This is a genomic window from Caproiciproducens galactitolivorans (assembly GCF_029266045.1).
GTDB lineage: Bacteria > Bacillota > Clostridia > Oscillospirales > Acutalibacteraceae > Caproiciproducens > Caproiciproducens galactitolivorans.
In genome coordinates this window covers 1-113,448 of record NZ_JAJUFJ010000005.1, presented here as the reverse complement: position 1 = coordinate 113,448, position 113,448 = coordinate 1, and the positions used below count along the sequence as shown (strand labels likewise).

The window sequence follows — 113,448 nt, the reverse complement described above, 5'->3', positions numbered from 1 at the left end:
GGGATACAAGTGTGCTAACGCGCGTAATCCTTTCCAAACCAAAACATTGTCATATGTGAGATATGGATAGACATGTTCGTCATCCGTAGGTTGCAGAAACGTATTGTACAAAGCCACGGCTGTATGCCGGTGCTTTTTCAGACAATTTAGAATTCTGCTGACTCCATCTCTTACATCGTGTTCGTTTAATAAGCTCTGGTCACCTGTCGAATCCACATACCGTTCGAGCGCAAGTACTGGTGCCATCAGCTCATCGAGTTCAAAGCCGGGTTCCAGCATAGTGCCGTCTATGTATCGTGAATGGATCCCAAAATTTTTTCGCTGGCGGCCAAAAACATATAATAGCATGTCGTGCGCCAGGTTGTGGTCGGCGTCCAAAATTGCGGGAAAACTCCACAATAGGCTGTCGCGATCCCAATAGGCCGCACTTACGTAATAGCGTGGGCTACGGCTAGTGACAAGCACCAATTCTTCTGTATCTAACGTAATGCCTGTAGAAAAGAAAATACAAAAAAACAAGTTTATGTTGTATAGTCTGGTAAGTTTTTCGTCTTTAAACTTCAATGCGCGTTCATCAAGCCAGTTTAGAGTCCGGCTTAATTCGTAATCATAGCCCTGACGCAACATTTCTTTCGCGCTGGTTACAGCGGCCACTTCCTCAAAGCCGAGTCCCCAATATACTGTCAATGAACAATTTTGCCCCGGCGCTAGTGATTCCGATCGAGCCAAACGGTAATCGACGATGTCTTTCGTTGTTTCAAAGGTTAATCTGCACTTTTTATCCGCCATAGGCGCAAAAGCAAACATTGGCGTTCCACAACGCATATCAAATACAATGCCATTATTCCACTTGCTTTGATAACAATGTTTTTCTCCGCTAAGCATTTTGTCCTCATTAACGCAGTGCCAGCTTGACGCCCATCGCCCGCATAAACCATATGTAAAATTTACTGATTCTGACGAACAATTGGTAATTTCAAGCCTTACTAAAAAGCCGCGCTCTTCCACGGGCGTGAGAATAATTCCGCGTAAAGTCAACCCCTTTGTCTGGAAAGTAAAACATGGAATCCAATTTCCCAACCGGTTCCACACAAGGGACGTAAATGGAATTTGCGTATTGCCTATCTGTAAAAAAGGATGGATAAGTGGCTCGTTTTCATCCCCTCGAATATCAATCAAGCCCTTGTATCCCATGTGTAAAAAGGTCAAATCCTGTATTCCGGCTGTTGTTCCCTGAATCTGTGGTAGAGAAACCATTTGATTCCCGACGGTCATATTCTTTTCATGCATCAGATCGAATCCTTTCTTATTTGTTTAATCGTTTCAAATGAATTGCACATAAAATATATCTCTAAAATAATAATATGTCAATAGTTTTTACGTGTGTTGAATTTTTTTATAATAAATTACTTGACTTTGCCTGTTTTAGCGACTATTATAGAATTATTAAATGTTTAATCGATTAAACGGAGCGAATGAATTTATGAAAAAAAAAGTAACAATTAAAGAAGTGGCCCGAAAAGCGGGGGTCTCTCCCGCTACAGTATCCTATGTACTTAACAATAAAAAATCCATTTCCGAGGACACAAAACAACGTGTTTGGAGTGTAATCTCTGAACTTGACTATGTGCCTGATTTATCCGCTCGCAGCCTGATTGCCGGTGATTCGAAACTGATTGGTGTGGTAGTACCACAGACGGAAAAAGGCGACCGTCTGATGTTTGAGAATAATTTTTATAGTGAAATTTTAGGCAGTATCGAGTACCGTGCGCGATTGCAGGGCTATCATGTCTTGATTTCAGCGTCAGATACCAACGAAAACTATTTGACGCTTGCCAAAGAGCGCAATCTTGATGGTATCATCGTAATTGGGATATATCCTAACAGTTTTTATCAGGAAATGAAGAAGTCCCAAATTCCAATTGTGTTGGTCGATAGTTACTGCAATGACCATTATTACCACAGTATTCGTATTGACGATGCCTATGGCAGTTATCTCGCTACAAAATATATGATTGACCATGGTCACCGCAATATTGCATTTTTTTGCGGTGAGATAAAAGAAAACGGTGTTATGAAGCAGCGCTTGCAAGGTTATCGTGAGGCGTTAGAGGAGTATGGGCTTACCTTTAGCGACCGAAATGTATTTGAAGGAAAAATCGACTATGAAGATGGTGTGAAACTTGCGGAAGCATTATGTAAGTCGAATATAAAAGCTACGGCTGTGGTAGCAACAGCTGATATTCTCGCAATTAGTGCAATGAAAGCCTTTTATGAACATGGGATTCATGTACCGGACGATATTTCTATCATCGGATTCGATGATCTGCAAATTACAAAGTATTTGACGCCTGGGTTAACCACCGTACATCAAGATATATCCCGTAAGGGTGAGCGGGCTATGGAGTTACTGTTTAACAGTATTCAAAATCCAAAACTTACAAAGCAAGAGGAAATCATGCCGGTGAACATCGTAGAACGTGGTTCCGTAAAGTTTTTGAACAGCCCTGCGGAGAAGGAGGCAATATAAAAAGGTTACAGCGCCGGCAAAGCATGTGTAACCTTTTTGAAAGCGCAAACAGCGATTGCCGCCCCTTTCAATTATTATATATTGCAAATTAAGGCACCTAAAAATTAACATAAATAAGATTGGGAGGAATTACCATGAAAAAACGATTATCCATTGTGAGCCTTATTTTGATCATGATGCTTACTGTCAGTGCTTGCTCTACCACGCCCGCTTCCAATACGACGGCGCAGTCAGGTACCGCACCGAACAGCGCAGATTCCGCATCCACCAAACCGGTTCTCATTACATTTGACCAATTTTCCGGATCTGGTGACAATGAAAAGTATCTGCAAAAAATGATTGACGCCTACAAAAAGATACATCCGAATGTCACCATCAAAATGCAGTCCTATGGCTATAATGACTATTTCACCCAACTGACAACCAAGGTGGCAGGCGGAAAGGCTGCGGATGTGTTTGAACTGAATTATGAAAATTTTGTTCCTTATGCGAAAAAAGGCGCTTTGATGCCGCTTGACGACATCATTAAGTCACAGGGCATTGATACTTCCGCATATAACCAGACAGCCCTGAAAGCATTCAACGCTGACGGTAAACAATACGGCGTTCCGGACAGCTTTTCCACCGTGTTGCTGATCTATAATAAGGATTTGTTTGACAAAGCGAAAGTAGCCTATCCAACCGATGATTGGACATGGGAAGATGCCATGAATGCCGCAAAAAAAATACGCGCGCTTGGGAAAGATATTTATGGCTATTATCATCCGCTTTCCTACAACGAATTTTACAAAGTTTCCAAACAAAACGGCGGGAGCTTGATCAGCGCTGACGGAAAATCGTTCACAATGGATACTCCGGCTAATGTGGAAGCTTTGCAGTATATGGTAGACATGCAGAACAAAAGTAACGTAATGCCTACTCCTACACAACTTGAGCGCGTGCCTAACGCTGATTGGGATCTTTTTAAATCCGGACGTCTGGGCATGATTGTTACCGGCTGTTGGGTTTTCCCGGATTTCGTACGCGATTGTAATTTTAATTGGGATGTTGCCGTAGAACCGGGCCATAAACAAAAAGCCACGCACTTTTTTTCGAACGGTTATGTTATAAAAAAAGATAGTAAGGTAGCTGATGAGGCTGCAAAATTTATTGCCTTTATTTCATCAAGCAAAGAGGCTACTCAGATACGTTTAGATGCAGGGTGGGAATTGCCGCCCATCAATGACAAATCCATCATTGCACAATATACATCCAAAACACCTCCGGCAAATCGTCAAGCTGTTTTTAAAAGCCTGGATTATCTTGTAACGCCTCCAGTTATTTCGCAATATGCGGAACTTCAGGATATTGTCGGAAAACATTTAAATGCTGCTGCAGCGGGTACTGTAACGCCAGCACAGGCACTAAAAGATATGCAGGCCGAGTGTCAAAATACGATTAATTTATCGAAATAAGTTTCTATCGAATTTTCAGAATATTTCTTCAATCAGGAACAATTGAAGCGGTTCTTGAGCACATTCTCAAAAATTCTCATTACATATGGGAGTCACTTCCAAGTGTGGTAACTCGTTTACATAACCTTGGTAATCAGTTGCTTTTTGACAGTTTTTTAAAAAAGCATAAGTACCCCTTGCTTTCTTTTTTGCAAAAAATCACTACATAGGGGTTTAAGTCCAGTTACCCGCATTCCTTAACAAAGCCGCCCGGATCGAACATCCGGGCGGCCCGCTTTTTTATGCTTCTTTTCGGTTTTTCGCGCACAGTTCGTTTATCAGCGAGAAAATGTTTTTCCCTGATTCGGATTTGTCGAAGCTTTCGCAAGAAGAACGCATTTCTTCCAAACGCTTGTTGTCTTCCAGAAGCGAAAGGATGGTTTTGCCCGGGTCGACACCCTTTTCCAGTTTGACCGCCATACCGTGGGAAAGCAAGAAATTCGCGTTGTCCTCCTCCTGCCCCGGGATCGCGTCGAACACCGCGAGCGGAATGTTGCACGCGAGCGCCTCCGATACGGTCAGGCCGCCCGGCTTTGTAATAATCAAATCTGACGCGTGCATATAATTTTCTACCTCATCGGTAAAATAGACCAGCTTGGTTTTCTTGGGACTTTGGCCTACAACCGGGGTAAACGCTTCAAACAGCTTCTGGTTTTTCCCGGTGATTACGATGACCTGAAAATCGATTGGAAGCTCAATCAAGGTTTTATATATTTTCATTATATTGGTAACGCCGAAGCTTCCCGCCATAATCAGGATGGTCGGAACGCCCACGTCCATGCCGAATTTTTTCAGGAGCGCGGGTTTGTCCCCTTTGCTGTAAAACACATCGCCCACCGGGATGCCAAAAGGATAAATTTTTTCCGTCGGAACGCCCATCGCGTTCATTTCGGGGATCATATCCTTTGTTGAAACAATATATGCGTCGACATGGTCGGCAATCCATGCGCGGTGCGGGCCGTAGTCCGTCATAAGACAGATCAGCGGGACAGTTACGATTCCCTTTTTCTTTAAATGGGAGATCATCTCTGTTGCGAACGGGTGGGTGGAAAGAACGATATCTGGATTCTGCTCCTCCATAAGGGGAACCAGTTTTTGGCTGAATACACTAGTAAACCTTGTAACCAGATTGGAAAGCAGGCTTTCCTCGTTGGATTTCCGGTATAGCTGCCCGAAAACCTTCGGCGTTTTGGTGGCAAGGAAATGGTAGCCCTCGCAAACGGTTTTGTCCAATACGGCGTTGATGCTTTTCAAGGCATCCACCACAACAACCTCGTTGCCGGTTGAATTTTCGGTAATGTATTTTTCAATGGCGTGGGAAGCCCGAAGGTGCCCGCCGCCCGTCGCGGCCGAAAGAATTAATATCTTCACGCCCATCCTCCTTAAATCAGAGTTTTTTTGGCAATTATAATACTTAATATTGTGTATTATAACATATAATTAAAAAAGATACTATAGAAAATTCCAAAGGGGAAAGCGTGAGGTTCCGCGCGGCCGCGCATTCCTTTTCAAAGCTGTAACTTTACTTTTCCCTTATTGAGATATATAATATACCAGAATCTCATACCAATTATTATACGAATACACTATTATTTGGGAGGCTCCTGTATGACCGAAGCAAAAATGAGCGAGATCTCCTCCAGAGCGCCGAAACGGAAGAAACATATTGCCGCTATGGCGATCACCGCCGTAATCCTGTTGGGCGCGGGAGGAGCTTTGTTCGGCAAACAGCTATATAATGAGTATCAGCATCAAAAGCAAATCGCTTCGGTAATTGACATTGACACTTTTTACCATGGAATCCGCGTTGCCGGAGTTGCTTTAGGCGGAAAAACCATGGAGCAGGCAAAAGCAGCCGTGCAGGCGGCGGAGCCGAATCTGCGCCCAAAATATAATATTGAACTAACTTACGGCGGGAAATCTTGGAATCTGACGGAAAAAGACCTGAAATTCCAATTTAATGCGGATTCCGTGCTGAAAGAGGCCTATTCCTACGCCCGTTCCGGAGATCGGGAGGAACGCTATCAGCAGGTTCTTGCGCTGCAAAAAAAACCGAAGGATTTTCAATTGGACAGTATGCTGGACAGCAGCAGCCTGAAAACAAAGCTGCAGGAAATAGCGGGCAAGATAAACCGCGATCCGGCCGACCCAACGATTGTTTCCTTTAATGCGGTCACAGAGCAGTTCCGTTTCGCCGATGGAAATGAAGGAATTTCCGTGGATATGGATCAACTGTATTCCGATGTGCTGAAAATTGCGGAAAGCTCCGGATCGGGAACAGTTCAGGTGCCGGTAAAAAAGATTCCGTTTAAGAAATCGATTGAGGATATAAAAAGCCATCTGCAGAAACTGGGTACATACAGCACCGTTTCCACTAATAACGCAGCGGGAACGCATAATATGAAGCTTGCGCTTTCCAAAATAAACGGGACCTGTATTCCGGCGCACGGCACATTTTCATTCCATCGCGTTGTGGGAAATTCCAATAAAGCCAACGGCTTTCTGGAAGCCGGCGCGATTTTAAACGGCCGCTTTGTAAAAGCCTACGGCGGCGGAATCTGCCAGGCGTCCACAACCGTTTATGGTGCCGCGATCCGCTCCAACATGAAGATTACCCAGCGTTCGAACCATACAATTCAGTCAACGTACTGCCCTATTGGGCAAGACGCCGCGGTAAGCTACCCCGATCTGGATTTTAAATTTCAGAACCCGACGGATTATCCGGTTTATATCGTTACCAGCAGCAAGGGCAAAGTGCTGACCGTAACTTTTTACGGGTACCAGTCCCCGGACTACGACCGGATTGAGGTTGTTTCGCAAAAGACAGAAACGATTCCCGCCCCCGCTGCGCCGAAATATACGGTTGACAAAACACTAGCGAAAGGCCAGATTCGGCTGGATTCCAAAGCCCGCGATGGCGCGCGCGCGATAGCAAAGAGGGTTTTCTATAAAAACGGCGTTGTTGTGAAAACAGAAAACCTGCCGTCTTCTTATTATAAGGCGCTGCCCGCATTCTATTCCATCGGGCCGGGAACGTCCGTCAACGGAATCGTGTCGTCGGCCGGAAACTCCAGTTCGTCCGCAAAGCCGTCCTCTAAACCGCAGGAAAATAGCTCCAAGCCTTCTTCGTCCAGTCCGGACGGTTCGTCTTCCAAGCCCGGAAGCCAGACGTCGGCCGGAGACTCGAGTTCTCAGCAGAGTGACACAGCCGGTCAGCCCGATCCCGGAAATTCCAATTCCGATGAAAACAATGTGGTTATTCCCGATTAAATAATACGAGGGTGCGGCTAAAGCTGCACCCTGTTTTAAATTGGACTTGACTTTTTGTCTTATATCTGCAAAAATGAAATAAATGCGGCGGGGCATCTTTAGGACCCGGTATTTTTAAACTTCGCCGCTTTCTTTTTTTAGAAACGATGCAATAAAACATGGCGGCTCTTTCATTTGGCCGCTGACCAGGAAAGGATGAGCTATTTGGCTGCAAATGAAAATGCCCCAAAGATCAGCATAATCATACCGGTCTATAATGTGGAAAAATACATCGGAAAGTGTCTTGCCTCTTTGATTAGCCAAACATTTACGGATTTTGAAATTATTGCTGTGAACGATGGTTCCAAGGACGATTCCCTTTCCATTCTTCTTCATTTTCAGGAAAGATATAGTAATATAACGGTGATTAACCAGAAAAACTGCGGCATGTCCCAGGCGCGCAACGCGGGCTTGGCGGTTGCGCGCGGGGAATATATTTGTTTTGTTGACAGCGACGATTATGTGGCGCCCACCTATTTGGAGGAGCTTTACAATGCCTGTGTGGAAACGGGCAGCGACATCGCCTGCTGCTATTATTATTTCCATTTCGTGGAAAATGATTTCCTATTTGAATATCCGTTCCGCTGCCACGGCGTTTTCGACCGCACGAAGGCGATGAACAAGTTGCTGCGCGATGTTCAGATTCAAAGCCTGATGTGGAACAAAATTTACAAGCGCAGGCTGTTTACGGATTACGATATTAAATTTCCGACCATGTGCTTTGAGGATATGGCGATTGCGCATAAGATCTTTGCCCACGCCGACCGCGTGGCGGTAATCGACCGCCCTCTTTATTATTATAACCAACATCCCGCAAGTACGCTTGCAACCATGAATGCGGACAAAATCAACGACTTTATCCGGGCGGTTGCCATGGTCCGCATTTCGCTTGAGCGAAACGGTCTGTACGAAAAATATAAGAAGAGTTACCTTGCCCTTACAAGAAAAACATGCGCCTGCTGCTATTTGTATGTATTAAAGCTGCATAATGAGAAAAAATGTATGCGAGGGTGCATGACAAATATGAAGCGCGTGTCGCGCGCGATTAAACACTATTCTGCGGATGAGTTCAGCCCGACGACCATGTTCAGCGAGCTGCCCGACGTAGTGAATGCGCCTGAAAAGCTTGAAAAGGATTACTCAACCCGTTAGGCGCATAGGAGATAGGGCTTATGAACGAACAGAAAAGCAGGAAATCAAAGATGATTCATATTGTGCTGTTTGCACTTACCCTTGGATTGCTTGTTTATTTTTGTATTTCGGATCATAACCTAATGATTCTCCTCAACAGCCTTCATGGCCTGAATTTTTTCTGGCTGTCCATGGGTGCGGGATGCGTTGTACTTTCCTGGCTGATGGACAGTCTTGTTACAAGATGCCTGATTTGCGCGGCATATGAAGCGGATTATGAATTCCGCCATGCTTTCAAGGTTACCATGGTGGGACAGTACTTCAATTCGATTACGCCCTTTGCGGTTGCGGGCCAGCCGATGCAGTTTTTAACCCTGACTAGGCAGGGGGTGTCCACCGGGATCGCTCTTTCCGCCCTTGTCCGGAAATATCTGGTTTACCAAACCGCGATTGCAGGCTATTCCCTGTTTGTTATTCTTATAAAATATTCCTTTTTCCGTAGCCGGATGAAGGGCTTTATGGCGCTGGCTGTTGTCGGGTTTCTTTATCAGTCGGCTGTGGTTGTGTTGCTGTTTTTATTTGCGCACAGCCCCCGTTTTACGACGAAATTGATCGAAGGCTGCGTAAAGCTGCTGACGAAGCTCCGTATCGTAAAAAAGCCGGAAGAAACCGGTGAAAAGGTAAAGGATCAACTAGCGTTCTATTTGAAAAATAATAAGCTTATGCAGGGAGACCGGCTGATGAAAGCCCGGATTTACGGTTACACCGTAACGGAGCTCACTGCCGTCTTTGCCGTGCCTTTTTTTATTTACAAGGCGTTTCATAATCCGGGAGCTCCGTTTGTGGATATGGTCGCGGCGCAGAGCTTCGTCACCATGATTTCCGCGTATACGCCGCTTCCCGGCGCGGCCGGCGCGGCGGAAGGCAGTTTCCTTATGCTGTTCCAGATCTTTTTCCAGCCGAATGTGATTCGCCAGGCCATGCTGCTTTGGCGCTTCATCACGTATTATTCGTGTATTATCGTCGGTTCGTATTTCGCCCTTCTGGAACACAAGGCGCAGAAACGGCATCCGGGCTTCCGGCTAAGCGCCATGAAGCCGTGGGGCTGAAAACGCCGGTATGGGCTATGCAGCCGGATTGAAACCAAATGAACGGGAGGGGGAAGGCATCCTTTATAAGATGCCGCCAAAAATGAACGACGGATTTTTCCGGGTGGCCGCGGCGACGCCGGCCATTCGGGTTGCCGATTGTCAAAGTAATAAATACGCAATTCTTGACCTGATGCGCCAGTGCGTCAAAAGGGGCGTTGGCGCGGTGGCTTTTCCGGAGCTTTGCCTGACGGGTTATACCTGCGGCGATTTGTTCCGCGACCGCACGCTGATTTCAGCGGCGGAAACGGCGCTTTCGGAAATTCTGGAACAGAGCCGGGATATGGATCTGCTCGCCGTTATCGGCCTTCCGGTCCCGTACGGCGCGGATCTATACAATGCCGCCGCGGTGATCTGCCGCGGGAAACTTCTGGGGCTTGCGGCGAAATCCAGCATTCCCAATTACAGCGAATTTTACGAAGCGCGGCATTTTACGCCCGCTCCCGAATATCAGGAAATCCGTTTCTGCGGGGAAACCGTCCCGCTTGGAAACAGCCTGATTTTTCGCTGCAACAATATGCCGGAATTGGTTGCCGGGGTGGAAATCTGCGAGGATTTGTGGATTCCTGACCCGCCGTCCTCGCGGCTGGCGCAGTACGGCGCGACCCTTTTGCTGAACCCGTCGGCAAGCGACGAGGTGATCGGCAAGGCGCAGTACCGCCGGAGCCTTGTCATGGGGCAGTCCGCCCGGCTTTTGGCGGCTTACGTGTATGCCGACGCAGGCGAGGGCGAATCCTCCACCGATTTTGTGTTTGCCGGGCATGATATCATTGCTGAAAACGGGACTCTTCTGGCGGAAGCAGCGCCTTTTACAACGGGTTTGACCGTTGCCGACGTGGATTTACAGCGCATGGTGCAGGAACGCCTGCGCACAACCTCCTGGAAAAATGCCGGACAGGCTCATGAAATCCGGTTCACGATGGAGATCCCTTCTATCCGGATTGAGCGCAAATTCCCGCCGCTGCCCTTCGTACCCGCCGATGCGAAGGATTTGAGCGAGCGCTGCGAAATGATTTTGAATATGCAGGCGAACGGCTTAAAAACAAGGCTGAAGCACACAGGCTTAAAGTACGCGGTCATCGGCGTTTCCGGCGGGTTGGATTCCACGCTTGCGCTGATTGTCACGGTGCGTGCGTTCGATCTTCTGCACCTTGACCGCAAAGGCATCGTGGCGGTTACCATGCCGGGCTTCGGCACAACCGGCCGCACAAAGAGCAACGCCCAGCGCCTTTCCGAGCTTTTTGGCGTGACCTTGAAGGAAATCCCCATCGGGGCTTCCGTTACCCAGCACTTTAAGGATATCGGGCATGACCCCGAAATCCACGATGTAACATACGAAAATTCCCAGGCGCGCGAACGCACGCAGATTTTAATGGATCTTTCCAACCAGTACGGCGGGCTTGTAATTGGCACCGGCGACCTTTCCGAGCTTGCGCTTGGCTGGGCAACCTTTAACGGCGACCATATGTCCATGTATGGCGTAAACGGTTCGATTCCGAAAACGCTGGTTCGCCATCTGGTGCACCATGCCGCCGTAAAAACCGGCGGGGAGATTTGTGATTTGCTCAAGGATGTCCTTGACACGCCGGTCAGCCCCGAGCTTCTGCCCCCGGTGGACGGAATGATTGCGCAGAAAACGGAAAATATTGTAGGCCCGTATGAACTGCACGACTTTTTCCTGTATTACATGCTTCGTTTCGGCTTTACGCCGACAAAGATTTTCCATATGGCACAGAGCGCTTTTGCGGGAACATACGACGACGCGACTATCAAAAAATGGATGACAATTTTCTACCGCCGCTTTTTCGCGCAGCAGTTTAAGCGTTCCTGCCTGCCGGACGGCCCGAAGGTCGGTAGCGTTACGCTCTCCCCGCGCGGGGACTGGCGTATGCCGAGCGACGCTTCCGCAAGGCTCTGGCTGAGCGAGATTGAAGCGCTATAATTTTGTAAAAATGAAATCCCCTTTTCGGACGGTTTTGCCATCCGGAAAGGGGATTTAAAGGACAAATAGGAAAACGCCGCCTGTGAAAAGCAGGCGGCGTAATAAATTATAGTAAAAACATCGAACCGGTTCCCGAATCCGAAGAGAATAAATCGGAAACGCTTGCGGCGGAAGCCATGGACCGCGTGGCGTTCATCTGCAGCTGTGCGGTATATAGCTGTAAGAACAGAAGATAATCGTCATAGGTAAACGCTGTGCTGTTCGCGCCCTGTGAACCGGAGGGCACCGCTGCGGTGGCGGAAGAATCACGCAACAATGTGCCGAGAGCGGACAGGGAATTCATTGTCCCAACGGAATTTAACCCGGCTGTGGAATAGGCGGGAGAATAGCCCATCAGGGAGCTTAGGGCGGACAGGGAATCCGTCTGGCTGGAAATGTCCTCGGCGGAAAGATCCTCCCCGGCGTAGCTCATCACCTTTTTGACATATGCCTGTGTCTCTTTAAACGGAGGAATGCCGCCGTATTTGGCAACATTGCCGCTGCCCGCGTTATATGCGGCAAGCGCAAGCTTTACGTCGCCGTCGTAGCGGGAAATCAAGTCGCTCAGATATTTCGCCCCGCCCATGATATTCTGTTCCGCGTCCAATGGATCTTCCACGCCCAGGGCTTTGGCGGTTGCCGGCATAAGCTGCATAACGCCCTGCGCGCCGCAGCGTGAAACTGCGCTGGCGTCAAATCCGGATTCGGCTTTTGCCACCGCTTTCAGAAGGTTGAGCGGAACATTATATTTTTCAGCGGCAGTTTGGAAAATTTCTTCCATGCTTCCGCTGTCCAGTTTCTTATTATCAATTTTTTTCACCGCGTTTTGCAACAAACCGGAAAAACTGGTTCCTGTGGCTTTTTTTATTCCGGTACTGCTGCGGTTTGAAGGCTGTATTCGGCGGTAAGGATTGGATTCAATACGAGTATTCGTCTGAAACGCCCCCATAAAGTTTTTCTGAATTTTACAACGCTTATTATAACGTATTTCAACAAAAAATGGAAGATATTTTATAAAAATCCTTCAAAAATATTTCGCAAAATAAAATTTGTGACTGTATAGGGCTTGATTTTAATCAAATTGTATATTTGCCGGCCGGATTGGCAGAATATTTTTGAAAAGGAGGTTCGGAAATGACAATATCAAGGAGCGAATATAAAAAAATGGCGGACAAGGCTTCGCCGGGGACAACATACGGAAAGAACCTGTTTTTTGCTTTTCTGGTCGGCGGCGCCATCTGCGTATTGGGGCAGGCGCTGGTAAACTTCTACATGCGGTCGGGCATGGATATCAAGGAGGCGCGCGCGTGGGTTTCCATCACCTTAATCGGCTTGAGTGCGCTGCTGACCGCTTTAAAGGTTTACGACAATATCGCGAAATTCGCCGGGGCGGGCACGCTGGTTCCGATCACAGGATTTGCGAATTCTATTGTGGCGCCCGCCATGGAATTTAAGAGCGAGGGCTATGTGGTTGGCATCGGCGGAAAAATGTTTGTTATAGCGGGGCCGGTTCTGGTTTACAGTACCTCCGCCGCCATCCTGTACGGCCTGATCGTCTGGTTTTTCCATTTGTATTAAGGAGGAATGGCGATGCCTACCCGAATCGGGAAATATACGCTTGAATTAAATAAAAAGCCGGTCATCCTCGGTTACGCCGCTGTGGTTGGGAAGAAGGAAGGCGAAGGCCCGCTTGGGGAATATTTCGACCAGTGCCATAACGATACCAAGCTGGGGGAATCCACTTGGGAAAAAGCGGAAAGCCGCCTGCAAAACGAGGCGGTTCTCTTGGCGTTGAACAAGGCCGGTTTGAAAAATACGGATATCGACTGTATTTTCGCGGGAGACCTGCTCAACCAGTGCATTTCCTCCACTTTCGGGCTGCGGGGATTGAACATTCCGTTTTTAGGGCAGTATGGCGCTTGCTCTACCATGGCGCAGACGCTCGCGATTGCCTCGGTCTTTACCGAATCCGGCGCGGCAGAAAACACCGTTGCGGTTACGTCTTCCCATTTCTGCTCGGCGGAACGGCAGTTCCGTTTTCCTTTGGAATACGGCGGTCAGCGTACGCCGACCGCCCAGTGGACGGCAACCGCAGCGGGCGCAATGGTTATCGGTTCGCCGGAAAAGAAGCAAGAAGGGCAAATTACGGTGGAAGCCCTTTCGTTTGGCCGGATTACGGATTTGGGCATTAAGGACGCGGCAAATATGGGCGCGGCAATGGCGCCTTCGGCTGCACAGACGCTGACGGATTATTTCCATGATACCGGAGATTCCCCGGCGGATTACGATGTGATTCTAACTGGGGATCTCGGCCAAGTGGGCAGCAACCTGCTCCAGCAAATCCTGATGAAAGACAGCATTGACATCAGCGCGGTTCACAACGACTGCGGGCTGATGATTTACGACCGGAAAAAGCAGGATGTCCACGCGGGCGGCTCCGGCTGCGGCTGCTCCGCAGCGGTGCTTTGCTCCTATATCATGCGGCAGATGCTTGAGGGAAAGCTGCACAAGGTGCTTTTTTTGGGCACCGGTGCGCTGATGTCGCCCACTTCGTCCCAGCAGGGGGAATCCATCCCCGGCGTTGCGCATCTGGTGTATTTGAAGGCCTGACAGAAGATTATCTTAGGAAAAAGAAACTTCGCTTTTCCGTCCTGCCCCGTCCCGCCGGCGGGCGCAGCGAATTCTTACAGGACAGAAAAAGCTTAAAACACTATAAAAAATGGCTCCCAAAAAGGGAGCCATCGGATCTTATTCGGCGAGGAACTTTTCAATGGGTGAAATATCTAGCCCTTCGCAGGTCTTTAAGAACGCGTACAGATTTTCCGCAATCTTTTTTACCCCGCCTTTGGAATCGCTTTCGATGTTCAGCGGCATCAGCGGGTCGTGAACGCTTAACCGGAGGAGAAGCCAGCCGTCGCCATTCGCTTTATCGAATGAAATGCGGATGCCCTCAAAATTGTCCGGAGCGATATGCCAGCCGGACTGCTTTTGTGCGTAGTTTTCCAGCGCGCGAATAATCCGTTCGCCGCATTCCCGGAAATTTTCTTCCCGAATCGGGAAGCGCAGTTCCTTCGCTTCCGCCGGCTCCGCCAAAGGCTTCAGAAGGTCCTCCAGCGATTTTCCCTGTGCGCGGAGCTGTGCCGCTTTAATGATGATCTTTGTAACAAGGTATGCGCCGTCATCAAGAAAATAATTTTCGCGCAGGGCGGCGTGGCCGGAGGTTTCAATTGCCAGCGGGCAGTTTACGCCTTCACGGTTCAGCCTTACCGCTTCGTTAATGACGTTTTTATATCCCCGTTTGAAGCGGCGGTGCTTTCCGCCCAGAGCTTTTTCAATATAATCGTGTAGGCCGCTGGAAGTGATGGAGTCCGTTACAACGGTTCCGCCGGGGTTTCCTTCCAGCGCGATTGCGGAAGCGATGGCGACAAGGCGGTTCCGGTTGATTTCGTCGCCTTTCGAGTCCACCGCGCCGCCGCGGTCAACGTCGGTGTCGAAAATCACGCCGAGGTTGGCTTTCGCCGCGACGGTTGCCGCGCAGACGGATTTCATCGCCGTTTCGTTTTCCGGGTTTGGAATATGGTTCGGGAAGCGGCCGTCCGGCTCCAGAAACTGGCTTCCGGCCGTATCCGCGCCGAGCGGGGCGAGCACGTCGCGCGCATAAAACCCGCCGGCGCCGTTGCCCGCGTCAACCACAATTTTGAACCCCTTCAGCGGATGATCGTAATCCGCGGAGCGGACGCCCTGCTTGATAAGTTCGCGCAGGTGCGCGCTGTACTGCTCCATATAATTCACCGCTTTTACTTCGCCCTTGCCGGGAGCGGGCTGTTCCCCGTTCTGAGCGGAAAGCAGGATGCGCTCGATGTCGGGCGCGTCAAGCCCGCCGTTGCGGGTGAAGAATTTTAGGCCGTTTCGGTTGAACGGGTGATGGCTTGCCGTAATCTGAACCGAACCGTCGCAGGCAAGGTCCACCGTCGTCATGAACATGGACGGTGTGGAGGCAAGCCCGCAGTCCAGAACCGACACGCCCGCCGCCGTCAGCGAGCGTGTGACAGCGGCCTGTATCCGGTCCGCCGAAATGCGTGAATCATGCCCGACGGCGATGGTTAAATGGGACGGATCTTTTTTTAGGGTATCGGAAAGCCAGAGCACAAAGGCCGATGCGATTTTTTCAATGACTTCGTCGGTCAGGTTGATTTCTTCGCCCGGAACCCCGTCGCAGGCAACGCCCCGGATGTCCGTACCGCTTTTAAATTGTTTCCAAAATGCCGTAAGCATGGAATTTATCCCCTTTTGTTTTTTCTTTTTATTATAAGCGAACAGTTGGGATTTGTAAACGAGGTGATCGATATCGACCCGTTGATTGCAATTGAGAATGTTTCAAAAATTTACCGCAGGGGGGACAGCGAAGTCCGCGCACTAGACAATGTTTCCCTTTCCGTCCGGCCGGGGGAGTTTGTGGCGATTGTCGGCCGTTCCGGCTCGGGAAAATCGACCTTGATGAACATACTGGGCTGCCTGGACACTCCCACAAGCGGAGATTATTTTTTGAAGGGGGAAAACGTAGCCGGGCTGAGTGAAAAGAAGCTGGCAGACATCCGCAGCCGGGAATTGGGCTTCGTATTTCAGGGATTTAACCTAATTAGCGCAATGGACGCGCTTGAGAATGTGGAGCTGCCGCTTTTTTACCGCAGGGTTCCCGCGGCGCAGCGGCGCAGGCTGGCTTTGAACGCGCTGAAGAGGGTAGGCCTTTCCGAGCGGATCCATCACATGCCCGACCAGATGAGCGGCGGACAACAGCAAAGGGTGGCCATTGCGCGCGCAATCGCGGCAGAGCCACCCCTTATCCTTGCGGATGAGCCGACCGGAAATTTGGATTCAAAGTCCGGCGAGGCTGTGATGCAGATGTTTTTTTCCCTTCATAAGCAGGGAACGACGGTTATTCTGATAACCCACGATAATAAAATAGCCGCCTCTGCTGAACGTGTCGTTCAAATACAGGACGGGCGCATGGTACAATGAAATTCACCGTATGTATTAATCCTCAAATTTTTCATCCCGAATCGTGCTCTCAAAACGCGGGAGAAGTTCGCTGCAATGCTTCAAATGTGAAAAACAGTATTCATACATTTTGCTTATGGCATGAATCTGCGCTTCACGGCTGATCCCGGTAACATCCTTGCGAGGCATGAAATACAGGTACATCGGTAGGCAACCGTCGTCCGTAGGCTGCAGATAATGCGCATGAAGCCGGTGTGCGCCCAGGTTTTTATAAAACTTGATACGCCGCTTCTGGTTTTTCGCCAGAGCCGGGTCGGAATTTGATACATGCTCCACCGAAAAGAGAAGGCCTTCATAGGGGCCACAGTACTTGTCGAGAATTGCCTGAATGAATCCGGTGCCATAGTTCAGGCATTGGAATTCCTTACGGATAGCCAGATAGTCGCCCCACAGCAAATTGCTGTCCTCCACTTTGTAAATCAGAGCATAACCGACTGTTTTATAGTCAGAAAGACGCCGGTACTTCAGAAGCTTATACCTGCCCTTTTCCATTAGCTCCAAAATTTTATCATACTTTAACAATTCACAAGGGGGGAACTGCTGTTCCATATCCTTGTAAATTGAGGACAGATTTGAGGCGTCGCCCAATACAATCGAGGCGCCCGTTTCGAAACTCATTTTAATATCCCCTATCTTTTTTATAGTATTAGAATTATTATACCATATCCAACCATATTTAAGCAAGCCGGCGGGAAAGCGGGTTCGAAAGCGCCGTTTTCCGATGCTTTCTTCAGGCGTTCCGGAAGTTTTCCTTTCATACCCGAGCAGAAAAATGATTGACAAACAGATTTTGAATGTTATAATGAGGTTGGAATAAGTAAAATTGAATAATTAGGGGAGGTAGATTCGTAATGATGCCAGCGCTACAGCTTCATGATGTGGATGTTCCCGCGTTTTTAAAGGTGCTTGACGAATGTGAGGGGAATGTCTTTCTTGTAACGCGTGATGGAAACCACCTTAACCTGAAAAGCAAGCTTTGCCAGCTTGTCGGACTTACGCAGCTGATTGAGGGAGGAAAGATTGCGGAAGCTTACATCGTCTGCGAAAAGCCGGAGGATGATTCAAGGCTGTTCCGTTTCAACCTTTACGGGAAAGACGATAAATAAGAAAAGCCGCCCGGACGGGCGGCTTTTTTGTGGTATCAGGAGGAATGTTTTTGTTACGGGGAAATCGGAAATTCACTTCTTTTTTGGCGGTGCTGTCCGCATTTTTGATGGCTTTCGCGCTGAACGGGTGCGATGCGCGGAAGGCAATGCAGGCAGGGCTGCAAAGCGCGCAGCCCGAATCGTCCGCCGCACAGGGCGAAAATACGGATACGCTGGTTTACTACCTCGACGTTGGGCAGGGGGACAGCGAGCTGATCCGGCTGGCGTCGGGAAAAATGGTGCTTATCGACGCAGGTACGCCAGATACCGCGGACGCGCTATGCGACATGCTGGAAAAGCTCGGCGTTTCAAAAATCGATATCCTGATCGCGACGCATCCGCATGCCGACCATATCGGCGGCATGGCGAAGGTGGTCGGCCGCTTTCCGATCGGGGAAATTTATATGCCGCGGATTCCGGATAAACAGGTGCCCACTACGGCTACCTATGAAAAGCTGCTGACGGCGATTGACAGCAAAGGCATGAAAGTTACAGAAGGGAAGGCGGGTATGACGGTTTTGGACGCCGACGGGGAAAAGCTTGAATTTCTGGCGCCGAATTCCAAGAAATACACCGACCTGAACAATTATTCCATTGTTGCCCTGCTGACCTGTGGGGAAAAACGTTTCCTGTTCATGGGGGATGCGCAGACGGACAGCGAAAAGGAGATTTTGAAAAAGGAAACAAAACTGAACTGCGACGTCCTCAAATGCGGGCATCACGGAAGCTCCACTTCGACTTCCGCAGCCTTTCTGAAAGCGGCGGCCCCGCAGTCCGCGGTGATTTCCTGCGGAGTAAACAACGACTACGGGCATCCGGATAAAAAAACCGTCGCAAGGCTGCAAAAGGCCGGCGTTATGATCTATCGCACCGATCGGCAGAAAACAATCCTCGCCCGCTGCGACGGAAAAACCGTTCAGTTTGAAACCGGGCTGGCATCCGTGGCGCAATCTTAAACGGGATGCCGGTACCGCCGCCCGGGCTGTATGTTCCTAATCTGCCGCGCATTGCGGAAATCGCGGCAAAGAATGAAATATACTTTCAAAGAAGCGGCTCCCTTGGCAGGGGAGCCGCTTCTTCTATCGTGTTTATTTTTCTTCGTTAAAGAACTTTTCCCAATCGAAATTGCTTTCGCTTACCGGCTTTGCCTGCGCTTTCGGAAGGGGTCCTTTTTTGGTTTCCGCCGTCTGTCTCCTCTGTTGCAATACTTCCTGCGGAATCGGAATTGTTTCATCCTGATCGCTGACAGCCGGTGTTTGAACGGTCTTTATCCCAGAAGCAGCGGGCGCCTTTGCGGAGGAACTGCTGATATCCGGAAATACCTGCGTATTGGCTGCGGCGCTGTCACCGTGAGGCTGGCCGTCGCTATAAGAGCTGATGTCTATAAATTCCGTCGGTTCATCGTCGCTGCTTTGGTGTAAGCGGCCGGGAATACTGGCTTTCCGTATGCCGCTTGGGCCGGAGAAGAACTGCAGATACACAAATAGGCCCATACCGCACAGGGAAAGCACGATCAGAACAATTCCCAGAATCATTAGCCAGGAAACGCCGCCGACTCCGGACGACCCGGTGCTGCTGCTCGTGGTGCCCGCGGCTGCCGCTAAGCTGCTGCTGTCGGAAGGAGAACTGGAGCCGGAAAGAAGCTCACTCCAGTCCTGGGACGAAAGTACGCCCGGGTTGCTGATCGTCTGCGCCGCGCGGGAAGCGGCTTCCTCGATTTTTTGATTATGGGTGTCCACTTTGTGGCTGAATTGGGGCTTTTCATCGATGACGGTTTTTTTACTGGAATTATTATTGCTGTACGGTTTGGACGACTCGTTTTCAGCCGGCTTGGAGGTTTCTTCCGGTTTCGGGGTTTCCTCCGGCTTTGAAGTTTCTTCCGGCTTCGAGGTTACGTCGGGGTTTGGATTTTCTTCACTGTTTCCCGTTTCCCCGTTGCTGGTGTTTCCTTTCGACGGGGGATCAACGGCCGTCTGCGGCGGCGGAGTGACCGCGCCGGGGTCTTCCTGCGCAAAGGCGGTGATGGAAAACATACTGACTGCAAAGAGTAGGGTCAGGAAAACAGCAAGAAATCTTTTTGATTTGATTTTCATAATTTATATATATCCCCTTAAAATGCAGATTACAGATTTAAGCTTATCATATCATATTACATATGATCAGTTCAACTGTGAATTATCTGTTAAATTTTCATATTCGGAAATCTGTGGCTTTAAAATTGAAGTTCGCAATGCTATAATGAAATTGATTAGAATGAGAAATTTTATTTCTGGGGAGTGCAATTATGGGCGTTACGATCAGCGCGGATAGTGCCTGTGACTTGTTTCCGGATTTATATAAACAATATTCTATTGAAATCGTCCCTCTTTATATTACGGTAGATGGGAAAACCTATCGCGACGTATTTGAAATCGGACCGGATGAGCTTTTCGCCAATTATGAAAAAACACATTCCCTCCCAAAGACTTCCGCCCCCGCCCCGCTCGATTTTTTTGAGCTTTTCAAACGGGAAACGGACGCGGGAAACGACGTGGTGCATATTGCGATGAATTCGAAGTTTTCCTCGTCGTACCAGAACGCGAAAATCGCTGCAAAGGAATTTCAGAACGTTTATGTGGTGGATACCTTCACTCTAAGCTCCGCGCAGGGCATTTTGGTGCTGAAAGCCGCAGACATGCGCGACGCGGGGAAATCTGCGAAGGAAATCTACGACCAGATCGAAATTGATAAAACAAAAATATGCACAAATGTGCTTCTGGATACGCTGGATTACGCTTACCGGGGCGGCAGGGCGACCATGCTGCAGATGTTCGGGGCAAACCTTCTGAAGCTGCGCCCCTGCCTGCTTCTCGACACCCACGGTGTGCTTACGGTTCGCCGGAAGTTCCGGGGGAATTTTCCGCAGGTCTGTAAGGAATATATCCGCTATATACTGGATATGCCGAACGCAGACGGCGAACGCGCCTTCGTTTCCACAACGGGTATGGATCAAGTGCTTTTCGACAGCCTTGTGCAAATGGTGCGCGACAGCGGAAAGTTCAGGGAAGTCCTTACCTCCCGCGCCGGGTGCAGCATGACCGTACATACCGGACCAAACACTTTGGTCTTGTTTTATAAAGAAAAGTAGAAAATGATTTTCGAAAAAGCCGTTCAGCAGGAATTGCCGGACAGCTTTTATTTGTATATAGGCCGTTTTCTCTTGCCCCTGCCTTCGGTATTCAAAAGTACCGGCAGGAGATGGCGAAGCCGTTCCCTTCGAGTGGAAAATTTCCTGCGCCCACAGGTGTCCCCAAGGGCCTTGTGATTTTCATGGGCGAGCGCCCTGCGCTAGCCTTCTGAAGGAGCGGCGTTGTCCGTAAGGATGTCGCGCACAAGCTCCTCAAGCTGTGACCAGGTTTCTAGTGTGCCCGCGCGGCGGCGGTAGGAGGCGGCATTCTTCATCCCCTTTAGGTACCAGCCCACCTGTTTCCGCGCTTCGTTCATGGCGCGGCGTTCCCCTTTATACGCGCACATCAGCCGGATATGCTCCAGCATAACCCGCATGCGCTCGTTCAATCCGGGTGGGGGAAAAAGCCGGGGGGGATCCGATAAGTAGGCGTTGATCTGTGCGAAAATCCATGGGTTCCCGAGCGCTGCCCGCCCGACCATCACCGCGTCGCAGCCGGTTTGTTCCAGCAACTGCGCGGCGGTTTGTGCGGAAACGACGTCGCCGTTGCCGATAACCGGGATTTTAACCGCCTGCTTCACCTGGCGGATAATCTCCCAGTCCGCTTCCGGGGCGTACATCTGCTCGCGCGTGCGCCCGTGGATTGTAATTGCGTCGGCTCCCGCAGCCTCGCAGATTTTTGCAACCTCTAAGGCATTCACGCTTTTCCTGTCCCAGCCCTTTCGAATTTTCACCGTAACCGGAACCGGCACGGCATTTTTCACCGCCGCCACGATTTCCCCGCACAGCGGCGGGTTTTTCATTAACGCGCTGCCGGCGCCGTTGCAGCTGACCTTGGGAGCGGGGCAGCCCATGTTGATATCGATGACGTCGGGGGCGTATTCCATTGCTATTTTTGCGGCTTCAGCCATAACCGCAGGTTCGCTCCCGAAAAGCTGGATGCCCGCGGGGCGTTCCGCGTCGCTCAGTATCATCAGCGCACTAGTCTTATTGTCATGAAACTGAAGCCCCTTGGAACTGACCATTTCGCTTACGACATAGGCTGCGCCGAACCGTACGCAGGTTTCGCGGAACGCCCGGTTCGCCACACCGGCCATCGGCGCGAGAACCGCGTACCCGTCTATTTGTAAATTTCCGATTTTCATTGGATTACCATTCCTGTTTTCATTATTCATTTGGCCCTTTTCTTCAAAATGGTCTGCTGCCTTTAAAATGCAACCGGATATCCATCCGTTCGGCAAAACCGCGTTCATTATAACACTTATTTTTTTCTTTGAAAAGTGATATAATAGTGCAATACATATGGGAAAAATCCCAGAAGAAGGAATACATCGCCTGAAAGGGAGAACAATATGAAGCTGCTTGTACTTGACGGAAACAGCATTTTAAACCGTGCCTTTTACGGCATCCGCCTTTTAACCACGAAGGAGGGCCTTTTTACCAACGGTATTTACGGTTTTCTGACGATGCTGCAAAAACTGAAAAACGATACCAACCCCGACGCGGTTGCCATTGCGTTTGACCTGCGCGCTCCTACCTTCCGCCACAAGGAATACACGGGCTATAAGGCGCAGCGCAAGGGGATGCCCGAGGAGCTTGCCCAGCAGCTTCCGAACCTGAAAGAGCTTTTGCGGCTTCTGGGATACCGCTTGCTGGAATGCGAGGGTTTTGAAGCCGACGATATTCTCGGCACGCTCGCAAAAAAATGCGAGGAAACCGGGGACGAATGCATTCTTGCGACCGGGGATCGCGACAGCCTACAGCTTGTGGGACCCCATGTCACCGTCCGCCTTGCGGCCACGAAATTCGGCCAGCCGCAGGTTACCGTGTATGACGAAGCCAAAATCATGGAGGATTACGGAGTTACGCCGAAGCAGCTGATCGACATTAAGGCGATTCAAGGCGATACCTCCGACAATATCCCCGGCGTGCCGGGTATCGGCCCGAAGGGTGCGGGGGAGCTGATTCAGAAATACCACGATCTGGATACGATTTATGAAAACATTGATACGCTGGATATCCGGGAAAGCATGCGGCAGAAGCTGATTCAGCACAAGGAGACGGCTTACCTGAGCCGCCGGCTTGGAACCATCTGCACCAGCGCGCCCATCGATACGGAAATCGCGCATTATGTTTGCGCCCCGTGCGATAACGACGCTGCCGTCCGCCTGATGGCGAAGCTGGAATTCTTTTCGCTGATTGACAAAATGGGTTTGCGCGCCCCTGCGGTGCCCGCGGAGGTAACAGCCGGAGAATTGGTTCGTGTTGCTGAACATACGGACACCGCGGAGCTTTTAAAGGCCCTGCAAAAAGCGGGCCGGGCTGACTTTATCGCCGATTATCCGGACGGAGTCCTCCGCCTTGCCGTCAATTTCCGGAATCAAATCCACAGGATTGATGATTTGAAATTTATTAAAGCCCTCTGCGCGGACGAAAAAATCAAAAAGAACACCCACGATATCAAGCCGCTTTACGCGAAGCTGGACGCGTTGGGCGTGCCGCTGCGCAATGCCGAGATGGACACCATGCTGGCGGCGTACCTTTTAAACCCGTCCGCTTCCGGCTACGAACCGGCGCGTCTCGCACAGGAATACGGCATCCCGCTGCCGGAGCAGGGGGAGCTTGCCGCCGCCGCAGTACTGCCCGCTTTAACGGACAAGCTGGTGGAAGAAATAGCGAAAAAGAACCAGACGGAGCTTCTGGATAAAATCGAAATGCCGCTCGCCGCGGTGCTTGCGCGCATGGAAAACATCGGTTTCGCGGTGGACGCTGAAGGCATACAGGCTTATGGAGACGTGCTGCAAAAGCAGATCGACGAAATCCAGTCGCAGATTTATGAGGCAGTTGGTTATGAATTTAATATCAATTCCCCCAAGCAGCTCGGCGAAGCGCTGTTTGTAAAGCTGGGGCTGAGCCACGGGAAAAAGACCAAAAGCGGGTATTCCACAGCGGCCGGGATTTTGGAAAACCTGCGCTACGAGCATCCTGCGGTGGAGCTTGTGCTGAACTACCGCAGCATGGCCAAGCTGAAATCCACCTACTGCGAAGGGCTTTTGAAGGTCGTCGCGCCGGACGGGCGAATCCATTCCAGCTTTAACCAGACGGAAACACGGACGGGCCGTATCAGCTCGACCGAGCCGAATTTGCAGAATATCCCCGTGCGGACGGAACTTGGACGCGAAATGCGGCGGTTCTTCGTTGCGCGCAAGGGCTGGGTGCTGGTGGATGCGGATTACTCCCAGATTGAGCTGCGCGTTCTGGCGCATGTGGCAAATGACCGAAATATGATACAGGCATTCCTGAATAACGACGATATTCACCGGAGCACGGCGGCGCAGGTGTTCCATATGCCGGAGGATATGGTTACGCCGATCATGCGCAGCCGCGCAAAGGCGGTCAATTTCGGTATTGTCTACGGCATCAGCGCGTTTTCGCTGGCCAAGGATATCGGCGTTACGCGCAAGGAAGCCGACACCTATATTAGGGATTACCTTTCCCATTATTCGGGAATTAATGAATATATGAAGCGCGTCGTTGCCGAAGCGAAGGAAAACGGCTACGCGGAAACCATGTTCGGCCGCCGCCGCTACCTGCCCGAGCTGACCTCCAGCAATTTCAATATGCGTTCGTTCGGCGAGCGTGTGGCGCGCAATATGCCGATTCAGGGCGCCGCCGCCGACATTATTAAAATCGCCATGATCCGCGTGGAAAACCGTTTGCAAAAAGAAAATATGAAGTCCCGCCTGATTTTACAGGTTCACGACGAGCTGATTGTAGAAGCGCCGCAGGACGAAGCGGAAAAGGCCGCGAAAATCCTGACGGAGGAAATGCAGAGCGCCGCGAGCCTTTCCGTGCCGCTGGTGGCGGAAGCGAAAATCGGCAGGACTTGGTACGAGGCGAAGGCATGACGGTATTTTCCTGCCCGGTCTGCGGCGAACGGCTTGATAAGAAAGAGAAAACCTATGCCTGCCCCAAAGGGCACAGCTACGATATTGCCGCAGAGGGCTATGTCCATCTTCTGCCGCCAAACCGGATGCACTCCAAGTCCCCCGGCGACAACAAGCAGATGGTCGCGGCCCGCCGCCGCTTTCTGGAAGCGGGGTATTACCGGATTTTCAGCGATAAGCTGAACGAACTGGTTCATCGGTACGCGGGGTTGTCCCCGGTGCTTTTGGACGCGGGTTGCGGCGAGGGGTACTACACCGGTAGGCTTTTCGAAAGCCTGCAGAGCCATGGCGGTACGCCGCGGATATTCGGCTTTGATATCTCAAAATGTGCGGTGAAAGCCGCCGCGAAAAAATATAAGGAAATCTCGTTTGCCGTCGGAAGCATTTTCGGGATTCCGGTTGCCGACGGGGCCGTTGACTGCGTAACAGATATTTTTGCACCGATTGTGGAAGACGAGCTTTTCCGCGTGTTAAAGCCCGGAGGAACGCTCATTCTGGCGGTGCCGGGGCGCAGACATCTGTTCGGGTTAAAGGAAATCCTGTACGATGCGCCGTACGAAAACGAATACCGGGAAACCGAATACGCTGGTTTTTCCTTTGTGGAGCGCGTGCCTGTGGAAGGGGATATTCGCTTAGAAAACAACGAAACCATGATGAACTTATTTATGATGACGCCGTACTATTACAAAACCGGCGTGGAAGGCGGCGAACGCCTGCGAAGGGCCGCTGTTCTGGAAACCCATATTGAATTCGACTTTTTAATTTATAAAAAGGTGGGATAGCTGTGCGGGAACGGAAACGGAAGCAAATCGAAAATACCGTTTTCCTCATTCTGATTACAGGGATTGCCATGCTGACGCGCCTGCCGCTGTTCCCGTTCGAGTCGTGCGACTATTATCAGTTTTTACGGGATTGGTACGCCGCGCTGCAGAGCAACGGCGGCTTTGCAGCTGTTGGCATGAGCATCGGGGACTATATGCCGACGTATCTGTACCTTCTTGCCGGCATGACGTATCTGCCGCTTTCCGATCTGGCGGGGATTAAACTGGTTTCCTGTATTGCGGACTTTCTTCTGGCGTATTTCGTGAGGAAGATCGTCAACCTTCACTTTGGGAAAGATGCGTATGGCACAGCCGCTTACGCCGTCATCCTGTTCCTGCCGAGCGTGGTGCTGAATTCCGCGGCATGGGGGCAGTGTGACGCCATATTCACCGCGGCGCTTGCTGCTACCGTTTATTTTCTGATGACGGGGAAGGAAGCGTGCGCCGTAACAGCGTTCGCAGTATCGTTTGTGTTTAAATTGCAGGCGGTGTTCCTGGCTCCGTTCCTTTTCCTGCTGTTCCTGAAACGGCAGATCCGGTTGCGGACGTTCGCTATTATCCCGCTGGTTTACGGGCTTTCCATCCTTCCGGCAGCGCTCTGCGGGCGCAATCTTTGGGAACTGCTTACGGTGTATATCTCCCTGTCCGGAAAGTACAAGATGGTCTCCATGTATCTGCCGAACCTGTACACATGGTTTCCGGAGCATACGCCGGAGTACATTGGCACCGCGGGGGTGTTTTTTGCCGGCGGGCTGGTGCTGCTGTCCCTGTTCTGCCTTTATAAAGGGCAGTTTGCGTTTACGGATGAAATCCTGCTTACGCTGGCTCTTTTTTACGCTTTGTTCGTGCCGTTCGTCCTGCCGCATATGCATGAGCGGTATTATTATCCGGCGGATATCCTGTCGGTTGCGTACGGCTTTTACTTCCCGGAAAAATTTTATGTCCCCGTGTTAACGGTGTTGAGTTCCACCTATGTGGTGTGCCACAACCTTTTCCAAACGGATTTTCTCAGCGTGCAGTTCCTGTCCCTTGTCATGCTGTTCGTGGTGGTTGCGGTGGCAAGGCACCTGTACCTGCAAATTAAAGCGGAAGAGCCGGGGAGGTTTTATGTGCAAGTTTGAAATTGTACCAATGAAAGAGGAACACATCGACTCGCTTGCCCAGATCGAGGCGCTTTGCTTTTCCGATCCGTGGACGCGCGCCGGGCTTCAGGCGGAGCTTTCGAGCGGTACCGCATGCTATGCCGTCGCCCTTTTTCAGGGGAACCCCGTCGGCTGCGCCGGAATGCAGTACGTCTGTGGGGAATGCTATATCGACAAGGTCTGCGTCCATCCGGATTACCGGCGGCAGGGCGCGGCGCAGGCGCTGGTTCGTTCCTTAATGGACTATGCGGTAAGGAACAATGCGGAGTTTATCACCTTGGAAGTGCGACAGGGGAACGCCCCCGCAATCGCACTTTACGAAAAGCTCGGTTTTGCCCCGGCGGGAATCCGGAAAAGGTTTTATTCCCATCCAACGGAGGATGCCGTTCTGATGACAAAGTATTTTAAATAGATAAATTGATCGAATGAATTTAAAAGTAATAAGGGGAAAATAGATTATGCGGATATTAGCACTGGAAAGCTCTTGTGATGAAACCGCCGCCGCGGTGGTTGAGGACGGGAGAAAGGTTTTATCTTCGGTGATTGCCTCGCAGGTCGAGGAACACCGGCTCTACGGCGGCGTTGTGCCGGAAATCGCTTCCCGCCGCCACTGCGAAGCCATTGTCGGCGTTACCCAGAAGGCGCTGGACGACGCGGGGCTTACGCTTGGGGAAATCGACGCGATCGCCGTTACCTACGCGCCCGGGCTGATCGGGGCGCTTTTGGTCGGCGTGAATTTTGCAAAGGGCCTTGCCCTTTCCTCCGGCAAGCCGTTGGTTCCGGTGCATCACCTCCGTTCGCATATCGCCGCGAATTACATCACCTCGCCGGAGCTGGAGCCACCGTTTCTGTGCCTGATCGTTTCCGGGGGGCACAGCCATATTGTGCAGGTTAAGGATTACACCGACCTGCATGTGCTTGCCCGCACGCGCGACGACGCGGCGGGCGAAGCCTTTGACAAGGCCGCGCGCGCAATGGGAATGCCCTATCCGGGAGGCGTGGAAATGGACAAAAGGGCGCAGGGCGGGGATCCGGACGCTTTTAAACTGCCACACCCAACGGTGGACGGTGCGCCCTATGATTTCAGCTTTTCCGGGCTGAAAACCGCCGTCATCAATTTAATCCACAACGCAGAGCAGAAGGGACAGACGCTCCCAGTAGAGGATTTGGCGGCTTCGTTCCGCAAGGCAGTAGTCGATTGCCTTGTGAAAAATTTCGTAAAAGCCGCGCGGGATACCGGAAGCAGGAAGCTTGCCATTGCGGGCGGAGTTTCGGCGAACACCCTGCTCAGAAGCCGGCTGGAACAGGAATGCAGGAACCGTGGCTGGAAATTTTATATGCCGGAGCGGAACTTGTGCGGGGACAACGCGGCCATGGTTGGTTCCCAGGGATTTTACGAGTATATTTCCGGAAATGTTGCAGGATTGGATTTGAACGCCTGCGCCGCAATGGCAGTAGACCAAAACCGATGAGATGCAGGATTCAAATGCAAATTATTCATAAATTTTGCTATTTTTTTAACAATTTTATGATTTTGTAATTGATTAAAATGTATTTATGTATTATAATTAAACCCAAATCCTTAAATTTAAGGTCATTGGACCGGAAGGAGAAATGAGTCATGACAAGCAATAAGTCTGTACTGAACTGGATTGAAGACATGAAAAAGCTGGTCTGTCCGGATAAGCTGGTCTGGATAGACGGCTCCGAAGAGCAGCTGGAAGCCCTTCGCGCAGAGGCCTGCTCAACGGGTGAAATGATTAAGCTGAATCAGGAGAAGCTTCCGGGCTGCTACCTGCACCGTACCGCTGTTAACGACGTTGCCCGCGTGGAGGACAGAACCTTTATCTGCTCCCGCAAAGAAGAGGATGCTGGCCCCACCAACCATTGGAAAGATCCGAAGGAAGCCTACAAAATGCTTTATGACATAGCAAGAGGCAGCTACAAGGGCCGCACCATGTACGTTATTCCGTACTCCATGGGTCCAATCGGTTCCCCTCTTGCGAAAATCGGCGTTGAACTTACCGACTCTATCTATGTTGTTCTGAACATGAGCATAATGGCGCGCGTTGGCCAGAAGGTATGGGATACCCTCGGCGACAGCAACGACTGGGTGCGCGGTCTGCACTGCAAGTGCGATATCGACGCGGAGAAGAGATACATTTGCCACTTCCCGGAGGACAACACCATTATTTCCGTAAACTCCGGCTATGGCGGAAACGTTCTGCTTGGCAAGAAGTGCTTTGCGTTGCGCATTGCTTCCTACCTTGGCAAGAACGAAGGCTGGTTGGCTGAGCATATGCTGATCCTCGGCATTCAGAATCCGAAGGGCGAAATCAAGTACGTTGCCGCTGCGTTCCCGTCTGCCTGCGGCAAGACAAACCTCGCCATGTTGATTCCGCCGGAAAGTTACCGCAAAAAGGGCTACAAGATCTGGACCGTCGGCGACGATATCGCTTGGATGCGTCAGGGCGAGGACGGCAGACTGTACGCGATCAATCCGGAAAACGGTTTCTTCGGCGTTGCGCCGGGTACGAATGAAAAATCCAACCCGAATGCGCTTGCCACCACAAAGAGCGGAACCATCTTCACAAACGTGGCACAGAATCTGGACGACAACACCGTTTGGTGGGAAGGCCTCGACAAGAACCCGCCGAAGAACGCCCTCAACTGGAAGGGCGAGCCTTGGGATGGTACAACCTCCGACCAGAAGGGCGCTCATCCGAACAGCCGCTTTACCGCTCCTGCAAAGAACTGCCCCTGCATCAGCCCCGAATTCGACAAGGGCACGGGCGTTCCGATTTCCGCTATTATCTTCGGCGGCCGCCGTGCACAGACCACTCCGCTTGTTTATCAGTCCCGCGACTGGAACAACGGCGTGTTTGTCGGTTCCATCATGGCCTCTGAAACAACTGCAGCAGCAGCCGGCGCAGTCGGCGTAGTCCGCCGCGACCCGATGGCTATGCTTCCCTTCTGCGGCTACCATATGGGCGACTATTTCAAGCACTGGATTGAAATGGGCAAGAAGCTCGGCGAAAATGCTCCGAAGATCTTCAACGTAAACTGGTTCCGTCTTGACGATGAAGGCCACTTCATTTGGCCGGGCTTTGGCGACAACCTCCGTGTGCTCGAATGGATCCTTGAGCGTTGCGAGGGCAAGGCCGACGCTGTCGAAACCCCGATCGGTTATGTTCCGAAGCCGGAAGACATCAATATCGAAGGCCTTGACATCAGCCTTGACACGCTCAAGAGCATCCTTGAGGTTAACAAGGAGCAGTGGGCGAAAGAAGCGGACGGCATTGAAGAGTTCTATAAGAAGTTTGGTGACAAGCTTCCGCAGGAGCTGCGCGACCAGCTTGCCACTTTGAAGAATAACTTGAAATAAATCCGTTTGCGGCGGCTTCGAAAGAAGCCGCCGCCAGTTTTTTATATTTGCTTTTCGTCCCATTCAAGCCCACGCGGCCTTTATTCCTTTATGGTTTTTTTCGGCAAAATGCGCGAAGAGGTCGTGGCTTTGCAACAAATTGATATAAATCTTGCAGAAAGTATGAATAAACTGTTTCCAAATCAAAAAGTTTGTGTAAATATCCCATTGCGGGATTATGCATAATTCATTATACTATATTTACGGTGATACCCGGCAGACTTTGTCGGGCAATTTTTATTTTAGGAGGAGACAAAATGGCAGACAGTTCAGAGACAGCATACCATCCAAAGGGTGACTTCTTCAATCTAAAGGGCAGTAATACGGATGTAAAAACTGAAGTCGGCGCCGGATTGACCACTTTCTTTGCAATGGCCTACATCATTATTGTTAACCCGAACATGCTTTCACAAACCGGCATGAAATGGGGCGCGGTGTTCCTTGCAACGATTATTGCTTCCGTAATCGGAACCTTGATCATGGGCCTGTTTGCAAATGTTCCCTACGCACAGGCCCCCGGCATGGGCCTGAACGCCTTTTTTGTTTTTACGGTTTGCTTCGGCCTTCATTATAAGTGGCAGGAAGCCTTGGCGATGGTTTTTATCTGCGGCCTTCTCAATATTGCCATTACGGTTACCAAGGTTCGAAAGCTGATCATCAAATCCATCCCGGAAAGCCTTCAGAATGCCATCGGTGGCGGTATCGGCATCTTCATTGCCTATATCGGGGTGAAGAATGCCGGTCTGATTAATTTTACGAGCGACCCGGGAACCTATACCCTGCTCCCGAGCAAAACGGTTGTTGCATCGAGCGCGGCGGTCCCGGCGATTGTAAAGCTGAATTCGCCGGTTGTTTTGCTCGCGCTGTTCGGCCTTGCCCTTACCATCATCCTTCTTGTTAAAAACGTAAAGGGTGCAATTATTATCAGCATTGCGGTAACGACGCTCCTTGGCATCCCGCTCGGAATTACAACGGTCGGCAATACGATGAGCTTCACAGAGGCTTGCTCCCAGCTTCCAGAAACCTTCCTTGCCGCGTTCGGCAATCCCGGCATGGGTTCTCTTTTCGCCGACCCAGCAAAAATCCCGCTTGTTTTAATGACAATTTTCGCTTTTAGCCTTTCCGACACCTTTGATACGATCGGAACCTTTATCGGCACCGGCCGCAAGGCGGGTATCTTCAGCGCGGAAGACCAGAAGGCATTGGAAACCAGCGACGGCTTTAAATCCAAGATGGACAAGGCTCTGTTTGCTGACGCAACGGCAACCTCCATCGGTGCGATTTTCGGTACCTCAAACACAACGACCTATGTGGAAAGCGCGGCGGGCATCGGCTACGGCGGCCGCACCGGCCTTACCAGCGTGGTTGTGGCGGTGCTGTTTATTATCAGCGCGTTTTTCAGCCCGATTATCAGCATCGTCCCATCCGCGGCAACCGCTCCGGTTCTGATTATTGTCGGTATCATGATGCTCAGCTCGTTTAAAGAAATAGAGTGGAACAAGCTGGAGGAAGCGATCCCGGCTTTCTTCGCAAGTATCTTTATGGCTTTCTGCTACAGCATTTCCTACGGCATTGCCGCCGGATTTACGGTTTACTGCATTGTAAAGACTGCCCGCGGGAAAGCCAAAGAGGTTCATCCGATCCTTTGGGTGGCAACTGGACTATTTATACTGAACTTTGTAATTTTGGCGATTATTTCCTGATTTGTTCATCCTATTGTTTTCCTGAATCCGGCACGGAAACCCGCGCTGGTGGAACGCATTATCCAGATAAAAAAAGCGCCGCATTCCGTTGCGGCGCTTTTTCTTTCCTATTCCCACATTCTATGTTATAATTTACCCAATTTCCAAGGATACTCTTAGTTATGCGCTATGCATATTGATATCTATTTGAGGTGAAGTCATGCCAAGATTTTTTATCGATTATGTCCCTGAGGAGATCGCGGTGATTACCGGGGACGACGCCCGCCATATTTCCCGCTCCCTGCGGATGCAGCCGGGGGAAAACCTGATTCTCTGTGACAGCATCGGCACCGATTACAACGCAAGGATTGAAAGAATTTCGGAGAACAGCGTTGAGGTGCGCATTTTGGAATTTTGCCAAAGCGTTGCGGAGCCGAGCGTAAAGGTGACGGTGTATCAGGGGCTGCCCAAGGCGGAAAAAATGGACAGCATCGTGCAGAAGGCGGTGGAAACCGGAGCGGTGAAAATTGTGCCCGTTATGACATCCCGCTGTGTTTCCAGGCCGGATGCAAAGGCGGCGGCAAAGAAAACGGCGCGCTGGCAAAAGATCGCGCTGGAGGCCGCGAAGCAGAGTGGGCGGGGAATTATACCGCAGGTCGGCCCGCTGACCGGTTTCCGGGAAGCCGTCGGGCAGGCCGCGCAGGATGGGGAAATTATCCTGTTTTTCGAGGGCGGCGGGAAAAGCATTGCGGAGCTTGTTACCCGCGAAACGCGGGAACTGGCGGTATTTATCGGGCCAGAGGGTGGCTTTGAACAGGCAGAGGTGGACTTTGCCGAACAGAACGGGGCGAAGATCGGTACGTTGGGCGCGCGGATTCTCCGCACGGAAACCGCGCCGATCGCGGCGCTTGCCGCCATTATGCTTGCATCCGGGAATATGTAGGAGGGACTTATGAAATACGAATGGACGGACAGCTATTGCCTTTCAAAACCCGGTGCGGAGAAAGATTATAAATTGGAATGGGACGCGACCCGCTATATGATCCGGGGAAAAATGTTCGCCATGCAGGGCGGCGATAGAGAGGGGAAACCGATTCTCACGATCAAGCTGGAACCCTTTTTTGGCGCATTTCTGTGTGGCCGATATAAGGACATTGTGCCGGGCTATTATATGAATAAGGAGTATTGGGTATCGCTGTATTTGGACGGGGATGTGCCGGACGAAACCGTTCGGGAAATGCTTGACCAGGCGTACCGGCTCGTGCTGGAATCGTTCAGTAAAAAGATACAGAAGGAAATTTGCTCTTAACCGTTGAGAATCGAGGGAAATTATGCAGACGGCGTTCATTACCGGAGCCTCTCGCGGCATTGGCAGGGCTATTGCGAAAAAACTCGCCGAGGACGGCTTCCGGGTCATTGTTAATTACTATGCTTCCGAAAAAGAGGCGAAAAATTTAATAAATGAGTTAAATAATACTTATAGTATAGAATGTGTCGCATTGCAGGGGGATGTGTCGAACCGGGTGCAGGTGGAAGCAATGTTTCAGCAAGCTGGCGGGGTGGATGTGCTGGTAAACAACGCGGGCATTGCGCAGCAGAAACTTTTTACCGACCTGACCGAACGCGACTGGGATAGGATGTTTGACATAAACGTGAAGGGAATGTTCCATTGCTGCCAGTACGCGCTCCCTTATATGATTCATCAGAAGCGCGGGAAAATCATCAATATTTCCTCTATGTGGGGGCAGGTGGGCGCTTCCTGCGAGGTGCACTACTCTGCGGCCAAAGCGGCGGTGATCGGCCTGACGAAAGCGCTGGCAAAGGAGCTCGGCCCGTCCGGCATACAGGTCAACTGCGTAGCGCCGGGCGTCATTCAGACCGACATGAACGCTTCCCTTGATGTGGAGACCATCAAAGAACTGAAAGAGGAAACGCCGTTGGGCGCAATCGGCACGCCGGAGGACGTCGCCAATGCCGTCCGCTTTTTAGCGGGGGAGCAGTCGGACTTCATCACCGGGCAGGTTTTCGGCGTAAACGGTGGGCTGATTATTTAAAGCGGAGAAAATAACGATTTCACAATAAGAATTACAAAGCTGTCAGAATTCTAGACATTTTTCCCATGCCCCTTATAATAAATATAAGTTAAATGGAAATGAAAGGAAGAATGTTATGAGAAAGTGGGCAATGTCCGCTGTTGCCTTTTTGCTGACGGTAAGCATCTGCTTTTCAGGGTGTTCCTCAGCGCCAACAGCCGCGAAGACCGGGGATTCCGGAAAACCGGCAAAAGCGGCGAACGCGTTTTCGCAGAAAACGGAAGTAATGGTCAAAACAGAGGACGACGTACAGATACAAACCGCCATACCGGTTTATTCGGGCTTTTCCGCCGCAGAGAAGCTGAACAAGGAAATTCGGAAAATATCGGTGGACGGGATCGCCGAAGTAAAGGAAATGGGCAAGGATTTAGGCGATTCCGCGGCCGAAAAGCATCTGTACTTTACAAGCTTTTTCGACAGCTTTTTGGACGGGGACGTTCTTTCCGTGTGGATTTACAGCGAGAATTATACGGGCGGGGCGCACGGTTTCCGCTGGCTCCGCACCTTTAATGTGAATACCAAAACCGGGGAAACCTACGAAACGCCGGGCGCTCTGTTTAAGGACCCGCAGGCCGGAACCAAGCTGATTACCGATAAAATCCTTGCGGACATTCAAAGGCATCCGGAGCTGTATTTCCCCGAAGCCGCGCAGACGGTAAAGGATTTGAACGGAAAATATTCCTTCTATCTGGACGGGCAGAATTTGGTTGTTTATTTCCAGTTGTATGATATTGCCCCCTACGCCGCGGGGATTCAGGAGTTTAAATTCCCGCTGAAGGATTTGCAGACGAAAATCCCGCTGGGCGGGCATAAGAGGGGCGACATCCGTTTGAACGGGGAGGATATTTCCTTTGCGGCGAAAGTGGTATCCAATGATAACGGCGAATTCCTGCCGCTGGAGGATACGGCCAAAGCACTCGGTCTTACCGTAACCCAGATGGACGGGAAATATACTGTGAACGGTAAAGCGGTGAAGCCGGTTATGATGGATGGTACGGCGTATCTGCCGCTGATGACGTTCAATGATCTTTTGAAGGAATTCGGGGTAAAGGGCTTTGCTTTATTCGACGGCCAAATCCTGCGGATGTTTCTGGACAATAACACAGGCAAGGAGATCGCATTGGGATACCGGAAGGAAAATCCCTCCGGCAGCGCCCAAAGCAGTTCCTCCCAGACAGTCAAGCCGGAGGATAAGAAGTGAAAAAGATCGGATCATAAAAGCCTTTGACCAGCTCAAGGAGCGATCCGTGCCGTAAGGAGAAACGGGCAAACAGAAAGGAGAAGGAAATGGGAAACAGAACGATACGAAGATTTTCCGCGGTGCTGGTCAGCGCCGCCGTACTCTTGGGCGTATTTGCTGCGTGCGCCAGTTCGACCCCGAGCAGCGCGCCTCCCAAAACCTCGTTGGCAATAGGTGGGCGCAATACCTCCGCCGCCGGCATGGCGGATGGAGCAGTAAAGTCGGAGGCGCAGGAAACCGCAGCCGAGTCCCCTTCTTCCCAAGCCGCTTCCCAGGCAAGGAAAGCTGCCGGCAAGGAGAAAATTATCGAACAGTTGTCCTATCAGATTGAAACCCTGGAATTCGACGAATCCATAAAGAAAATTCAAAGCCTGTGCAGTAAAATGGGCGGCTATGTGCAGGATTCCAGCGTATTCGGGAACAGTCTGGTGCAGAAGGACCTGCGCAGCGCTAATTATGTTCTCCGGATACCGCAGGAAAAGCTCGTTCCGTTTAAAAACAGCGCGGGTTCCATCGGCAATATCCTGAATTTCTCCTCTTCTAGCGAGAATATAAGCGAAAAATACTATGATACGGAAGCTCGGTTGAAAAGCCTTCGTACCCAGCAGGAACGGCTTCTCGCGCTGATGCAAAAATCCGGTTCGCTTGCCGATGTGGTTGCGCTGGAAAAAGCGCTTGCCGATGTGAATTACCAGATTGAAGAGTTAACCGGGACGCTCCGCAAGTATGACTCGCTGATCGATTACAGTACGGTCAATATCCAGTTGAACGAGGTTGTCAAGCCGACGGAGCTGGAGAAAACGCCGGTGAGCGTCGGGGATAAAATCCAGAAGCAGTTTAAGGATTCCCTCCGCGCGCTCGGCGGATTCGGCGAAGGCGTTTTGGTATTCCTTATCGGCGGTTCCCCTATTTTGCTGCCCCTTGTTCTGATTGCCATCGTCGTGGCTTTTCTTATCCGCAAAAAGAGGAAACAGGCGAAAAAGGAAAATAAACAGCCGGTGGCGCCGCTTTTAACGAAAAGTCTCTCTGACGAAAAGAAGGAAGAACCGGAAAATAAAACATAAGCAAACTAAGAACGCCTCCCCGATTGGGGAGGCGTTCAAAATTTAATTCTTAAAATTCAATTTTCTTTTCGATATAAGCGGCGAGTTCATCGATTGCGATACGTTCCTGCTGCATGGTGTCGCGGTCGCGGACGGTTACGCAGCCGTCTTCTTCGCTCTGGAAATCGTACGTAATGCAGAACGGCGTGCCGATTTCGTCCTGGCGGCGGTAGCGCTTGCCGATGGAACCGGAATCGTCGTAATCAACCATGAATTTTTTGGTAAGCCTTGCGTAAATCTCCTGCGCCTTGCCGTTGAGTTTCTTGGAAAGCGGAAGTACCGCGGCCTTGTAAGGAGCAAGCGCCGGGTGCAGGCGGAGGACGACTCGTGTATCCTTTTCGTCAATCTGTTCCTCATCGTACGCGTCGCAGAGGAATGCCAGCGCAACGCGGTCCGCGCCGAGTGAGGGCTCTACAACATAAGGGATATAGCGCTCGTTTGTTTCAGGATCAAAGTATTCCAGGCTCTTGCCGGAATGCTCCTGATGCTGTGTCAGATCGTAATTGGTGCGGTCGGCAATGCCCCAAAGCTCGCCCCAGCCGAACGGGAACAGGAATTCAATGTCGGTGGTCGCTTTAGAATAGAAGGAAAGCTCCTCCTTCTCGTGGTCACGCATGCGAATATTTTCTTCGGTCATGCCGAGACTTAGAAGCCATTTTTTGCAATATTCCTTCCAGTAATAGAACCAGTCGAGGTCGGTGTCTGGCTTGCAGAAAAATTCCAGCTCCATCTGCTCGAATTCGCGCGTACGGAAGGTAAAGTTGCCCGGTGTAATTTCATTGCGAAAGCTTTTGCCGATCTGCGCAACGCCGAAGGGGAGCTTGCGGCGGGTCGTGCGCTGGATATTGGCAAAGTTCACGAAGATGCCCTGCGCGGTTTCCGGGCGCAGGTAAAGCTCGTTTTTCGCGTCCTCCGTTACGCCCTGAAAGGTTTTGAACATCAGGTTGAATTTGCGGATATCGGTGAAATTCGCGGATCCGCATTCCGGGCATTTGATGTTATGTTCCCGGATGTATGCCGCCATTTGCCCGAAGGTCATGCCGTTCGGGTCACCGCCGGCGTCTTCAATCAGCTTATCCGCGCGGTGGCGGGTTTTGCAGTCGCGGCAGTCCATCAGCGGGTCGGAAAAACCGCCCACGTGGCCGGAAGCAACCCAAACCTGGGGGTTCATTAAAATTGCGCTGTCCAGCCCGACATTGTACTGGCTTTCCTGCACGAACTTTTTCAGCCACGCGCGTTTTACGTTATTTTTAAACTCCACGCCGAGTGGGCCGTAGTCCCATGTGTTTGACAATCCGCCGTAAATTTCGCTTCCCGAGTATACAAACCCGCGGTTTTTGCAAAGGCCGACGATTTTTTCCATGGTTTTCTCTGTTGCCAACATGTTCTTTCCTCCATAATCAGGGGCGCTGGCTGCGCTCCATTATTTTTTAAAGATAAACCATTTGCTCAGCACGTAATTGATGATGACTACGATCACATTCATGATGATTTTGGCTATCCAGTCGTTCCACGACAGTACGGTGACCATCAGGTACATGCCCAACGAATCCACGGCGAGCGAAAACAGGCGCGCGCCTACAAAGGAGGCAAGCTCGCGCATGAGCAGGCCCGCGGCAAAGCTTTTGCTTTGGAACACATAAAGCTTGTTGGTAATAAACGCAAAGGCAACCGACAAGATCCATGCGATCGTATTGGCGGTAAGCACATCCCACTGGCTGTTCCAATGGATAACCGGGCGCAGAAGGCCGTAGCTTACAATGTTCACAATAGTCGTAAGCACGCCGAAAACAATATAGGAAATCATTTCCGGTGTTGTGAGAAAGCGCCAGAGTTTTTTTAGCTTATCCAAATAACTGCACCGCCATTTCCAGTATCTTTATAGTTTACCATTCCGCGGCTTAGCTTGCAAGAGAATTGTTTTCAAACGGAGGGATTTTCTATTCTTATTCGCTATATATGATATAAAATGCGCGTTAAGCCTGTCAAGGGAAACGAAAACCCGCATGTTTTGCGGCTGCCGGGGGTATTTTCCAAATTTCCGTTTAATTTCCAACAAAATTCATTGCTTTTTCACATTTGTTTATTATAATAAATACAAATTTTAAATTGTCGATGAACGGGCTTTCATAAGACTATGAATTTAGGAGGAACCTCTATGAAGAAAATTGCGGCTGTATTCCTTTCCGCGGCGCTTATTTTTACCGCCTTCCCGGTTACGGTCCGCGCATATTCTAGTGACACGCAGGTTATTGACACGCATGGTTCTAAAACCTATATGGGAACTGAGGAAAGCTGGAGTGAAAAATGGGATTCCAGCAACTTTACCGATGTTACTGGGGAAGATGTCGATAGCTCGGAGGATCTGATAATTAAGGGCGGCAAGATTGGCAACGTAACTATCAGCGACGGTCGGAGCCTGACGATCAAGGGCGGAGTTATGGACGATGTGGACTGCGAAGGCGATATCACCATGACCGGCGGTACGGCGGATTCCCTGAATTCCGACGAGGATATTAAGATGAGCGGCGGAAAGGTTTCCGGCAACGTAACAGCCGAGGACGATACGGTGACGCTGTCCGGCAGCGCTGTGGTCGGCGGCGATGTATCCGGCAGGGAAGTGGAAATTTTCTCGACCGGTGGCAGTTCGGTTTCTGTTTCCGGGACAACCGAATTTTCAGACAGTATGCTCTTGCAGGGCGCAGGCTGCAATCTTAATAAAATTGACGGCCAAATATCCGGCACACTAACGTTCCGGAATTTTAGGGGAAGCGTTTCTTCCATAAGCAACGTGATCAATGTGTCGGTGGAATCCCAGAGTACGGTAACCGCCAAGGGCGATGTGGAATTTGATACGCTGTCTGTTGAGGGAAATTCCACTTTTGTCGCTAATTCGCTGGTTACGGTCAACACGCTTCAGGGGCCGGGCGCGGTGATTTCCAATCCCGGAAACCTTACCGTTAATACGGGAATGTCCAGTTACCCGATCCTCGGCTTTAACGGGAATGAAAAGGACGGATTAACCGTATTTAAGGCTAAAGCAAACGCGGTTGCCGAAACGCAGGCTACGGTTTTCGGGTATAACCTGTACTTAGACCGCACCGAAGGCAGTTACGATTATTTTACATTAAAATCTGTATCCGGGGAAAGCGTCACGCTGAACACAACTTCCTTTAGCCTTGGCAACGGCAAGCAGGCTTCGCTGACCGCCTCGATTCCGTCGAGCGCCGCCTCTTTGGGCTATAAGCTGTGCTGGAAGCTTTTGGACCCCTCCGGAAAGTTTTCCATTTCACAGGATTCCGGCAGTAACGTCTGTCGGGTGTATTTGGAGGATACAGCGGGAACCACCATTTATAAAGCGACGCTGGCGGCCTATTTAACAGACAGCTACGGCAATATTGTTCCCGGGGTAAAGGCGGCGGTTTGTTCCATAACGTCCACCGGGACTTCGGACTCCGGTACGATAAACGGCTTAAGGCTTGATACGACTACGGTAAAAATACCGGTCGGTGGTACCTATAAGGTGCTGGCAATTACCGACGCGCAGGTTCCGCCAAAGCAGATGTCGTATAACTCGGCAATAGCGCTGGTGGGGAAAGCCACCTATTACAATGCCAACGGCAAAAAAGGCTGGCTTTATCCGGTGAAGGCGATTGCGAAGGGTGGCGTAACAATCGATATCGGCGGACTGAAAATGCTGATGACCGTTGTTTGACAAAACAGACCGGCAGCGGGCAGGCGGCTGTCCGCAAAAAGGCACAGTAATATATTTTTCCGGTAACTTACCGAATACAAGTGGTTGAAGAAGTTTAAGGCCGAAATCGTCGACCATCTGGATCACTACAACATCCGCTGTATCAAACGGAAGGGCTTGCCGCCTGTTTTACACAGACGACAAGCCCTTTCAGTTCTTCGACGCGCTGCGTGCGCCATCCCCCTGTGAGGAAGGCAGAGGATTAAGCTTTGCCGACGCTGCCGCAAACCTGAATTTTGGCTTTTACCAGTTCCTTTACGGCAATGCGGGCGGGATTCAGGTATTTTTTGGGGTCAAAATCATTCGGGTGCTCCGCCATATGCGCTTTGATGGCGTCAGTAAACGCAATGCGCAGTTCGGTGGCAAAGTTGATTTTGGACATGCCCTTTTCTACGCCTTCGCGCAGAGCGTCGTCGGAAAGTCCGGAAGCGCCGTGCAGGACCAGCGGAATGGGGACAACCTTCTTGATTAGCGTAGCACGGTTAAAGTCCAACACAGGCTTTTTGGCGTAGATGCCGTGCGCAGTACCGATGGCCACAGCCAAGGAGGAAATTCCGGTGCGGTTTGCAAAATCCGCCGCCTGGTCGGGGACGGTGTACTCGTTCCCGTCGCTTTCGGTGTCGTCTTCCTTTCCGCCGACTTTTCCCAGCTCGGATTCGACCGGGATACCGAAATTGTCGGCGTAATCGCGTACCTTCTGGGTAACGCGGATATTTTCTTCATAGGGCAGGGCGGAACCGTCGATCATGACGGAGGTGTAGCCGCTGTCAATGCACTGCTTTGCCAGTTCAAAGCTCGCGCCGTGGTCAAGATGAATGGCTACCGGCACACTAACGGATTCAGCGGCTGCCTTTGCAAGAGCTGCAAAATAGGCGGGTGAGAAATATTTTAAGGTAGAGGATGTCGTCTGAATAATGACGGGAGCTTTCAGTTCCTCCGCTGCTTTGACTATGGCCCAGACCATTTCGGCGTTTTCTGCGTTGAAAGCGCCGACAGCGTATCCGCCTTCTCTGGCGTCGTTCAGCATTTTTTTCGTAGTTACCAGCATGATTTTTCTCCTGTTATTTTAGTGTAATGAAGGCGTTCAGCCCGGTTGGTGCGTCGGGGTTTCCTCCGTTGGCAAGGGCCTTGGCAAGGGCGATCATCTGCATGGTGTAGATGAACGGTATACCGTAAACTTCGAAACGGTTGATGCCGCTGATGGAAATGTGAAGGTCGGATCCGTAAACATTGTTCTGCTCGGAACCGAAGGTGACCACGGTACCGTTGTGCTTCTTTACGTCGTCTATCATGTCGTGCTGATAGGAGTTCTCATTGGGTTGTACGGCAAAGATGGTGAGGGTCTTGGGACCGTTCAGCACCTTGGGTCCGTGACGATAATCGAGCATATTGAAGTACTTGCCGGGGGTGAGGGCAATTTCGGTAAAAGCAAGAGCGCCTTCCTCCGCAATGCCGCAAAGTACGCCGTCAGCAAGGACGACGACGTCTTCAAAGTCCTTTTTGCCGATGGTTTCCAGTTCCGCGCGGTATTTGTTCATGTGGTCCTTGTTCTGGTCAATCGCGGTTTTGACTTCTGCCTTCAGCTCGTCGTCGCCGTAGCAGATTGCGTTAATCAGCAGACCGGCAGTATACAAATTCGTGACAGAACGGGTTTGGCAGACGCTGTTGTCGTAAGCCCAGGGAAGGACGACGGTCAGGTCGGAAAGTGCCTCAAGAGCGCTGCTTTCCTTCATGGTAACGGACATGACCTTTACGTTTGAGGCCTTTTTCATGTGCTCGACAGCACGGACAATTTCCGTGGTTGTCCCAGAACGGGATAATACTAGCACAATGCTGTTTTCAATCGTATGGGCGTAGGTGCTGGGATTGACAAGGTAGTCGCCGCCCGCAAGCGCAACAGCGGAAGTGTTTGGGCGGGTGATAAACAGACGCTCGTTGCTCTTAGAGAGCATATAGCTGGAACCGCAGCCCAGGAATACAAACTTCCGCTGTGTGTTTTCACGGAAGAAATTCCGGATTTCATCTTCCTGCTTCAGAATCTGCGCATAGGTTTTATCAAGGGCTTCTTTCGTTGCCATGATTTCCTGTTCTGTTAAATACATTGTTTTTACCTCACTATCTGTTTTTTATTTTTGGGTAACCGACGGAAAATCCGCCGGGTTGAACTTAAAGAAGCACGGGAGCGCAGCTCCCATAACCGTAGAAAGCTGAGACTTAACCAGTCGGCTGCCGAGCGCGTGAGTCTGTTCTTCAAAGGGCGGTAAAATCAATCATCCGCTTTAAAATGACCGCGGTTTTGGTTCCGACTCCGAGATCATATTTCATAGGTACTGCCTCTTTACAAAAACTTGTTATAACATTATAATAAGATTAACAAGAGAGAATGTCAATACACAAGAATAAATAAGGGTGTGAAAAAATGTTGGACGAAAATAGTGCAGTTCCTCTTTACCGCCAGCTTCAGAATATCTTTCAGAATAATATTGAAAGCGGAGTGTGGCCGGCGGAGGAGAAGCTCCCCACCGAGTCCGAACTTTGTCGGCAGTACGGGGTCAGCCGCATGACGGTCCGCCTGGCGCTGGAGGGACTGAAGACAAAGGGGCTGATCTACCGCAAACAGGGCAAAGGTTCCTATGTTCTTCAGCCAAAGGTGGAGCAGGAACTGTCGTCCTTTTACAGCTTCGGAAATAATATGCCAGATCATGGTCATACCATCACCAATAAGCTGATTTCCTTTGAAAAGGTAACCTCGCAGATTGCGGCGGAGGCACTTCGACTTCCGGAGAATGAGGAGCTTTTCTGCGTACAGCGGCTCCGTAGTGCGGACAGCACACCGTTCGCGCTGGAGAAATCCTACATTCCCTGCAAGATCTGCCCGAATCTTACCGGCGAGCTTGTTATAGAAAAGGGATTGTATAATGCGCTGCATCTCCTGGCGGGAATCACGCCAAACGCCGCAAAAGAATCGTTTGAAGCGGTGCTGATGAGCAAAAAACAGGCGGAAGCTCTGCAAACGGCGGGAAACCAGCCCGCGCTGCATGTGGAGCGCGTGACCAGCGCCGGCGGCATCCTTGTGGAGTACTGCGACAGTATCGTCCGCGGCGACCGTCTGAAATACAATATCATTCTAAGATAAGAAAAATAGGAGAGAATAGCATGATTACTACCGTTACACTCAATACTGCAATCGACCAGCTGTATCAAATAGACTCCTGCCGCACAGGCGGTGTCAACAGGGTGCAGAGCTGCATCAAGACCGCAGGAGGCAAAGGCGTCAATGTGGCCAGAGTTGCTTCCCTTGCGGGGGAAAAGGTTATAGCCGCGGGGATCGTCGGCGGTTTCCACGGAGCCTATTTCAAGTCTCTGCTTGCTCAGGACAAAATTGAGGGATGTTTTACTGACTCCGGGGTCGAAACCCGCTGCTGCATCAATGTTCGGGACAAGTCCACAGGCGAGCAGACGGAATTTCTGGAGCCCGGCGCCCAGCTGACGGAAAAAGCGCTGGAGGACTTTTATCAGACCTATCTGCAGTGTGTGGAGAAAAGCGATGTCATCACGATTTCCGGTAGTGTTCCAGCCGGTACGCCCGCCGATTATTACAGCAGACTGATTGAAGCCGCAAGAAACGCGGGGAAACGCGTGATTCTGGACACCAGCGGATCCATGCTCCGGGGCAGCATTGCAGCCAAGCCGACGATGATAAAGCCGAACGCGGACGAGATCCGTCAACTGACCGGCATTGCCGTCTCTTCGCACGAAGAGCTGATTCAAGCGGCGCAGAAGCTCCACGACGGAGGAATCGAGCTGGTCGTGATTTCCCTTGGCGGGGACGGTGCGCTGGTCGTGTCGGATGAAGGAGTCTTTCAGGGCGTTTGCCCCAAAATCGAAGTGGTCAACACGGTGGGCTGCGGTGACAGCATGGTCGCGGGATTTGCGGTGGGCATGGTGCGAAAGTACCCGCTCGAGGCGACGATCCGCTTTGCGCTTTCCGTCGCCTCGGCCAATGCGCTGCATGAAAAAACCGGCTTCTTCCGTGAGGACGACCTGAAAAGGCTTTTGTCCAGCACGATCGTAAACCGGCTCTAATCACGACCGTTATTCGCCGAATTTGGAATCAATCAGCGCAACAAGGGTATCAACGGCTTTTACCTCGTCTTCGCCTTCTGCGGTAATTTCGACCTTCATACCCTTGCTCAGGCTGAGCGACAGAATCAGAATAATGGATTTTGCGCTAACGGTTTCATCATCATCCACATTTTTAATGGTGATCTTTGATTTAAACTGAGAAGCGCACTTTACGAAATCGGAAGCCGGACGGGCGTGCAGCCCGGTTTGGTTGTTAATAGTTGTCTTTCTGGAATACATGGTGGATGCCTCCATTTAATTACTTTTTATTTCATGTTTCTTAAAATCAAGGAATCAAAGAAGAATGTCCTTCAGAGCTTCGTTCAAGTACTTTTCCACTTCCTGCGCCGTAGAAAGATCGAGAACTTTTGCCGCGATTTCCACGGCCTTTTTCATTTCCAGCTCATTGACCAGTTTTCTCGTCTGAGCGACGGAAGAAATGCTCATGCTCAGTTTGCGGACACCAAGCCCCATTAAAACGGCCGCGCCAAGGCGGTCGCCGCCCAGCTCGCCACAGACACAAACGGGCTTTCCGTTGTCAATAAAGCTTTTTGCGGCAATGTGAATCAGGCGGAAAAGCGCGGGGTTGTAGCTCTGGTAATATTCGCTGACAGCGGGGTTCAGGCGGTCAACGGCCATGGTGTACTGGCAGAGGTCGTTGGTGCCAATGCTCGCAAAGTCAACCTCTTTTGCCGCGAAGTCCGCCAAAAGCGCGATGGAGGGAATTTCAATCATAATTCCCAGTTTCACATCGGGTGAAAAGGCGATGCCTTCTTTGGTCAGTTCCGTTTTTACTTCTGCAGCAACCTGTTTCGCACGGCGGATGTCGTCCATGCTGGCGACCATGGGGAACATGATCCACAGGTTGCCGTACACGGAAGCGCGGTAAGCGGCGCGAAGCTGTGTGCGGAAAATGTCCGGCCTTTCAAAGCAGAGCCGCAGGGCGCGGTTGCCCAAAAAAGGATTTTCTTCGTGCGGCAGGTTCAGACAGTCGAGCTTTTTGTCGCCACCGATGTCCAGTGTGCGCAGGGTAACGGGGCGGTCGCCGAATTTTGTAAGAACCTCGCGGTAAATTTCAAACTGCTCTTCTTCCGTGGGCAGAGTGTCCCTACCCATATAAAGGAATTCTGTACGGAACAGGCCGACGCCGTCGGTGCATTTTGCGCCCTCCAACGACTGTTTACTGACGGAAGCCAGATTCAGTTCAATATCCACCCGTACTCCGTCGGGAGTAACGGCTTCTTTTTCCATATATGAGTTGATCTGTGCCTGCTGCGCCAGAAACCGGCTGCGTCTTTCGTCACAGTCCGCAAGTTGCTCTTGCGTTGGGTTACTGATGACCTGACCGGTCAGCGCATCGGCAATGACGGTCTCGCCCTGAGCGAAATGTGTTGTCGCATTCTCTACGCCCAGAATGGCGGGAATCCCGTAGCTTCTGGCAATAATAGCGGAGTGAGAAGTGCTGCCGCCGATTTCCGTAACAATAGCCAGAACATTTTTTCGATCCAAAGTAGCCGTATCGGATGGAAGCAGGTCGTGTACGACGATGACCGCGGGTGCGGGAAGAGAGGAGAGGTTCTTTTCCGCCACACCGTTCCACACACGGATCAGGCGCGTTTTTACGTCGCGAATGTCCGACGCCCGCTCCTTAATAAGCGGGTCGGGGGATTTTCCGAGAATACGGGCGTATTTTTCAAATACCTCGTCGATTGCCCTGTCCGGGGAGTAGCGGTCGCATTCAATCAGCTCGCGGATATCGCAGTCCATAGCCTCGTCGAACAGGATGTCGATATGTGCGGAGAAAATCTTTGCTTTTTCGGGGTCGGAGGTTTCTAGACGGGCACGAATGGCCTTAAGCTCCGACTCTGCGTTCTTTCTTGCATTTTCGTATTTATTCAACGCTTCGCTGACAGCGCTTTCTTCAAGCAGGGCTTCGCTGACAGCGGCGGCAAAGGGCTGGTAAAGAAAAACGGGACCCGCCGCAATTCCTTTTGATACGGGATTGCCGTGATGAATCATATGGTTTGTACCTCCTTAGAACTTGCTCGGAAAGGCTCGGTCAAATCCCGTCTTCCGCAGCGGCCGGCTGCGGCTTGGGTTTCTTCTTGAACTGTTTAATGCCGACTGCCCCCATCTCCATGGCGTCCTGCACATATTCTTCCATGGTTTCCTTTTCTCCCAGCAGAACGGAAGTAAGCATGGGCAAATTCAAGCCGGAAACAACTTCAATTTTCTTATTCGAAAACTCGTTTTTGAGTGTAACGGCGGTTTTGAAGGGAGATCCGCCGGCCAGGTCCACCAGAACCAAAATTTGATCTCCAAGCGATTCCATCGCCTGTCTGAGTTTGTGGGAAAGAGTGTCCACATTATCCGATTCTAGAAAATCCACACCCAAATAATTCTCTCTTGGGCCAACAATCAGTTTGGAGGCACTCATCATTCCGGTGGCAAAGCTGCCGTGTCCGGTTATCAATACTCCGATCATCGTTCTATTTACTCCTTTTATCAGTCAATCTATAATGCAGGCAATTGTGCACAGCTTCTGTATTCCCGGTTGAAACGGAATCGCTGTGATTCCTTGAAAACTGCCTTGGTTTCTTTTAAAAGTAAGGAAAGACCCGCTTACAGGATTTCCGAAGCGGCGTCCCGATCCAGAACCATAACCCCGTTGTTCACAAGCTGCATGACCGTGGCCGACAGCAAAGGTGTCGGTTTGGTTTGGCAGATCTTCTTTACAATTTCCGCCTTGGATTTTCCGCCCGCCTGCAAAACAACCTGATTAGCGTCTAAAATGTGGCGGATCCCCAGAGTGACCCCTCTGGAAAGGCGAACGGGTTTTGAAAAATATTTATTTCCTACCGTTTGGGTAACCTTGTCAAGCGTGACAACCTTCGCGTAGCTATCACAAAGGAAGAGCCAGGCTCATTCAAGGCCAGATGGCCGTTCATACCCAATCCTAAAAGAATAAAATCTATTCCGTTGCGTTCAAATATCAGCCGATCAATTCTCTTACATTCATTTTCCATGTCTTTTGCGTGGATATCAAACAAATGAATTTTTGAATCTTCAATGTGCAGCGACCCGTAAAAGTTTTTGAACGTTTTCCGATTCGTCGTCCAAATCCAGCCACTCGTCCAGTTCGACGAATTCCGCTCGGCTGAAGTCCGTTTGACCGCAGCCTGAACGTTTTTTCAGAATCTGATAGGTCCGGATTGCGGTGTTACCCGCAGCCAGGCACAGAAGCAGATCCGGCTTTTTCTTCACGGCCCCGCAGATCAGATCCGCGCAGTACTGTGACATCGCTTCAAAATCATCACAAATGACTGTTTTTGGAGGCATGCCTGTACTATCTGTGTTGGGGGAAGAAGTTTCTTCCTTTTTATCCTGTAACTTCATTGCTGAATCCTCCGATACTGCGTCATCGGTTCCTAACATTTGATAAGATGATGGTAGAGAAATGGGGTACAGAAAACTGTACCCCTATCACACTTACAAATTAAAGGATACCCAGGAAGGAAAGAAGAATGGCAAGACCGAAAGTAGCAGCAATCAGTACAACCGGGCTCATTTTCTTCTTCCTCAGGAAGAAATACATCAGCAGGGTATAACCAAAGGGCAGTATGTTTGGGAAAATCTTATCCAAGAAATCTTTTTGAATGGAAACTGTCTTGGAAGAATTTACTACGATTTCCGGAAGAAGGGAAATATGCACATAAGAGGCAATCAGTCCGCCGATAACCGTTACGCCCAGAATCGTGGCAACCTTGGAGATAATTCCCGAGTATTCCCGCAGCGTATCAACAGCTTTCAAACCTAAGTTGTAGCCGGCGTGTGTCCACGCAAGACGGAGAATAAAGATAGTCAGATAAACCGCAAAGAAAAGCAGCGGGCCGAGGATGCTTCCGCTCATTGCCATGGAGGCGGTGATTCCTGCGACAATAGGCAGAAGGGTGAACCAGAAGATTGCGTCGCCGATGCCGGCGAGTGGTGCGAACAGGGCAACTTTCAGACCTTTGATCGTGCTTCTGTTTTCCTTTGCTTCTTCCAGAGAGATCAGCAGTCCCATCAGGAAACCGACAAGGTTTGGGTGCGTGTTGATGAACTCAAGGTTATCTGTCATTGCTTCGGACAGTCCCTTTTTATCATCCTTATAGATTTTCTTCAGACAGCCCATCTGCGCCAGCAAAAAGCCGCCGCTTTGCATTCTCTCATAGTTGAAGCTGGCCTGAAGCAGGGAAGAACGCCAGCCGAGTTTGGTAATATCTTTTTTGGTAAGTACTTTTTCCGGAGCTGTGTTTTTATCAGATGCCTTCATTGCCGTCATCCCCCTCTACGTTAGATGCAACACCGGTTACAAATGCAGTTTTTCTTTTATTTCTTTCGCTGTTAAACACAATCAATGCCATTGCCATGCCAACGACGGCGACCGGAAGAAGATTTGAAAAAGGAATAAAGCTTGCAATGACAAAGCCTATAATAAGGTAAGGAACGAATTCGCCCTTGAGCATTACTTTCAGCAACATGCCAAAACCGACTGCCGGAAGAATGCCGCCTGCGATTTCAAAGCCGTGGGTCAGCCACTCGGGCATTGCCTTTACTAGTGCCTGCATTGCGTCTTGAGCAACATAGGCGCACAAGAAGACAACAATGCCATAGGAAACGGCTACAATGCCGGTTGTAAGGATGTTTAATTTCAAAAGGCTCTTGCCGTCTGCCTCTTCGGCGTATTTATCAGCTTTCTTCATAAAGAGTGAGAAGCTGGAGTAGTAGAACAGAATGATATACTGCATTAGGAAGCTGAACGGAAGGGCAAGACCGATTGCAGTTGCAGGGTCTTTGCCGGTGGTATAGGCGATGACGGTGGTCATAACACCTGCCAGTACAGGGTTCGGTGGCTGTGTGCCGCCGGCGGGGGTAAGCCCCGCGAAAGCCAGCTCGGTCAGTCCGCCTGCCATAAGGCCGAGCGGAACGTTTCCTAAGATAATACCCGTAAGGGTACAGACGATGATTGGCCGGAAAATAAACAAAGCCTCAAGCCAGAAATCAACGCCGACTATAATCGCCATAATGGCGAGCGCAATGCCTTGAGCTAAAGTAATTGCCATTAGTTTTTCCTCCTCAATTTTTATTCCAAAAGTTTCGCCGCGTGACCATAATTGCTGTTTGCTGTCTGTGAGATCCCTCCCTTTTTTCTTCACCCATGAATTATTTTTTTGGAATATACTCTTTGATGTCCCCGGGGACATCCTGAATATAGAGATCTACATTCATTGCCTGAATAGCCTGCAAATCCTCCATGTCTTTATCATTGACATAGACTTTTTTACTCAGCTGCCGTTTGCCGCTGGTGAAATGCATATTTCCCACGTTGACTTCCTTAATGGGTACGCCACCCTCGAGCAGAGTTCGGACAGCTGCCGGCGTCCTGCAAATAATGAAGATTTTTTGGCTGGGAGCAGCTTTGCCGATGATGTCAATCGTTTTTTGCAAAGTAAAGAAACGGATGCCCGCATTGGATGATTCAGCAGTCATTGCCATCAGCTGCTGCTGTATTTCATCGTGAGCCACGTCGTCGTCAGCGACTAAAAGAAGATTGGCACCCAGAGTCATCGTCCAAGTGACCCCCACTTGACCGTGGACAAGACGGTTGTCGATCCTTGTCAAGAGTATGTTTGGATTTCCCACTTAAAACACCCCTCAATAGTTGTTACAGATTTGCTAGATACGTTTTAACATATCATGCATGGAAATACAAGAATTATGACTTTTTTTCAGCCAGTTCAAAAACAGGTTTCGAATTTGAATTGATACCACTAGTACAAAAGGTTTTTTTATGATAGAATAATGCTGCTATTTTTGTTTAAAATGACGAGACGGAAAGGAGTGCACACAATGTCAAATCTGCCATTGTATCAGGAACTGCACGATCACATTCTGAGGTATATCAATAGCCACGAATACCCCGAAAACGGTCTGCTTCCGTCGGAACGCGACATGTGCCAGATGTACAAGGTGAGCCGGTCCACCGTCAGGCAGGCGCTGGCCCTGCTGGAAGAAGAGAACATGGTTTATACGATTCACGGCATCGGTACTTTTGTAAAACCTAAGGTGTTTGAACAAAATCTCTCTCAGTTTTATTCTTTTACCGATGCTCTCAAAAAAATGAATATCTCGTTCTACAACCGTGTCCTTAGCTATGAAACGCTGATTCCCGGCCGCAGCCTTGCGCTGAAGCTGAAGGCGGACAGAAAGGTAACCTACCACAAGCTGGTACGCCTTTGTTTTGCCCGCGACTATCCTCTGATAATCGAAACAACTTATCTGCCGAAAAACCGGTTCGTTCATATCGATGTAAATGCTACCGAAAGTCAGTCGCTTTACGACTACCTCAGCGCTAAATACGGGCTGAAGGTGGATCACGCGACGGAAACCTTTGTCCCCATTCTGCCGGATTCCGAGCAGTGCGAGCTGCTGAAGATCTCCCCCAGGATTCCGTGCCTACAGCTGGAACGGTTCAGCTATGAGGACGGCTGTCTGGTGGAATATACCTCCTCAGTAGTACGGGGCGATAAATACGTTTTTAAAATTGAGCTGAATAATCAGAATAATCAGAAGTAATCTACCGTTCGACGGGCGCGCGCCGTGTTTTGCCGGGCCGCCCACCATGCTGTTTTTCAGGAGTAAAACCAGTCTGATGATGTATTTTCCGTCCCCCTGCTATTTTTACAAATACACTTGACAATTCCATGTACATTACCTATAATAACAAGGATGCTCGATGACGCGGGCATAGTGGATTGTGAGTTATAGTTAAGCCCTTTCACCGCACGGTGGTCAGGAATTTCACCGTGTATATCGTCAGCAACGAGGTGTAACTCAGTTTGGTAGAGTGCTTGGTTTGGGACCAAGATGCCGCAGGTTCAAGTCCTGTCACCTCGACCATGCCGAGTGTTCTTACAGCATTTGAAAGTGCTGTAAGAACACTCGCTTTTTATATGCTTATATTGCAACCTGTGCTGGGGAGTAGCTGACGGCTACTCCTTTTCTTGTCTGTATCAGGACATCCGGCTCAGGAAGGGATAAGACCTCTGGTATCTCAATGGAGCCAACGCAATTATAATGGATGGTCAGCTTCTGAACATATACGCCGTTTACTTTTTCGGCCTGATGTACCTCAATACGTTCAATCAGTTCGTTGAGCATACGCGGTGTCAGTTTCTTAACACGGGTATATTTACGGACAGTGGCGATAAACATATCAGTAGTTATGGCCTGATGGCTTTCCTTATCAAGCTCGGCTCTCAGCGCTTTTATGCGCTCATCCAAACCGCTTTGCTCGTCCTCGTAACGTTTGGTCATCTTTGAATAACGTTCGTCGGATATCTTCCCTGATATGTTATCCTCGTACATCTGTTCAAACAGCCGGTCAAGCTCCTTGTCACGAGCGATCAGGGAGTTGTATTCTTTCTGCTTGCTTTGCCGTCCAAGCTCCACAGCCTGCTGAGAATGTCCAATGACCGCCTTGACGAACTCATCCTCGTATTTGCTTGCAAATTTCGTCAGTCTACGGATTTCGCCCAGCACGACCTGTTCCAGAAAGTCCACACGGATATAATGAGTTGAACTGCAAGTGCCCCGGTTGCCCTTGTAATTGGAACAGTTGAAATACTTAATATTCGGATTTCCCTGGTTAAAATGAAAGTGCAGGTTATGGCCGCAGTCTGCGCAAACAAGCAACCCGGAAAACATATTGGTTTCGCCCTCGTTCGTTTTCCGTTTCCGCAGCTTGCCGCGCTTCTGCTGAACTTGTTCCCATACGGCACGGTCAACAATCGGTTCATGCACATCTTTGAAGATAACCCAATTCTCCCGGTCGTTGTCAATCCGTTTCTTGTTCTTGTAGGATTTGCTGTATGTTTTGAAATTGAGGATATCCCCGCAATACTCCTGCAAGGAAAGAATCTTGATAACGGTGGAGCTGTTCCACTTAATCGGTGATGCGTCCTTGTGTTTACCGGGACGGTTGACGCCTCGCGTTTGCCAGTAGGACATCGGCGTCAGGATGCTGTCCTGTTCCAGCGCGGCGGCGATCTGCTCCGTTCCAAAGCCGTCCAGCGTCATTTGATAAATTCGGCGAACAACAGTGGCGGCTACCTCATCCACGATCCAATGTTTGGGATCATCCGGATCTTTAATGTACCCATATGGTGGTTGTCCCATCGGTTCCCCGGCATTTCCCTTAATCTTGTTGCTGATGCGCCGCTTTTTGCTGATATCGCGCGCATACCACTCGTTGAACAAATTTCTTATTGGAGTCAGCTCGTTTTCACCCTCGGCAGTATCCACATTATCGGAAACCGCGACGAGACGTATATCGTGTTCAGGAAGGAATTCCTCCGTGAGTCTGCCGACCTCAATATAGTTTCTGCCTAGGCGTGACATATCCTTTACAAAAACAGCCGCTGCATGGCCCTCTTCAAGTTCATGAAGCATCGCCACAAAACCGGGCCGTTCCATTGTGACACCGGAAATACCGTCGTCTGAGAAATGCACAAGGTTTGTATATCCCTTTTCTTTGGCAACCTTGATTAAAAGCTTTTTCTGGTTACCTATGCTGTAGCTTTCTCCTTCAAGATTGTCGTCCCGCGACAGCCGTTCATAAAGAAAAGCCGTATCCTCCCGGTTTTTTCTGCTATTTGACCGTTTCATAAATCCTCCTTTCCGGCAGTCAAATAAGCAGTATTTACAGGAGAAGGTATACCATCTCGACCGCCGTTTGTCACGCTTGTCGCGCTATCACTTATCGTCAAGACTGATCCGCGTCAGCCTTCATCAGTCTCATTAAAATTATTGCCAAGGTATCGTGTCCGTCTGTTTGAAAAACAGGCTCAACAATAAACGTTTTGCCATCCACCTTATAGGTTGAAGTTTTATCTAAACGATTGCGTCCGGAAGCGTCGGGCGGTATGTTGTTTTTGTAATCAGTAGTTTTTAAGTTTTCCACCGTTATGCCTCCTCTCAGATCAGGAAGCAGCCGCACTGTAGCCATTTGTTCACGTACTCAAACAAACATGATAAGCGATATGACGGAGTTACGGCGCGGCTGCCCCTTTGTTTCGATTTGCTTTTATAGTTTACAGACATTCCGGACGAACAGGCGGCGTACCTGTTACCATAGGAATTGCACCTCCCCCCATGCTGATGGCGGGCCGTTCTCATTGCCTGCGACGGTTTTTTCACGCTCGGACTGTGACTGAACGGAAGTTTCATTACATACAGATGCTTGCCACAGAGCCACCTTGCGTCTGAAAGACGCTGCTCTACCTACGGCGCTGGTGTTTTTCGCTCCCTTTCCGTTACGCTGAAATTCAATCACCCTCTCCGCTCAAGGAAAGATCGTGGCGCACCCGCCGTCCGGCTCCCTGTATGCCGCTGCTTGCGGTATGTATCCGGCTTGTCCCTTATTCAATTTTCAAGGTTCAGTGAAGAATCAAAACTTATCCCTCATAAGCCTTTTCATTTTTGAGGCCCATTCGCAGGAGCCTCACAGGAAATTTTTCAAAAACTTTTCGATATTTCGCAGTCCCCGGTCAATACTGTCTCGGACGGCACTCTCGTTGACACCCTCAGCCTTGGCAATGGCGCTTTTGCTCATCCCCAAGAAATAATAAGCATAGATACGTTTGGCCTGCTTGCCCGGTAGGGCGGCGATGGCGGCATGGAGCTGTTCGACCGTCACTTTGCGTTCATAGATTTCGCAGGGGGATAAGGACACGAACAGGATGTCATGCTCGATGCCGTCGTCGCGATCCAGAGAATAATATGCCTTATGGCGGTATCTCCGCAGATAATAGGCGGCTTCGGCGTGTTCATAAGAGTTCATGAGTGCCGCAACTTCGTTCGGCACCTCGATGATGCAGTCGGTGATATAAAAATCGGGATAGTAGTCCCGCAGGTTGATCTGTGTCATCAAATATTCCTCCGTTCCGATTTTTGAGATTTTGGCAAATCGAAACGGAGAGGGGGGTGAGCGGCACCGAACTGAATTACCCTTTATACGACAAAAAAGGCCCATTTGGACACAATCCAAATGAGCTTTTTGCACAGTGATTCTATATATCCTATTTTTATGATCTATTAGTTCCTGATGATGACCGCACTTCTCCCATAGACCGCACGGGCTTTTTTTGACAGGCTACCGATTAAAGCGATATGCAGCAGATAGATGTCCGCTTCATCACGCTAGGCCGCTGCTTGGTAGCGGTCGTTTGAAGTTCAAGGCATGTCGAACGCGCATAGAAAAACCCTCCAAATGAGCTGGAGGGTTACAATAATGCTTATTCAGGCATAAGAATAGACCCGCCAAACTCACGTTTTTTTTGTTGGGCGGGTGCCGCCTTTCTTTCTAATTTTTTAATAAAAACCCTGCCACAAAGGGCAGGGTTAATACGCAACTTTACTTGGTGGCAAGGCTGTCATCATGCATTTGCATCTTAGACCCTATTGCTTTGCGTCCTTGCCTTTCGGCAAGTTTGCCCTTGACATAATTATATTGTTAAAAACAGTTTTCGGTAGAATTTGTCCAACCCTAATTTTAAGAATAATTTAGTTCCATAATATATGTAGCAAAGACAGGATATTATCGAAATTGCACTCAATGTCATACCAAAATAGCTATTGGGGATTGCTAAAAGACCAACTACTAGCCAGATCATGATTAGCAAAATAAAAGACGCTGTTGTATAAGCAAATAATCGTTTCACTTCGTTTTTCATAGCTCTGCTTTTCAAAGCTATTAGAAACTCTTTCATAGAGTTTATCAGTTTGATAACCGTCCAATATACGCAATTCTTTTTACCTTTCCTTGTGTTCACAACCTTCTGGCAAAAATATCTCACAAATGGAAAAAAGAGCGGCTTTTCCTGCAAGCTTCACACGCCCGTTGTCCACTTGGCAATACAGAGTTCCGCCACGGCGGGAAGCCTGTCTTGCCACTAACTCTTTCTTTCCTGATTTGTCTGCCCAGAGGGGGGCTATATGGCAATGTCCTGAACCACAAACCGGATCTTCCGCAACATTCAGCTTTGGCGCAAAGCTGCGGCTTACACAGTCATAACCTTTGCTTCTCGCTGTAATGTGCAGCAGAAGCCCAGGCAATAACTTAGCTTTTTCCAAATCGGGATTTGCTGCCTTGACCTGTTCTTCCTGTTCCAGTACGCAAACCAGATCGCGGTCCATCCATGCTTCTGTTGGACGATAACCAATGATTTGCTCCATCTGATCGGTTACCTCAATAGGTTTCAGATGATAGCTTGGAAAGTCCATCTCATACAGGTCATCTTTTCTATTCACGATCAGTTCACCGCTCAAAGTCTGGAAATGAACTTCTGATACGGATGTATCCACATAATTCATCAATACAAATGCTGTGGCAAGTGTAGCATGGCCACATAGATCAATTTCGCCACCGGGAGTAAACCAGCGCAATCTATATCCGCTTTTTTCTTTCACTGTAAAAGCTGTTTCGGAAAGATTGTTTTCCGTTGTGATTGCTTGCATCAGCTCATCATCCGGCCATTTTTCCATTACACATACGGCAGCAGGGTTTCCTTCAAATAGCTTATTAGCAAAAGCGTCTACAACATATTGCTTCATCGTGTACTTCCTTTCCCAAATATAACGATTATTTGATATAAGCAATAACTTCTACTTCACAGAGGATTCCTAAAGGGAGTTCCTTTACAGCAACGCAGCTTCTTGCTGGCTTTGAAAGAAAACTCTTTTCATACACATCATTGAATGCCAGAAAATCATTCATGTCAGCCAGAAAGCAGGTCGTTTTGACAGCCTTAGAAAAATCGGTTCCCGCTTCATCTAAAATAGCCTTTAGGTTGCGCATAGTCTGCTCAGCTTGTTCTGTAATGCCCCCTTCCACAACCGACCCGTCTGCCGGATTAAGCCCGCCCTGTCCAGCGGTGAATAAAAAATCGCCGGCAATATACCCTTGAGAATATGGACCGATTGCAGCGGGTGCCTTTTTTGTACTAATTTGTGTAATGCTCATTGTTTTTCCTTCTTATAATTTTATTCAAATTTTAATGTCAAAGCCGGAAAGCCGTCTACATGTAAACAATAGAAGTCACCAGTTTTACTGGGAATTGCCGACATGAACGCGCCAGACAAAACAACATCCCCTTTGTGTAAACCGTCGCCATACTGTGACAGCTTATTAACGAGCCACGCCATGGAATTGATGGGACTTCCCATCACCTCGGCACCAGCGGCACTTCCTACAAACTGACCGTTCTTTTCTATCACCATACCGATACACCTTAGGTCAATATCCGAAATGCGCTTTGGTTTTCCACCCAAAACAAATCTGGCTGCGCCAGCATCGTCGCTGATAGTGTCAATTACGGTAACATCCCAGTTTTCGTATCGGCCATCGCATACCTCAAAGCATGGGACAACTCCTGCCGTACAGGTGAGAATCTGGGCAGGTGTTACGCCGGGACCTTTCAGATCCTCTCCCATAATAAAGGCAATTTCCCCCTCTAGAAGGGGGATATTTAGCTCTGAGGATTTAACACTGTTCCCCTCATAAACAAGCATATTGTCCAGAAGATATCCGTAATCTGGTGTATTGCAGTTCAGCAACTTCATCATCCCGCTGCTTGTAATACCGATTTTTCGTCCCACAATTTTCGCGCCATCTTTTAATCGACGTTCCAATCCAATTTTTTGAATAGCGTAGGCATCTTCCTGTGTGATTTGAGGATACTGTTCTGTTAGCTTGCGAATATGGCTGTTCTTTCGTTCGGCCTCATATAGCTGATTAGCAATTGTTTCATGTAGTTCTTTACTTAAGCCATACTGTTTCACAGGGATTTCCTCCTTATTTAGAATTGATTTTCTTTACAGTCATTGACCAGTTCCTTGTATGCGTTGATAAAAACAGATGTATCCAGTCCACAAGTTACACTGTCAAAGCCTTTTGCGAACCATCTATTTGCATCTGCCGAGTTCCCCGCAAATATGGTAGCCATTTTTCTGTTGGCTTTGCATACTTTGAGGATACGCTCTATGGCGGCGTTCAAGGCTGGCGCGTTAAATTGCAAGGGAATACCCATCGAGATAGAAAGATCGCATGGGCCGACGAAAATGCCGTCCACGCCGTCAAGAGCGGTGATTTCTTCAATTTGTTCCAGCGCCTCTACCGTCTCACACTGCGGAATGAGTTTACAGTGAAGATTACAGTCGGCCATATACTCGTCAATTGACTGTGATGGGTCACAACTCCCCCAGCGTGTAGTGCGGTTTGGACAATAGCCTCTGTTGCCCAGTGGGGGGAATTTGGCATAGGATATTAACTCCTTGACTTGTTCGACTGAAGTGATATTTGGCACAATGATTCCTTTTGCACCGATGTCCAGCATTTGGAGAACATATGGTCTTTGAATACTTCCGATTCGCACATAGGGCAACAATCCGCCATTTTCGGCCGTCCGGATATAATTGCAAACATCCTCCGGGGTGAAATTCCCATGCTCGGTATCGATGATTACATAATCAAGTCCGGTTCCAGCAAGGCATTCTATCGCATTGCAGCCACCCAATTCGAAAAAAGTCCCTATCATTCTTTGCTTTTCTGTGTGGATTGCTTTCATTTGGTCCATTCTGCATCCTCTTTATCGTTTATTACAATTTCTGATTCGCACACCTAGAGAGAGTAGTTTGGTCATATTGGGGCTTATGCAACGTACCATTTCCTCCATGTCCATGACGCAAAGCAGATCGCATCCATGTATGCTTCCGGCGGTTTTGCATAGACTCCTATAATTTCGTCCGTAACTTCGACGGGCAGCAGATCATAAAGCATCTCACGAGGATGATACCCATCCATTGGAGTTAGAGAGCACCCTGCTTCTTTGCAGCTCCACCTTGACTCCCTAAATTATATTTTAAGTCAATAGAATTCGCCATACAATAAAATTATTGTATGGCGAACAATTCTCACATTTGGATGAGTCACCTTATAAGCTGTGCCAAAATTTTTACTCCTTGTTCAAGCTGTTCCAAATCTCTGGGTGCACAGATCGACAACCTGACCGCATGGGCGGGCAATGTTTTTCCCACTGCAAATTTATCTGCGGAGTTTACCTGAACACCATGGGATAAGACAAGTCGCTCAAAGGCCGCCCCTGTATATTTTTCAGGCAGAAGCAACCAACGAAAAATATCTCCACTTGCTCCACGGCAGATTTTCTTAGGAAGCCATTGATCCACAATGGCATTTCGCTTCGCAGTCTGTTTCTTATGGTTTTCAATGATGGTTTCAAATTGGCCGGACGCAATGATTCTGGCTGACAGTTCCGACATCATAGGAACGACAGCCACATTCAGACTGTAAAGTGCATCGGAAACCGCATTTTTGTGCTGCAACGGCACAGACAGATACGCCATCCGGAGTCCTGGTGCAATTGCTTTGGACAGGCTGGCAATATAAATGCTCCTATCTGCCGCATATTCTGATATGGCCGTCATGCCTCCTGCCATAAGCTGATAAGTGCCATCCTCTATCAAGAGACAATCGTATTGTTCAGCAACCCATGCAACTCTCTTGCGCCTTTTCTGAGACATAGTTACGGTTGTTGGGTTATGGCAAGCGGGAATAACATATATTCCTGCAATTTTCTCGCTCTTGCAAATAAACTCCAATGCTTGTGTGTCCATACCCTCATCGTCTTGTGGCACAGGTACGAGTTGTATTCCTAACATAGCTGCGGCAGTCTTAATACCTGGATAGGTGTGTTCGTCTACAACGATTTTCTCCCCGCGCTTGAACAGAGCGGCAAGTACTGCAGTCAGAGCATTTTGACCACCGTTTGCAAATAGGATTTGATCCTGTTTAGTGTGATGCCCGCAGCGAAGCATTAGGGAAACAGCTATATCCTTTTGCCATCCATTCTCGCCCTGTGGGTAATAATTGAACAAGCAGGTGGCTTTGCTTTCGGTAATCATTTCTCGCAGTAGCGACATCAATATTTCGTTACCCGATGCCTCCGGCACAGTAGCGCCCATGTCGATAATATTCTGGCCTGTATGTTCCGGCTGAAGCCGCCCACTGGTTAGTGCATCATATGACACAAATGTGCCGTTGCCCACCGTAGCCGACAACAGACCTTTCAGCACACATAACTTAAAAGCCTTTGACACAGTGCTTAAATTAATGTCTAAAAAATCTGCAAGCTCACGCTGTGGCGGCAATTTTGTACCCGGTTTTAAGATACCGTTTGTTATATCACTTTCCAACTGTTCAGCCAAAGTTTGGTATAGAGAATGACTCGTCTTATCCAAACTTGGTCTCCACGACATGGGAAAATTATCAAAAGAATTGAACGGCATAAAAATTCACCTCACCAAACAATTGTAACATTGTGTGTTGGTTCTGTCTACTAAGATAAATGTTCCCATGGGTTAGTATCAGAGGAATTAAGAAGCCTAGGAACAGAAGTATTATACAGGTCACTTACTTGCTGCTGCGTAATAAAAAGGTAGACAGATTTTTCTTTTATACTCATAATAGAACCAGAAAGAAAAACACTGGTGGAAAAACTATGACATTTGGAGAAAAGCTATTGAGGCTGAGAAAAGAAAAATGTATCTTATAGGAAATACCTCACAAATATCTATATCGCGTCAAGCGATCTTACTAAGCCAACCCGATGGAACAGTGTGATGGAGCAGGCATAGTATGACGCATTACCGGATGCGGTCAAAGATACCACTCAAAAATTGCTTGCAGACAACACCTAACGAGAACCATCCAGCATTTATTCCACCGGGTTGGCTTCATTATATGAGGAGAGGAGCACATTATAGTGAGTAATCCTTGGAAAAACATCGATTTAGATGATTATGAAAACCACATGAAGATAGACACGGTTGGTCAATTACAATCATTGAATGAAATTATGTCTGATCAATTCTATCGATATAAAACGCCGACGGTTATGATTCTAGGTATAGCAGGCGGTAATGGTTTGAATCATATTGATCCCAGCAGATTCCGTATTGTTTTTGGTGTTGATATTAACCCTGATTACCTAACGGAATGCCAAACACGCTATCCGGAACTATGTGATGTCTTTAAGCCGATTGAGGGCGATTTGGCAAATTCCGCTATTACGTTACCACATGCCGATATGGTAATTGCGAATTTACTGATAGAATACATTGGATGCGAGAATTTTCAAAACACCATTAAAGGAGTGATGCCTCCGTATGTTTCCTGTGTTATTCAAAAGAGTACTGGTGTAAATTTTGTTTCAGATTCTCCATACGCATGTGCCCTTAACGATTTGGATAGCTTACATCAGGATATACACGAAAGCGACCTTACAACTGCTATGACCGGAATTGGATATATGACCATTTTAAAACAGGAAATAGAACTACCGAACAGGAAAGCATTCTGTAGGCTGGACTTCCAGAATAATCATTGTTGAATAACAACTACAACTATTCATAAGCCTTAGAAATATTTTGCCATGTTTCTGCTACTGACCCAAATAGAACAGGGCTGCCCCGCTGGGGTAGCCCTGTTTTATTTGGGCCTATTATGTTGCTTCATATAATAATTTGCTTCATAATTTCCGTTGTAATAAGCTTATAACTTTTGCAATTATTCTACCGCCTTCTTCTGTAACAAATGCTTTGGCTACACTATTTCCGTAAGTGTGATTTATTAGTTCTTCTTTTATATGATGCAATATATCATTTCACTTGTCAAATAGGAACTGTAGACTATTATTGGAGGTGAACTAATGGAACACACTAATGTACATTGTCTTGGAAACATTTTGAAGGCAGCAAGAAAATCTAAGGGATTTACGCGAGAAATATTCGCTGAAATGATGGGCATTACACCTCGTTACCTTTCGTCGCTTGAGAACGAAAACAAAAAGCCGAGTTATGATCTTTTGTATCGGCTTATTCGTAAACTTGGGATCTCCGCCGATATGGTTTTTTATCCTGAGAGTGAAAGCACGTCCGGTGAGATTGAGCAGCTCACACGGATGCTGTCTTTGTGCGATCAACAGGACTTGAACATAGTAAATGCCACTTTGACCGCCATACTGGATAACAAGGCGCAGGCCAAAGCTGTGTAGCCAATTTTCTAAACACACATTCTTAAAGGTATCTCCACACGAGGAAATCTTTGACAAGTAAAATCGTTCGGAAACATGCAGATCCCCAGCCAATTGGCTGGGGATCTGCTTCGGGTGAACTGCCGTTATTGGATTTCAAAATCCTGGATGCCCATGGGAGGCGGTGCGATTTCGCCCTTGTCAAAAGAGATGACCACATTACCGGTGTCGTTGATATAAAACTTTAGGTCCGCTGCCATTTCCTTCAGATCCTCCTCTGTGACAGTGTATGTCCAGTCCGGATGCTCCTGCGCGCGCTGCGCAATCTGTTTCTGAATGCTGCTTACGATCAACTCGACGTAATTCGGCCCCAGTTTATCAGACAACGAGATCTCCTGATCAGTATTCAGGTCGATATTGTAGAAGGTCTGATACGTGTAGGCGGTGATGAAGGACTCCATGTCATTGACAACAAAAGAGAGCGTATTTTCATTGCTGGACTTGATCTCATATGTGATATCAATATGGAAAGGCGTCAGATCCTCATCTTTTCCCCCGGCTGCCCGCTGCTCATCAATCGCATCTTTACCACGCTGCTTTGCGTCCGCCACGATCTGATCAATCTTTTGCTGGATTTTCGTATTGACTCGCTTTTCAAGCTCTGTGTTTCCTGTGTTCTGAATGGACGGAACCTCGACCTGAATCTCATATGCGGCGTCGGACAGATGGTATTCCCGGAAGGTCAGTACCCGGGCAATATCGGCAATGACCGGAATCTGTTGAGCAGCTAGGGCGAATGTCGGGATTGTGTTGAGCATGGTAACACACATGACAAATACCGCTGCTACGCAGGTACCCGCAACTTTGTACCATCTGCGAGGCTGTGCTCTTCGAGGTTCGGGGCTAGCTTCAGTGAGGGCGCGCTCGATCATGCTGCCATAGGAGGCCGGTGGGGTTATAGATTCATATACGATTTTCGACTGTTCCAGTTTATTATTCATAATTTTCACTCCCTATTGTAGCTTTCATAAGTTTAAGCGCTTTGTAGAGACGAGATTTTACCGAGTTCAGATTACTGTTTGTGACCTGAGCGATTTCACTGAGTTTCATACCCTCGTAAAACCGGAGAATGATGACTGTTCTCAGTTTTGGGTCCAGTGCGGTAACGGCGTCATATACCATGCAGTTCTGCGCAAAGTCATCATCCTCGTAGCTTGCCGTGCTTTCCGGCACGTCTTCCGTAGACAGGTTCTTTCCGCTTTTCCGGATGTGGTTGATACTTTCATTAATGAGAATGCGATAAAGCCAAGTCTTAACATATTCTGGGTTTTTGAGGGTATGTACCTTTTCAATGGCCTTACAAATTGCCTCCTGTACAACATCGGCTGTATCATTGCTGTTTTTGGTATAGCTGTATACAAGCCGATAAAACTTGTCCTGATCACTCAAAATGTATTTTTTGAGTAAATCAAGTTTTTCTCCTGCGTTTTCCAATATGTAGTTCCTCCTTCAGGCGCCTTGATTTGGTCTACATGATATTAGACAAAGAAAGAATTAAAAAAGTTGACGGTAAAAAATATTATACTATAATACAAACGCACTGATCTTTTAAAAAGTTATCCCGACACCTTTAGCAAAAAGCCATTTGGTTTAATGGCTCTTTTATGCCGGTCGGGATAACTTTTTTGTTGAGATAACCAGAAGTATCAAGAATTCCATACAAAAGTAGCAAGCAATGCCTCGTGGGACCCACGAGGCCCATTTCCCAATTTTTCGCTTGCGCGAAAACCGGGAAATTGCTTGTTGGTGGCAAGCCCCCAATCCCCTCTGATCGCACAATAAATTGTGCGGCTGCGCGTCCTGCGGACGCTTCCGAGAGCATGGGCAGCTTAACGCTGCCCATGCTCTTTTTCTCTCTCCGCTTCGCGCCTGTCGGTGCCAAGCAGATGATCGACGTTTGCTTTCACGGTCAACAGCTCCTTCATCTCATTGCGGGCCTTGCGATAATCGGTATAGGCTGCTTTTTTCTCTGCCAGAAGCGCCGCATATTCGGCCTGTAAGCTCTTGACGGTGGGAAGTTTTTTCACGCCCAGCTCATCGAATGATTTCTTCGCCGCCTTGTGCAACAGGATATCACTTTCATGCTCCGCAAGAAACTTTTTGGAATACCCCGCCTTGCGGTAGGCAACGTAGGTGTCGCGGGTCTTGGCGTAATTGATGATCTGCGTTTTCAGAACGGCGATTTCGGCCAGCCGCTTTTCAGCCGCTTTGATCTGTGCGGAAAGCTCGTTGTACCGGGCAACTGTCGCTGATGTTTTTTCAACCAGCACATCGTACTCCAACAGGTTATGCTCGGTCAGATAGTTCACTGTCTGCGCCATCTGCTTGAGATTGAACACCTTGGCCCAGCGTTCATAACCGACGCCTTTTCCGGCGCGGAGCTTGGCCTGAATATCCACCAGCAGATTGACTTTTTTATCCGGTGTAGGCCGGATGATTCTTTTGCGCGGCTGATGCACCTTTTCGCCGGAAAGTACGGCCCGAAGCTCTGCTTCACTGTAGCCGCTGCCAAGCGTATCCAGCCGGATAAACCGCTTTTGATTCTTTCCGCGCAGGGCGGGAATTTTCCCCGGTTTGATCTCATATCCGGCGTCTCGCAGGAGCTGCAGGAGCGCGTCAAAATCGGTGGGCTTTTGAGCTAAAGCCGCGTCTATTGCCACACGCAAAAATTCCCGATTGGAGGGCTTTGCCTGATCGCCCAGCCACTTGTTATAACTCTTGCCGTGCCGCTGCGGATTCTCCACGATGGACAGCCCGTTCTCGATGCACAGCGTATCATTGAGCCGCCGCACGGCTCTTGTGCTGCCCCAAAAGTTTCGGAACTTCCGGGTGCAGTCAAGGAATGTGGAATTCCAGATGATATGATTATGAACGTGGTGTTTGTCAATGTGGGTGCAGACGATGAAAGCGTGTTTCCCGTTCGTAAAGCGTTTGGCAAGCTCACAGCCGATCCGATTCGCTTCCTCCGGCGTGACTTCGCCGGGGACAAAGGACTGCCGGAGATGATAGGCAATCACATCGTCCGAGCCGCGCGTCCTGCCGGTAAGCGCGGTATACTGTCGCTTGGAAAAAAGGAACTCGGCGTCGGCTGTCCGGCTGTCACATTCATAGCCGGTGATGAGTCTGCCGTAATCCGTTTTCTCCGGATTTTCCGCGTAATCAATAATGTCGCTGACTGCCGTTCCAACGTCCCGGCCCTTGCCGGTATGCAGCGGCATCAGCCGCGTCGTTGCCATGGACTAAAAACTCCTTTCTACTTTCTACCAAATGTGATATGCTATTAAAATAAAATTGTTTCACATTGAGCAACGAAAGCATATAACCGTTAAAAGATGTGGAGGATATGATGAAATTAAGCAAAGAGCAGAAAGATATAATATCGCATATACAAAGCGGAGAAATTACTGATGTTTATTCATTTGTAAAATATTATGGTTTTGGGACTTATGTAGGCCATAACCGATCTGCTATTGAAGAAGCTTTTCATAAACAATATGGCGATAAAAAATACAAATGCAGAAATGATGATTCCAATAACAACGAATGCATTATAGAAGAAATTGACGAGAAATATGTGTGGGCAAAGCCAACCTTGAGTTACTTTAACTCTGAGGGACAAGTAATAAAACACCATGATATTGTTCATGGATTTAGTCTATTTGAACCCACTTATATTTGTGAAAATATTAATGCTGTTATTTCATTCATTGCTTTATGGCAGTATCTAAAATCAGAGGGTTTAATAATCGAACTGCCAAAATCCTGTTCTGAGAAAGATGTGGGATTGTTTTTAAGGAAAGAGCCAATTCCACACAATAATAGAGATATATTTGAAGAAGGCCAATTGCGATTGAGCGATATGTCTGTAAATGTTGCATATTTTTTAGATTGGAAATATGCACTTGATGAACCGGCTTTCGAAGTTTGCTTACCCTACTTGAATATGAAGCTGTATCCAGCTCCAGCACTATTAACATATATCACAAAAGGGCACAAAACGCTGGAGGAGATAAGAGAACGGCGAAATATGAGGATTGCGCTTGCTGGTGTGCTAATTGCTCTAATTACCTCTATTGCTTCGATTATTATTTCTTTTCAGGACAAAGGATATCATAACGAATTACAGGAAATACATAATTCATTGCAGGAGATACATGCTGATTTATTCGGGCAAGCAAACCAAGATACTGAGAAAACGTCAATAGATGTTTCCTCCAAAACTATCAAATAAAAATAATTTTAGGCCGTGCGGTTTTTATTTTGACCACACGGCCTTATCACTTCTACTCATCCGTAAACTCGATCCTGAATTGCATACCGCAAATCCTGTATTTTGCCGATCAGCCACGCCGCCGCCATCGGAATTCCGAACGGACTGACGAGGAACGCCATCACCAGCACGATAATCCCATTTGTGACCGCTCCGGTAAGCAGGACCAACACCGCGAGAATGCCGAGAACCGTTCCGGCAAGGCCGAGGATGAAAGAGGAACAGTACAGCAGGCCGGAGCAAATCCAGACGAACAGCGTGAGCACTACGATGATGGGCGCGACGAGTATTTTTAATATCAGCCTCATGGGTTCGGCCTCCTTTTCTTTTCTGATACCACCATACTGCTCTGAATCATTTTTCGCAAGGATGCGGCAGAAAAATAGCAGGGCGGCTTACACGCCGTAAACCGCCCCACTTTCCGGGGCATACGCCCCTATTTTAATTTTGCAAGCGCGGCGAGGATATCAGTAGCCGCCCGCCATAACCGTTCCTGATTCTGGACGATATCCTCCAAATCCGCGTCGTAGACGCGCCCTGTTTCATGCACCCGTTTGGTGAGCTGATTTAAGTTGTTGCTGGACCGGCGCAGAAGGGAAACCATCTCCTTCAGCTCAGGCAGTTCCAGCCGGATGACATAGCCGTCGATGGAGATTTTGCGGAGATACGCCGCCATATTTTTCGTGCCGAGCTGCGCCATCTTCTGTTCGATCATTTCACGCTCCTGCGGGGTAACGCGGAACTTGAGCTGAATTTCCCGTTCTCGTTTTGACATCGTCAACGCTCCGGCACATCCCGCTTCACAGCGGACGGCGTATCTGCCGTCTTGATGTTCTCCAGCTTTTTTCGGACGGACGGCTTGCGCTGGCGAAGCGGCTGATCGCGGTTTTCATCCTTCTGGATGAAGGCGAAAAGCCCTTTCCGATCGTTGAGCGTGGAGAAGGTCAGGGACTTGAACGGCAGAATGGCAAACAGACGGTCTTGATCTTTAGTGGAAGCACGAATCAGAAAATCCGGCGAGAGCTGCGCCATAAAATGCGTACCGCCGGGACTGTTCGGTTCACGCTCGGATTGCAGCCGCCGGAGCAGCCGCGCAGCCTCCGCCTGAATATCCTCTTTGGTCAGCGGCTGGGTCAGAAGGTATTCGCGACGCGCTTGATTGATGAAAAGGTCTACCAAACCGGGATGCGCTCTATCTACGATAAATTCCAGATTCCTATTATCCCCAAAGCCGTTCTCATCGTCAAAGACAGAAATCGTCCGCGCCCAATCCTTATTTTTGCGGTCAATGCGCCCATCCCAATCTTTTTCGCGGACGGTGGCCGCAAGCACATAGAGAGTGCGGTCAAACCCAAACTCGGCAATGACCTGTTTTGCGGTGTCGCTGCCGAGACAATTATTGCGGTAATTGTCTCGGATGGCGTCGTCGATGGCATCCCGGCAGGCAATGTTCGCCTTGTGGGACGCGCGGTAAATCTCCAGTTCATTATGCTCACGGGCGTAAGTAGCCGGATATTTGTAGACGGGTATCGTATTCATATGAAACCTCCTAATTTCAAAATCAAGTAATATGTGATAAAATCTTTAGAGTAAAGCGGGGTGAAAAAATGGCATACAGCGAACAGATGTGGCAGGACGCGAAAAAGAAATGCCGCCTGAGTAACGAGGACATTGAGCTTGCCAAGCGCCTCGGCCTGAACCCGCGCAGCCTCATCAAAAACATCCCCAATAAAAGCGAGCCGTGGAAAGCGCCGGTCAGCGTCTGGCTGCATGAGATAGATGAAAAACGCCGGAAGAAAACCGAGCAAAAGCAGAAACGCAAGGCAAAAGCCGCAGCCACCCGGAATGACGGCTCCGACACAAAATGATTTGTGCCGAAGCCGTTTCTTTATCGCGCCAATTCATGTTTTGGTTTTCTGCCCGTCCCACAGATGCAGGGCTTGTTCAGGCTCTCCAGCACGGAGGGCCTTTCGCTTTTTGGCATGACCTCCGACGCCTGCCGCTGGGCGGGGGCGCGGCTGTCAATATCCAGCAACGCGTTCAGCTCCGCGAGGCGCGCGCTCTTTTGCGTAAGCTCCGCTTCCTGCGGGAACGGCTTGCCGATCTCGGCCTTTGCCGCATCCATCTGCGAATGAAGATTATCAAGCTGGGCGTGAACGTTTTGCAGACGCTTCGGCATATCGGAAAGGGCGTTGTCGATACGGATCAGATTGCCCCGCGCGTCCTTGCCCAGCGTGACGCGGTGGCTCATCTGCCCCTTGAGCGTCAGGATAAAATCCTGTCCGAACCCCTCCACGGACAACGACATGGTAAAGCCCCGGTAGCTGCCGATCTCCATCGGCTCCAGCCCCTTGACCTCCTTGCAGGCTTCCAGAATGGCGGCACCGGCGTTGTCCTTGTCGGTCAGGGAATCGCCCCGCACCACCATCCCGGCAAATCCGTCCTTCGGATGCGGGTGTGCTTCCAGCGTCGCCATATCCGTTTCCAGGCCTTTGATAAACCCTTTGTTGCGCTCAATTTCCTCCGGGAAGTATTTGAGCAGATTGTCCTCCAGCCGGAACTGCTGGCTCTGATGGTTGGCTTTCATGAGTTTCAGCTTGGCCACATCCATATCGAGGTCCATCTTCTCCTTGATCCGCTCATCCCCGGCGCACAGGGCCTTGATTTCCGCGTAGGAAAGCGCCGTTTCGTCAATGTCCTCACAGGAGCGGACGGGACTTTTGCTGGTCATGATCTGCGAGATGAATTTCTGCTTATTTTCCACGGTTTGCCAGAGGTACGAATCAAATGTCCCTTCGGTGACGTAACGGAAAATGTGTCCTTCCGGATTTGTGTTATACTGCCGGATGATGCGGCCCGATCTTTGCTCCAAATCTCCCGGCCTCCACGGGCAGTCCAGATCGTGGGATGCGATCAGAAGGTCCTGCACGTTCATCCCGGCCCCCATTTTCGCGGTGCTGCCCATGAGGACGCGCACCTGTCCGGCGCGCACCTTTGCGAACAGTTCCTTTTTCTTGACTTCGGTATCGGCGTCGTGAATGAACGCGATTTCACCGACGGGGACGCCCCGCGCGACGAGCTTATCCCGGATGTCCGAGTAGACGCTGAACGATTCCGGCGCGTCGGCCTCCGGCGTGGCGTCCTGCAAAGCGTGAAGCTCCGTGCCGCCCGCGAGCTTTCCCCCGGCCCGGACCGCCCGGTTTTCCTTTGCGGCGGTGCGGGCCTTGGGCGTGGAAATATCGCAGAAAACAAGCTGGGTCAGCTTTTTGTCCAGCCCGTCATGCCAGTAGCTAAACACATTGTTGACGCACAGATTGACCTTACTGCCGGGATTGTCGGGAAGCATGGGATTGATGACGCGCTGATCGAGGCCGAGTTTGCGCCCGTCTGACGTGATTTTGAGCATATTGTCCAAATGCGGGTCGATGTTTCCGGAATGGACGGCGGCGGCGCGCTCCGAAAGCTTTTTTACCATCTCCTTCTGAAGCTCCGAGGGCTGCGCGACTTCGTTGTGGTACACGGCTTTCGGCGTGGGAAGGTTGAGCTGGTCGGCGGTCTTGATGTCCGCCGCCTCCTTGAACAGCAGCATCAGCTCCGGCAGATTGTAGAACCGGGCAAAGCGCGTCCGCGCCCGATAGCCGGTTCCCTCCGGGGCCAGTTCAATGGCCGTCACAGTTTCGCCAAACGTCGAGGCCCAGCAGTCAAAATGAACGAGGTTCCGCTCTTTCAGGGTTTCGTACTGGAGATAGCGCATCATCGTGTAAAGCTCGGTCATTGAATTGCTGACCGGCGTCCCGGTGGCAAACACGACGCCCCGGCTGTGCGTGATTTCATCGAGATACCGGCATTTCAGGAACATGTCGCTGGATTTTTGCGCGTCGGTGGTGGAAAGGCCCGCCACGTTGCGCATTTTCGTGTAGAGAAACAGGTTTTTGTAATTGTGCGCCTCGTCCACGAACAGACGGTCCACGCCGAGCTGTTCAAAGGTGACGACATCATCCTTGCGGGAGTTGTCGTTGAGCCGCTTCAACCGCGCCTCAAGCCCCTTTTTCGTGCGCTCCAACTGCTTGATGGTAAACTGCTCCGCACCACTGTCTTTCAGTTCCTCCAGCCCGTTTTCGATCTCCCAAATCTGCTCCTGAATGAGCCGTTTTTGGCGTTCCAGAGAGACGGGGATTTTTTCAAACTGCGAATGGCCCATGATGATCGCGTCGTAGTCGCCGGTGGCGATCCGGGCGCAGAACTTTTTGCGGTTGCGTTTTTCAAAATCCTTTTTAGTAGTAACGAGAATATTCGCGGAGGGATACAGACGCAGAAACTCCGAGGCCCACTGCTCCGTCAGGTGGTTCGGGACTGCAAACAGAGATTTTTGACACAGCCCCAGCCGTTTGCCCTCCATTGCGGCGGCAATCATTTCATAGGTTTTGCCCGCGCCTACGACGTGCGCCAGCAGGGTGTTCCCGCCGTAAAGCTGGTGTGCCACGGCATCGAGCTGATGCTCCCGCAGCTTGATTTCAGGATTCATGCCGGGGAATACAAGATGCCGCCCGTCGTATTCACGCGGGCGGCTGGAATTGAACAGCTCGTTATATTTTTTCGTCAGGGTCTGACGCCGTTCCGGGTCCCGCCAGATCCAGTCGTGAAAAGCGTCCTTGATGGCCTGCTGCTTCTGTTGGGCGAGGGTGGTTTCCTTGGAATTGAGGACGCGGCGCTCCTTGCCGTCCGGGTCGGTCACGGTATCGTAGATCCGCGTGTCCCGGAGGTTCAGCGAATCCTCCAAAATCCGGTAGGCGTTGGCCCGGTCGGTGCCGTAGGTGACATACGCCGCCACGTTGTTGTACCCGACGCTGCTTTTATTGGAAACAGACCATTCCGCCGTAAACGAGGAATAGTTTACCCGGATGCCGTCGCGCACACCGGACGGCGGGTTCAGCAGTTCCTCCATAAACTGCTGGATGTACCCCTTGTCGATCCAGGTCGCGCCGAGGCGTACCTCGATTTCCGAGGCGTCCAGGTCCTTCGGCTGGGCGGCTTCCAGCGCCTCAATGTTGGGGGCAATTTTTTCCGCGAGGTCGGGCCGTATTTCCGCGAGGGCCTTGGCCAGCCGCAGCTTGCGGCGCACATTGCCGGAGAGGTATTCGTCGGCGGTGACAAACGGGATGTTTTCCAGCTTGTAAAAGGCTTTTGGAACGCTTGCCGGGTCCTGTTCGCCCAGGTCGCGGAAGATGACGCCGCGCAGCTCGTCGGCCAGCGTCTCCGGCGTCTTGCCGGTGAGGGTTGCCATGTAGTCCATGTCTACCCGCGCTTTTTCCGCGATGGAAAGTGAGAGAGCTTCCGACGCGGTGTCCACGGAAGTGACAATTTTCCGCTGCCGGATGGTGCGCTTTGAAAACATGTCGGCCTTGCGCTCCAGCTTGCCGTCCTCGTCGATCACTTCCAGAGAGCAGAGCAGATAGTAGGAGGAATCCTCCGCGAACGCGAGGCTGTTGCCGCGCGAATTGATGAGGCCGTATTTTGCAGAAAAAGCGTCGTAGAACCGGTTCAATTCCGCTTGGGTTTTATGGATTTCCGTGTCGGAGGCGTATTCGTCAAGCTGTTGGGCAATGAGCTTCTGCACACAGTCCCGCAGCTCCACCATGCCCATAACGCGGGCCTTGGCTGTTTCATTCAGCTCCGGCCGCACCATGCGGGAATTCTCCCGGTAGTACACTTTACCGTCCACGACCGTGTAGGAATAGTTTTTTACATCGGGGTCTGCCGGGATGAAATCGTCGATTTCCTCGTTCTCACCGAGATCCGGCAGCTCCGCTTCCTCGATCTGCCCCTGAAGGTGGGAAACCGCCTCATGGAGCTGTGCAGAAAGATCGGCGTCGGGGAACGGTTCGCACGTCGTTTCCCTTTTATCGCCGTGCATTTTATCGTCCCATTTGACGGTCCCCAGCACCATTTCGGGATGATCGGCAAAATAGCTGTTGACGGGAATTCCATCTTCGGTCTGGCCGAGATGCACCCAATCGGGTTCAATATCAATGGGGGCCGGTCGCGCTTCTGGAGAAAGAGGATGTCGGTGGTGACTTCTGTCCCGGCGTTGGCCTTGAAAGAGTTGCTGGGTAGACGAATCGCGCCTAGTAAATCCGCGCGCTGGGCGATATACCGCCGCACTTCCGGCGACTGTTTATCCATTGTGTAGCGGCTGGTCACGAATGCAATCACGCCGCCCGGACGCACCTGATCAAGCGTTTTGGCAAAAAAGTAGTCGTGAATGGGGAAACCGAGCTTGTCATAGGCCCGGTCGGAAACCTTGTAACTGCCGAACGGAACGTTGCCTACGGCAAGGTCAAAAAAGTCTTTCCGGTCGCTGGTTTCAAAGCCCGCTACGGTGATGTTGGCGTTGGGATAAAGCTGTTTGGCAATTCGACCCGTGATGCTGTCCAGCTCCACGCCGTAGAGCCGGGACGCCGCCATGCTCTCCGGCAGCAGGCCGAAGAAGTTGCCGACGCCGCAGGCCGGTTCCAGAATGTTGCCAGTCTGAAAGCCCATGTTGCCGACAGCTTCATAGATAGCCCGGATTACCGTGGGGCTGGTGTAATGGGCGTTCAGGGTGGAGGCCCGCGCCATTTCGTATTCCTCGGCGGTGAGCGCGCCGACCAGCTCCGCGTATTCCTTTGACCATGCGGCGTTGTCCGGATCGAACGCCTGCGGGATGCCGCCCCAGCCGACATAGCGGGAGAGGGTTTCCTGTTCCTCCGGCGTCGCGGTACGGCCCTCGGCCTCGATTTGTTTCAGAGCGCGGATGGCCGCGATATTAAAGCCGTACTTGGTCTTCGCGCCGCCCTCGCCCAAATGGTCGTCGGTGATACGGAAGTTTTCGGCGGCGGGCTGCTCCGGCGTAAACAGGGCGGCGTTGCGTTCATCCTGCCGGATGCCGCTTTCAAAGGCGTCGCGGTTGACCGTCTCATGGCTCCACGAATAGGGGCCGGTGTCGATGCGTACGTCCTTATCCCCGACGTATCCCACGGTGCCGGACAGCTCCTGCCCGCCGTGATCCAAAACCGCCTGATCGCCAACTTCATAGGACGGCTTACCATCCAAATTAGCGGGCTCCCGCAGGATCGGATCATGGGAAAAGCCGTCCTGTTCCCGCTGGTACAGGGCGCGGAGGATAGGGGCGATTTCTTCCCAACGGGCGCTCCGCTTACTGTTGTATTTGTCGTGAATATCGACCTCAAAGCCCGTGGTGGTGGCAAAGAAGTCCGCCGTGTCGCCGGTGGTCAGCTCCATCGTTTCGGAAGTCCCGGCGTAGGTTTCGGAAAGGCGCTGGGCCACGCGGGTGTTGCCCTCGTTTTCGCGGAAATATCCCGCGATGTTTTCCTTGTCCCGCTGTTCCAGCAGGCCGGAGGTCAGGGCCTCCCGCAAATCGGCGTCCGTGTGCTCCAAGTCCGCAGCCAGAAACTCCGTGATGGAACCGTTCCGGGAATCCCGGCGCAGCAGATTTTCAAAGTTCTCCCGGCTTTCGGCGCGAAAAATGGGATAGGCAAGCGCCGGGTCGCGGAGTTGGACATCCGAAGTGCCGATGTCGGTAATTTCAAAGGGCTTATCGTCCAGATATACCGTGTCGCCTACCTTGTAGGGAGGCTGGATTGCGGCGCTGTCGGGAATCGCCCGCTGTAACGCCGTCCACTGCTCGTCGGTGAGCGTCACGTCCACTTCATGGGAAGCATCGCCGTTTCCGATGGTGATGGTGTCGCCGGTGCGGGTGATCGGCTGGTCGCTCAGATCGGGCGCGGGCTGTTCTTCCTGCGTGTAAAACCGATTCTCCCGGATGAGCTGGGCAATGCGTCGCTGCACCTTCGGCCAGGGCAAATCCGTCGATGTGCGGCCCACGGTCACGGGAAAGGCCGGAAGCTCGTCGCCGTACTCGGCGCGCAGAAAAGCCGCCGTGTCCTTGTCACGGGCATGTTCCCGCATGTAGCGGACAACGGCGTGTTTGCTCTCAATGTCACCGTTCCACTCCTGAAGGGCGGCGTCAATGTCAGCTTGGGCCGTACCGTGTTTTTCCGGCTTCTGCGTAGAAGATATAGAAAAAGCGGAGGGCTTTTCGCTCTCCGCTTCATCAATCCGCTGTATTTGTTCCTGCTCCGACGGGAAGAAACTTAATTGTAGATAAGCTCCGTCAGAATCGTTTCCTCGGCCTGCGCTTTCAGGTTGTTCATGAGGCCCACCCAGCGCATCGGGTCGGACGCTTTCAGGCTCTCCGTCACGCCCGCCGACTTCATTAGCTCCGGCATCGTGCGTTCCAGCCGAGCCGTTGCCGTCCGCTCGATCTCCAACAGGTGCGGGTACAGCTTCTCCGACAGCAACAGGCTGTTGTACAGCACCGGACGGTGCTCCTTCAGGTAATTTTTCCGCATCCTCCCGTATTTCCCGATGCTCTCCGTCTGCTCCGTGATCGTCAGGTCCGGAATCAGGTAATCCCCGTTCTTGGTGTAGGTCAGGTTGTTCTCCATATGTGGCGCTCCTTTCCGCGAGGTGTTCGCGTTCGTAATTTTTAACGGTGACTTCAATCTGCCGCAGCACCCTTTGACTTCCTTCGCTGACCGCCGTGCCGAGGGCGGCGACGGTATCCGGCGTGTTGAAATCAAAGATGCTCAGAAAATCCTCATGCTCAAAGTATTCGTCGGGTTCCAGCCCGCAGCGGGACATGAGGGCGTAGGTCAGACTGACAGAGGCGGCATTTCGGAACTGTGCTCCGATGTTGAATTCATCATATTCCTCTAAAAAGCTGCCGTCAACGATGTGGAGAATGTCGTACTGATGATCCTGCCAATATTCGTTTGCCATCTGTCCGGCGATCTGCTCCAACTGGTCGGCAAGGCCCTTTTCGCCGGAAATCTCATATTCCTGTTCCAGTGCCGCCGCAACCGCGCCCTCATGCTCCGGACGGTACTCCCAAAAGAACGGGCGGCGGGAATTCTCCCTGCCGCCCGTGTCGGAAATATCAAAGACGTACCGAATCCTCGGCTTGTCGCCGGAAGCGTCGATGAGCGCAATCCCTTTTCTGCCGCGCCGGATATACCGGCGCATTTTATCGTTCCAGACCTCATATCCGGCGCAGGCCGTCGCGTCGGGCCGCTGGGCGAAAATCATGAGCTGCTCATGGTACGGATATTTGTAGAGCCGCGCGGCGGTTTTGAGAAAATCCGTCCAGTCCGTATGGCTGGCGGTGATCTGCGTCGCCGCGTGGTCGGCCATCTGTGCTAAAGCCTGCACATTACTCGGCATAGTAAAAATCCTCCTTTCGGTGTCATAGGTAAAAAAAGAACAGCCCGTAGGCTGCTCTTTCAATGCTGTTTAATTCAGTTCATTCAAAAATAAATAATAATACCGCTTCAAAACCTATTCATAGCGTTTTCCCGCAACCATTATCGGGATGAAAAAACCAAGACACGCGAATAACGTAAAATACAACTTCCCCGAACTCCATATCACCGGAAAGAACCAACTTACCGCGAGGTAAAGCAGCGGGAACGCTATGGTTACGCTGAACAGATTGGCCAACGGGGAAAGTAACGCGATATCTGGCATACTTAATCCGCGTTCCCATTTGCTGACGGCCTTATCAGAAACGAATAGTTTTTGCGCCAGCTCCTTTTGTGTAAAACCTTTTTGTTTTCGTAGCTGCGCTAAAAACACGCCAAACTTTTCGTTGTCGATTTCATACATTTGATGCACCTCCGGCTAATATTGTAAATCACATGAGGGCTTTGGGCAACCGACCAGCGGTAGAATCGCGTATTTTAGCGCATTTACGGGCAGCTAATATCTATAGACAGGAATTATTCGCCACCCTGGTCGTTAAAATCCGGGAACAGGTCAAGCGCCGCGTATTCCTCATCACTCATGGCCCGGAGCTTTCCCAGCGCGGAATCGGTCAGGGCCAGAAGCTCTGTTTCCTCCGCGCCGAGGTAGCTCCGCATCTGCTCCAGCTCCGCGATCAGGCCCTCCCGCGTTCCGGTGTTGTAAATGCACATGAGATTGATTTCATCGTTTGTAAACATGTTATCGCTCCATTTCCGCGCCTCTGTCGGGCGCTGTTTTTTTGTGTTCCCGGCTGACCGGCTGATTTCTGAGCCGTTCCACGACGGATTTTTTCTTTTCGGCGCTTTCCCGCCGCGACGCCTCGGCAAGCTCCAGAAGTGAAATCGGCTGGCCGGTTTTGGCCTGCTGCTCCAGCTCCGCGACGGTGGCTTTCGGGCCGTTGTTGATGATGCCGTCAACCATTCCGTAATCATCCTCCATCGCCATCTCCGCGTTTTTCAGGTAGTTTTCCGGTTTCAGAAAGGCCGGAAGCTCCTGAAAACCGAAGCTGTCCGCGTAATGACAGGATACAACGCCGTTCTGCTTTAAGGCAACGATGTCGCTGACGGACAGGCTCGGCCTGTGATAATCGGCGGGATGGTCGTTGTTGAACCTGTCCCAAAAAGCCTCCAGCCGGTCCTCCGTATCGCCCTTATCCGTAAGCGGGGCGGTGTAGGCGAGATCATAGTTTCCGTGGTCTACGGCGATCCCCTTGGATTCCAGCCAGCTTAAAGGCTCAAACCGGATATCCCGCAGCTCGTCGCCGCCCTTCACCTGATAAATGGCGAAAGCATCCTGAGAAGTGTTCAAAAAAGCGACTTCCCGCTGCTCCTGATGCTTCATCCGATCCTCAATGGCTTCGGAAAACTCCCGGTTTTCCTCCCATTCCTCGCGGCTCATGGCAAGCAGACCGCTATGTTTTTGAATCTCATCCGGGTCAAACGCCATACTCGCGCCGCCGTCCTCAATCATGTAGACGGTGAGGTCCTGCTCGAAAAGCTCCAGCGCCCGGTCTTTGGAAAGAGGCAGCAGGTCCCCGTCCAGATACCCGCAGGCTTCCAGATCGGCCACGGTCAGCTCCGAATCCGGCATGGGGTATTCGTCCAGCGTCAGCTCCGGCGCGTCCGGCAGCATATTTGCCGCTGCCTCCGGCGCGGGAGCTGTTTGCACTTCCGGCTCTGTGTTCGGATGGCCGTCCATGCTCATATGATTTTTACGGAGATATTCCTGTATATCGCGCTCCCGCACGGCGTCGATCTCCCGGAGGATGTCCAGCGATACCTTTTCGGCGCTTTCGGGGGCCAGGTTTTCAGCAGCAAGCGCCTGATCGTAAGCGTCGGAAATGGAACCGGCGCTGTCATCAGCAAACCCGCTGACCGTCTCCCGCAAACTTTCCTTGTCGTAAAGGGTGTAGCTATATCCATTCTCGTTTTCCTTCACATAGAGATACGCGGCATGATCCAGCAGATACATCGCATCGGTTTCCCTCGGCGGGTAGATTTTTTCGATTTCGTCCAGACGCCGCAGCAGATCATCCGGGGAGCGCGCGCCGTCCCTTTTTGCGGCGTTCAAAATATCGTCCCGGACGCTCTTTCCAGAACCACTTTTCAAATCCTCCACGATGATGGGGATTTCTTCCTCGGCGGGGTGCAGCGGAAGCGGCGGCTCCATCACGGAGGCCGTGTACTGATACACGTCCCCGGCGAACTGCTCCAGAACGGGATCATACTCTTTTAAGACCTCGCGGAAGTTCCGGTCGATGTCGGTGATGAGGCCGGAGGCGGTTTTATTGATCGTTTCCAGAGAGGCCCGCAGTTCCGGCAGCTCCTTGCCCTGGCTCCAGGACGCGATATAGCCGAAGCTGTTTTCGCCGGTCTGGATGCCGTAATATTGGCACACGGAAAAGGAAACGGATTCGGCCTCCACTTCCTCGGTATTCCGGTCTTTCGGCTTGGGCGGCTCTGCGGTTTCGTCGCCTTGGGCGGCGGCAAGGCGGGCCTGTTCATAGTTATGCAGCGTGGCGTGGGTGATTTCGTGGACGGCGGCGGCAACAGTCTGCACCTCGCTCATGCCGGTGCGGATGGCGATGCGCTGGTCGTTTCCGCTAAAATAGCCGTCCATGCTCGGCTCCATCGCTTCAAATGCAAGCGGGACGGGAGACGAACGCCGCAGCGCCTCCATGAAAACCGCGTACTGCTGAACATTCCCGGTCAGATCATTGGCCAGCGTCGGCAGTGGCTTCCCCTCGGTCTGCGAAACGTCGAACACGGAAACCACCTTATACATGGGGATTTTAATTTCTTTTTCCTCCATAATAATATTTCCGTCCGCGTCCCGCATTGGGATTTTGGTGTCCGGGTCGAGTTTTTCCTGCTCGATTCTCTTTTTGAAGGGTGTGGGCGCGATGATTTTAATGCCGTGTTCGCCCCGCATGACGTTCCGGCTGAACTGATCGCGCCATTTATTAAAGCCCGCAACCAAAGAAGCGTCGGGCTTCTGCATGTAGATGAGCATGGTGTTGTTGACGGAATAGCGGTGGAACCGGGACATGGTGCGAAGGTACTGTGTATAACGGTCGCTCTGGAAGAGGTCCCGGATGCCCTGCTCGATGCTGTCGGTAATCTCTTTCAAACGGTCTTTGTTATTCTCATGGTCAGCCATCGTGCGGCCTCCTTTCAGCGTTCCTGATCGGGTGTATCATGCTTTCGTGCTTTGGATGTTTTGGGCTTCTCAGATTTCAAACGCTCCCGGATGGAGGGCCGCGCGCCGGTGATGCGGTACGCTGCGGGGACGCTGCGGCTCTTTTCAAAATGGGGCGTCCATTCATCGCCGGTGGGCAGAACATAGCCGTGCGCGGTAAACGCGCCGCGCTCCAGCTCGGTGGCGATCATCCCCAGCTTTTCACAGTCGATGGCCGCTTTCCATTTTTCCGGCATGTCCACCATGCCGGACTGATAGGCGTAATAGCGCCCCAGCTCGGCGGCGTTTTTCGCTTCGGGAATCAGCAGGAAATACTCGCTGTTTTCCTTGAAGTCGATGATCCGCTCCAGCTTCCGCAGGCGCAGGGTGCTTTCCGAAACCGCGTCCAGCAAGCGCCGCTGGGCCGGTGTCAGTTCCGCAATCCGCGCCGCCGCGTAATTCAGCTCATCCGGCGTGGCGTCTATCACGGCGTCGGAGTTGACCGCCAGAAGCTGATCCAGCGCGGGGACGTCGCTTGCGAAATCCGTTACCTTGCAGCCCGTTCCGACGGCCTCCGCGCCGATGCTCTGCATGGCCTCCTGAAACTGTTCCGGCGTGGCGGGGAGGGTCAGGATTATGCTCCGGTCCGGGTCCTCCGTGCTGGTGAAGCGCATTTTTGTGTAATCACTCATTTCTGCTTACTCCTTTCAAAGTCCGTATAATCAAAAATAGCGCGCTCCCGCACAGGCCGGGGGAAACCTATGCAGGAGCGCGCTCGCTATTCATTTTGGGAGCGTATGCTCCTGTCGGGAGGACGTATTTTCGCTGTTTTTGCCCGGATGCTATCGGCCTCGCGCCGCCTCTCGCTGTACGGTTCCCGGACGGAAACACAGCGTTTTGGGACAAGATAACTGACGGCTCCGCGATGCTCCGGGCGCTCCGGTTTCACCTTGTCAGGGTATTTCTCGGCCAACCGCTTGAGCTTTTTGATGAGCTGATTGTTATGTGTGTAAACGCTGGCCGTCGTTTCTTCCTCATTATAGCAGATGATGGTTTCCTGCTCATATTTTGAAAGTTTCATATGCGCTTACCGTTCCGGTCCGCCGCGTCGGGGCGGTTTCCGGGTTTTGACGGGCGCGGACAGCACTTCCCGGAACGCGCGGATCTCGCCGGATTCCTTTTTTACCGGCGTAAAAAGGCGTGGCGTCCGCAGATACATCCCATCCATCCCGGCCCCGCCGTAATACCGGCCCTGCCCGTCGCGTTCACTTTCCAACAGCGCGGTTCCATCTGCCAACACATAGCCATCCACGGTTCGCCGGTTCATTCCCGGCAGACCCATCGGTACGGCAGTTGTTTTGACGGGGATTTCCGGCCCCAACTGGTTCGATTCGGAAGGATTTTTGTTATTCACGCCGCTTCGCCTCCTTATCAAATTCCAACCTGAAATTGACGCGCTCCCCGGCGTCCTCCAAAATCACCGTCGCGTCGTAGGTCTTGCCGGTTTTCTCAGAATAGCATCCGGTGAGCCTTGCGCGCCCGTCCTTCAGGAGCGCGGCGGCGACGGTCTTTGTCAGCGTCTTTTTCTTGATGGCAAAGAAGTTATTGTCCTTCCACAGCCCAAACCGGCAATCATTATTTTCGCAGAAAAAGCCTTTTTTGCTCTCGGTCACGTCGGTGCCGCAGCGGGGGCATTTGCCGACGATCTCGCGGCCGGAGGGGAACAGCACTTCCGCGCCCTTGACCGGCGCATAGGTTTTTACCAGCTCCCGGAGCATCCCGGCGATGCCGTCCATAAAGGCGTTCGGCTCCAGTTCTCCGCGCTCCACCTGTTTGAGCCGGTTTTCCCATTCGGCGGTCAGCAGCGGGGATTGAAGCTGCTCCGGCAGGACGGTGACAAGGGATACGCCTATCTGAGACGGGATGAGACTGACCGTTTTCTTGGCTTTTTTCCGCTCTACAAAGCCGGTGGTGACGAGCTTTTCCAGAATGGCCGCTCGTGTGGCGGGGGTGCCTAAACCTTTTCTTTCTGCGTCCTCCGGCATCTCTTTCGCGCCCGCCGTCTCCATCGCGGAAAGCAGCGTGTCCTCTGTGTAGTGCTTGGGCGGCGAGGTTTTGCCCTCTTTGACGGAAACGGCGGTGACAGAAATATTCCGTCCTTCCTCCAGTTCAGGCAGGGGCTTGTCCGCCTGTTCCTGCAAATAGGCTTTCCAGCCGGGGATAAGGACGGTCTTACCCTTGGCGGCAAAGCCATACCCGGCACAGTCCAGCGTGACGGCGGTTTCGGCGTATCGGTGCGGCTCACTGACCGCGCAAAGAAGCTGCCGGGACACAAGCCGCAGGATTTCACGCTCCCCGGCAGGCAGCGCGGAAACGTCCGCTTTGCCCGCGCCGGAGGTGGGAACGACGGCGTGATGGTCACTGACCTTCGCGCTGTCGCAGACCTGACCGGCGTTAAGGGGTTCAGGCGCGTCCAAGCCGCAAATACCGGCAGCGACGGCGGCAAGCGCCGGAACGGTCCCTTCCATGTCGTTTGTCAGAAACCGGCTGTCGGTGCGGGGATAGGTGCAGAGCTTTTTTTCATAGAGTGATTGCAGATAGTCCAGCGTCTGCTGGGCCGTGTAACCGAGCAGCCGGTTGGCGTCGCGCTGGAGGGTGGTCAGGTCGTAGAGCGTGGGCGGCTTTTCGGATTTTTCTTTCCGCTCCACGGCGCTGACGGTTGCCACCCTGTCCTTGCAGGCGGCGGCAACGGCCTCGGCCTCCGGCTTTGCTTTCAGTTTGTCACTGGTGGCTGTAAAATCGCCGCAGTCGAGGTTGACCGTGTAAAACGGCTCCGGCTGAAACGCTGAAATCTCCGCTTCCCGCTGCACGATAAGCGCCAGCGTCGGGGACATGACGCGCCCGACGTTCAGGGTGCGGTGGTAGAGGACGGAAAACAGGCGCGTTGCGTTGATACCCACCAGCCAGTCGGCCTTGGAACGACAGAGCGCGGACTGATGCAGGCCGTCGTAGTCGCGTCCCGGTTTCAGGTCGGCAAAGCCCTGACGGATGGCCTCGTCCTCCATTGAGGAAATCCAGAGCCGTTTCATCGGTTTTGAACAGCCCGCCATGCAGTAGACGGTGCGGAAGATCAGCTCTCCCTCGCGCCCCGCGTCGCAGGCGTTGATGACCTCGCTCACATCGTCGCGGCGCATCAGGGTACGGAGAATATCGAACTGCTTCCATTTGTCTTTCCCTACGGTGAAGCGCCAGCTCTCCGGCAGAATGGGAAGGTCCTCGCGCTGCCATTTGGCGTACTTTTTATCATAAGTATCCGCTTCGGCCAGCTCCGCGAGATGACCCAGGCACCAGGAAACGAGGTAGCCGCCGCCCTCCAGATATCCGTCGCCACGCTGCTTCGCGCCGATCACGGCGGCGATGCTTTGGGCAACCGAGGGCTTTTCACTGATTACAAGTCGCATTTCTCTTTCTCCTTCCGTTTCGGCGTGATAATGAGGTCACGGTAACAGGTTCCGGCGCAGCCGCTGCCATAGTAAGAGCAGCCATAGCAGCGGTGATCCTTGGGCGGGGCGGGAGGCTGTTCCTCCCGCCCGTATTTCGGCTTTTGCACCATCATCCGCTCAAAGGGGCTGTCGGTAAAGAAGGTCATTTGTCCTCACGCTCCGTTTCCTCATCGGGCGCTTCCGGCTCGTCATCCGGTTCGGATTCCGTTTCATCCTCGCCCTCATCGTAATCGTCCGGATCAGCCTTGCCCTTATCGGATTTACCGGGCTTGCGGAACTTGAAGAACCACACGGCGACGCCGATCAGAACGGCGGCGAACAGAGCAACCGCCGCGACTGCCGCGCCGCTGTTCTGTTTTTCCGGCTGGGAATCAGACGGAGCGGCGGGCGTCGATGTGGTCGGAGACGATGAGGCTTCCGGCGTGGTTGTGACTTTGGAGGAAGAAGAATCCTCGGTGTCCTGCCCCTCGCTCTGCGCCAGGGCAAGCAGGTCCTTTTCCGTCACGGCGTCCAGAAAATACACGTTCTCGGCGTTTTTCTGCCGATCTATAATCAGATAAAAAACGTGCTTGCTGGGCGTAGTGATGGTGAAAAACTCCTTGCCGTCCTCATTGGTCACGTTGTCGATCACCGTGCCGGTGCCATCCGGCGTCAGGGGCTTGGATTCTGCCTCAGACGAGGGGGTATCAGTCTGCGTGGGGGACGGCGTTGCTTCCTCGCCGCCGTAGGCAAATGCGTTGACTGAAAAGGCCGTCATGCAGAGCATGACAGCCAGAAGCATGGTAAATACGCGCGTCATTCTATTTTTCATTTTCTGCGTCCTCCTGTTTGAATGTCGGGAACGGCACTCCGCTTTTTTCGCGGAATGCCTGAAGAACAGCGGACAGTTCCTGAGAGGTCATGCCGGAACCTCGCACGAGGCCCACGATGTCGGTATTCTCCAGCTCGGTTTTCTGCTGCTCCAGCTCCCGGATATGGGCTTGCAGCCCGGATATCTTTTGCTTTGTTTTCGCAATTTCCGTGTCGATCCTGTTAATTTTGGGGTTCAAAATAAATACCTCCAATCTGTTTTCTGTTTATTGGGCGGGTAAGCGTCCGAATCCGTATAGGTGGCTCTGCCAGTAGCTTGTATTGAGGTTCGAGTAGCCGATGGGGTCGCCCGCCGCAATCATCATGCCATCCCCGACGTAGATGCCCACATGGGAAACGCCGTCCGTATCGTAGGTATGCTCAAAGAAAACGAGGTCGCCCGGTTTGGCGTTTGCCGCCGAAACGGGAGTGCAGATGTTGTAAAGCCCCTGCGCCCCCAGCCGCCCCATGTTCCAGCCGCTGTGATTGATCACCCAGCTTACAAAGCCGGAACAGTCAAAGGAGGTTTTCGGGCTGCTGCCGCCCCAAACGTAGGGATAGCCGAGATACTTTTCAGCCTCCGTGATGATGGCGGCAAACTGCTCATCCTTCAATGCCTCCGGGGGAATGTCGTAATCGGTGTATTCCTTTTTCGTGGAGGCGTTGGGATAGGCCGACGCGGGAAACAGATCGGGCCGGTTGCCCAGCGTGGAAATATAAATGGAGTACATGCCCACCTTATCCTCATCCATGATGAATACGGGCAGATGGGACAGGTTTTCGTTGTGCAGCTTCACGTTGCAGATATAGTAGTTATACGGAACTTCATAGGTATCGGTATGGGTGTTGCCCTCCGCGTCCGTCCAAGTGTCGGTTTCCGTGCGGTAGCGCACCTCAACCTCCACATCCTGCGTCAGTTGGTATTGCTTGGAGAACAGCATGGAAAGCGTGTCCTGAACCTCGGCCAGCATCCATTCACCGCCGTGCCACGCGGTCAGAAGCGAGATCAGCACATAGGGGTCGTGGCCGATTTCATCAAGATCGTAGCGGTATTCGTCGTACCCGCTATGCTGGGTTTCATAGTTGTCCACTTCATTCTGAAGGTCGGCCTCCATTTCGGCATAAGCGGCCTCCGCGCCCAGCATGGCCTCGTCCGATGAGGGATAGGTGGACACGACAACGCCGGACAGCCCACCCTCCAGCAAAACGGAACAGGAAGATATGGCGTTCAGGAACAGGGCCAGCACCACAAAAATGGCGGCAATAATGAGAAAGCCCTTGCTGTGCCGCCCGACAAACGCCGCCGCCCGTTTGCTCTCCCGCGCCGCCGTTTTTCCCGCTTTCACCGTGTTTTCGGCAGTTTTTCCGGCTGAACCTGTGAACTGACCGGCGCGCTTCGCGGCGGCGTACTGCTTTTTGACAGCCTGTTTCTGCCGCCAGTGGGAAAGCGGATTGCCGGAGGGCCGGGGATCGTCCCGCGCGGCCTTTTTCTGCAAATAGCCAAGGTTGGCGCGGTCCAGCCGACTTTCCGCTTTGGCCGATTTCCGGTAAGGTTTCAGCTTGTGGGAACGGTAGGCACTCTGTCCGGCGCGAACTGAAAGCTCGGCGGTTTCCTCGCTTTTATGCGCGGCCTCCACGCCCACGTTATCATCCTCGGACTGCCGGATTTCTCGGTGGAATTGCAACAAAGCGGCATTCACCGGCGCGTCCCGGACGGCGTGAGTGAGCTTGGAGGGCGGCTTTTTCTTGTCGGTTTCCTCAAACTTTAAGCGCGTCGTGACCTTGCCGGTGGCGGGGTCAACAACGCGCTCTCTTGTTTTTACGGTTTTCTTCGGTATCTTATCCCGCGCCCGGTCAGCTTTTGCCGCCGCTTTCTGCGCCCTGCGGATGGGCTTTTTCAATACGGGATCGCCGCGTTCCTCGTCTGTGAATTGCAGGCGGGGCGCTCTTTTTTCCATCATCATCACCTCCTGCGGATGGATTTCAGGCGGCGTATGGGACGTGGATGTAATCCAGCACCCTGCCGCAGCCTAACTTGCCGATGCAGTAATCGTATTGTACGGGATGGGACAGCGCCATGCGCTGAAAGCGGTTTTGTCCTTTTTCCAGATGGACGCCGAACATGCAGAACATACAGCCGGTGCGGTGCGCGCCGGTGGTGACGAGCCTGCCGCCGTCCTCCGTGATCTCCCCGTAGATCGGGGAATACGGGAGGCCGGTGAGCTGCAAATACCGGAGCACATCCTGTTCCAGCCAAAAAGAAAGGGGCTGTGATGACGGCTCCTTTTTCTGGAACGCATTACAGCCCGTGATGAGATATGCACTTTGCCGCCTTGCGCTCTCGCAGGCCATTGTCCCGATGATGGGCATCGCTCCCATTTCCTTCACAAAACGGTGTAGGGGCCGCTTTTTCATTACCGTGCAGCAGTATTCGGAAATGGGAAACGGCGCGCCCAAAAGATACCGCCATTTCATGTACCTCTCGTTGTACCGGGAAGGGGTCCCGTCGCGGTTCTGCCCGTTCAGGTGACGGATAGCCCACTCGCTGCCCCTGCGGGCGTAATAGATACGATTGGCAACGTCCTTGGAGACAACCGGATAACCGTATTGCTCGATCACCTTCGGGAAGGGCATCTCCGGGCGCAGCCACGTCACATTGGGAACGGCTTTGACGAACGCGCGGATCTCCGGGTATTCGAGGCCCGTGTCCACATACACGGCGGGAATGTTCGGAAACGCCCGCCGCGCAAGGTCGAGCAGCACCGTGGAATCCTTGCCGCCGGAGAAGGATACCGCCACGTTCCCGCCGTAATGAAAATACCACTCCATGATCCGGGCCTGCGTGACCTGGATTTTTCGTTCCAGCGGCCACGCCTGCATGACGCTCAGGTCCTCGCGGGTAAAAGCGTTCATGATCCAGCCGCCACTTCCTGCGGCTTGGTGGTCATGATGCGATACAGCTCCGTGCTTTTCGGGAAATGGTCCACGAACGGCAAAATGACGTTGCCGTAGAACAGCAGCCCTTCGCCCTCGCCGGAATGGGTGACGTAAGAGAGCTGATGGGGCGAAATGCCGAGCTGCTTGGCGAGAATCTGCCGGTCGCCGGACGCCTGATTGAGCATGTAAATATAATCCGAATTCTCAAAAATGTTTTCGATCTCACGGGAGGAAAGAAGGTCCTTGATGTTCTGCGTTATTCCAGTCGGGATGCCGCCCCACTTGCGGAAACGCTTCCAGATTTCCACGGAATAAGCGGCGGTCTGTTCTTCTTTTAAGAGCAGATGAAACTCGTCGATGTAGTAGCGCGTGGATTTTCCCACGGCCCGGTTGAGGGTGACGCGGTTCCAGACCTGATCCTGCACGATGAGCATCCCGATCTTTTTGAGCTGCTTGCCCAGCTCCCGGATGTCATAGCTGATGACGCGGTTTCTCACGTTCACGGTGGTGCGGTGGTTGAACACGTTGAGGGAGCCGGTAACGTAGATTTCCAGCGCCGTGGCGATGTACTGCGCCTCCTTTTCATCCTGCCGCCGCAGCTCGTTGTACAAATCCTCCAGTACCGGCATGTTCTCCGGTCGCGGGTCGTTCAGATAATTCCGGTACACCAGCCTGACACAGCGGTCGATAATGGTCTTTTCCACCGGCTGCAAACCCTCCTTACCGCCGACGATCAGCTCACACAGGGAAAGGATGAAGTCTGATTTCAAAGATAATGGGTTTTCTTCCTCGGAATAGTTCAGGTTGATATCCATCGGGTTAATGTAGTCGGTGGACGTGGGCGAGATTTTGATGATCTGCCCGTGCAGGCGTTCCACCAGCGGACCGTATTCGGCCTCCGGGTCGCAGACGATGATATCGTCGTTTGTGACAAGGAACACGTTGAAAATCTCGCGCTTCGCGGAGAAGGATTTGCCCGCGCCCGGTGTGCCGAGGATCAGACCGTTGGGGTTTTTCAGGAGCTTCCTGTCCACCATGATGAGGTTGTTGGAAAGCGCGTTCAGCCCGCAGTACAGCGCCTCGCGCCCGGTCTGGAACAGTTCCTGCGTGGTAAAGGGAATAAAGATGGCGGTGCTCGATGTGGTCAGGCCCCGCTGGATTTCCACCTGATTCAGGCCGAGCGGCAGGCTGCTCATCAGCCCTTCTTCCTGCCGGAAGTCGAGGCGGGTCAGCGCGCAGTTGTATTTCTGCGCAAGGGAGCTGGCCTGAAACACGTTGTTGTCGAGCCGCTGACGGCTGTCGGCCACGTTAAGGACGAGGAAGGTCACAAGGAACATGCGCTCGTTGCGGCTCTGTAAATCCTGCAACAGCTTTTTTGCTTCCTCGCCGTAGGTAGCGAGGTCCGAGGGGATGATGTCCATATCGTAGCCGGAACGGATGGCCTTTTTCTGTTCCTGAATCTTCATGGAATCCAGGTCCGTGATTTTCCGTTTCACCGTCTTGATGGCGCGTACCTGGTCGATGGACTGGATGTGCATGGTGACGATGAGGGAGCTTTCCATGTCCAGAAAATCGGCCAGCATCCGGTCGTTCAGCTCCGGCGCGAGGATTTGCAGAAAGCTGACCGCGCCCACCTTGCGTCCCATACCGAACAGATTGCCGCTTTTGAACTCAAAGGAACTGGGGGCGATGAAATCCTTGACAGAGAGGCCGGAGGGGGTCAGCCAGTCCCACGAAAAGCGGAACGGCTCCGGCGCGTCCATGTGGAAAATGTCGTGCAGCAGCCGCAGGCGCTCCATGCCGTTCAGGGAAGCGGCGGTGACACCGAGGCGCTTGAAATTATTGAGAATGTCGATTTCAATGCGCTCCAGCCGGGGCTTGGCGGCTTTCAGCCCGTCCGCTTCGATGCCGAACGTCAGGTATTTGGTCTTAATGAGGCCGTTGTTGCCTTTGGCAAGCTGGTTTCGGAGCATTTCGGTGTACTCCGCGCGCAGGCTGTCAAAATCGTCGCCCTGGGGCGGGATGGTGACGCTTTTCGCAAAGCTGTCCCGCGTCGCGGAGAGGTTCAGGAACGAAAGCTGAAACCGGATGGAGCTGTCAAAATAATTGAGGAAATCGCACCAGCTATCAAAGATGGCGGTCTTGTCCTCGTTCTGGTTGAGCTGATAGTTGATGTCCTGAAACTGAATGGTTTTCGTGTAATAGCTGTCCGTCACGCGGCAGATGCCGTCCGGGAACATCCGCTGAAACGGAATGCTGTCCTGTGCGGATTTTTCCTTTTTGTCCGTCCGCTTCGCCCTTGCGACGGCGGCTTCGATCTGACGGCGTTCGGCGCGGGTCAGCGTATCATGAAAATGTGCCTTAACCGCATCTTTTTCTTGGAGCTTTCCCTTTTGCCGTACTACTTTTTTGTGTATTCCGAACAATGTCGTTTACCTCCTTGTCCAGTTGGAATTGCCGCGTCAGGGCGGCGTAATAGTTGTTGGTCTGATAGGGCCGCTGCTTGGGTCGCAGGAACAGAACCCGCACGATATTGCGGACGATCTTTTCCATAGGCAGGCCGTTTTTTTCATAGACGGCCATGAGGAAAAACGGCAGCATGACGAGCACCATGCAGAGAGAAGCGCCGCTGGCGCTCAGGTTTGCCGGTCCTTTGAGCAAAAAGAAAAGCGGGATGCCGATGAGAGCACCGCCGCCGAAACAGATAAGCTGCCGCTTTGTTAAGTTGAGCAGGACCTTCGTTTTCACGGCGGTCAGGTCCTTGGGAACGGGAACATAGGCCATTTATCGCGCCCCCCGTTCCTTTGCCGGACGCTCTGTTCTCACAGCAGCCCCAGCGCTGTTCCGGAGCCGTTCCAACACGGACGGCTTTTCTTTCAGTTCGTAATCCCGGAGCGCATCTTTTTTGTCGAACACCTCATCAAGCGCAAAACTGAAATCGCTCAAATCCTCCGTGCGCTCCAGCCATTTGTCGGCCACAACCTGCAAGGGGTTTTCAAACAGGAGAAGATAGTCGATTTCCTCCGGTTCAAAGCCGTGGCTTTCGGTCAGATAATAATGGGCATCCTTAATCGCGGTGATCTCACGGGAACCGTCGATCAGCTTTGCCTTATCGCTGGATTCCCACGTTTTCCGAAAATCCTCAAGATTGGCGTCCAGCCGGTCAAGAAGCTCCTGTAATTTATCCTGCATTGTAGTTCACCTCCGTCAATGCGTGTTGAAAATTGATTTTGCAAGGCTTCCGGTCTTGAAAAGGGTAAAGCACAGCAGCACCGTATAGCCCATGCACGTCCAGATTGCCTTGCTGACATCCGTGTCCACGGCGATGCCCCGCACCAAAACGGCGTAGATTGCCACGCAGACGATAATGAGAAAACCCTGAAAGCCCAGCGCGAACAGGGAGCGGAGATAATTCTGCCCCATGCCGCCCGATTCCCGATTCATCATCGTTGCCATCGGGATCGGCGCGATGGACGTGGCCAAATAGATTTCAATCATTCTCCCGTACACGATAATGAAAATGCAGATCGTCAGCGCCCACATGGTAATGCCCACAAAGATACTCTGGAACCACAGCCCGAACAGGGGGCCGATGTCCATTGCCATGAGCCGCGCTTCCAGATCTGTTGTGATGGCGCTGATGTCGATGGACGTATCCGAAACGATCAGGCCAGCCGCGTTGTTTACCACGCTCTGCGCCACGTCGAACACACCCATAACGATGTTCCATGTATTGGTCACGATGAGGATGGCACAGGCCGTTTTGAAAATCCAGCGGAAGAAAACCGCCGTTTCGATGTCATGAAAATTGTTCTTGTCGGTGACGATCTGGATCAGCTCCAGCGTCATCACAAACGCGAGAATCAGACCGGCAATCGGCATCATGACGTTTTCGGACAGGTTTCGGATCATATTGTAAATGCCGGTATTCCATGCCTGGGGCGTCGTTCCCACCTGTGAGGCGATTTCTCCCACGCGCTGATTTACATTGTCGAACATGCCGGACAGGTTGTTCATAATACCGCCGACGAGTATTTCTTTCAGCCATTCGGTAATTTGCTGCTTGATGAGATCCAAACGGCATCACCTCCTTTCCCGCCGCCTTTTTTCACCGTGATGCGGCCCGAACAGTACCTAACGCGCCTCATGAGACACAGGCCGGGGCTTCTCGGCGGCAGGCACGGATTTTTCTTCCCGTGCAAGTTTTTCGCTGAGAGCCTGGATATTCTTCTGAACGGAGGGCTTTCGCTGTGCCGCCTGTTCCAGCGTGTCCAACCGGGAAAGCGCCTTTTCAACGCTGCCTTTCATCGCTGAGAAGCAGGACAGCTCCGCTCTGAACGGAGCCATCAGCGATTTTGCCAGCTTTCCCGCAGGCTTTACTTCGGCAGCGGCCTCTTTTCCCATCAGGGTCCGTCCCATATTCTTGATATGGCGTCCGGCCTCATGGTACTCCGTGCTCATGCTTTCAATCCTATCCACCGCTGATCTGCCGGACCGGATGCCCTTGTTCAGTTCGCCGCGTATACTTTCCAGCATGGGACGCAGCTTAAAAAAGCGGGTAATATTGTTCAGTGCGGAAATTCCTTTCTCCCGGAAAGCGTCTACGGCGTTTTTACAGCCCTCAATTACCGTCTGTTTCATGGAATCCAGCCGGTCACGGACAACGGTCACGCTTTTTTCCATAGCCGCGCCTGTATTTTGCAGCACGGTTTTCACGGAATGGGGCTGTTCCCGCGCGGCGTTCAGTTCCCGGCGCAGTGCGGCCAACTCCGTGACCGCCGCGTCGAGCTGGCGCTCCATCGCCCCCACCTGATTGAGTATGGCAAGCAAGTCCTTGGCGGTTGGCGCACGGTTGGCCTCCATGATGGTGAAAAGCTCCTTGACGTACTCGTTTTCCAGCAGCGGTACAGCCGTGGTTATCGTGTTTTCCATGCGATCATCTCCTTTCCCGCGCCCCCACGCACGGAGGGCGCGGAGTGTATTTCTGTCGGAATCAGCTAAACAGGCCGGAGAGCAGCGGAACCAGCGTAACGCCGATCAGGATAACGCCGCCGCCCGCCATGAGCTGCTTAATGCCTTGCGATTTCGCGCCCGGATTATCATTTCCATATCCTTCCATAAGGTTGATTGCGCCCCAAATACCGAGGCCCGCGCCGAGCGCGATCACGAGCGTTTGCATGACGTCTACTGCGGAATTGAAAAAACTCATAATGTTACCTCCATTTTTTCAGTTGTATCTATGAAAAAGGCCGCTATTCTGCGGCCTTTGGTTCACCGGAGAGGTCAACGGAATAGGCGTTGAACACATCGTCCGGTTTTGGTTTGAGCCTTGTTGACAGGTACTTTTCAATGTCGAAAGCGTTGCGAGAATCGTAGTCGGACAGGTACTTGTAGTTCGGATGCTGGGTGATGTCGTACTTGTCCGAGAGGAAGGGGCGAACGCCGCGAAGCTGGAGAATGCACTTGCCTCCATCGAGGACGGCCAGTTCATCGACCGAAGCCAATTCCTTCCCCAATTTTTGATAATTGAGGCTGTGGGAAACCTCGCGGCCCCGGCTTTCTCCGGTGTTAAACGTATCAATGGTTTCTTTGCCCAGGGCTGCGGCAAGCTCCTTGAGCGTGGTCGGCTCTTTGCCGCCGAGGAAAATAGAGCAGTCACAGTTGCCGATGATTGTGTCGGCGTTGTCCTTATACAAAGATTTGAGCTGACTTTGTGCCTGCAAGACAAGGCAAGCCGAGATTTCACGGCTGCGGATGGTGGCCATGAGCTTTTCCAGCTTGGGTATCTGACCAATGTTCGCGCATTCGTCGATCAGGCATCGCACATGCACGGGAAGCCTGCCGCCGTACACATCGTCGGCCTTTTCGCACAGCAGATTGAAAAGCTGGGTGTAGGCCATCGAAACTAAAAAATTAAACGTGTCGTCCGTGTCCGAGATGATAATGAACAGGGCCGTTTTGTGGTCGCCCAGGGTGTCAAGCTCCAGCTCGTCGTAGGCTGTCAGGTCCCGAAGCTCCTGAATATCGAAGGGGGCTAACCTTGCGCCGCAGGAAATCAAGATGCTTTTTGCTGTTTTGCCCGCCGCCAATTTATACTTTTTATATTGCCGGACGGCGAAGTGATTCGGCTTTTCTTTTGCCAATTCCTCAAACATGAGATCCACGGGATTTTTGAATTCCTCATCGTCCTCTCGGACCTCGGAGGCGTTGATAAATTCAATCAGCGTGGCAAAATTTTGTTCCTCAACCGGAGCCTCATAGTGGATGTAACCGATGAGCGCCGTATACAAAAGCGTCTCGGCTTTTATCCAAAAATCATCCCCGGCCTTGCCCTCTCCCTTGGTGTTCGAGATCAGCGTCGTGACCAGCTTCAAAATGTCTTTTTCCGAATGGATGTACGCGAAAGGATTGTATCTCATGGACTTTTTGAAATTGATGGTGTTGAGGATTTTGATGCGGTAGCCCCTGCGCCGCAGGAGCTTTCCGCACTCCACAACGATGCTGCCTTTCGGGTCCGTAACAACAAAGCTGGTCGGGTAGTCCTTGGAATCGCACTGCATTAGATTGGGCTTGATGAAAAACCTTGTCTTGCCGGAACCGGAGCCGCCGACGATGAGGACGTTTTTATTTCGGGACGTTTTTGGGTTTTTGGGTCGGCTGTTCATGGTGAGCCGTTCCGTCTGCGTGAGAATGACGTTGTTTTCAAAAACGGGGTCGATGTACGGCCTGATGTCCTCGGCCTTGCCCCAGCGAGCGGAGCCGTATTCCACGTTTTTGCGGAACTTCTTGGCGTTCCGGCCTCTGACGTAGACCGCCAGCCGGAGGGCGGCGGCGAGAAGAACGCCCACGGCCAAATCAGCCGGATGGAAGCTGGGCAGCGGAGAGGAAAAAGCGGCGGTGAGGCCGTCCATCAGGTGCAGGAGCTTTTTTGAAGCGTCCGCGCCTGCGGCCAGCCGCCACGCCTGCCCAAACTTGGTGGCAAACAACGCGACGAACAGATATGGCAGATTCATCAGGAGCAGCTTTTTTGTTTTTACGTTCATCGCGTCCGCTCCTGTTCCTTGTGCTTCACGCGGTCGATGGTATTCGCTTTGACCAGCTCTTTGAACTGCTGGAGCCGCGAGAGGACCGAGGGCCTTTTCGCCCTGTATATCGTTTTTGCGGTAAACTCGGTGAAAGCAGCGGTGAGCGCGTCCGCGTCCCGCGCCTTGAAAAAGACAAGATATTTGGGCGGCGACACGCTGCGGTCCTTTTTGACCGCGTAGTCCACGCCGTATTTCCGCGCCACGCGGTCAAAGGATTTGATGTTGCTGTCGGTGATTTCCAGATTGGACACGCCCGCGTTCTGCCCGACAAGCTCTTTCACCGACTGTTTGCCGTGGGGAACCACGGAACCGGCGCGGGCCTTTGCAATTTTTTTGTCCTTGCGGTGCGCCAGATACTTGGCAATCGCCGCTTTGAGGACGCGCGCGGTCAGCTTCGCGCTGCTGATGATGAGCGTTACGGAGCGGCTTTCTACTTCTTCCTGCATACCGACCACCTCCTGTCATGCGGGATTGAGGAAAGAGAAAGGCGGCGGACTGAAAAAGCCCGCCGCCCGTTTTCCTTATAAATGTTGCTTACTTTCCATCAGGAATTGCCTGTGAAATCATCTTCATACATGCTTCCCTTAATCGTGAGCGTGACGCTTTTCGTTGCGGTCAGGTAGACGTTGGAGCCGGTCAGCGCCGTGGCCTGGGGGTCAAGCGCCTTGATGTGGAAAGTGATCGTATAGGTGTCGTCCGGGGTTTCCACGGGGATGTAGATTTTCCGCGCGCCCGTGACGCTGGTGCCATTCACAGGGAACTGCCATGCGCCGCCGGTGTTTTCCAACGAAACCGTTTTGGCAGACGTGAAGCTGTAGCTGGCCGTCACTGTGACGTCGCTGACGTAGGAGGCCGCTACGGACACATTGGCGGTCACGCCGTACCCGCTTTTCGTCGCGTTCCCCGATTTCAGCGTACCGGAACCGCCGTCGCCCAGGGCAGCGCCGCCCACCGACACCGATGCGTTGGACGCGAACTCGGCGCTGATCGTATGGCCCGACGTGATGTTGCTGAAGGTGTAGGACGATACCGCGCCCACGGACGCGCCGTCCACCTTTACGCCGGAAATCTTATACCCGGAGCTGGGTGTGATGGAAAATGTCTTGCTGTCGCCCTTGACCAGCGTGGTGGTTCCGCTGGGGCTGATGCTGCCGCCCGCCCCGGCAGACGCGGTGATATTATAGAAGGTGTAATTTCCGGCCGGGGTCCCGCCGTCATCTCTGCCGCCTCCGGGGTTAGAGTTGCCGCCGCCGGAAGGAGTGCTTTTGCCGGGATTGCTGCTGTTGTCCTTGTAGTAGTACCCGCCGTCTGCGCCGCCGGAATAGCCGTAGGCGTTGCGCAGGGCTTCGGCTGCGGAGTGAGCCGCCTTGGCCGTCGCCGTGTCGCCGGATTTACTGGAAGCCGAATATAAATCTTCCAGCCACGCGATAGTTTCGGTATCGGCATTAGAAAGACCGGCCATATTCTGCTGATCTTTAGCAGTATGGCCGGTCGAGGAATAGTTGCCAGATGATGCGGTGTTATCCGCTTCTTTGTTATAGTCCGATGCGTTGGAAGCGGAGGAATGCGTGGTGCCGTCAACCTTGGAGCTGGAACTCTTTGAGGTGCTGCCGGAGCCGTCTGAACCTCCGGAATAACCGGATGAATTGCGGACGGCCTCCGCCGCCGCGTGTGCCGCTGCCATTCCCGCCGTGTCGCCTCTGGATTTGGCATTGTTAAAATCATTCGTTGCCTTTTGTACCGCCGACTGCTGCGCTTTCGATAAGGAGGACTGATCTTTTGACGAAACCACGGCCATAGCCGGGGTCGCCATCGAAAACACAAGCAGCATGGCAAGGCATACGCTCAGTATGTTCCTGCGCTTTTTCAATTTTATTACCTCCCGTTACTGATTTTCTGAAAGCAGATAGCCTCCCGTGAGAACCACAGCGGAGGAACTGCAACTGACCTTTACCTCAAAATCGACGGAGTAATCCGACTGCTCTTGCTGATAGCTGACGCCCATATCTTTCAGAACTGCCTTTGCGTCCTCCGTCGCCGCGTCCGTGATGTGCAGATTCAAAATGCCACGGAACGAATAGTGAAAACCGTCGTAATAATCGTCCTGATAGAGACAAGAGGTATCCGTCCGGAAGTTGGCGGTAATCCCATTTCCGGACCACTCCTTATTTGTCAGGGCAACCGCCTCGTTCATGTAGAGCCTTGCCTGATTTTCGTCGCTGTCCTTCCATGTGACGCCGGTCAGAGAACCCTTTACCGGGGAACCGTCCGCATACTTGTAGCGCAGAAGGAACTCCCGCGCGTTGTCGTAGCCGGTTTTTCCGTCAAGAAACGATGCGTTGACGGCATAGGGGGCGAACAGCTTGCCGCCGATCAGAAGCGGGTCCGTATTTGCGGCCAGCTTGCCGTTTTCGTCTGTCACATAGCGGGAACCGCCATATAAGCAGTAGTCGTAGCCGCGCAGCCGGGTGATTTCATCCTTGGTCAGCGTCTCCCGGCAGATGTCCACGGTGTTGTAGTAATTGCTGTACCCGACATACGCGCCCAGCGCCTCCGCGACAAACCGGATGGGGATGCAGGTGCGGCCATCGGTGACAACGGCCTGCGTGTCCATTGCCACGGTCGAGGTACTGCCGTCCTTTGTGACGGAGATGGCTTTGCTGCCAACGGGAACCTTCACGGTCGTGCCGTCCAGCGAGATCACGGCGCTCTGCGTGTTATCGTCCCAGCTCACGTCCGCGCCCAGCGCCTCGCTCACGAACCGGACCGGAATCATGGTGCGGCTGTTGCCGTCGATGTACGGCTGGGTATCGGGAAAACTGACGAGCCGGTCGTTGACCCGCACCGAAGGGACGGCGACTTTATTTACTGTTGTTGCTGTTTTCGTTGTTGCCGTGCTGACTGCGGCATTTTTTGCCGCCGTTTGGTTGGCGGCTGTTGCGGAAGCGCCGGTGATGCAGACAGCACCGATCACCAACGCGACAGCCAGCAGGATCGAGATTCTTTTTTTCATGGTCTGCCTCCTTATAATAGTAAGTTTTTTTCTATCACAAATGCGATGCTCTGAACAGCGATATATGCGGGAGCAAGGTAGGTGCAAAGAGGGATATGCCGCTTGACCGGCAGACGCCGGATGAAGCCATAGATCGCAGCGCCTATCCCGGTTAGAAGCAGGATTGCGGTCAGTTCCCGCAGGCCGCAGGCAAAGCCGAGGGCGCAAAGCAGTTTGAAGTCGCCGCCCGGAACCTCGCTTTTTGTGAGCTTTGCCGCCGCAAACAGCAGCACGGCAGGGACGGTTAACCCAAGTATACTCCACAATCCGGAAAAGCCCAATATGCCGGTGATGAGCAGCAGAACGGGGACGGCGTTCGGAATCTCCCGCCGTCTGTAATCAGCGACGCCGCCGTAAACCAGCGCGGCGGCGTTTATCAGAACGAGAGCGTCATGTATCATAGCCGCCCTCCGTTCGGAAGTTCGTGGACTTTACCGTGAAATGAAAGGTGATGTCGTCAAAGCCGTACTGATGAAACAGCGTCGAGAATGTGACCGTTCCCGTGACGGTCAGGGCCGGGTGTGTCGCGGTGCCAGTGACGGACTTGACCGTGAGCGTGTACTTGTCCGGCAAATCGGAAGAAAGGTAGCGGTGAAAGTCGGCTGTCGCCCCCTGCACGTCCAGATACAGAATGTTGTCGGCGCGATAGGCGTCCGACATGTTCTTTTCCACGGCGCTGTTGCAGCACCGCTGCAAAATGGTTTCCGCGTCGTAGTAGTTTTCATAGACGGCTCCCATCTCCATGACCAGCATGGAGATGAGCAGCAGAAAGAACACAAGGCCGATAAATATAATGGAGGCGCTTCCGGTTCTGTCTTTCCATAGCTTTTTCATGATTTCCAGTACACCTCACTCATCCCCGCCACCTTCACGCGGATCGGCAGGTTCATCACAATAGGGTTTTCGCCAAGCTCCAAAATCGTGATCTTGTAGCTGGCGGTGAGCGTCACGCTGAAGGTCTGCCGAAGCTGAATTTTTTTGCCGCTGAAATACGCAGCGTCAACCTGAACATCAATGTCCTCCAGATCGGAGTTTTTCATCCGGTCGATGATGTCGCGGGTTTCTGTCTCGTCGTATACGCCCGTAATTTCGATGCTGCGCACCACACGGCGGCAAAGGTAACTGGCGTCGTAGTATTGCATGATGTAGATCATGGCAGAAATCAGCGTGACAAAGATAAGGACAAGCATCGCAGTCGTGAGCAGAAAGGAAACCGCCTCGTCGCCCTTTTTTTGCCGCAGCAGACTTCTGATCTTATTCACAACCGCCATGCCGCGCCTCCTTTTTACCAGTTGCCGTTCAGCTTGTCGGCCATTTTGTCGAACATGTCGCTGAAAAAGCTGGGAAAAAACTGATTGATCGCAATGATGAGCAGGCCGATGATGACCACGCCCACGATGATGCCGCCGATGGTGGAGGTAGCCAGCTCGCCGCGCCGGTCTGTCAGAGCGGCGGCAGCTTTGTTGCCGGTGTCGCGGAGCTTTCTGCGGATGGACTGAATGATTTTTTTCATGGTTGAACTCTCCTTTACACGATAGAATTTAGATTATGGATCACGTACACGACGAGGACATACAAAATCATGGCGATGCAGACGCCGATGGCCGGGTAATACGTCCTGCGCATTTTTCCCGGCCTGAGTGACAGCTCTTTCTTTACATTTTCTCTGGCCTGACGCGCCATATCGTCAGCCATATAGCTGAGCGTCGCCGTCTGATCGACGCCGAGGCTCATATCCCGGAGGGCGCTGCACAGCCGGAACGCCTCCGGTGAACCGAGCCGGTCCTCAAAATGAAGGAGGGCAGTCTGGACGTTGCCGGATTTCATCTCGGCAAGCAGGATGTCCAACTCGCCGCCCAGCTCCGGCCCCGCAACCTTCCGGTATGCGCCGATCACGCTTTCCAGATCGCGGTTGCTTTGGAGGCTGCGGCAGATCGTCCGCACGAAACGGGGCATCTCCTGCGCGATTTGAAAATCCTTTTTCCGCACTTTTGCGTTCAGGGCATCGCGCTGCCTCATCAGCAGATAGACCGTGAGCAGCAGAGCCACGACGATACCGAAGTAGAAACGGGAGAGCAGGCACAGGGCCGTCAGGCAAATGCCGAAAGCGCCAGTTAAAACCTTGCGGGCCGTGTATTCCTGCGGCGTGATGTTCAGCTCCGCCTTGGAAAGCGTCTTGCGGAGCTTTACCGCCGTCGCTTCATCCAGATAAACGAGGCGGGCGGTCAAAGCAAGGAGCTGTTTCAGCGGGAAAGCGGCCCAGGCATCGGCCCTCTTTTGTTCCCATCTGGACAGCTTGGAGAGCGTCCGACGCCCTGCGGACGTGCCGCCCGCGTATGCCGCGCAGACCGATTTCAGGCCGAGAAACAGCAGCAGGGCAATGAATAATAAGGTAAGCGTAATTGCCATCGTCCCGCCCCCTTATGAAAGAAGCGGCTTATTCAGCCGCAGCGCCTGAACCAGCGAGAACACCACCGCCGCCAGCAGCAGGACAAGCAGTGCCTGCCCCGGCAGCGTCGTGACGAGGACGAGATAGGCGTCCTTCATCAGAACCCGGAAGATCAGGGGCGCGGCAAAGATGAGGGCCAGCACGGTGAAATACTCCCGCCAGATGGCGTACATCACGGTATCCGATTCCATCTGCGCCTGATGCACGTCGGCCATCGCGTCCACCACGGACATGGTGACGTACTTCATGCGCCGATCATCCTGCGCCATCAGCAGCACATCAATCCATTGCGAAAAGTAGGGGTTATCCACCCGGCTCTCCATCCGGCGCAGGCCGGTCTTGATGTTGCCGTCGATCAGGCTGACGTAGGTGAGAAAATCCCGGAATGGAGCCGGATATTCCAGCAGGTCAATGTTGTCCTGCACGGACTGCACGAAGTCCTCCGTGACGATATAAGAGTTGGAGAGCAGCATCATAGAGCCTTGCAGCCTCTCCACGCGCTGGCTTTTGGCCTGGGTACGCTTGTAGCCGAGATAGAGCAACGGAGCAAGCGCGCCCAGGATGCCGACCGCCACGGCAAAGAACAGCTCATGGAAAAACGCCTTGCCAATGGCCGCGCCGCCCAGCGCGCCAAGGCCGGTCAGCAGCCGGTAAACCGTTTTTGGCATCCCGGTGTCCGCAACCAGCCCGCGCCGCTTTTGCTCCAGCCGCGCAAGCCTTGTGAATACCGTCTGTTTCCGGAGCTTCATTGCCCCGGCTTTCTTGCCGCGCCTGCGTTCGGCGGCAAAACCTTCGTCCACGCCGCCAAAAAGGAAAAGCGCCGCGCTCGTAAGCAGGAACACGGCAAGGTAAATCAGGTTGATATAGGTCATGGTTTACTCACCTCCGGGGAGGCGTCGGGAAACAGGCGGCGCAACTCCGTTTCCGGCGCTCCGTTGTCCCGCAGGCGGCAAAAAAGTTCCGGCGAAATCGTCCCCACCTTTTGATGGGAGCCGTGGACCTTCACAATGCGGCCATGCCCGTCGCGCTCCGTCGCGCGGATGATGAACCGATAGAGCATCCGGCCCTTGAGCTTTCCGGCCTCCACGCCCGTCGCCTCGAAAACCTCCATGTACTTGCGGGAATTATCCTTGAGCTGCTTTTTATAGACCATGACCGGCCACGCGCCCGCGCACATTTCCAGCAAAAGCTCGTCGGATAAGCGGGTTTGTGCCAAGTGGCACATGGACACCAGACGGCGGTAGGCATCCTGCGCGCCGTCCGCGTGAAAAGCGGTGAGAATGGTATGCCCGGTCTGTCCGGCGTTTGCTGCCTCCCACGCGGCGGCGTCCCGCACCTCGGCAGGGACGATTAGGGACGGATGGAACCGCAGGGAGCTGACGATCAAATCCAGCATGGAAATCGGGTTCGGCGGGTCCTTGGTCACGCTGTAAAGCACCCGCGCCGGACGGTCGTTGACCGTATCGTAGGCGGTCAGGTTCAGCTCTCGGCTGTCCTCGATGACGAACACGCGGTTGTTGTAATCATCATTCTTCCTGATGTACTCGTTCAAGAGGAACGCCTCGTCGGTGGTCTTACCGGAGCCGGTGCTGCCCGCCAGCCCCACCGAAATGCCGTTGCACAGGCAGAGAGTGAGAAAATCCAGTAGATCCGCCGACGCGGAGCCGGAATCCAAAAGCTGCTGCCGGGTGATCTCGCTTTTACTCTGCTTTCGGATGGAGGCAATCACGCCGCGATCCTGCGGCACCACCGGCGGGATCATGGCTGAAATGCGGGTGCCGTCGCCGGTATAGCTGTCAACGCGGGGCATTTGGGAATCCAGAATCACGCCGCCCATGCGCACCATGCGCTTTACGATGTCCAGCGCCGCCGTCGGCGTCGGGAACGCCTCGTCTCCGTACAGGTATCGGATGTGATCGGGGTAATTGATCTCCACCACGTCGTAGCCGTTGATGTTGATTTCCTCCACATCCTGGTCATACAGATAGGCGGTGAGGATGCCGAGGCCCGCCATGTCCTGATAAATTCGCTCGACCAGCCTCTCCCGGTCAAAGTCCTTTCCGGCCAGCGCCTCCACACAGTATTTGAGGATCAGCGTTTTCAGGGTCTTGGCGGCATCCGCGCTGCCCAGCGCCGAAGAAAGCTCCTGCGAGTGCTTTTCCGCAATCACGGCGCGCACGTTTTCCAGGAGCTTTTGGTAATCAAAGCCGCCGCTTTCCCGCGTCTGCTCCGGCGCGGCCTCCCGCGCTTGCAGGATGGAGAGATATTCATACGCTGTGATACTCATGATTGCATCACCCCGTACAGTTGATTGATGGCGCTGGTATAGGCCCGTCCTTTTTTGCCCGACTGCCCGAACAAAAACCGCCCTTCGCTTTGCAGCAGGGCGGCATTCTCCATGTAGGGGATTCTGATCTCCGGCGCGCATTTCAGCAGCCGATACAGCTTGGCGCTGTCAAGGGCCTGCGTGACCTCCGCGCCGACGCAGACGGTTTTGTCCCGCACCGCCCTCAGCGCCTTTTGGTTTGCCCGGTGCCACATGATGCAGGAAACCGGACCGCCCACGCAAAGGAGGACCTGATCCGCTTTGTTCAGCGACCACGCGGCGATGAGGTTGTCCGGCTGGGAGGGGCAATCCACCAGGACGAAATCAAAGGTGAGCCGCGCCATATCCAGAAGCCGCTTGATCTGCTCGTCCGAATAGTCGTTGTCAAAGGCGTTGGCCGTCACCGGCATGGCCAGCACATAGAACAGCTCGTCCACCCGGAACATCGTCTGCCGGATACCCGCGCTGCCCTTTAGCGCCGCCCCCAGGCTCTGTTCCTCCGGGATTTTTACGCCCAGCAGCGCGGAAAGCTCGCTGTATTCCACGGGAGAGATGAGGCAGACGGTTTTGTCGCCCCGGCTGATGCCGTAAGCGAGGTTGAGGGCCAGCATCGTCTTTCCGGACTGCGGCGCGCCCCAGATTGCACAAATACTCATGGCCGCGCCTCCGTTCCCCGGAGCGTCAGATGCAGGGCCTTGTCTTTTTCCAGCCCGATCAGCGTTTCGGCCTGCTGCTCGTTTACGACGAACACCACATAGGCCGGGGCAAAGTCGTAATCCGAAGCATCGGCGTCGGAGTCTGCTTTCAGCTTGGCGTCCAGATCATCCAGCGACGCCAGCTTGTCGTTGAGCACCTCGTACACGATGACGCCCGTCAGTGCCTTGTTGACCACGGCGGAGCCGCTTTCATCCGAATAGCCGTACACGTCCACGGTGTCGCCCGCCCGCAGAATACCGGCGAGGCCGGAGGATTCGGACGGCAGGGCGATGGTCAAAAGATAGGTTCCGTCCGACAGGCCGTACCCGGTGCCGTTCCCGCCTTGCCCGTAGGCTTCCGGCGTCATGAAACAGTCGCGCCAGAGATATTCCCCGGCATAGACCGTCTCCCCGGCAATAAGGCCGGTGATTTCGGACTTGTCCCGGATTACGCTATCCGGCAGGCCGTAAGCACCGACCTCCGCGACGGTCAGCATATCGTCGGTGATGACGGTGCCGCTCTCCACGGTCTGCCGGAGCTTTACGATTTCCGTCGTACCGGACTGCGCGCCGTAGAGCCGGGGCAGAAAAACAAACGCGAGTATCCCCGCCAGCAGGAGACACATCGCGCCGATAAAGATTTTATTTTTGAAAAGTTTGAGCAAATAGATTCACCTTGCTTTCTGCCGTTACCGTTCCTCGTGAGACGGTGACTTTTTCTTTGTGGGAGAGGGCTTCTTGTCCAGTTCCTCACTCTTTTTCACAAAAGGCGTGAGAATGGTTTCCTTGCTGTCCATATATAGTTCCTCGGTTTTCTGCTGGGCCTGCTGGAGCTTTGAGATGGTGTCGGTCACGTCATTGAACAGCGAGTGGTACATTTTCTGATAATCCGGCATGGTTTACTTGCACTCCTTTCCCTTTGTTTCCTCCCGGCCCTGCCCCTTGACGGTGAGGATGCCGTCCAGCGTGGTGGCCGTGATCCGCAGCCGCTCCGCGACGGCGATGTCGTTTTTCATGGATTCGTCCACGGTCCTGCCGCAGACCACCAGCACATGGGAGCGGCGCAGGAAGTCGCGGCCAATGTCGATGCCGTCCTTATGCTCCTGCGGGATTTCATCATTCAAAAACAGCGGCAGGAACAGCAGCGGGCAAATCGGCGTAAAGCCAGCGTCGTACACCTTGCGGCAGTACCGGGCCGCGTCCTCAGTGTTCTCAATTTCATCCGCGCCCCAGGGGGCCGTGATGTAAGCGAGAGGTCTTTTCATGTAAATTGTCTCCTTTCAGATTTTTGTGAAATACAAAACGGCCCGCGCCGGACGCTTACCGTCCGCGTGAGCCGTCGCCGTACAGGTCGTGGTTGACCAGGGCTGAATAATAGCTGTCTATGGTGCTGGGCGCGTTGAACAGCGTCGCCAGCAGATATTTCTTGATGTTCCGGACGTAGGTGGTGTTCTTGTCCAGACACTCAAAAACGTACTCAATGTGCTGGCTGTCCAGCTTTAGGAGCTTTTCCTTGACCAGCGCAGCGGGGAAATCGTCGCCGGAAACGCAGATCGTGGGCTTGGTGGAACAGAGCGTTTCCACGATGAGGTCAACAATTTCATCCAGCCTGTCCCGTTCGTATCGGTGGTCCTGAAGAAGAATGTCGTAGTCGATATTTTCTTTGACTGTCTGCCTCAATTCATCCACATCCATCGAATCCGAAGCGCCCAGCGCCGGATGGATAGATCGATCAGTATCGCTCAAATCAGTATTATTTCTCTCAGTATTATTACGTTCCGATTTGGGGAAGTCTGCACTTCCTGTTTTCGGAAGTCTTGACTTCCGATTTTCGGCAGTCTGGAGTTCCGGTTTTGAGAAGTCTTGATTTCCGTTATTCGGAAGTCTCGGCTGGGCAGGGGTCGCCGCTTTCATCACATAGATTTTTGCGGGCCGTCCCTGCCCCTGTTTTACCCGGCGAATGAGGCCGATTCCCTTTGTGTCGTCCAGTTCCGCAAGGAGCTTGACGGCTTTTCCGTGCTGGCAGTTGAGCTGTTCCATGATGTCGTTTAAGGCAAAATGGATAAACACCCGGTTTTCCTCGTCAAACCAGCCGCTTTTCACGGACAGGCTCATGCGGTCGAGCATGAGGCCGTACAGGAGCTTCGCGTCGGTGGAAAGGCCCTTGAAGCGGTCGTCTACGATCAGGATTTTCGGGATGCGGTAAAAGCTGTACTGCTCCGCCTCGTTCCCGTAATGGTAGTCAAAGCGTTGTTCGCCCATGCTCGATCACCTCCGTGCGGGCATGAAAAAGGCGCTCCTTTCGGAACGCCTGAAACGCCGGTTATTTTACCGTTCCTGATCCCGCTGCCGCTTTTTCTGCCAGCCCTCCAAAAGCCGGAGAATGACCTGTTCCATCTGCTGGGGCGTATAGGATTTCGGGAAGTATTTTCGGACCTTATCTCCCGCGATGGTGAGATCGTTTTTCTCCGGTTTCTTTTCTTCGGACATGATCGCCAGCATACTGTCCTCGTTCAAATGCCCCTCCGCGCTGAACTTTTTGAGACGCTGGGCCTGGGAGAGCGAAGGGGTGGCCTGTTCACTTTCGATGGTGTCCAGCAAAAGCGTCTGTTCCTCCGGTTTGAGGTACGACAGCTCCACGGCGGGTGTCATGGCGATTTTCTTGTCGTCCACCATCTGCTGAAGTTGCGGTGTCAGCTCGTTCAGCCGGATATATCGGCGCACAGTATCACCGCTGATATTGGCTCCTTTCGCTACTTCATCATCACTTCGGAAATTCGCCGCAACTTGCGGCGAATTTTCTTTCGATGGTCGGCCAGCCTGCCGCTTTATCGCATCCAGCTTCATTTTGTAGGCTTTGGCCCGTTCGCTCGGCAGAATGTTTTCACGCTGAATATTGCTGTCAACCATGATAATGGTCGCGGCATCATCGTCCAGATCGCGGACGATCACCGGCATAGTGGGAAGCCCCGCCAGCTCGCAGGCGTGTTTGCGCCGGTGGCCGGAAATCAGCTCATAGCCGCCGTCCGCGCGGGGACGGACAATGGCGGGAACCAACACGCCGTATTCCTTGATACTCTCCACGGTTTCTTTCATGGAATCATCATCCCGTACCTGAAACGGATGGTCAGGGAACGGGTACAGCTCCGAAAGCGGCATATCCATAACTTTTTCCCGCTTGGCGTCCTCGCGGGTTTCCTCCGTGGAGAAAATATCATCGTAGCTGTTCAGACTTATGTTTTTGGCGCTGCTTTTCAATCTTCAACACCTCCTTTGTAAGCTCTCGGTACGCCTCGGCAACTTTACCCTTCGGGTCGTGCGCGTAAATACTCCTGCCCTCCGCGCTGATTTCGGCGGCGCGGACGGAGTGGGGAATTTCCACGTCGAACACTTTCAACTTTGAGCCGTAGGTGTCCCGCAGCAGGGCGCTGATTTCCTTGGCGTAGTTGGTACGGCTGTCCACCATCGTCAGCAGAATACCGTCGATTTTGAGCTTTGGATTGATCTGCCGCCGAACCTTGTTGATCGTCTGTAAAAGCTGTTCGAGGCCCTTGGCCGGTAGATACTGCGCCTGAACGGGAATGAGCACGCTGTCGGCTGCGGCCAGCGCGTTGACGGTGAGCATCCCCAGAGAGGGCATACAGTCCAGCAGCACATAGTCGTACTGACGCTTCACGCCGTCCAGATATTGCTTCAAAACCTTTTCGCGGCTCATGGCGTTGACGAGCGAAACCTCCATGCCGGAAAGCTCTATATTGGCGGGCATGAGATTGACGCCCTCGTTATGATGCAGAAGGCCCTCACCGGGGACGATGGGTTCTTCGTTCAGCACCTTGCCCATGATCGTCGCCAGTGTCACGGACAGTTGATCGGGCTGGGGATTGCCCAGGCTGATTGACAGGGAGCCTTGCGGGTCGCTGTCCACCAGCAGCACCTTTTTCCCTTCCTGTGCCAGCCCGATGCCAAGATTGGCGCAGGTTGTGGTCTTGCCTACGCCGCCCTTTTGGTTGGCAACGGCAATTACATTGGTCATGTGATCTTTCACCTCCCTAAATAGCAAAAGGACGTCCCTTTTTCATGGGACGCCCTCAACGTAAGCCGAAATTATTCGATTTTTAGATGTAAATACTGCTTTGTGATTGCCATCAAACCATTGATATTACTGTGTTTTTCAAAAAAATGCTATAAGAACACTCGCACCAAATAAACGGCAATCTGATTTAATGGATTGCCGTTTATTTCTACATAATAGCGAATTGTTTGCGCATTAAAAAGCTGGGGCTGCTTTAGCAAAAGCCTCAGCTTTAAATTTTTTAGTATCATAGTTATATATAAATGAAAAAGGCCTCTCATAATTGGGAGGCCTTTTTCTGCTACTCTTTAAACTTGTTTATTATTTTACCAATTTGTTTATCATTAATGCTATCATAAGTGTGATATGATTTATATGTTGGGTGATTCTTGTCCGAGTATAGTAAAATTGTAACGCCTTTCCCTAAATATGGTATAGTACAGGAAGAAAAGGAGAGGACAATGCGCCGGCGTTTCCAAAGCCACCATATCAAATTGGGTTTACAACTACCGTGAAGAAATGCCGGAATAATGATGAAGCCAAAAACGAATACGAACTTATGCAGGAAGTTCGCAAGCTGCGGCTGCAATTAGAAGAAGCTGAAAAGGAAAACCGCTTCTTAATTAGACGGTGGCGTTACAAAAACGCTAGGCCAGAACAGTCTCAGGAAATAACAAGTAACCGCTCGTTATCAATGCGCATAAAATAACCTAGAGCTATTTTTATGGCTATTAAACAACTTTAAGGAGTGATATTATGGCTTTGCCAGCACAGCCGTGCAACTGTTCGCCGTATTCAAATATATGCTGTTGTGGTACGCAAACTGGGATAACTGTCGTTCAACCGAAGTGTCAAACCCTGCCCGATGGTTCAGTAGTCAACAACCCTGCCTTTGTTCTTGCTCTCAACGCATCATTTTGGACGTATAAATTTTCAATTGATTGCAATAGCGCAACAAGAGGAATAAGCGCAATTGGAATTCCTATTTGTCTCGAAATTAATGCAATAAATATCACCGTGGAAGAGAAAATTGATGGCTGCGGTGACTTTAATACTGTGCCGTTTGAACTCATTCAGAATGATCCGAATTTCGGCTCGGCCCCTACTGGTTTTCAGTTTCTGAAGATTGAAACAGGCGGCAGGTATGATAAAGGCCTTTGTGTCGAATACAGGATACGCATAATTGGAGATTACCCTGAAGCAGTTCAGCCAATAAGTGTTAAAGCTGCAACTGTTGTTTATAAATTTGCATGCACCGGCTGCTTTATTGTCCCTGGGTGTGTACCAAAAGGACAACTGCTCGTATCAAAAGAATGTGGCACTATTATCAGTAACAATCAGGCTTCATTTGAATATGAGGTCCATGTAGATAATGTTGGTAAAGGTGTTTTGAGCCTTGTGGAATTTGAAGATGTAATAACAATTCCTTCGCAATTATCAATAGGATCTATTACAGTATCTCCGTCTTCCCTCAATGTAGATACCAGCACAACAGGACAAGTAAAAATATTTGGAAACATTGGAACAATCGAACCGGGCGGAAGAGTTGTTATAACTTATTCGATTCCTGTTGTCGCAATCAGCAGCCCCGGTGGTTATTTAATAAGCAATACAGCACGTGCCGCTGCGGAAGGTACGAAATCAGCAGATTTGTGTGGAACAACTTTGAATGTTGTAAAACTTAGTGCCGATAAATGCTGCTCCGTCAATGGCAGTATGGGAATCTTTAAGATGACAATTTCAAGTGTCGGTAATTCGCCGAATGTAGTTATTGATATATTTGATCGCATGCAAATACCTTTTGGGGTAACGGTTAATTTCTCGAGTTTCAACGGGTGTGAAGCATATTTTGCTGATACTCTTACACCCATACCTTTGAATACTAATATTGAAGGACCTGTTGGCATTGATATTATTTGCAGGAACGCTACGGTTCCTTCAAATGGAAGTTTTGAAAAAACGATTAGTTACTCTCTTGTTTCAAGTTCAGTAACTAAGGCTTCTGTTGTTAACACAATAACAAATGTATCTCCGAAAGATATTGAGAATCTTGTTTACGAGGGCACAGAAAACATTCCTGCTGCCGCAAATATAGAGGTAGAACTTCTCCAAACTTGCCGTACGCCCTGTATGTAAAACATTTAGGGAACCTCTGACTTAATCTTAAGATACCGGCTGTATGCCATGTTTGCCTGCGCCAATCTGTATGCTCTCGTACTGGCCGGGCGAAGTCTCCGTGGAACCTGACAAGGGCACAGCGCGCCTTTTTGACGGGCGCACGAGAGAAAATGGAGTTGAAACGGCGGAAAACACCATTTTTGGTGGGGTCAGTCTGAGTGAAATTGAAGATATTGGCCATTTATTCAGAGGTTCCCTAACAGAAATTCCTACCATTATGGATTTCTTATGTGTTCAATTTGATTTTACAATCTACCAAAGATTTGCTTTAGGCTAAATTAGACGGTGGCGTTACAAAAACGCTTGATCAGAACAGTATCCGCAAAAAAGCACAAGATTTCATGAAGAAGCTAAAGAAAACAAGTTTTTGACATTGGGATTGTAGTTAGCTCCAGCGACTTGAGTGGGAGTTAAGCCACCAAGACCTTGGTGCGGACGAATGGAATTAAAGAAGAAAATAAAAACGGGGAAGTTGTTATTTCATTTAAAATGATTTATAATGAAGAAAATTGTACGCCTGTGCACAGGCAGCACAGCGGGTTTTCTGGAGGAAGCCATGCGCAACAGATCTTACAAACATATCGGAAAAGAAGTCAGCCGTGCTGTACGGCGCGCTGTCCGTTCCGGCAATTTTGAAGAACTTGGCCGTGCGGTTGACGACGGCGTTCGGCAATTTACGGACTATGGAAATGAAATTTTCGAAGATTTGAAACAAGCTGTGCGCCGCCCGCCTTATCCTTACCCGCAAAATACCAAACCGGTTGGAACCCCTCCGAAAGGATCGGGTGATTTTGGACCGCCGGTTTATTCCGGTTTTCGCAGCAGGATGCCGGGCAGCATTTCCGGCCTTGTCTGTTCAATTGTCGGAGCCTCCCTCGGCATACCGTTTCTGATCGCAGACATTGCGGTTTTTATCGTAGGAGCCACCGGTTCGATTGCATTGTCGCATTTCATTGCAGCCGCCTGGGTTCTGGTTTCCTTTACGGCTGCCTCTTTCGGGCTGATGGGCTATGTGGGATTGCTTTGCGCCGCCGCGCCCGCCGCTTTGCGCGCTACCGCGACGCGATGGGCGGCGCGGTGTTCTGCTCAATCGACAAGCTTTCCGACATCGCGGGGGAAACGCCGGAGCGTACAAAAAAAGACCTGAAAAAGATGATTTCCAGCGGAGCCTGCCCGCAGGGGCATTTTGACCGCGATGAAACCTGTTTTATGGTGAATGACGAAACCTATAACGAGTTTTTACAGGCGGAAAGGGAATATGCCGCCCGTATGGAGGAAGCGAGGGCCGAAGAAGAGAAAAAACAGGCGGATCCGAAGGAAACCGAGCTTTTGACTGCGATAGAAGAAGGCAACGGGTATTTGCGGCAGATTCGCGCCGTAAACGACGCCCTTCCGGGTGAAATCATTTCGGTAAAGCTGGACAAGCTTGAAAACGTCACAGCCCGTATTTTTGACTGTGTTCGGCAGCATCCTGAAAAGCTGCCGGATATCCGTCGCTTTATGCGGTATTATATGCCCACGACTCTGAAGCTGGTGAAGGCTTACGAAGAGTTTGAAACACAGCCGGTACAGGGGGAAAACATTACGAAGGCGAAGCAGGAAATCGAGCGGGCGCTGGATACCGTCAATGTAGCGTTTGCGAATTTGCTGGATTCCCTTTTTGCCGACGAGGCGCTTGATATTTCTGCGGATATTTCCACTTTGGAAACGATGCTGAAGCAGGAAGGCCTTACCGGAAACGATTTTGAAAAAACGTCGGGCAGTAAGCTTTCGTAAAAGAACGCAATCCTAAAACATCATAAATGGGTAATGGAGGTTTACTATGAATCAGAACGAGATCCCTGCTCTTGAGCTTACCCTTGAGCCGTCCCCCGAGCAGCCTGTTTCCGCGCAGACGGTTCTTGAGCCGGCAGATTCCGAATTCGGGAAAGTACCGGAGCCGCAGCTTACCCCTGCCGAACAGAAGATGGTGGAGGAATTTGCCGCGAAGATCGATCTGACAAACAGCAATCAGATTTTGCAATACGGCGTGGGAGCTCAGAAAAAAATCGCGGATTTTTCCGAGAGCGCGTTGGAAAATGTGCGTACTAAGGATTTGGGCGAAGTCGGGCAGATGCTCGCCAACGTAGTAACGGAGCTGAAGAGTTTTGAAGTGGATGAAAAGGATAAGGGCTTCTTTGCGCGCTTTAAGCGCGGGGGAAACCGTATAATGGCTCTGAAAGCACGCTATGCAAAGGCGGAAGCCAATGTGGACCAAATCTGCGAAGCGCTGGAAGCGCATCAGGTACAGCTTTTGAAGGATATCTCTGTTCTGGATAAAATGTATGAGATCAATAAGACGTATTTTAAAGAGCTGTCCATGTATCTGCTTGCCGGAAAAAAGAAGCTGCAACAGGTGCGCTCAAACGATTTGCCCGCCTTACAGCGCAAGGCGCAGGCTTCCGGCTTGCCGGAGGACGCACAGGCCGCAAACGACCTTTCCAATATGTGCGACCGCTTTGAAAAGAAGCTGCATGACTTGGATTTGACGCGTGTGATTTCCATTCAGATGGCGCCGCAGCTCCGTTTGATACAGAATAACGATTTGACGATGAGCGAAAAAATCCAGTCCACCCTTGTCAATACCATCCCTCTCTGGAAAAGCCAGATGGTGCTGGCGCTGGGGGTGGAGCATTCCACACAGGCCGCGAAAGCGCAACGTGAGGTTACCGATATGACGAACGCCCTTCTGCGCAAGAACGCGGATGCGTTGAAAATGGCAACCATTGAAACACAGAAGGAATCCGAGCGCGGCATTGTGGATATTGAAACATTAAAGCATACCAACGAGTCGCTCATCGCTACGCTGGACGAGGTCATGCAAATCCAGAAGGAAAGCCGCGAGAAGCGCGCGCAGGCCGAGCAGGAGCTTCGAAAGCTAGAAACGGATCTGAAAAACAAGCTCCTGCAGCTGCGCTGAATTTTGAAATTCGAAATTTATTTATAGAAAAGCCATTACAGATCAAACTCCCCCTTGCCGATTCTTTTGCCGGCAAGGGGGAGTATCACATTTGTATCTATCAGGCATTTGCGGCTTTTCAGCCTTGGATTCCGAAGTTATTCGTATTCAATTTTAAATCCGGTGTGCTCGATGCAGTTTTTGATTTCCAGCTCAGTCGCGGGTTCGTTGTAATCTACCTTAACGGTGCCCGTCGACAGATTCACGCCAACCTCTTGAACGCCTTTCAGTTTATTCAGCGCGTTTTTAATCTGGGTTTTGCCTTCTTTGTTCTGAATTCCGGAAACACTGCATAATACGGTGTTCATTAAATCGCCCTCCCTGTATTTTATGAATTTAACCACCATTTTTTTCATGCCCCGCGCTGTGCGTCCCGATTTTGCGCCCGTTGCAGATGCCTGCGTCCGCATTTTCCCTCGGCTTCATTCTGCGCAGTTCGGGGTTGTTTTTTCCTCTGTCTTTCATTCGGTTTTTATTATTGTCCATCGTTTTATTCCTTTCCTAAAAGCCTTCTGCTCCGCAATTTAGTATTTCCGGAAACTTAAAATTTATGCAAATTTTTGTGCAAGACCTGTAAAGGTGGGGCGCTTTCTGTATGAACAGCAGAGCCTGTTTTCCACATTTTCAAAAGAATCCGTTGAAAATAAATCGTCCAAAAGAATCGGCTGTGTTTTGTTTGCACTTGCAGTTTCGTATCCGGAAGATATAAAATATAGAATATCAATCAGCTTTCCCGGATTAAGGCGCAATAAGGGGGGATTTCATGCGTTTCCAAATCGTTCAGGGAGATATCACGAAAATGCGCACCGATGCCATCGTAAACGCGGCCAATACTTCTTTATTGGGCGGCGGGGGCGTGGACGGCGCCATCCATCGCGCGGCGGGGCCGGAGCTTCTTGCGGAATGCCGGACGTTTCACGGCTGTGAAACCGGGCAGGCAAAAATTACGAAGGGTTACCGTCTTCCCGCGAAATACGTGATTCATACGCCGGGGCCGGTATGGCACGGCGGGAACAATGGGGAGCCGGAACTTCTGCAAAGTTGCTACCGCTCCTGTCTTTCGCTGGCGGCGCAAAACCATTGTTGCTCAGTCGCCTTCCCGTCCATCAGCACGGGCGTGTATCGTTTTCCGCTGAAGCTGGCGGCGGAAATCGCGGTAAAAACCATATTGGATTATTGCCGGGATCACAAAGGGATCGAAGAAGTTTTTATGGTCTGCTTTGATTCCAATACAAAAGCTGTTTACGACGAGGCATTTAAAAAGGAAACGATGGCAATATGAACGCACCCGGGCGGAATAATACCTCCCGGGTGCATTTTATTCGGCGTCCATTGGAAGCCCGTCAAGCATTTTGACCAGCTTCAGATACTTGTTCAATAATTCCGTATGGTCCTGTTTCATTTGAACAATTTCAAAATGATCAACATTATCAATCGTTTCAATGTAATTCCAAACTCCTTTTTCGGGGTGGCCGTTATAATCCGTCTCTGTGTCTTTCGAGTAAACCTTCGGGCTGGAGGACGAGATCACGCTTACGATCCCGTCGTTTTTCCACCATGAGCGGTCAATGGGAACTTCGCCGGGGTGGTCGTTTGTGTAACGGCCCATAAAGATGGAGGATCTCCTTAAAGCGTTGCTCATATTGGAATTCGGTACCTGATATCCCGTGATAGGGGATTCATGAGTGTCAAGACAGCCGATGGAGAAGTAGTAAACGTCGCTCTGCGCGTGCACCCAGGCGTTCAGTTCTCCTGCGCCTTCGGGCGAAAGATCCCAAACGCTCAAATCCTTTGTCTTTTTCCACAGGTTGCTTTTCATAACGCGCTTATAATAGCTGGCGTAGGATTCCCCTTTGTTCCTTTTTAGCCCCCACTGATCCAACTGGAAATCAATGTTTGCTTCGGAGGGGTCAACAGCGGCGCCGTTCTTTGCCGCCCAGGCCGCATAAAACTGGTTAATCAGCGGTTCCATTTGGTATTTTTCATGGGCGACCTGGCTGCCGTCGTGCGGGGTGGCAATGGTGGTAACGCTGTTTACCCACGACTTGCCGCCGCTAAACAGCGGGCTTAATTCGTCGGCTGGGGTTACCCTTTTCTCGTCAGCGCTTCCGTTTTCCAGTAATTGTACAAGGGTGCGGATGGTCTGCCCACCCATGCTGTGGCCGATCAGGTTGATTTTGCGGATATCGCCGGAAGCGGTTGTTTCCCCAAACTCTTTATAAATCCCAGGGTAAGTGCGGCCGTATCTAGCATGCCCGTATTTTTCGGCATGCGCTTTGCCGTAGTCCACCGTACCGCCTTTCAGGTAAGCGTAAAGCTCGCATGCCCGGTCCCAGTTGCTTGAAATCGGCCCGATGGTAGGAGTATATACGGCGTATCCCTTGTCGCACAACCACTCCCGTAAGCTGTTGGAGCCTCCCCAATAATAAATATCCCTCATTTCATTGTTGCCCCAGCCGAAAAGGCCGTGAACCATCACGATGGGATAATGCGCCTGTTCGGTTTCCTTTGCGTAGGCTTGATTTAGCGGAAAATAAAAGACGCTAGTCAGAGCAAATACCAATACAAGAAGTTTTGCTATGTGTTTCTTCATGAATTTCACCCTTTCAAATTTTTCTTTATTCGGTAAGGGTGATTCATGCAGCCATACGACCATCCCCTTTTGCATTTATTTCTTACACGAAAATAATATCCTTTCTTGTCAGGGCTTATGACGTTTTTTAGACAAAATCCGTAATTTGATAAAATGAAAAATGTAGTTGTAAGAATAGTGTTTAACTTTTGTACTAGAAGGATAGATTGCCGGAGATAAAATCACTTCGGTTCCGATTCTTAAAGAAAAAATCAAAAAAAATTAAAAAATTTTAAAAAAGGGGTTGACTAAAAGGGCTGGATTTGGTATTATAGTCAAGCGCCTTACGGAAGGCGCAAACGGAAAAACAAAGCCGAAGCCGCGAAAACGCAGAGCAGAAGCGAAGTTTGACCGGCCAGGACC

At 51.6% G+C, this 113,448-nt stretch carries 115 protein-coding genes, 1 tRNA gene, 1 pseudogene and 1 riboswitch (1 of these 118 only partly in view); of the genes and pseudogenes, 41 read left to right on the top strand and 76 right to left on the bottom strand.

All coding sequences use genetic code 11. The annotated features are described in order from the left end of the window. Positions 1–1,290 carry the 5' portion of a glycoside hydrolase family 125 protein gene (locus tag P9B68_RS05675; protein WP_277668632.1) on the bottom strand. Its footprint begins 513 nt before the window's first position, so 1,290 of the gene's 1,803 nt are visible here — the first part of the coding sequence; the start codon lies at positions 1,288–1,290; the stop codon falls past the left edge of the window. Between the two features lie 193 nt (positions 1,291–1,483). On the opposite strand from P9B68_RS05675, the gene P9B68_RS05670 reads away from it, so the two are divergent. Together P9B68_RS05670 and P9B68_RS05665 are read left to right on the top strand one after the other, a co-directional pair. Further along, positions 1,484–2,530 carry a LacI family DNA-binding transcriptional regulator gene (locus P9B68_RS05670; protein WP_135659530.1) on the top strand — a complete coding sequence of 349 codons (1,047 nt, stop codon included), beginning with the start codon at positions 1,484–1,486 and terminating at the stop codon, positions 2,528–2,530. 134 nt (positions 2,531–2,664) lie between these two features. Beyond that, on the top strand, positions 2,665–3,984 hold the full coding sequence (locus P9B68_RS05665) for an ABC transporter substrate-binding protein (protein ID WP_135659532.1): 1,320 nt from the start codon (positions 2,665–2,667) through the stop codon (positions 3,982–3,984). A 279-nt stretch (positions 3,985–4,263) separates the two neighbouring features. On the opposite strand, the gene P9B68_RS05660 is transcribed toward P9B68_RS05665, so the two are convergent. Continuing rightward, positions 4,264–5,394: an MGDG synthase family glycosyltransferase gene (locus P9B68_RS05660; protein WP_135659534.1), complete on the bottom strand. Its 1,131-nt coding sequence runs from the start codon at positions 5,392–5,394 to the stop codon at positions 4,264–4,266. Positions 5,395–5,631: 237 nt separating this feature from the next. Here P9B68_RS05660 and P9B68_RS05655 point away from each other — a divergent pair, with 237 nt between their 5' ends. The 4 genes from P9B68_RS05655 (at position 5,632) to P9B68_RS05640 (ending at position 11,553) form a co-directional block, all read left to right on the top strand. Then, positions 5,632–7,293, top strand: a complete 1,662-nt coding sequence (locus tag P9B68_RS05655; RefSeq protein WP_277668631.1) for a VanW family protein — start codon at positions 5,632–5,634, stop codon at positions 7,291–7,293. 204 nt (positions 7,294–7,497) lie between these two features. Next, on the top strand, positions 7,498–8,484 hold the full coding sequence (locus P9B68_RS05650) for a glycosyltransferase family 2 protein (RefSeq protein ID WP_243112986.1): 987 nt from the start codon (positions 7,498–7,500) through the stop codon (positions 8,482–8,484). Positions 8,485–8,504: 20 nt separating this feature from the next. After that, positions 8,505–9,572, top strand: a complete 1,068-nt coding sequence (locus P9B68_RS05645; protein WP_135659538.1) for a lysylphosphatidylglycerol synthase transmembrane domain-containing protein — start codon at positions 8,505–8,507, stop codon at positions 9,570–9,572. 82 nt (positions 9,573–9,654) lie between these two features. Continuing rightward, entirely contained in the window at positions 9,655–11,553 is a 1,899-nt protein-coding gene (locus tag P9B68_RS05640; protein ID WP_277668652.1) for an NAD(+) synthase, read from the top strand. A 106-nt stretch (positions 11,554–11,659) separates the two neighbouring features. Here the strand turns inward: P9B68_RS05640 and P9B68_RS05635 are convergent, their stop codons facing one another. Further along, positions 11,660–12,541: a lytic transglycosylase domain-containing protein gene (locus P9B68_RS05635; RefSeq protein ID WP_277668630.1), complete on the bottom strand. Its 882-nt coding sequence runs from the start codon at positions 12,539–12,541 to the stop codon at positions 11,660–11,662. A gap of 185 nt (positions 12,542–12,726) precedes the next feature. Between P9B68_RS05635 and P9B68_RS05630 the strand changes: the two genes are divergently transcribed. Then, positions 12,727–13,170, top strand: coding sequence for a SpoVA/SpoVAEb family sporulation membrane protein (locus P9B68_RS05630; protein ID WP_135659544.1), 444 nt, complete (start codon positions 12,727–12,729; stop codon positions 13,168–13,170). A gap of 12 nt (positions 13,171–13,182) precedes the next feature. Then, positions 13,183–14,202: a stage V sporulation protein AD gene (gene spoVAD, locus P9B68_RS05625; RefSeq protein WP_135659546.1), complete on the top strand. Its 1,020-nt coding sequence runs from the start codon at positions 13,183–13,185 to the stop codon at positions 14,200–14,202. Positions 14,203–14,340: 138 nt separating this feature from the next. On the opposite strand, the gene P9B68_RS05620 is transcribed toward spoVAD, so the two are convergent. Continuing rightward, the gene (locus tag P9B68_RS05620; RefSeq protein WP_135659548.1) at positions 14,341–15,867 is read right to left on the bottom strand and encodes a phosphohexomutase domain-containing protein; all 1,527 of its coding nucleotides are present in this window, start codon (positions 15,865–15,867) and stop codon (positions 14,341–14,343) included. Positions 15,868–15,939: 72 nt separating this feature from the next. Here P9B68_RS05620 and P9B68_RS05615 point away from each other — a divergent pair, with 72 nt between their 5' ends. Continuing rightward, entirely contained in the window at positions 15,940–16,611 is a 672-nt protein-coding gene (locus P9B68_RS05615) for an ABC transporter ATP-binding protein (protein WP_243112989.1), read from the top strand. Positions 16,612–16,626: 15 nt separating this feature from the next. On the opposite strand, the gene P9B68_RS05610 is transcribed toward P9B68_RS05615, so the two are convergent. Beyond that, positions 16,627–17,268, bottom strand: coding sequence for a hypothetical protein (locus P9B68_RS05610; RefSeq protein WP_135659550.1), 642 nt, complete (start codon positions 17,266–17,268; stop codon positions 16,627–16,629). Between the two features lie 233 nt (positions 17,269–17,501). On the opposite strand from P9B68_RS05610, the gene P9B68_RS05605 reads away from it, so the two are divergent. Both P9B68_RS05605 and P9B68_RS05600 read left to right on the top strand, forming a co-directional pair. Beyond that, positions 17,502–17,756: a hypothetical protein gene (locus P9B68_RS05605; RefSeq protein WP_135659552.1), complete on the top strand. Its 255-nt coding sequence runs from the start codon at positions 17,502–17,504 to the stop codon at positions 17,754–17,756. A gap of 44 nt (positions 17,757–17,800) precedes the next feature. Continuing rightward, on the top strand, positions 17,801–18,751 hold the full coding sequence (locus P9B68_RS05600; protein ID WP_407932267.1) for a ComEC/Rec2 family competence protein: 951 nt from the start codon (positions 17,801–17,803) through the stop codon (positions 18,749–18,751). Positions 18,752–18,883: 132 nt separating this feature from the next. On the opposite strand, the gene P9B68_RS05595 is transcribed toward P9B68_RS05600, so the two are convergent. Beyond that, positions 18,884–19,888, bottom strand: a complete 1,005-nt coding sequence (locus tag P9B68_RS05595) for a hypothetical protein (RefSeq protein WP_277668628.1) — start codon at positions 19,886–19,888, stop codon at positions 18,884–18,886. 191 nt (positions 19,889–20,079) lie between these two features. Here P9B68_RS05595 and P9B68_RS05590 point away from each other — a divergent pair, with 191 nt between their 5' ends. Continuing rightward, the gene (locus P9B68_RS05590; protein ID WP_135659558.1) at positions 20,080–20,922 is read left to right on the top strand and encodes a DegV family protein; all 843 of its coding nucleotides are present in this window, start codon (positions 20,080–20,082) and stop codon (positions 20,920–20,922) included. Between the two features lie 200 nt (positions 20,923–21,122). Here P9B68_RS05590 and dusB read toward each other — a convergent pair whose 3' ends face one another. Continuing rightward, on the bottom strand, positions 21,123–22,106 hold the full coding sequence (dusB, locus tag P9B68_RS05585) for a tRNA dihydrouridine synthase DusB (protein ID WP_277668627.1): 984 nt from the start codon (positions 22,104–22,106) through the stop codon (positions 21,123–21,125). A 207-nt stretch (positions 22,107–22,313) separates the two neighbouring features. On the opposite strand from dusB, the gene polA reads away from it, so the two are divergent. From polA to P9B68_RS05525, 12 genes are all read left to right on the top strand, one after another. Beyond that, positions 22,314–24,869 (top strand): DNA polymerase I, encoded by a 2,556-nt coding sequence (polA, locus tag P9B68_RS05580; protein WP_277668626.1) that lies wholly within the window; start codon positions 22,314–22,316, stop codon positions 24,867–24,869. Then, positions 24,866–25,690 carry a putative RNA methyltransferase gene (locus P9B68_RS05575; protein ID WP_135659564.1) on the top strand — a complete coding sequence of 275 codons (825 nt, stop codon included), beginning with the start codon at positions 24,866–24,868 and terminating at the stop codon, positions 25,688–25,690. Before polA ends, P9B68_RS05575 begins: the two co-directional genes overlap by 4 nt. Positions 25,691–25,692: 2 nt before the next feature. Continuing rightward, positions 25,693–26,850 carry a hypothetical protein gene (locus P9B68_RS05570; protein ID WP_277668625.1) on the top strand — a complete coding sequence of 386 codons (1,158 nt, stop codon included), beginning with the start codon at positions 25,693–25,695 and terminating at the stop codon, positions 26,848–26,850. Further along, the gene (rimI, locus tag P9B68_RS05565; protein WP_167875183.1) at positions 26,837–27,283 is read left to right on the top strand and encodes a ribosomal protein S18-alanine N-acetyltransferase; all 447 of its coding nucleotides are present in this window, start codon (positions 26,837–26,839) and stop codon (positions 27,281–27,283) included. Before P9B68_RS05570 ends, rimI begins: the two co-directional genes overlap by 14 nt. A 46-nt stretch (positions 27,284–27,329) precedes the next feature. Next, positions 27,330–28,343, top strand: coding sequence for a tRNA (adenosine(37)-N6)-threonylcarbamoyltransferase complex transferase subunit TsaD (gene tsaD, locus P9B68_RS05560; protein WP_277668624.1), 1,014 nt, complete (start codon positions 27,330–27,332; stop codon positions 28,341–28,343). A gap of 149 nt (positions 28,344–28,492) precedes the next feature. Further along, the gene (locus P9B68_RS05555) at positions 28,493–30,256 is read left to right on the top strand and encodes a phosphoenolpyruvate carboxykinase (GTP) (protein WP_135659570.1); all 1,764 of its coding nucleotides are present in this window, start codon (positions 28,493–28,495) and stop codon (positions 30,254–30,256) included. 296 nt (positions 30,257–30,552) lie between these two features. Beyond that, a complete protein-coding gene (locus P9B68_RS05550; RefSeq protein WP_135659572.1) occupies positions 30,553–31,998 on the top strand; it encodes an NCS2 family permease in 1,446 nt (481 codons plus the stop codon). A 199-nt stretch (positions 31,999–32,197) separates the two neighbouring features. After that, the gene (locus tag P9B68_RS05545) at positions 32,198–32,920 is read left to right on the top strand and encodes a 16S rRNA (uracil(1498)-N(3))-methyltransferase (protein WP_135659574.1); all 723 of its coding nucleotides are present in this window, start codon (positions 32,198–32,200) and stop codon (positions 32,918–32,920) included. Positions 32,921–32,929: 9 nt separating this feature from the next. Then, the gene (locus P9B68_RS05540; protein WP_277668623.1) at positions 32,930–33,286 is read left to right on the top strand and encodes an MmcQ/YjbR family DNA-binding protein; all 357 of its coding nucleotides are present in this window, start codon (positions 32,930–32,932) and stop codon (positions 33,284–33,286) included. A 22-nt stretch (positions 33,287–33,308) separates the two neighbouring features. Further along, a complete protein-coding gene (gene ymfI, locus P9B68_RS05535) occupies positions 33,309–34,031 on the top strand; it encodes an elongation factor P 5-aminopentanone reductase (protein WP_135659578.1) in 723 nt (240 codons plus the stop codon). Between the two features lie 115 nt (positions 34,032–34,146). Next, positions 34,147–35,271: a DUF3298 and DUF4163 domain-containing protein gene (locus P9B68_RS05530; RefSeq protein ID WP_277668622.1), complete on the top strand. Its 1,125-nt coding sequence runs from the start codon at positions 34,147–34,149 to the stop codon at positions 35,269–35,271. 86 nt (positions 35,272–35,357) lie between these two features. Further along, the gene (locus P9B68_RS05525; RefSeq protein ID WP_277668621.1) at positions 35,358–36,374 is read left to right on the top strand and encodes a DUF4349 domain-containing protein; all 1,017 of its coding nucleotides are present in this window, start codon (positions 35,358–35,360) and stop codon (positions 36,372–36,374) included. 49 nt (positions 36,375–36,423) lie between these two features. Here P9B68_RS05525 and P9B68_RS05520 read toward each other — a convergent pair whose 3' ends face one another. Both P9B68_RS05520 and P9B68_RS05515 read right to left on the bottom strand, forming a co-directional pair. Further along, the gene (locus tag P9B68_RS05520) at positions 36,424–37,797 is read right to left on the bottom strand and encodes a glycine--tRNA ligase (RefSeq protein WP_135659584.1); all 1,374 of its coding nucleotides are present in this window, start codon (positions 37,795–37,797) and stop codon (positions 36,424–36,426) included. 39 nt (positions 37,798–37,836) lie between these two features. Continuing rightward, positions 37,837–38,265 (bottom strand): GtrA family protein, encoded by a 429-nt coding sequence (locus P9B68_RS05515; RefSeq protein ID WP_135659586.1) that lies wholly within the window; start codon positions 38,263–38,265, stop codon positions 37,837–37,839. Positions 38,266–38,571: 306 nt separating this feature from the next. Between P9B68_RS05515 and P9B68_RS05510 the strand changes: the two genes are divergently transcribed. Then, positions 38,572–40,128, top strand: coding sequence for a bactofilin family protein (locus P9B68_RS05510; RefSeq protein WP_135659588.1), 1,557 nt, complete (start codon positions 38,572–38,574; stop codon positions 40,126–40,128). A gap of 241 nt (positions 40,129–40,369) precedes the next feature. Here P9B68_RS05510 and P9B68_RS05505 read toward each other — a convergent pair whose 3' ends face one another. Together P9B68_RS05505 and P9B68_RS05500 are read right to left on the bottom strand one after the other, a co-directional pair. Beyond that, positions 40,370–41,215 (bottom strand): class II fructose-bisphosphate aldolase, encoded by an 846-nt coding sequence (locus tag P9B68_RS05505; RefSeq protein ID WP_462675522.1) that lies wholly within the window; start codon positions 41,213–41,215, stop codon positions 40,370–40,372. A gap of 13 nt (positions 41,216–41,228) precedes the next feature. Further along, a complete protein-coding gene (locus tag P9B68_RS05500) occupies positions 41,229–42,269 on the bottom strand; it encodes an SIS domain-containing protein (RefSeq protein WP_135659600.1) in 1,041 nt (346 codons plus the stop codon). A gap of 317 nt (positions 42,270–42,586) precedes the next feature. Between P9B68_RS05500 and P9B68_RS05495 the strand changes: the two genes are divergently transcribed. Both P9B68_RS05495 and pfkB read left to right on the top strand, forming a co-directional pair. Then, complete coding sequence (locus P9B68_RS05495; protein ID WP_135659603.1) at positions 42,587–43,303, top strand: GntR family transcriptional regulator; 717 nt, start codon at positions 42,587–42,589, stop codon at positions 43,301–43,303. 20 nt (positions 43,304–43,323) lie between these two features. Continuing rightward, positions 43,324–44,253, top strand: a complete 930-nt coding sequence (gene pfkB / locus P9B68_RS05490; RefSeq protein ID WP_277668620.1) for a 1-phosphofructokinase — start codon at positions 43,324–43,326, stop codon at positions 44,251–44,253. A gap of 9 nt (positions 44,254–44,262) precedes the next feature. On the opposite strand, the gene P9B68_RS05485 is transcribed toward pfkB, so the two are convergent. From P9B68_RS05485 to agaB, 8 genes are all read right to left on the bottom strand, one after another. Next, on the bottom strand, positions 44,263–44,532 hold the full coding sequence (locus P9B68_RS05485; protein ID WP_135659607.1) for an HPr family phosphocarrier protein: 270 nt from the start codon (positions 44,530–44,532) through the stop codon (positions 44,263–44,265). A gap of 54 nt (positions 44,533–44,586) precedes the next feature. Beyond that, positions 44,587–46,311, bottom strand: a complete 1,725-nt coding sequence (gene ptsP, locus P9B68_RS05480; RefSeq protein WP_243112988.1) for a phosphoenolpyruvate--protein phosphotransferase — start codon at positions 46,309–46,311, stop codon at positions 44,587–44,589. 40 nt (positions 46,312–46,351) lie between these two features. Further along, positions 46,352–46,777, bottom strand: coding sequence for a PTS sugar transporter subunit IIA (locus P9B68_RS05475; RefSeq protein WP_135659609.1), 426 nt, complete (start codon positions 46,775–46,777; stop codon positions 46,352–46,354). 137 nt (positions 46,778–46,914) lie between these two features. Beyond that, positions 46,915–47,061 carry a hypothetical protein gene (locus tag P9B68_RS05470; protein ID WP_167875184.1) on the bottom strand — a complete coding sequence of 49 codons (147 nt, stop codon included), beginning with the start codon at positions 47,059–47,061 and terminating at the stop codon, positions 46,915–46,917. Between the two features lie 297 nt (positions 47,062–47,358). Further along, positions 47,359–47,688 (bottom strand): sugar phosphate isomerase family, encoded by a 330-nt coding sequence (locus P9B68_RS05465; protein WP_135659611.1) that lies wholly within the window; start codon positions 47,686–47,688, stop codon positions 47,359–47,361. A gap of 100 nt (positions 47,689–47,788) precedes the next feature. Continuing rightward, positions 47,789–48,607: a PTS galactosamine transporter subunit IID gene (gene agaD, locus P9B68_RS05460; protein ID WP_135659613.1), complete on the bottom strand. Its 819-nt coding sequence runs from the start codon at positions 48,605–48,607 to the stop codon at positions 47,789–47,791. Continuing rightward, entirely contained in the window at positions 48,594–49,397 is an 804-nt protein-coding gene (agaC, locus tag P9B68_RS05455) for a PTS galactosamine transporter subunit IIC (protein ID WP_135659615.1), read from the bottom strand. Before agaC ends, agaD begins: the two co-directional genes overlap by 14 nt. Before the next feature lie 100 nt (positions 49,398–49,497). Then, positions 49,498–49,977, bottom strand: coding sequence for a PTS galactosamine transporter subunit IIB (gene agaB / locus P9B68_RS05450; RefSeq protein ID WP_135659617.1), 480 nt, complete (start codon positions 49,975–49,977; stop codon positions 49,498–49,500). 207 nt (positions 49,978–50,184) lie between these two features. Between agaB and P9B68_RS05445 the strand changes: the two genes are divergently transcribed. Next, positions 50,185–50,910, top strand: coding sequence for a GntR family transcriptional regulator (locus P9B68_RS05445; protein ID WP_135659619.1), 726 nt, complete (start codon positions 50,185–50,187; stop codon positions 50,908–50,910). 247 nt (positions 50,911–51,157) lie between these two features. Further along, positions 51,158–51,234, top strand: a tRNA-Pro gene (locus tag P9B68_RS05440). 57 nt (positions 51,235–51,291) lie between these two features. On the opposite strand, the gene P9B68_RS05435 is transcribed toward P9B68_RS05440, so the two are convergent. From P9B68_RS05435 to P9B68_RS05395, 9 genes are all read right to left on the bottom strand, one after another. Further along, entirely contained in the window at positions 51,292–53,001 is a 1,710-nt protein-coding gene (locus tag P9B68_RS05435) for a recombinase family protein (RefSeq protein ID WP_277668619.1), read from the bottom strand. A gap of 97 nt (positions 53,002–53,098) precedes the next feature. After that, entirely contained in the window at positions 53,099–53,296 is a 198-nt protein-coding gene (locus tag P9B68_RS05430; protein ID WP_277668618.1) for a hypothetical protein, read from the bottom strand. A 540-nt stretch (positions 53,297–53,836) separates the two neighbouring features. Continuing rightward, positions 53,837–54,262, bottom strand: coding sequence for an RNA polymerase sigma factor (locus tag P9B68_RS05425; RefSeq protein WP_277668617.1), 426 nt, complete (start codon positions 54,260–54,262; stop codon positions 53,837–53,839). A gap of 489 nt (positions 54,263–54,751) precedes the next feature. Continuing rightward, positions 54,752–54,839, bottom strand: a riboswitch (cyclic di-GMP riboswitch). Between the two features lie 307 nt (positions 54,840–55,146). Continuing rightward, positions 55,147–55,947, bottom strand: a complete 801-nt coding sequence (locus tag P9B68_RS05420) for a PhzF family phenazine biosynthesis protein (RefSeq protein WP_277668616.1) — start codon at positions 55,945–55,947, stop codon at positions 55,147–55,149. Positions 55,948–55,975: 28 nt separating this feature from the next. Then, positions 55,976–56,356, bottom strand: coding sequence for a RidA family protein (locus tag P9B68_RS05415; protein WP_407932266.1), 381 nt, complete (start codon positions 56,354–56,356; stop codon positions 55,976–55,978). Positions 56,357–56,376: 20 nt separating this feature from the next. Beyond that, positions 56,377–57,174 (bottom strand): 2-keto-4-pentenoate hydratase, encoded by a 798-nt coding sequence (locus P9B68_RS05410; protein WP_277668615.1) that lies wholly within the window; start codon positions 57,172–57,174, stop codon positions 56,377–56,379. A 17-nt stretch (positions 57,175–57,191) separates the two neighbouring features. Further along, positions 57,192–57,968, bottom strand: a complete 777-nt coding sequence (locus P9B68_RS05405; RefSeq protein WP_277668614.1) for an HpcH/HpaI aldolase family protein — start codon at positions 57,966–57,968, stop codon at positions 57,192–57,194. A gap of 74 nt (positions 57,969–58,042) precedes the next feature. After that, entirely contained in the window at positions 58,043–58,195 is a 153-nt protein-coding gene (locus P9B68_RS05400) for a hypothetical protein (RefSeq protein ID WP_277668613.1), read from the bottom strand. 125 nt (positions 58,196–58,320) lie between these two features. Next, complete coding sequence (locus tag P9B68_RS05395; RefSeq protein WP_277668612.1) at positions 58,321–59,649, bottom strand: aminotransferase-like domain-containing protein; 1,329 nt, start codon at positions 59,647–59,649, stop codon at positions 58,321–58,323. A 524-nt stretch (positions 59,650–60,173) separates the two neighbouring features. On the opposite strand from P9B68_RS05395, the gene P9B68_RS05390 reads away from it, so the two are divergent. Both P9B68_RS05390 and P9B68_RS05385 read left to right on the top strand, forming a co-directional pair. Next, positions 60,174–60,800, top strand: a complete 627-nt coding sequence (locus tag P9B68_RS05390; protein WP_277668611.1) for a class I SAM-dependent methyltransferase — start codon at positions 60,174–60,176, stop codon at positions 60,798–60,800. A 318-nt stretch (positions 60,801–61,118) separates the two neighbouring features. Beyond that, entirely contained in the window at positions 61,119–61,463 is a 345-nt protein-coding gene (locus P9B68_RS05385) for a helix-turn-helix domain-containing protein (protein ID WP_277668610.1), read from the top strand. Positions 61,464–61,588: 125 nt separating this feature from the next. Here the strand turns inward: P9B68_RS05385 and P9B68_RS05380 are convergent, their stop codons facing one another. The 4 genes from P9B68_RS05380 to P9B68_RS05365 form a co-directional block, all read right to left on the bottom strand. Next, positions 61,589–62,443, bottom strand: a complete 855-nt coding sequence (locus P9B68_RS05380; RefSeq protein WP_277668609.1) for a DUF3298 and DUF4163 domain-containing protein — start codon at positions 62,441–62,443, stop codon at positions 61,589–61,591. Then, on the bottom strand, positions 62,436–62,936 hold the full coding sequence (locus P9B68_RS05375; RefSeq protein WP_277668608.1) for an RNA polymerase sigma factor: 501 nt from the start codon (positions 62,934–62,936) through the stop codon (positions 62,436–62,438). Before P9B68_RS05375 ends, P9B68_RS05380 begins: the two co-directional genes overlap by 8 nt. A gap of 136 nt (positions 62,937–63,072) precedes the next feature. Further along, positions 63,073–63,345 (bottom strand): hypothetical protein, encoded by a 273-nt coding sequence (locus tag P9B68_RS05370; RefSeq protein WP_277668607.1) that lies wholly within the window; start codon positions 63,343–63,345, stop codon positions 63,073–63,075. Next, the gene (locus P9B68_RS05365) at positions 63,332–64,738 is read right to left on the bottom strand and encodes a relaxase/mobilization nuclease domain-containing protein (protein ID WP_277668606.1); all 1,407 of its coding nucleotides are present in this window, start codon (positions 64,736–64,738) and stop codon (positions 63,332–63,334) included. Before P9B68_RS05365 ends, P9B68_RS05370 begins: the two co-directional genes overlap by 14 nt. Positions 64,739–64,848: 110 nt before the next feature. On the opposite strand from P9B68_RS05365, the gene P9B68_RS05360 reads away from it, so the two are divergent. Continuing rightward, positions 64,849–65,733, top strand: a complete 885-nt coding sequence (locus tag P9B68_RS05360) for a hypothetical protein (protein ID WP_277668605.1) — start codon at positions 64,849–64,851, stop codon at positions 65,731–65,733. 56 nt (positions 65,734–65,789) lie between these two features. Here P9B68_RS05360 and P9B68_RS05355 read toward each other — a convergent pair whose 3' ends face one another. The 3 genes from P9B68_RS05355 to P9B68_RS05345 form a co-directional block, all read right to left on the bottom strand. Beyond that, positions 65,790–66,080: a CD1845 family protein gene (locus P9B68_RS05355; RefSeq protein WP_277668604.1), complete on the bottom strand. Its 291-nt coding sequence runs from the start codon at positions 66,078–66,080 to the stop codon at positions 65,790–65,792. A gap of 128 nt (positions 66,081–66,208) precedes the next feature. After that, positions 66,209–66,547 carry a plasmid mobilization protein gene (locus tag P9B68_RS05350; RefSeq protein ID WP_277668603.1) on the bottom strand — a complete coding sequence of 113 codons (339 nt, stop codon included), beginning with the start codon at positions 66,545–66,547 and terminating at the stop codon, positions 66,209–66,211. Positions 66,548–66,549: 2 nt separating this feature from the next. Continuing rightward, positions 66,550–67,311: a DUF3849 domain-containing protein gene (locus P9B68_RS05345; RefSeq protein ID WP_277668602.1), complete on the bottom strand. Its 762-nt coding sequence runs from the start codon at positions 67,309–67,311 to the stop codon at positions 66,550–66,552. A gap of 68 nt (positions 67,312–67,379) precedes the next feature. Here P9B68_RS05345 and P9B68_RS05340 point away from each other — a divergent pair, with 68 nt between their 5' ends. Continuing rightward, positions 67,380–67,640: a hypothetical protein gene (locus P9B68_RS05340; RefSeq protein ID WP_277668601.1), complete on the top strand. Its 261-nt coding sequence runs from the start codon at positions 67,380–67,382 to the stop codon at positions 67,638–67,640. A 20-nt stretch (positions 67,641–67,660) separates the two neighbouring features. Here the strand turns inward: P9B68_RS05340 and P9B68_RS05335 are convergent. Both P9B68_RS05335 and P9B68_RS05330 read right to left on the bottom strand, forming a co-directional pair. Beyond that, a pseudogene (locus P9B68_RS05335) lies at positions 67,661–72,645 on the bottom strand (DEAD/DEAH box helicase family protein); the annotation flags it as partial. A gap of 1,280 nt (positions 72,646–73,925) precedes the next feature. Next, positions 73,926–74,279 carry a TnpV protein gene (locus P9B68_RS05330; protein ID WP_277668600.1) on the bottom strand — a complete coding sequence of 118 codons (354 nt, stop codon included), beginning with the start codon at positions 74,277–74,279 and terminating at the stop codon, positions 73,926–73,928. On the opposite strand from P9B68_RS05330, the gene P9B68_RS11760 reads away from it, so the two are divergent. Further along, the gene (locus tag P9B68_RS11760) at positions 74,269–74,550 is read left to right on the top strand and encodes a hypothetical protein (RefSeq protein ID WP_277668599.1); all 282 of its coding nucleotides are present in this window, start codon (positions 74,269–74,271) and stop codon (positions 74,548–74,550) included. The two genes, P9B68_RS05330 and P9B68_RS11760, sit on opposite strands and share 11 nt — an antisense overlap. A gap of 36 nt (positions 74,551–74,586) precedes the next feature. Beyond that, the gene (locus P9B68_RS11755) at positions 74,587–75,033 is read left to right on the top strand and encodes a hypothetical protein (protein ID WP_277668598.1); all 447 of its coding nucleotides are present in this window, start codon (positions 74,587–74,589) and stop codon (positions 75,031–75,033) included. A 135-nt stretch (positions 75,034–75,168) separates the two neighbouring features. Here P9B68_RS11755 and P9B68_RS11720 read toward each other — a convergent pair whose 3' ends face one another. The 36 genes from P9B68_RS11720 to P9B68_RS05140 form a co-directional block, all read right to left on the bottom strand. Further along, positions 75,169–75,495 carry a helix-turn-helix domain-containing protein gene (locus P9B68_RS11720; RefSeq protein WP_407932265.1) on the bottom strand — a complete coding sequence of 109 codons (327 nt, stop codon included), beginning with the start codon at positions 75,493–75,495 and terminating at the stop codon, positions 75,169–75,171. Positions 75,496–75,608: 113 nt separating this feature from the next. Then, positions 75,609–75,830 (bottom strand): transposon-transfer assisting family protein, encoded by a 222-nt coding sequence (locus P9B68_RS05310; RefSeq protein WP_277668597.1) that lies wholly within the window; start codon positions 75,828–75,830, stop codon positions 75,609–75,611. Position 75,831: 1 nt separating this feature from the next. Further along, positions 75,832–78,291 (bottom strand): YodL domain-containing protein, encoded by a 2,460-nt coding sequence (locus P9B68_RS05305; RefSeq protein ID WP_277668596.1) that lies wholly within the window; start codon positions 78,289–78,291, stop codon positions 75,832–75,834. 14 nt (positions 78,292–78,305) lie between these two features. Then, a complete protein-coding gene (locus tag P9B68_RS05300; RefSeq protein ID WP_277668595.1) occupies positions 78,306–79,001 on the bottom strand; it encodes an antirestriction protein ArdA in 696 nt (231 codons plus the stop codon). 86 nt (positions 79,002–79,087) lie between these two features. Continuing rightward, on the bottom strand, positions 79,088–79,390 hold the full coding sequence (locus P9B68_RS05295) for an immunoglobulin (RefSeq protein WP_277668594.1): 303 nt from the start codon (positions 79,388–79,390) through the stop codon (positions 79,088–79,090). 6 nt (positions 79,391–79,396) lie between these two features. Then, entirely contained in the window at positions 79,397–79,723 is a 327-nt protein-coding gene (locus P9B68_RS05290; protein ID WP_277668593.1) for a hypothetical protein, read from the bottom strand. Further along, complete coding sequence (locus P9B68_RS05285) at positions 79,716–81,770, bottom strand: DNA topoisomerase 3 (protein ID WP_277668592.1); 2,055 nt, start codon at positions 81,768–81,770, stop codon at positions 79,716–79,718. The genes P9B68_RS05290 and P9B68_RS05285 overlap by 8 nt, the downstream gene beginning before the upstream one ends. Then, positions 81,758–81,958 carry a hypothetical protein gene (locus tag P9B68_RS05280; RefSeq protein WP_277668591.1) on the bottom strand — a complete coding sequence of 67 codons (201 nt, stop codon included), beginning with the start codon at positions 81,956–81,958 and terminating at the stop codon, positions 81,758–81,760. The genes P9B68_RS05285 and P9B68_RS05280 overlap by 13 nt, the downstream gene beginning before the upstream one ends. Beyond that, on the bottom strand, positions 81,955–82,623 hold the full coding sequence (locus tag P9B68_RS05275) for a DUF4366 domain-containing protein (protein ID WP_277668590.1): 669 nt from the start codon (positions 82,621–82,623) through the stop codon (positions 81,955–81,957). The genes P9B68_RS05280 and P9B68_RS05275 overlap by 4 nt, the downstream gene beginning before the upstream one ends. After that, a complete protein-coding gene (locus tag P9B68_RS05270) occupies positions 82,613–82,861 on the bottom strand; it encodes a DUF4315 family protein (RefSeq protein ID WP_277668589.1) in 249 nt (82 codons plus the stop codon). The genes P9B68_RS05275 and P9B68_RS05270 overlap by 11 nt, the downstream gene beginning before the upstream one ends. Positions 82,862–82,888: 27 nt before the next feature. Beyond that, positions 82,889–84,619: a CD1108 family mobile element protein gene (locus P9B68_RS05265; RefSeq protein ID WP_277668649.1), complete on the bottom strand. Its 1,731-nt coding sequence runs from the start codon at positions 84,617–84,619 to the stop codon at positions 82,889–82,891. Positions 84,620–84,644: 25 nt separating this feature from the next. After that, the gene (locus tag P9B68_RS05260; RefSeq protein WP_277668588.1) at positions 84,645–85,574 is read right to left on the bottom strand and encodes a phosphoadenosine phosphosulfate reductase family protein; all 930 of its coding nucleotides are present in this window, start codon (positions 85,572–85,574) and stop codon (positions 84,645–84,647) included. Next, positions 85,571–87,940, bottom strand: coding sequence for a VirB4-like conjugal transfer ATPase, CD1110 family (locus P9B68_RS05255; RefSeq protein WP_277668648.1), 2,370 nt, complete (start codon positions 87,938–87,940; stop codon positions 85,571–85,573). Before P9B68_RS05255 ends, P9B68_RS05260 begins: the two co-directional genes overlap by 4 nt. Before the next feature lie 19 nt (positions 87,941–87,959). After that, a complete protein-coding gene (locus tag P9B68_RS05250) occupies positions 87,960–88,382 on the bottom strand; it encodes a PrgI family protein (protein ID WP_277668587.1) in 423 nt (140 codons plus the stop codon). Continuing rightward, positions 88,383–88,790 (bottom strand): hypothetical protein, encoded by a 408-nt coding sequence (locus P9B68_RS05245; RefSeq protein ID WP_277668586.1) that lies wholly within the window; start codon positions 88,788–88,790, stop codon positions 88,383–88,385. A gap of 15 nt (positions 88,791–88,805) precedes the next feature. After that, the gene (locus P9B68_RS05240) at positions 88,806–89,615 is read right to left on the bottom strand and encodes a VirB6/TrbL-like conjugal transfer protein, CD1112 family (protein ID WP_407932268.1); all 810 of its coding nucleotides are present in this window, start codon (positions 89,613–89,615) and stop codon (positions 88,806–88,808) included. Between the two features lie 117 nt (positions 89,616–89,732). Further along, on the bottom strand, positions 89,733–90,530 hold the full coding sequence (locus P9B68_RS05235; protein WP_277668584.1) for a DUF6674 family protein: 798 nt from the start codon (positions 90,528–90,530) through the stop codon (positions 89,733–89,735). A gap of 61 nt (positions 90,531–90,591) precedes the next feature. Beyond that, entirely contained in the window at positions 90,592–90,807 is a 216-nt protein-coding gene (locus tag P9B68_RS05230; RefSeq protein WP_277668583.1) for a Maff2 family mobile element protein, read from the bottom strand. Positions 90,808–90,850: 43 nt separating this feature from the next. Next, positions 90,851–92,641 (bottom strand): VirD4-like conjugal transfer protein, CD1115 family, encoded by a 1,791-nt coding sequence (locus tag P9B68_RS05225; protein WP_277668582.1) that lies wholly within the window; start codon positions 92,639–92,641, stop codon positions 90,851–90,853. After that, positions 92,638–93,129 (bottom strand): PcfB family protein, encoded by a 492-nt coding sequence (locus tag P9B68_RS05220; RefSeq protein ID WP_277668581.1) that lies wholly within the window; start codon positions 93,127–93,129, stop codon positions 92,638–92,640. The genes P9B68_RS05225 and P9B68_RS05220 overlap by 4 nt, the downstream gene beginning before the upstream one ends. 98 nt (positions 93,130–93,227) lie before the next feature. Next, positions 93,228–94,553: an autotransporter outer membrane beta-barrel domain-containing protein gene (locus tag P9B68_RS05215; RefSeq protein ID WP_277668580.1), complete on the bottom strand. Its 1,326-nt coding sequence runs from the start codon at positions 94,551–94,553 to the stop codon at positions 93,228–93,230. A gap of 15 nt (positions 94,554–94,568) precedes the next feature. Further along, complete coding sequence (locus P9B68_RS05210) at positions 94,569–95,696, bottom strand: stalk domain-containing protein (RefSeq protein ID WP_277668579.1); 1,128 nt, start codon at positions 95,694–95,696, stop codon at positions 94,569–94,571. A gap of 11 nt (positions 95,697–95,707) precedes the next feature. After that, positions 95,708–96,136 (bottom strand): prepilin peptidase, encoded by a 429-nt coding sequence (locus P9B68_RS05205; RefSeq protein ID WP_277668578.1) that lies wholly within the window; start codon positions 96,134–96,136, stop codon positions 95,708–95,710. Further along, positions 96,126–96,569, bottom strand: coding sequence for a hypothetical protein (locus P9B68_RS05200; RefSeq protein WP_277668577.1), 444 nt, complete (start codon positions 96,567–96,569; stop codon positions 96,126–96,128). The genes P9B68_RS05205 and P9B68_RS05200 overlap by 11 nt, the downstream gene beginning before the upstream one ends. Further along, positions 96,566–97,006, bottom strand: coding sequence for a DUF4320 family protein (locus P9B68_RS05195; protein ID WP_277668576.1), 441 nt, complete (start codon positions 97,004–97,006; stop codon positions 96,566–96,568). Before P9B68_RS05195 ends, P9B68_RS05200 begins: the two co-directional genes overlap by 4 nt. Positions 97,007–97,020: 14 nt before the next feature. Continuing rightward, entirely contained in the window at positions 97,021–97,248 is a 228-nt protein-coding gene (locus tag P9B68_RS05190; RefSeq protein WP_277668575.1) for a hypothetical protein, read from the bottom strand. Positions 97,249–97,262: 14 nt separating this feature from the next. Beyond that, positions 97,263–98,144, bottom strand: coding sequence for a type II secretion system F family protein (locus tag P9B68_RS05185; RefSeq protein WP_277668574.1), 882 nt, complete (start codon positions 98,142–98,144; stop codon positions 97,263–97,265). A 12-nt stretch (positions 98,145–98,156) separates the two neighbouring features. Continuing rightward, a complete protein-coding gene (locus P9B68_RS05180) occupies positions 98,157–99,056 on the bottom strand; it encodes a type II secretion system F family protein (protein WP_277668573.1) in 900 nt (299 codons plus the stop codon). Beyond that, entirely contained in the window at positions 99,053–100,471 is a 1,419-nt protein-coding gene (locus P9B68_RS05175; RefSeq protein WP_277668572.1) for an ATPase, T2SS/T4P/T4SS family, read from the bottom strand. The genes P9B68_RS05180 and P9B68_RS05175 overlap by 4 nt, the downstream gene beginning before the upstream one ends. Continuing rightward, complete coding sequence (locus P9B68_RS05170) at positions 100,468–101,166, bottom strand: hypothetical protein (protein ID WP_277668571.1); 699 nt, start codon at positions 101,164–101,166, stop codon at positions 100,468–100,470. Before P9B68_RS05170 ends, P9B68_RS05175 begins: the two co-directional genes overlap by 4 nt. Further along, a complete protein-coding gene (gene cpaB / locus P9B68_RS05165; protein WP_277668570.1) occupies positions 101,163–101,870 on the bottom strand; it encodes a Flp pilus assembly protein CpaB in 708 nt (235 codons plus the stop codon). Before cpaB ends, P9B68_RS05170 begins: the two co-directional genes overlap by 4 nt. A gap of 24 nt (positions 101,871–101,894) precedes the next feature. Next, positions 101,895–102,101 (bottom strand): hypothetical protein, encoded by a 207-nt coding sequence (locus P9B68_RS05160; RefSeq protein WP_277668569.1) that lies wholly within the window; start codon positions 102,099–102,101, stop codon positions 101,895–101,897. 3 nt (positions 102,102–102,104) lie between these two features. Further along, positions 102,105–102,470, bottom strand: a complete 366-nt coding sequence (locus tag P9B68_RS05155) for a DUF7768 domain-containing protein (RefSeq protein WP_277668568.1) — start codon at positions 102,468–102,470, stop codon at positions 102,105–102,107. A 55-nt stretch (positions 102,471–102,525) separates the two neighbouring features. Further along, positions 102,526–103,467, bottom strand: a complete 942-nt coding sequence (locus P9B68_RS05150; protein WP_277668567.1) for a DUF6017 domain-containing protein — start codon at positions 103,465–103,467, stop codon at positions 102,526–102,528. A 66-nt stretch (positions 103,468–103,533) separates the two neighbouring features. Continuing rightward, a complete protein-coding gene (locus P9B68_RS05145) occupies positions 103,534–104,463 on the bottom strand; it encodes a ParB/RepB/Spo0J family partition protein (RefSeq protein ID WP_277668566.1) in 930 nt (309 codons plus the stop codon). Beyond that, the gene (locus P9B68_RS05140; protein WP_277668565.1) at positions 104,420–105,238 is read right to left on the bottom strand and encodes a ParA family protein; all 819 of its coding nucleotides are present in this window, start codon (positions 105,236–105,238) and stop codon (positions 104,420–104,422) included. The genes P9B68_RS05145 and P9B68_RS05140 overlap by 44 nt, the downstream gene beginning before the upstream one ends. 795 nt (positions 105,239–106,033) lie before the next feature. On the opposite strand from P9B68_RS05140, the gene P9B68_RS05135 reads away from it, so the two are divergent. The 5 genes from P9B68_RS05135 to P9B68_RS05115 all read left to right on the top strand — a co-directional run bounded on the left by P9B68_RS05135 (position 106,034) and on the right by P9B68_RS05115 (position 110,414). Next, positions 106,034–107,413, top strand: a complete 1,380-nt coding sequence (locus tag P9B68_RS05135; protein WP_277668564.1) for a hypothetical protein — start codon at positions 106,034–106,036, stop codon at positions 107,411–107,413. Positions 107,414–107,513: 100 nt separating this feature from the next. Beyond that, positions 107,514–107,732, top strand: a complete 219-nt coding sequence (locus P9B68_RS05130) for a hypothetical protein (protein WP_277668563.1) — start codon at positions 107,514–107,516, stop codon at positions 107,730–107,732. A 279-nt stretch (positions 107,733–108,011) separates the two neighbouring features. Further along, a complete protein-coding gene (locus P9B68_RS05125; RefSeq protein ID WP_277668562.1) occupies positions 108,012–108,602 on the top strand; it encodes a hypothetical protein in 591 nt (196 codons plus the stop codon). Next, positions 108,521–109,231, top strand: a complete 711-nt coding sequence (locus tag P9B68_RS05120) for a 5-bromo-4-chloroindolyl phosphate hydrolysis family protein (RefSeq protein ID WP_330686072.1) — start codon at positions 108,521–108,523, stop codon at positions 109,229–109,231. Before P9B68_RS05125 ends, P9B68_RS05120 begins: the two co-directional genes overlap by 82 nt. Before the next feature lie 46 nt (positions 109,232–109,277). Next, the gene (locus tag P9B68_RS05115; protein WP_135659625.1) at positions 109,278–110,414 is read left to right on the top strand and encodes a toxic anion resistance protein; all 1,137 of its coding nucleotides are present in this window, start codon (positions 109,278–109,280) and stop codon (positions 110,412–110,414) included. A 137-nt stretch (positions 110,415–110,551) separates the two neighbouring features. On the opposite strand, the gene P9B68_RS05110 is transcribed toward P9B68_RS05115, so the two are convergent. Together P9B68_RS05110 and P9B68_RS05105 are read right to left on the bottom strand one after the other, a co-directional pair. Beyond that, positions 110,552–110,761 carry a heavy-metal-associated domain-containing protein gene (locus P9B68_RS05110; protein ID WP_135659627.1) on the bottom strand — a complete coding sequence of 70 codons (210 nt, stop codon included), beginning with the start codon at positions 110,759–110,761 and terminating at the stop codon, positions 110,552–110,554. Between the two features lie 28 nt (positions 110,762–110,789). After that, on the bottom strand, positions 110,790–110,939 hold the full coding sequence (locus tag P9B68_RS05105; protein WP_167875186.1) for a hypothetical protein: 150 nt from the start codon (positions 110,937–110,939) through the stop codon (positions 110,790–110,792). A gap of 277 nt (positions 110,940–111,216) precedes the next feature. Between P9B68_RS05105 and P9B68_RS05100 the strand changes: the two genes are divergently transcribed. Then, positions 111,217–111,735 carry an O-acetyl-ADP-ribose deacetylase gene (locus P9B68_RS05100; protein ID WP_135659629.1) on the top strand — a complete coding sequence of 173 codons (519 nt, stop codon included), beginning with the start codon at positions 111,217–111,219 and terminating at the stop codon, positions 111,733–111,735. Positions 111,736–111,771: 36 nt separating this feature from the next. Here P9B68_RS05100 and P9B68_RS05095 read toward each other — a convergent pair whose 3' ends face one another. After that, positions 111,772–113,046: an esterase/lipase family protein gene (locus tag P9B68_RS05095; protein ID WP_277668561.1), complete on the bottom strand. Its 1,275-nt coding sequence runs from the start codon at positions 113,044–113,046 to the stop codon at positions 111,772–111,774. Positions 113,047–113,448: the final 402 nt, after the last annotated feature.

Excerpts from the sequence above, each read along its gene's own strand:
- P9B68_RS05670 (WP_135659530.1), top strand. The coding sequence starts at position 1,484 with ATGAAAAAAAAAGTAACAATTAAAGAAGTGGCCCGAAAAGCGGGGGTC.
- P9B68_RS05665 (WP_135659532.1), top strand. The coding sequence starts at position 2,665 with ATGAAAAAACGATTATCCATTGTGAGCCTTATTTTGATCATGATGCTT.
- P9B68_RS05655 (WP_277668631.1), top strand. The coding sequence starts at position 5,632 with ATGACCGAAGCAAAAATGAGCGAGATCTCCTCCAGAGCGCCGAAACGG.
- P9B68_RS05645 (WP_135659538.1), top strand. The coding sequence starts at position 8,505 with ATGAACGAACAGAAAAGCAGGAAATCAAAGATGATTCATATTGTGCTG.
- P9B68_RS05640 (WP_277668652.1), top strand. The coding sequence starts at position 9,655 with ATGAACGACGGATTTTTCCGGGTGGCCGCGGCGACGCCGGCCATTCGG.
- P9B68_RS05635 (WP_277668630.1), bottom strand. The coding sequence starts at position 12,541 with ATGGGGGCGTTTCAGACGAATACTCGTATTGAATCCAATCCTTACCGC.
- P9B68_RS05630 (WP_135659544.1), top strand. The coding sequence starts at position 12,727 with ATGACAATATCAAGGAGCGAATATAAAAAAATGGCGGACAAGGCTTCG.
- spoVAD (WP_135659546.1), top strand. The coding sequence starts at position 13,183 with ATGCCTACCCGAATCGGGAAATATACGCTTGAATTAAATAAAAAGCCG.
- P9B68_RS05620 (WP_135659548.1), bottom strand. The coding sequence starts at position 15,867 with ATGCTTACGGCATTTTGGAAACAATTTAAAAGCGGTACGGACATCCGG.
- P9B68_RS05610 (WP_135659550.1), bottom strand. The coding sequence starts at position 17,268 with ATGAGTTTCGAAACGGGCGCCTCGATTGTATTGGGCGACGCCTCAAAT.
- P9B68_RS05605 (WP_135659552.1), top strand. The coding sequence starts at position 17,502 with ATGATGCCAGCGCTACAGCTTCATGATGTGGATGTTCCCGCGTTTTTA.
- P9B68_RS05600 (WP_407932267.1), top strand. The coding sequence starts at position 17,801 with ATGTTTTTGTTACGGGGAAATCGGAAATTCACTTCTTTTTTGGCGGTG.
- P9B68_RS05595 (WP_277668628.1), bottom strand. The coding sequence starts at position 19,888 with ATGAAAATCAAATCAAAAAGATTTCTTGCTGTTTTCCTGACCCTACTC.
- P9B68_RS05590 (WP_135659558.1), top strand. The coding sequence starts at position 20,080 with ATGGGCGTTACGATCAGCGCGGATAGTGCCTGTGACTTGTTTCCGGAT.
- dusB (WP_277668627.1), bottom strand. The coding sequence starts at position 22,106 with ATGAAAATCGGAAATTTACAAATAGACGGGTACGCGGTTCTCGCGCCG.
- polA (WP_277668626.1), top strand. The coding sequence starts at position 22,314 with ATGAAGCTGCTTGTACTTGACGGAAACAGCATTTTAAACCGTGCCTTT.
- P9B68_RS05575 (WP_135659564.1), top strand. The coding sequence starts at position 24,866 with ATGACGGTATTTTCCTGCCCGGTCTGCGGCGAACGGCTTGATAAGAAA.
- rimI (WP_167875183.1), top strand. The coding sequence starts at position 26,837 with ATGTGCAAGTTTGAAATTGTACCAATGAAAGAGGAACACATCGACTCG.
- tsaD (WP_277668624.1), top strand. The coding sequence starts at position 27,330 with ATGCGGATATTAGCACTGGAAAGCTCTTGTGATGAAACCGCCGCCGCG.
- P9B68_RS05555 (WP_135659570.1), top strand. The coding sequence starts at position 28,493 with ATGACAAGCAATAAGTCTGTACTGAACTGGATTGAAGACATGAAAAAG.
- P9B68_RS05550 (WP_135659572.1), top strand. The coding sequence starts at position 30,553 with ATGGCAGACAGTTCAGAGACAGCATACCATCCAAAGGGTGACTTCTTC.
- P9B68_RS05545 (WP_135659574.1), top strand. The coding sequence starts at position 32,198 with ATGCCAAGATTTTTTATCGATTATGTCCCTGAGGAGATCGCGGTGATT.
- P9B68_RS05540 (WP_277668623.1), top strand. The coding sequence starts at position 32,930 with ATGAAATACGAATGGACGGACAGCTATTGCCTTTCAAAACCCGGTGCG.
- ymfI (WP_135659578.1), top strand. The coding sequence starts at position 33,309 with ATGCAGACGGCGTTCATTACCGGAGCCTCTCGCGGCATTGGCAGGGCT.
- P9B68_RS05530 (WP_277668622.1), top strand. The coding sequence starts at position 34,147 with ATGAGAAAGTGGGCAATGTCCGCTGTTGCCTTTTTGCTGACGGTAAGC.
- P9B68_RS05525 (WP_277668621.1), top strand. The coding sequence starts at position 35,358 with ATGGGAAACAGAACGATACGAAGATTTTCCGCGGTGCTGGTCAGCGCC.
- P9B68_RS05520 (WP_135659584.1), bottom strand. The coding sequence starts at position 37,797 with ATGTTGGCAACAGAGAAAACCATGGAAAAAATCGTCGGCCTTTGCAAA.
- P9B68_RS05510 (WP_135659588.1), top strand. The coding sequence starts at position 38,572 with ATGAAGAAAATTGCGGCTGTATTCCTTTCCGCGGCGCTTATTTTTACC.
- P9B68_RS05505 (WP_462675522.1), bottom strand. The coding sequence starts at position 41,215 with ATGCTGGTAACTACGAAAAAAATGCTGAACGACGCCAGAGAAGGCGGA.
- P9B68_RS05500 (WP_135659600.1), bottom strand. The coding sequence starts at position 42,269 with ATGTATTTAACAGAACAGGAAATCATGGCAACGAAAGAAGCCCTTGAT.
- P9B68_RS05495 (WP_135659603.1), top strand. The coding sequence starts at position 42,587 with ATGTTGGACGAAAATAGTGCAGTTCCTCTTTACCGCCAGCTTCAGAAT.
- pfkB (WP_277668620.1), top strand. The coding sequence starts at position 43,324 with ATGATTACTACCGTTACACTCAATACTGCAATCGACCAGCTGTATCAA.
- P9B68_RS05485 (WP_135659607.1), bottom strand. The coding sequence starts at position 44,532 with ATGTATTCCAGAAAGACAACTATTAACAACCAAACCGGGCTGCACGCC.
- ptsP (WP_243112988.1), bottom strand. The coding sequence starts at position 46,311 with ATGATTCATCACGGCAATCCCGTATCAAAAGGAATTGCGGCGGGTCCC.
- P9B68_RS05475 (WP_135659609.1), bottom strand. The coding sequence starts at position 46,777 with ATGATCGGAGTATTGATAACCGGACACGGCAGCTTTGCCACCGGAATG.
- P9B68_RS05465 (WP_135659611.1), bottom strand. The coding sequence starts at position 47,688 with ATGAAGTTACAGGATAAAAAGGAAGAAACTTCTTCCCCCAACACAGAT.
- agaD (WP_135659613.1), bottom strand. The coding sequence starts at position 48,607 with ATGAAGGCATCTGATAAAAACACAGCTCCGGAAAAAGTACTTACCAAA.
- agaC (WP_135659615.1), bottom strand. The coding sequence starts at position 49,397 with ATGGCAATTACTTTAGCTCAAGGCATTGCGCTCGCCATTATGGCGATT.
- P9B68_RS05445 (WP_135659619.1), top strand. The coding sequence starts at position 50,185 with ATGTCAAATCTGCCATTGTATCAGGAACTGCACGATCACATTCTGAGG.
- P9B68_RS05435 (WP_277668619.1), bottom strand. The coding sequence starts at position 53,001 with ATGAAACGGTCAAATAGCAGAAAAAACCGGGAGGATACGGCTTTTCTT.
- P9B68_RS05425 (WP_277668617.1), bottom strand. The coding sequence starts at position 54,262 with ATGACACAGATCAACCTGCGGGACTACTATCCCGATTTTTATATCACC.
- P9B68_RS05420 (WP_277668616.1), bottom strand. The coding sequence starts at position 55,947 with ATGAAGCAATATGTTGTAGACGCTTTTGCTAATAAGCTATTTGAAGGA.
- P9B68_RS05415 (WP_407932266.1), bottom strand. The coding sequence starts at position 56,356 with ATGAGCATTACACAAATTAGTACAAAAAAGGCACCCGCTGCAATCGGT.
- P9B68_RS05405 (WP_277668614.1), bottom strand. The coding sequence starts at position 57,968 with ATGGACCAAATGAAAGCAATCCACACAGAAAAGCAAAGAATGATAGGG.
- P9B68_RS05400 (WP_277668613.1), bottom strand. The coding sequence starts at position 58,195 with ATGGATGGGTATCATCCTCGTGAGATGCTTTATGATCTGCTGCCCGTC.
- P9B68_RS05385 (WP_277668610.1), top strand. The coding sequence starts at position 61,119 with ATGGAACACACTAATGTACATTGTCTTGGAAACATTTTGAAGGCAGCA.
- P9B68_RS05380 (WP_277668609.1), bottom strand. The coding sequence starts at position 62,443 with ATGAATAATAAACTGGAACAGTCGAAAATCGTATATGAATCTATAACC.
- P9B68_RS05370 (WP_277668607.1), bottom strand. The coding sequence starts at position 63,345 with ATGGGCAGCGTTAAGCTGCCCATGCTCTCGGAAGCGTCCGCAGGACGC.
- P9B68_RS05365 (WP_277668606.1), bottom strand. The coding sequence starts at position 64,738 with ATGGCAACGACGCGGCTGATGCCGCTGCATACCGGCAAGGGCCGGGAC.
- P9B68_RS05360 (WP_277668605.1), top strand. The coding sequence starts at position 64,849 with ATGAAATTAAGCAAAGAGCAGAAAGATATAATATCGCATATACAAAGC.
- P9B68_RS05355 (WP_277668604.1), bottom strand. The coding sequence starts at position 66,080 with ATGAGGCTGATATTAAAAATACTCGTCGCGCCCATCATCGTAGTGCTC.
- P9B68_RS05350 (WP_277668603.1), bottom strand. The coding sequence starts at position 66,547 with ATGTCAAAACGAGAACGGGAAATTCAGCTCAAGTTCCGCGTTACCCCG.
- P9B68_RS05345 (WP_277668602.1), bottom strand. The coding sequence starts at position 67,311 with ATGAATACGATACCCGTCTACAAATATCCGGCTACTTACGCCCGTGAG.
- P9B68_RS05340 (WP_277668601.1), top strand. The coding sequence starts at position 67,380 with ATGGCATACAGCGAACAGATGTGGCAGGACGCGAAAAAGAAATGCCGC.
- P9B68_RS05330 (WP_277668600.1), bottom strand. The coding sequence starts at position 74,279 with ATGGAGAACAACCTGACCTACACCAAGAACGGGGATTACCTGATTCCG.
- P9B68_RS11755 (WP_277668598.1), top strand. The coding sequence starts at position 74,587 with ATGATCCTGCCAATATTCGTTTGCCATCTGTCCGGCGATCTGCTCCAA.
- P9B68_RS11720 (WP_407932265.1), bottom strand. The coding sequence starts at position 75,495 with ATGTATGAAATCGACAACGAAAAGTTTGGCGTGTTTTTAGCGCAGCTA.
- P9B68_RS05310 (WP_277668597.1), bottom strand. The coding sequence starts at position 75,830 with ATGTTTACAAACGATGAAATCAATCTCATGTGCATTTACAACACCGGA.
- P9B68_RS05305 (WP_277668596.1), bottom strand. The coding sequence starts at position 78,291 with ATGGCTGACCATGAGAATAACAAAGACCGTTTGAAAGAGATTACCGAC.
- P9B68_RS05300 (WP_277668595.1), bottom strand. The coding sequence starts at position 79,001 with ATGAGTGATTACACAAAAATGCGCTTCACCAGCACGGAGGACCCGGAC.
- P9B68_RS05295 (WP_277668594.1), bottom strand. The coding sequence starts at position 79,390 with ATGAAACTTTCAAAATATGAGCAGGAAACCATCATCTGCTATAATGAG.
- P9B68_RS05285 (WP_277668592.1), bottom strand. The coding sequence starts at position 81,770 with ATGCGACTTGTAATCAGTGAAAAGCCCTCGGTTGCCCAAAGCATCGCC.
- P9B68_RS05280 (WP_277668591.1), bottom strand. The coding sequence starts at position 81,958 with ATGACCTTCTTTACCGACAGCCCCTTTGAGCGGATGATGGTGCAAAAG.
- P9B68_RS05275 (WP_277668590.1), bottom strand. The coding sequence starts at position 82,623 with ATGAAAAATAGAATGACGCGCGTATTTACCATGCTTCTGGCTGTCATG.
- P9B68_RS05265 (WP_277668649.1), bottom strand. The coding sequence starts at position 84,619 with ATGGAAAAAAGAGCGCCCCGCCTGCAATTCACAGACGAGGAACGCGGC.
- P9B68_RS05260 (WP_277668588.1), bottom strand. The coding sequence starts at position 85,574 with ATGAACGCTTTTACCCGCGAGGACCTGAGCGTCATGCAGGCGTGGCCG.
- P9B68_RS05250 (WP_277668587.1), bottom strand. The coding sequence starts at position 88,382 with ATGGCCTATGTTCCCGTTCCCAAGGACCTGACCGCCGTGAAAACGAAG.
- P9B68_RS05245 (WP_277668586.1), bottom strand. The coding sequence starts at position 88,790 with ATGCAGGATAAATTACAGGAGCTTCTTGACCGGCTGGACGCCAATCTT.
- P9B68_RS05240 (WP_407932268.1), bottom strand. The coding sequence starts at position 89,615 with ATGAACAACCTGTCCGGCATGTTCGACAATGTAAATCAGCGCGTGGGA.
- P9B68_RS05235 (WP_277668584.1), bottom strand. The coding sequence starts at position 90,530 with ATGGAAAACACGATAACCACGGCTGTACCGCTGCTGGAAAACGAGTAC.
- P9B68_RS05230 (WP_277668583.1), bottom strand. The coding sequence starts at position 90,807 with ATGAGTTTTTTCAATTCCGCAGTAGACGTCATGCAAACGCTCGTGATC.
- P9B68_RS05225 (WP_277668582.1), bottom strand. The coding sequence starts at position 92,641 with ATGAACGTAAAAACAAAAAAGCTGCTCCTGATGAATCTGCCATATCTG.
- P9B68_RS05220 (WP_277668581.1), bottom strand. The coding sequence starts at position 93,129 with ATGCAGGAAGAAGTAGAAAGCCGCTCCGTAACGCTCATCATCAGCAGC.
- P9B68_RS05210 (WP_277668579.1), bottom strand. The coding sequence starts at position 95,696 with ATGAAAAAAAGAATCTCGATCCTGCTGGCTGTCGCGTTGGTGATCGGT.
- P9B68_RS05205 (WP_277668578.1), bottom strand. The coding sequence starts at position 96,136 with ATGATACATGACGCTCTCGTTCTGATAAACGCCGCCGCGCTGGTTTAC.
- P9B68_RS05200 (WP_277668577.1), bottom strand. The coding sequence starts at position 96,569 with ATGAAAAAGCTATGGAAAGACAGAACCGGAAGCGCCTCCATTATATTT.
- P9B68_RS05195 (WP_277668576.1), bottom strand. The coding sequence starts at position 97,006 with ATGGCGGTTGTGAATAAGATCAGAAGTCTGCTGCGGCAAAAAAAGGGC.
- P9B68_RS05190 (WP_277668575.1), bottom strand. The coding sequence starts at position 97,248 with ATGAAAAAAATCATTCAGTCCATCCGCAGAAAGCTCCGCGACACCGGC.
- P9B68_RS05185 (WP_277668574.1), bottom strand. The coding sequence starts at position 98,144 with ATGGCAATTACGCTTACCTTATTATTCATTGCCCTGCTGCTGTTTCTC.
- P9B68_RS05180 (WP_277668573.1), bottom strand. The coding sequence starts at position 99,056 with ATGACCTATATCAACCTGATTTACCTTGCCGTGTTCCTGCTTACGAGC.
- P9B68_RS05175 (WP_277668572.1), bottom strand. The coding sequence starts at position 100,471 with ATGAGTATCACAGCGTATGAATATCTCTCCATCCTGCAAGCGCGGGAG.
- P9B68_RS05170 (WP_277668571.1), bottom strand. The coding sequence starts at position 101,166 with ATGAGTATTTGTGCAATCTGGGGCGCGCCGCAGTCCGGAAAGACGATG.
- P9B68_RS05160 (WP_277668569.1), bottom strand. The coding sequence starts at position 102,101 with ATGCCGGATTATCAGAAAATGTACCACTCGCTGTTCAATGACGTGACC.
- P9B68_RS05155 (WP_277668568.1), bottom strand. The coding sequence starts at position 102,470 with ATGAAAAGACCTCTCGCTTACATCACGGCCCCCTGGGGCGCGGATGAA.
- P9B68_RS05150 (WP_277668567.1), bottom strand. The coding sequence starts at position 103,467 with ATGGGCGAACAACGCTTTGACTACCATTACGGGAACGAGGCGGAGCAG.
- P9B68_RS05140 (WP_277668565.1), bottom strand. The coding sequence starts at position 105,238 with ATGACCAATGTAATTGCCGTTGCCAACCAAAAGGGCGGCGTAGGCAAG.
- P9B68_RS05135 (WP_277668564.1), top strand. The coding sequence starts at position 106,034 with ATGGCTTTGCCAGCACAGCCGTGCAACTGTTCGCCGTATTCAAATATA.
- P9B68_RS05125 (WP_277668562.1), top strand. The coding sequence starts at position 108,012 with ATGCGCAACAGATCTTACAAACATATCGGAAAAGAAGTCAGCCGTGCT.
- P9B68_RS05120 (WP_330686072.1), top strand. The coding sequence starts at position 108,521 with ATGGGCGGCGCGGTGTTCTGCTCAATCGACAAGCTTTCCGACATCGCG.
- P9B68_RS05115 (WP_135659625.1), top strand. The coding sequence starts at position 109,278 with ATGAATCAGAACGAGATCCCTGCTCTTGAGCTTACCCTTGAGCCGTCC.
- P9B68_RS05110 (WP_135659627.1), bottom strand. The coding sequence starts at position 110,761 with ATGAACACCGTATTATGCAGTGTTTCCGGAATTCAGAACAAAGAAGGC.
- P9B68_RS05105 (WP_167875186.1), bottom strand. The coding sequence starts at position 110,939 with ATGGACAATAATAAAAACCGAATGAAAGACAGAGGAAAAAACAACCCC.
- P9B68_RS05100 (WP_135659629.1), top strand. The coding sequence starts at position 111,217 with ATGCGTTTCCAAATCGTTCAGGGAGATATCACGAAAATGCGCACCGAT.
- P9B68_RS05095 (WP_277668561.1), bottom strand. The coding sequence starts at position 113,046 with ATGAAGAAACACATAGCAAAACTTCTTGTATTGGTATTTGCTCTGACT.